Origin of the sequence: Metamycoplasma hominis ATCC 23114 (assembly GCF_000085865.1) — a bacterium.
Classification (GTDB): Bacteria; Bacillota_I; Bacilli_A; order Mycoplasmatales; family Metamycoplasmataceae; genus Metamycoplasma; species Metamycoplasma hominis.
Genome location: NC_013511.1, coordinates 230,686 through 346,028 on the forward strand (window position 1 = coordinate 230,686; position 115,343 = coordinate 346,028).

Sequence of the window (115,343 nt, forward strand, 5' to 3'; positions counted from 1 at the left end):
TGTTTTAAATCAAATGATGTCATCAAATCCAGTTTTTGCATACTAATAAATTCTGGTAGGCTAATGAATAGCTCGGTTCATTGCTAGCCTTTGGAGAGCTCAGCAATTAAAGTGGCGTTTTAATTGCAAAATTATGCCAATGGTTATTATGAAGATTGTTAATTTGATAATAATATAACCAAACATAAAATTAACTAAACTGTAGATACTTAATAATGAACATGTGTGGACCGGGGTTCGATTCCCCGCGCTTCCACCATATGAAAAATAAAGAGATCAGCGTTTTATGATCTCTTTTTCTTTTAATTTGGTGATATTTTTTTTAAAATAAAAATAAATAATAAAAATTATTTTTATTTTTTATAAAATTAAAATAATCTAGTTATTAAAATTAATAAATTAAATATAGTTTTATAAAACTTATTTAACTTTAATATAATTTTAACTATAAATATATAAGGAGGGGAAATGGCGGTCAGATTAGTAGTAAAGCATGAAGATGGTTGGGCAGTCAAAAATCCAAAAGGAAAAAGAGCATTGAGAGTATTTAAGACTCAAAAAGAAGCTGTTCAATATGCAAAAACTTTGCAAGATACTTCATCTGTAAATGTTCAGTCTAAAGCTGGGAAGTTTAGAAAGTTCACAAGCTAAAATGGCAATATTATTAAATGGTAAAGCAATCTCTTTAAAAGTTAAAGAAGATTTAAAAAAAGCTATTGAAAAAATGCCTCAAGAAATTAGACCTACTTTAGGAATTTTACAAGTAGGCGATTTAAGTGAGTCAAATATTTATGTAAAAAATAAACTTAAATATGCTTCTGACATAGGATTAAATACAAAACTAATAAAATTGCAACAAAATGCAAGTAAATTGCAAATCGCTGAAGCAATAGAATTATTAAATAAACAAAGCACCGGATTTATAGTTCAAATTCCAATGCAAACTAATCAAATTATAGATAGTCAAGAAATATTGGATTTAATAAGCATAGATCACGATATTGATGGTCTAACCTCTTTTAATCTTGATTTAAAAAATCCTAATAATTATTTTTTATCAGCTACTGCTAGTGGAATTTTTTTACTTTTAAACAAATACAATATTCTTTATAAAAATGCAAAAATTGGAGTTATTGGTCAAAGCAAAATTGTCGGGTACCCATTGGCAAATTTCTTAGTTTTAAAAGGATATAACGTATTTAGATACAATAAAGATACTCCTAAAAATAATATTAAAGACTTGGATATAATAATTGTTGCAACCGGCACAAAAGACCCAATCACATACGACCAAGTAAAACCTGGGGCGGTTATTATCGATGTTGGAATACACAGAGATAGCAATAATAAAATTTCAGGGGATTTAAATTTTAATGAATTTTCTAATGTTGCCTCATTTATAACCCCTGTTCCCGGAGGGGTTGGTCCAATGACTATTTCGGCATTGCTCATTAATCTTTTAAAAGCAAGTTCCTTGCAAAATCCAATTATTGTACCATATCTTAAATTTTTAAAATCATATTTTAATTAAAAATTTTTTAGCTGATTTTGAAGGCTAAAAAATTTTTTTAAATTTGATTTATATTATTATTTTTTTGTAAAATAATATCACATAAAACAGGAGGGAAAATGATTATAGGTGTTAGTGGCATGATTGCTGCCGGTAAAAGTTCATTAGCTGAAAAACTTCATCGTTATTTTGAAGGTTCGCTTATGCTTCATGAATTTGAAGAAGACGACGAAGTATTTAATACATTTTTGAAATGACTTTATGAAGGGAAGCCTAATTTAACAATAGGATTTCAATCATATATAGTTGAAAATCATTCTACAAAATTTAATAAAATTAAAGAAGAATTTGAAAAAAGCAAAAAAGATCCAATTGAAGATATGATTTTTTTGGATAGATTTTCAATAGAACATTATATTTTTGCAAAATTAATTTTATCTAAAAAAGGTAAAAGATATTTAGATGCATATGATGCTTTGTTTGAAAAATTAATTAGTAAAGATGAATTGCCTGATTTTGCAATATTTTTAGATATTAATTTTGAAACATTTAAAAAGAGAATATTTACACGCGGAAGGCAAAGTGAAGTAGATAACTGAGATGAAAACTATGAATACTTCCGTAATTTACATGAAAACTATTTTAAAATTTTTAAAGAAATTGCTCAAAAATTTGGCTTAAAATATGTTGTAATTGACACAAATAACTTAACAGAAAAAGAAGTTTTTAACAAAGCTTTGGACATTATTGAGAGTGAAAAAGAAAAATGTCGCAAATAGACTATAGAATAAAAAAAGTTCTTTTTGATCAAGCAACATTAGAAAAGTGCATTAAAGAATTAGCTAATTGAGTCAATGAAACATATAAAAATTCAAAAAATTTAATCATAGTTGGTTTATTAAAAGGCTGTTTGCCATTTTTGGCGCAGTTAATTAAAGACGTAACTGTAGATTTTGTTTTGGATTGCATGATAACTAGCTCATATGACGGAAAAGATAGATCTTCGGGAAATGTCAAAATAACATTGGATTTACAAAATAATATTGCAGATAAAGATGTATTAATTGTTGAAGATATAGTAGATAGTGCTAGAACTATGACCAAAGTTGTTTCACTGCTAAAATCAAGAAATCCTAAATCATTAAAAGTTCTTACTTTACTTGATAAACCATCTGGCAGATTAGTAGAATTTAAACAAGATAATTTTGGTTTTGAAATCGGCAAAGACGACTTTGTTGTTGGCTTTGGCTTCGATTGAGAAGAAAAAATGCGTCAATTACCATACATCGGTTTATTGACGGATAAAGAAATTAATAAACACAAAAAACACTAATAATTTTTCAATGATTCTTAAGTTACAAAATTGGCAAATAACAGAAACTTCAAATCAAGATAGTGGCACTAGCATTCCTTTAGCTATTGGCTCTGCGTTTGTGGCATTTATTTTAATAGTTGCTGTAGTTATTTTTATAATAAAAAAAATAATAAATAAGCAATCAAAAACAAGAGATAATTCAACTAATAAAGAATTAAATAAAGACAATAAAAATGACGAATATAATAAAAAAATTACATTGCCTTTTTTTAATTCTGAAGACCTAAAAAGAATAGATAAATTAAATTCCTTAAAAATTGAAAAACAAATCGCTTACTTATTTGACTCGCAAAAATTTTTTAAAGAAAATTTAAATAATTTATGAGTTAAAAAATATTACGAAATTATTAAAAAATTTAAATTAGAAAAATCGCCTACAAGTAAATTTAATAAATTAAAAATCAATAAATATTACAAAAATTATCTTAATGAAGTGGGCCAATGAAATTATTGCAGACACCACATTGATGAAATAAAAATAAGTGGAGCGATTTATAGTGCTCATCCTCAAACAAAAGAATATTATAAAACTGGTGATGTTATATTGGTAACATATGAACAACACTTATTTTTACATTATTTAATTGTAATGGCAAAAACTACAATGCCAAACCACGGAATGATAGTGGGACTTAAATTTCATTTTAATGATGCTAAGAAATGTATTGAATATTGAGATAAAGTTATTCAAAAAATGTGCGAAAAATATTCAGTAAAATATGACAAAAATTGAAGTGAAAATTTAACTTAATTTAAATAGTGAGTATTCACTATTTTTTATTTTAAAAAAACTAATTTTCTAGATTTATTATAATTATTAATATAAAACATCAAAAAATATTAATTGCAATTTTAATTAATAAGAATTTTTAATTTATTGATAATTTTTAAGGAAAAACATGAAAATAAAGCTTTTTAATAAGATAATAAATGATGAAGATAAACCTAAAAAAACTCATTTAAGTTGAACAGAAAAATTTAAACTTTCGTTGCAAAAAGAAAAAGACAATTTTAAAAATTCAATTCAAAAAACAAAAGACTTTTTTTGCAATCCTAAAAAGTTTTTTAAAGATTATAAAGAAAATGTTTTGAAACCAGAATGAAAAGGATTTGTAGAAAGTTTTAAATTTGAAAATTGACCAATTGTTCAAGCAATAAAAAGACTAAAAAGCCCTAAAAATAACATTAAAAGTAAAGAAGAAAAAATTAAAATAGCAAGATGAAATTTTACTGAAGATAAAGACGAAGATCAAACAAATGATAAATAAAAATTTGCTAAAATTTTAAATTTTTTAGGTTTTAAAAAATATTTTATTGCCTAAGTTTTTTATAGCTAATTACCATATTTATAAATGTTGCATAAAATATTAAAAAAATTATTTAAAATTAATTTTTTAATAGTGATAAAATCACTATTTTTTATATTTTAAATAAAATATATTAACCTTAATTTATTATAATTATTAACATGATTGAAATTAAAAAAATATCTTATAAATATCCAGGCTCATCGAAGTTGGCGTTAGAAAATATTGATCTTAAAATTGAAGAAGGCCAATATATTGCTATTTTAGGTCATAACGGTTCGGGAAAAAGCACATTTTCTAAACTTTTATCTGCAATTTATAAACCAACATCAGGAAAAATAATAATTGATGGATTAGAAATAAATTCAGAAAATTTATTAGAAATTAGAAAAAAAATTGGAATCGTATTTCAAAATCCTGATAACCAATTTATTGGTTCAACTGTTGAAGATGATATTGCTTTTGGTCTTGAAAATAAAATGCTAAAACCTGAAGAAATGAAAACAATTATTTATAAATATGCTCAAGAAGTTGGAATGTTAGATCAGTTAGATAGAGAACCACAAAATCTATCTGGTGGTCAAAAACAACGCGTTGCAATTGCTTCAACATTAGCCCTAGATCCTAAAATAATTATTTTCGATGAAATTACTTCAATGCTAGATCCTAAAGGACGTAATGATATTTATAAAATAATTCATAATTTACACAAAAAAACTAATAAAACATTAATTTCTATCACACATGATATGGATGAAGCACTACTAGCAGATAAATTAATAGTATTTGCTGGCGGGCATGTTATTGCTCAAGGTAAACCAATAGAAATCCTAAATAACAAAGAAATTATTGAAATTGCAAAAATAGATTCTCCATTTATCTATAAACTAAGTAGTCTCTTAAATGATATTGAACCAACATATAATAGAGAGGAATTAATTAAAGAAATATGCAAATAAAAGCTTCTGAAATTACCAAAGAATACGACAAAGGATTGCCCACTTATATAAAAGTTATTGATAATGTAAGTTTAGAAATATCAGAAGGAGAAGCAATATCCATTATTGGCCCAACGGGTTCAGGGAAAACAACTCTTATTGAACATTTTAATGGTTTAATTATTCCTACAACTGGAAAAATTATCTTTAATGAGCTGCCAATAAAAATTAAAACTCCGAAACCTAGAAAACCTAACTTAAAAAAAATTAAACATGATTCAAATGAATATGAAATTGTTCTTGAAAAATGAAAAAAAGATCTAAAAGATTGAAAATTAAAGAAAAAATCCGAAAGGTTTGAGTGAGTTACAACCGATTTAGAGATTTCTAAAACCATAAGAAAAATAAAAAATATTAAGGCATTAAGAAAACAAGTGGGAGTTGTATTTCAGTTTGCTGAATATCAACTTTTTGAATCAACCATTGAAAAAGATATAATTTTTGGACCTATTTCAATGGGTGTAAGTAAAGAAGAGGCTAAGAAATTAGCACTTAAATATATTGAAATGGTTGGATTGCCTATTGATTATTTGCAAAGAAGTCCATTTAATTTATCAGGCGGTCAAAAACGTAGAGTTGCATTAGCTGGTATATTAGCAATGGAACCAAAATTTCTAGTTTTAGATGAACCAACTGCCGGGCTTGATCCACAAGGTGTCGAAGAAATGCTAAACTTATTTCACAATCTCTATTTAAATGGAAAAACGATCATTATTGTAACACATGACCTTGATAATGCTCTAAAATGAACAAATAGAACAATATTTGTAAAAGATGGAAAAATAATTAGAGACGGAAATACATATGATATTTTGTCAGACGACAATTTCTTAATAGAAAATAATTTAATTCCTACTAGATTATTATCATTTGTTAATGAATTAAAAAAGAATAATGTAGATGTAGGTAAGGTAACAAGTGTTGAAGATTTAGCTGAAAAAATTAATTATTACTTAGCCACGAAGCGCAGGGGAGGAACAAATGAATAAAACAATTATTGGTAAATATTTAAATTACGATACATTTATTCACAAAATTGATCCTCGCTTCAAATTTTTAACAAATGTTTTATTAATAATATTGCTTTTTATGGCTGATCACTTTATAACTTTGGGAATTTTAATTTTCTCAATAATGATTTTTTATTTAGTAGCCACAAAATCATTAAAATCACTATTTTCCAAGTTGCGCTTGCCACTATATATTGCAATATTTCTATTGATAATAAATATGTTTACAGTTAAAGGCGCAGTCTCTTTAAACTCGGTTTTAAGTTATGTTCCGCTTGCTTCTGATGGAAATTTAGACTCCTATGTCTATTATAGAAATGAAACAATAATTAATACAATTTATTGAGCCCCATTTGGAAGCGAAAATATATTTCAATTAACCAAATTTACAATTTATAGAACGTTATCAATATTTTTAAGAATATATGGTGTTATTTTAACAACAACAATTTTAACAGTTTCAACAAAACCAGTTTTACTAACTAGAGCAATTAATGATATTTTAATCCCCTTAAAGTTAATTAAAATTCCTACAGAAATTATAACAATGATTATTTCAATATCATTACGTTTTATCCCAACATTACTTGAAGAATCTGGTCGTATCATGAAAGCACAAGCAAGTAGAGGTATCGATTTTAAAAATGGAAATTTAAAGGATAAGACTAAATCCTTTATTGTTTTGATTGTTCCACTATTTGTTTCTTCATTTTCAAAGGCGAATGATTTGGCTGACGCAATGACATCAAGAGGTTATGAACCTTATGCTAAAAGATCTCACTATAGAGTGTTGACGCCTTGTTGAAGAGATATAATTGCTGTATTAGTCATAGCTAGTTTAACAACATTAGTTTTAGTGGCTCAACTTGACGCTGTTCCATTGCCAAAATGATGATTAGTAACATTTCAAAGAGTTTAATATGAATAGCAATAACGATATAGAAAAAATAAGAAAAGAAATTTTTGATTTGCAGGCTAAAATTAGTGCTTGAGATAATGCATATTATAATTTAGATTCGCCTGAAGTTCCAGATGAAATTTATGATGTTGAATTTAATAAATTAAAGGCGCTTGAAGAAAAATATGCCTCGTTTTTTAGTGATGAAGAATTAAAAAATTCTCCAACAAGAAAAATTAATGCATTGGCTTCCGATCTATTTAAAAAAGTAAAACATAAACGTCCGATGCTTTCATTAAATAAAGCATATTCGTTAGATGAAATTCAAAAATTTATTGATAATATAAAGAAAATTACGTCTGATTTTTCTTTTTTTATTGAGCCTAAAATTGATGGCCTTTCAATTTCTATTATTTACGAAGATGGCAAATTAGTTAGAGCAATAACAAGAGGAGATGGAATAACTGGCGAAGATGTTACGGCAAATGTTGTTCAAATGTCTTGCATCCCTAAAACTATTGAATATAAAGAATCATTAGAGGTAAGGGGGGAAGTTTATTTAGCAATATCTGATTTTGAAAAATTAAATTTAAAATTAGGGCAAGAAAATAAAAATAAACTTGCAAATCCTAGAAATGCTGCAGCAGGTACATTAAGACAATTAAATTCTCAAATTATTAAAGAACGAAATTTGTCAGCATTTTTGTATTATGTTGTAGATCCTTTGCAACACAATATTAAAACAATGCAAGAAGAACATGAATTCTTAAAAACTTATGGGTTTCCTGTTACTCATGAAGTTCAACATGCTAATACATTGCAAGATATTGAAGAATATATTAGAAACTTCAAGAATCAGAAATTATTAATAGATTATGAAACAGATGGAGTTGTTATAAAGTTAAACGAGGTTCAATATTTTGACAAGTTAGGATCAACAGCTAAGTTTCCCCATTATGCAATTGCATTTAAATATGAACCTAATGTTGAAACAACAACAATAAAAAGAATATATGCTACAGTAGGAAGAACTGGATTGGTTACATACAATGCAGAATTAGAACCTGTAGAAATTTCGGGTAGTCTTGTAAGCTTTGCAACGTTGAATAATTTCCAATACATAAAAGATTTGAATTTAAATGAAAATGATTTAGTATATATTAAAAAAGCTGGAGAGATTATTCCTTGTGTAATAGGCTTAATTTCCGGCAAAAAAGAAATTGATCATTTTCAAAAAGTAGAATTCTGCCCATATTGTCACAATAAACTTGTCGATTCAGAAACGGGATTGGAACAATTTTGCTCAAATGATCAATGCCCCGAAATACAAAGAAGAAAATTGATTCATTTTTGTTCAAAAGATGGTTTAGATATTAATACTATGGGCGAGAGAAATATTGATCTATTTTTAAAAAATTCTTTAATTTCCAACCCTATTGATATTTTTAATTTAAAGAACAAAAAACAAGATTTATTAAAATTAAATAGAATGGGTGAAAAGTCTATTGAGAATATCTTAATTTCTATTGATGAATGTAAGAATAAACCTTTATATAAAATGATTTCTGCTCTTTCAATCCCACTAATTGGAGTAAAATTAGCTAAATTCGTAGCCTCAAAAATTAAATCGTTACATAATTTATTAAATTATGATTTTTCACAATTAATTGATTATCATGAAATAGGAGATAAAATTATAAATTCTATAATTTCTTGAATATCTAATGATTTTAATAAAAAGTTAGTTGAGGACATTATTAATCTTGGATATGATTTGAAAGATGAAAATGAATCAATTACTAATTTATTGGAAAATAAATCATTTGTAATAACAGGAACATTAGGACATCCTAGGTCATATTTTGAAAGGTTAATTGAAAAAAATGGTGGTTTAATTCACTCAAGTATTTCATCTAAAACTAATTATTTATTAGCAGGTGAAAATGCCGGATCTAAATTGCAAAAGGCAAATAAATTAAATATTACTATAATAACTGAAGAAGATTTATTTAAAATGATTGGTCAATAAATAATATTCTCTTTTTATTTTAATATATGTATATATTGAAATAATATAAAAATTAATAGAATATCCTAATATTGAATTTTTTTCTACTTCAATAATCAAACAACCATAGCTCAAAGTATTTATTACTATTTCAAATATTGAAACATACATTTTTATTATAGGTTTAACTATAAAAGCAAATAAACAAAATACATAGTTAAATATTGAAATTGGTAGAAAGAATAATTGATAAAATATTCCTAAAATGTTAAATTTTGGATTAAATGAAATTACTATTGAAATAGAAGAAATATAAGGTAATATAATAAATAGAAAATTTACAAATATATTGTTTTTGTAAATTTTTTTAATGTCTAAAATTAAAAAAATAATCAATGTTATTGTAAAAGATAAAATAAAAGAATAAGAATACATGGTTCTAATATCAAAGAATATCAATAATAGTGCTGCAAAACTCAATATGTCAATGTTATTAAATTTGCCTTTAAAAATGTTTTTGCTTGCAATTTTTAATATCAAAAACAAAAACGCCCGACTTGCAGATATTGAAAAATTTAATAATTTTAGGTAAAAAAATAACATTAATATTGAAATCAAATCAACAATCAATTCCTTTGAATTCAATCATTTTAAAATTTTTGATATAAGCAAATATATTATTCCAAAATGAAATCCGCTTATTGTAAAATAGTGCATAACACTTAGCTGTTTTAATTGATCTACAAACAAATCATTAGCTTGTTGAATGTTGAATAAAACCAGTGCTAGAAATTTTTTTGTTTTATAATCATAATCTTGCAATATTGGAATTTTTTCTTGATATGCATATGCTTTTGAAACCAATTTAACATTTAACAATTCAAAATCGATTTTATTGCTCAAACTAAACATATTTTGATTTTTAATTATTGATAAAGTGCCTGACAATTCGATATTATATTTGTAAAAATTATTGAATTCTCAACTGCTCCAATTTTTAACTAAGACATTATAATATTGATATTTAATTAATATTGATTTATTAAAAAATCTCTTTATTTCAAACTTACCACAAATATTCTTTCCATTTATTTTAAATAAATCCAAATATCACAAATAATGAACTAAAAATATTAAAGGAAATACTATTGCAATTTTTATTCAATATTTTAAATTAAAAAAATTCACTGCAATTATTAATGACAACATTATTGATGATATAACAATATTAATTTTATAAATAATTAAACAATATAAGCAAAAGCTCAGCGCTACAAATAAATTTGTGTTTAAATTACTAAATGATTTTTTAATATAGTTAAAGTTTTTTCACCTACTCCTGGTAAATTTTCCAATTCCTGTCATGTTATTAAATAATCCTTAGCAATGAAGTAGCTTAAAATAATTTTTGCTATATCTTTTTTTATTCCTAAATCCTCTAATATGCCAACGTTATTGACTTCTCTAATAGAAATTGAATTATCTTTTTTAAAAGGAATATTAATTGATTGATTTTTTTCTAACTTTAAATTTAAATCAATGTTGTTTAAATCTGCACCCGTTTTAAGACGTGCTTGTTTTATTATTTCCAATAATTTAGTGCCTTTTTTAATTTCATATGAGTCAGGATACTCTATTGCGCCTGATATTCCTATTGTTATTATTTCATTTTTGTTTTTGATAAATAATTTATTGTTATTTTTTATATTTGAAATGTATTTATTAATTCCTATTGACATTAGTATTATTATTGATGCTGATGAAAATAATCCTAGTCCCAAAAAAATTTTTCGTTTATTCATTCATCCCTCCATCTTTATCTTAAATTAAAGAATTTTATTATTGATGAAAATGGGAAAAATTAGCGAAAAAACCGTTTTTGATTTTATATAAAAAAATAAAAAACGCAAAGCGTTTTTTATTATTCTCAGATTGCGTTGTGTCAAACTTCTTGGACGTCTTCATCGTCTTCTAAAAAGTCAACAAATTGTTCAATTTGGCTTGCTTTTTCTTCATCTACTTCAATTTCGGTATTTGGGATATATGTAACTTCAGCTGTTGTATAATTTTCAATTTTGAATGTTTCATCTAATGATTGTTTTACTTTTTGAAATGCTGAAGGGCTTGTAATTATTGTATAAGTTCCATCTTCATTTCTAAAATCTTCTGCTCCCGCATCTAAAACTGTCATCATGGTTTCTTCTTCACCAGAAACATTACTTGGAAATTCAATTAAACCTTTTTGATCAAAAACATATGGTATTATTCCTTGTTTTCCTAATTGACCATTGTGTTTTGAAAAGAAATGTTTGATATTTGAGCTTAAACGATTGAAATTATCTGTTAAACAACTTACAATAAAATTTACACCGCCAAATGCTGTACCTGAATATAAATAAGATTGATAGTTTGCAGCTTCTTTAGATCCTCCAGCTACTTTTGCAATAGCCTTTTCAATATTTGCTTTAGGCATACTTTTTGCCTTAGCCTTAGCAATTGCTAATTTTAGCGATGGGTTAGAGTCTGGATCTGGTCCGCCTAATGTTGCAGCAACAATAATTTCTTTTGAAAATTTTTGAAACATTTGGCTTCTTTTAGCATCAACTGCAGCCTTGTGATTTTTTGTGGTAGCTCACTTTGAGTGTCCTGACATATTTTCTCCTAAATTTGATAGATAAATATAGGATATTATACCAAAAATAACACTCTTATTTTAGTTATTTTATATAATAAGAATATGTATTTAATAAGAGGAGAAGATAGTTATTTAATAAATCAAGAATTACAAAAAATTATTGATTTAAAATTTGAAAATCAAGATGATTATTCAGTAATCACTTACAATGAATCTATTGATTTAGAACAACTATCAGATGATATATTTAACCAATCATTATTTTCTTTTAAAAAACAAGTCATAGTTTTAAAAAACATTGATTTTTTTAATTCTAAGAAAAAAAATGACAATAAAAAAATGAACGATTTTTTACAATTGCTTGAAAAAGGGCAAGATAACAATTTAATATTTATTTTGCAGGATATTAAAAAAAATGATATTTCTTTTAATCCTTCGTTGGCTTATAAAAAAATTGAATATATTTCAAAAATAATTGAAATTAAAAAACCAAGTGATAAGGATGTATATAACTATATAAAGGAATATATTTTAAAAAATGGAGGCAATATATCTTCAACTACATTACTTGATTTTTTGTCAATGTTTCCTAATGATTTACAACAAATCATTAATGAAGTAGATAAATTGCTATTGCAAAATAAAAATATTGATATGTTGTTGATCAATAATTCAAATATTATTTCTTCTGACAACATTGAATTTAATTTATCAAATTGTATTTTAAAACAAAAAAGCATTGATATTATAGAAGCAATAGATGAACAAAAGAAATATGGTAATGGTGCTAGTGAAATTCTAAGCCAAATAAGTTATTTGTTTTATCAAATTTATTGCACGTATTTGTTGATGGAAAATACTAGTGATAATGAATATATATCAAAAACTTTATCAATACATTCATATAGAATCAAGTTGTTTATGTCGTATATAAAAAGAACAAACAAGCATAAATTAAAGGAATTAATAGAGTTACTTGCTGATATAGATATAGCAATTAAATCAGGATTATTAGATGAAGAAAATGCCTTAAATAAATTTATTTTATTTTACATAGAAATATAAAGTTGGTGTTATGAAAAAAATTTCTATTTATGAACTTAATTTAAGCACTTTTAATAATAAAAAGGGTTTAAACAAGTATTTGTCAATTATTGAAAAAATTGAATATTTAAAATCATTAAATATTGATATTATAGCAATTGATGATATATTATTGAAATGCTATGAAATCAATAGAAATTATGAATTTAATGATTGATCGAATTTGCAAGATTTTAAAAAATTAGTTGAACTTTGTTTGGCAAATAACATTAAAATAATGCCAACAATCAATATTGCAAAATTAAAAAAAAGTATTATTGCAAAAAAGCATTTAATTTCTATTTATCGAAACAAAAGCAGTGAAAATGAATCAAATAAAAATGATATTGAATCTTATTTATTAACCCAAGAATTTCTAGTTCCTACCATTGAAAATATTTCAAATTTAAGCGTTTTCTTAAAAGAAATTATTAGTTTTTATAGTGTATTAGGCATTAAGGGATTTATTCTTGAAGATTTTGAATTCTTAATCAATAAAAAAACAAATAACATGAAGTCAAAATTTAGTTTTTTATTAGATATATATAGAATTATCAAACACATAAATTTTAGTTCTATGGTTATTTGAAAAACAAAGCAATATAATGATTTTTTAAACATAATTGATATTGCCAATCAAAACGATTTAATATTTTTTGATTATATTTATTTAACTCATTTATCTGACATAAATTTAAAAAATTCATGAGATTGAATTAAATTCAATAAACTAAATGTAAAAAAATTATTTGAATTGTGAAAACCTTTTTGCAATAATGAGCAATATATACTTTCTTTATCATCAAATTATAGCGGCTGGGTTGTAAACAAATACGGAGATAATTTATCATTTTATAAAGAGAGTGCGAAATCTCTATTAATGTTTTTAATGCTTGCAAAAAATTCTTATAGTTTATACAATGGCGATGAATTAGGAATTCTTGGTACTGATTCAAATAATATTTTTAATTTAAATAACATTAATTTTAACGAAGAAAAAAGATTTTATCAATCTAGGAATATTTCTAGTCAAAAATATATTGAGTCTCAAATTAAATTCAATCCAATAACACTACAAATAGAATTTCCATGGACTAATAACATTCAAAATTTAGATTTTATACAGCCAAAATTGCGTAACAAAATTAATGTTGAACAACAGTTAACCAGTAAAGATAGCACATTTAATTTTTATTCAAATTTAGTTAGAATTTTAAACAAATCTAAATATTCAATTTATTTTAAGGGTTTTCCAAAAGTTTTACTTTGCAATAATTTAATAAGTATTGAATATAGTACTAGTGAAAATAAAAAACTTTTAATTTTATTAAACTTGAATTCATTTCCAATAAAATCATATATATGAAATCAATATCTAATTCTTTCAAGTTCTTATACAAATAAATACTATTCAAGTATTCCGGAATATTTAAGCCCATATGAATGTTTAATTTTAATTAAAGATAATAATTAATTAGTTTATAATTTTTAATATATTTTATTTATTTAATAATAAAGGAGTCTTATGCAACTACAATTCGATGCATCACAAGTAGCAAAGGAACAAAAGGCGTCAACAGTTGGTTCTGCAATTGTTTATACACTTTTAGCTATAGTTTTGGCTGCCGTCTTAGCTTTTTTAATTTGAAAATTAATTAAAAATAAAGTTTTAAAGAAGAGAGCTCAAAAAGTGGAAATGCAAAAACAAAAAGAAACGTTAGCACTATTTTATCAATATATTTTAAGCTTTTATGAAGTTATAAAATTTACAAACCAAGAACTTAAAAATTTTGAAGTTTCAATAAGCACTCATCCAATGGGTGAAATTAAAGAAGGCGCTAAAAGGTTACTATATCGTTTAATTACAAGAGATGATTTTTCATATTCATTTGTTAAAAATGAACAATACAAAACCTTTGTAAAACACGCCGAATTAATAAACATTACAAATTGCAACTTATGAGATAAAAAAATACCTGAAACAATCAATTATTTTAAAGAACAATATGAATTAGTCCCTTTAGGAAAAACAAGAGATGACTATATACAATTAGTTCAAAAATCAATATCTGAAAGATTTTATAATGAAAAATAAAAGTCAAAAGAAACAAAAGATAATAGTCTCTAAATTTGGTGTTGCAAATTGATTAACAGTTTTAAGAATGTTGCTAATGATTCCTTTTATTGTTTTTCTTTCAACCTCATTTGGTTTAATTTTAAATGGTGTTCAACTTTCTTACAAAACCAATAAAGGAATAGTGCTATCCATTTTATATTGAATAAATGTTGCAATTTTTATTATTGCAATGATAACTGATTTCTTAGATGGATTTTATGCAAGAAAAACAAAAACCGTATCTTCATTTGGAAAAATATTTGATCCAATTGCAGATAAGGTCGCAACTACATTGATGTTATTATTCCTAGCAACATATAATTTTGTTTATATACCTATTGTAATTTTGTTTATTATAAGAGACATAATTGTTGATGGTACTAGAGTATATGCTATAAAGAAAAACATTGAAGTATCAGCAAATTGATTTGGTAAAATTAAAACCATTTTAGTTTCATTAGCGTTAGTAGTGATTTCAATAGGAGTTCCTTTTATATCAGATAAATCAGATTATAAATATATACTATTTTATTTCAATATACCTTTAATAATAGGACTATTATTAGCGTGAATTAGCGGCATTATCTATATTATTAAATATACAAAAGGAATTAATAAAGAATTGCTTCAATCATATACAAAAAATGATTCAGATGCAACAAATAAAAATAATCAAGATCAAATTAATAATAATAATAATAAATCAAATCAAGATTCTAGCCCATCGCCTAATTGCTAATTTCAAATAAAATTTAAAATGTAACTCAATTGTTACATTTTTTATATTCTTTTCAATAAAATCTCTCAATTATTATTGATTAAATTTATAATTTAATTAAAATACGTTTAAAAAATTTATAATTCTAAATATATTTTAAATGCGAGGTACTTGCAATGAAATCAAAGAAAATAAACTTATTAAAATTATTATTAACATCGTCAGTTGCAATTTCGTGTGCAATATTACCTGTTTCTTGTTCTTTATTATCTAATGATAATGATAAAAAAATAACAATAAAGAATTATGAATTTAATAATTTATCAAGTGAATACACAATTGAATCTAAAAAATTAAATTTATCATTTGTTAATGATGGCAATGTTCCATATGTTAATTTACTACAAATGATAAATTCATTAGATGGATTTTTTGATAAAAACTATATAAATTTTTCGACAAATATTTTATTCTCTGAATTAAAAATTACAACTAAATTCGGATATATTTCATTTAACTGAAAAACAAATAAAATTACTATGCCAAACACTTATTATGAATATATAACAAAAAGCCCAGGAAAGACTAATTTCAACAAATATTTGAAATCCAAATCATATTATTCAAAAGATTTTAATAAAAATACAATTGTTATAGATTTAAAAAAATATAATTTTGACATTTTATATCATAACGGTAATGTTTTGCTGCCATTAGCAATATTTAATTTGTTATTTTGCTCAACTAATTATTACAATTTGTATTTCAATGGTAACAAAATCTATGGGTGCGATTTTGACATAAAATCTAATGTGCAAGAAATTCCTCAAATTAGAAATGGCAAATTTCAAAACTCACTTATTCCCAATGATATAGTTGAAGCAAAATTTAACTTCACTGCTTTACTAATTGATTATTTTTACGGCCTTAAAGAAAATAATAATATTAATAGTTTTTATTCTACAATTTCAAATGAACAAAAGCAAAGAATGCTTAGTCAAAATCCAGTTATTTCAACAAAGGAATATATAAAATATTTATACAATTTAAATGATTTACACACTTGAGTTTCAATGCCTTCATTTTATAATCGCAAGGATTCTAGCATTGCAAAAGATTTCTATGAATATACCACAAATAAAAGAGAAAGAATTTATCAATCTACAATAAAATATTTAAAAAATAATAAATTAAATAATTGAGTAATTCAAACAAGCAAAGAAAACAGAGAATTATTCGAAAAATATGGTGTTAGATTCATTTCGAACAATACCGCAGTAATTTCATTTAACTCATTTAAAACCTTTCAAAATTTAAATGATAATTCTACTAATAAAGGATTTAGTGAAGACACATATTTGGGGTTTGCTAATGCTATGAAATTAATCAAGAAAAACCTAAGAAATATGAAAATAAAAAACATTATTGTAGATTTATCAACCAATGGTGGTGGCGATATGGGTGCTATGCAAAGGGGGTTGGGTTTTATCACAGATGAACCAATATTAAACAAAACATATAATCGTTTAAATGAAGAAATAAATATTAGATCTGTTGAAGTTGATACAGATGGCGATGGAAATTACAAAAATGATGCTTATTCTGAATACAATTGATATCTTTTAACTGGAGTAAACACTTTTAGTGCTGCAAATACCTTTACTTCAATTTTTAAAGAAATGAAATTAGGCAAGATAATAGGACAAAAAACAGGCGGCGGTGCAGCATCAATTTTACCTGTTGTGTTGCCGGATGGAACTTCAATAGTAATAAGTTCTAATAATTTATCTGTAACTATGAAAAATAATACAATTAAATCTATTGAAGGTGGAATAGAACCTGATATTTACTTAGAATACAAAGATTTTTATAATGATCAAAAATTATTAGAAATAATAAAAAATAAATAAATCAATACTTATCATCATTTTTATGTAAATTGAAATTCATATTGTTCAATGTTTAAAAATATTCAACAAAAACAAGATAAGAGTTTTTAAACAATTATCTTGTTTTTGTATGAGAATATACAACAAAAAAATAACTAAAATAGAAATGTATATTTCACAGTAAATAAATTTTTCAAATTAATCAACCTTGTTGAATTTAAAACATCAAACCTGCCTAAAACATTGAGTCAATTACCAAACTTTAATTTTTTCTAATTTCTTAAAAAATCAAAAATGGAATTTTTAACAGGCTATTGCAATTTCAAAATGCTTTTTAGGTACAACGCATTTTTAGTAATATAAAAATGAATTTCATTAATATAAACAATTAGATAATAATTAAAATAAAAAACCTTTCATAATAATTTTATCTATTAAGAAAGGTTTTTTATAATTACTAATTTTTAATAATTAATGTTAGCAATAATTTTTATTTAGCACTTTTTTTAGCATTATTTATTGCTTTAAAAACTTTTGGCAGTTGAGACATTAAAACATTTTTTAAATCTTTACTATAAATATTTGTGATTAGTTGCTTAAATATCAATATTATTCCTTTAAATTCATTAAAAATAATTTCATATTCTTGTTTTGTTATTTTCTTTAAATCTGCCATATCATTTAATTTCTTTTTTAAATCATTGCCGGATGGATCAGAATATTTTGGCTCTATAAATTTTTCTAGATCAAATAATATAGATCATCCTCCACCAAATATCAATACCATCTTTCCTCCACCTTTTTTATCATATTGTGGTTGTGGTTGTTTTGGATCTTGATTGTGGAATAAATAATCAAATTTAAGATTGCAAAAGTAATCTAAAATATATTCTAAATGTTCTATTAACATGCTTTTTAATTCATTATATTTGCTATCATTTGTTTTTAAAAATTCATGTTTTTCTTTAAAGCTATTCAATATTGGAGTTAAATATTCAATAAAAACATTAGTTCCATTTTTAAATTCTTTGAACATTTTTATAGCTCAGGCTCCAACTGTTTTTGATAAAACTCAGTCTCGTGTCAAATTTTTTAAACCTTTAGAAACCTTATCGTCAATGCCTAATTCTAATAATACATTTAACATTTCATCATTGGTGTTAATAATTAAATTAATTAAAATGTTGTAAAGCTTTTTAATAGATTCTTTATTAGAATTAAATTGACCAAATACATTAATTGCTTTATTTGCTAGTTCAAATAACGTTTTTTGTATTTCTTCGTTAAACTTTTTATATTGTTCAATTATTGTTTTAATTACGTTTGGATGAGCGGGTTGTTTTTTTGCGTTTTTTCTTGCTTCATTAATCTTTTTTTCAATATTTGTTTCAATATTTAATTTAACATTTTCTAGATATTTTTTAAATTCCTTTGATTCTTTTACATCCGATTCTAAATTTTTAGTTATTTCGCTTATATCCTTAGCAAATCCATCAAATTCAAATGTTCTTGATTTAGTAGATTCTATTGGATTTTTACTATATTCATTCAATAAACTTTTCTTCGTTTTTAACTTAATTTTATAAGTTAATTTTCCTAATGTTTTATCATATTCAACTGCTTCTATTTCACAGATATCTGCAAAATCATTATCTTTTAGATTAAATTTATAATCATTAATTGTAATATCTTTAACATCAATAGATTGCTTTTCAAAATCATTATTTTTAGTGAATTCCATTGTAAGTTTATCCAATAAATCGTCAAGCCTTTTTGGTTCATTTTTTAATTCTTGTTTTATTTTTTCAATGCTTGCTTTGACATTGAAACCTGATTTAGTAAAAGTTTTTATTTCACTATAATCATCTAATTTGAATGTTATTTGTATATTTATAGCATCTTCTTTTTCGCTTGCCAATAGTTTATAATCCTTTTGAATTTTATAATCATCAATGATAAACGATTTTTCTGCGCTACCAAAATCAATTTTTTCTCTAAAAAAGAAATTGTAGCCTTTTTCTATTGATTCATCTATTGTCATTGATTTTGCTAATTCTTTTTTGTTGTCATCTTTAAAATCAAAATTAAACTTATTTGCAAAATTTATTAAATTTCGTTTATTCATAATATTAGCAATAGAAATTTCACCCGAGAATTTTTTAGAAAGTTTAGCATTTGCTGATTTTATCTTTAAAATAAATTCATATTTTACAGTAGTATTTGCTCATTTTTTTAGCGACACAATAGCGTTTGTGCTTTCTTGATTCAATTCGATAATTGAGTTTTGATTTAGAAAATCAGAAATACCTAACAACTTAGCAATTTCTTGTTTATTATTAACAATTTTATTATTAAAATCCGCTTCAGTATAAACGCCATCAGTTACATAAGTTGATTCTTTTGAAATGCTTAAGTTATTAATTAAATTAAATGTGTAATTTTCATCGCTTAAGAAATTGAATGTAACTGTCTTTTTGTTTGATTCTTTTGTTCCGTGTTTAAATGTTTTATTCAATAACGAAAAGGTTATTTCTAATTTTCCATTGGCATTGGCCTTGATTTTTGAAATATTTAATTCCAAGCCTGCTAGTTCATTACTTTTTTGCTTGTTTAATTCAAAGTCATTTTTTGAAATCATTGAAGATTTTTTAGATGTTAAATATTCATTATTTTTTAAAGATATAATATTTTCTTGTTCAACTAATGTATCCAATCTTTTTTGTTCAATATTGATTTCATTTTGCTTTTTAGTTAAGAAATTCGTAATTTTTTTTGAAATTCTTGATTCAGAAACAATAAAGGTTTTAAATTTTTCTTCTTTAACTTTTATTGTTCAGCTTACTGACAAAATTCCTTGATCATCATCTGCGATAATTGATGGATTTCCTTCAATAATATATTTTGAATCGCTTATATTTAGATGAATTTCTTTACCTTCAACATTTGAAGGCAATATATTTGACTTATCATTTTCTTTATCAAAAACTACATTTGCTTCTATCTTATCATCGCTAATTAATTTATTCAACTCTTGCTTACAAGCTTTTAAGTATTGTTCTTTTGTATAAAAACCTGTCAATGTTATAGTTTGTTCATCTGATTTTAAATCTTTATATTGCTTTTCGTTTGTTTTAACAACAAATTTAATTTTTAAGTTTCCTTTATCATCATTTGATTCGCTTATTTCTAAAATTTCAATATAAAAATCATTACTAATTTTTGTTTCAAAATCGTTTATTTGAACATCAGAAGCAAATGTTTTGGCAATGTTTTTTGAAGAAATTAATATTAACGTTGTTGTTTCTTTGGCAACTTTATTTAAAGATTCTATTTTTTCGTTTTTATCCATTGTTTTAGTTTTATAACCACTTAATTCAACTTCAATAAGTTTGCTTGATTCACAATATTCATTAATTTGTTTGTTTAATTGTTTGATTGCTAATCTTATACTTAATTTTCCACTTTCATCGTTTGGAATTAATTGCTTTACAACAACTTCAATATTCTTAAAATGATTATTTGGCTTTAAAATTTCAATATTTAAATCTGATTGTTTGATTGAAGATGCAAATCTTTTAATAGCAGTTTCAGGTTTCTTATCGCTTACTTTAATATTTAAATTTCCTATTTGGTCATTTAAATAAGCAATTGTTTCATTTCTTTGGTTATTAATAAATTGTGCATTTGTTAAAAAATCTGTCAATTTTACTGTTTTAATTTCTGTTTTTAAATCGCTGAATTTTGGATTAGTACTTTTTAAATAAAAACTAATTAACAATGTTCCTTCTTCGTCATTGGCTTGCATTTTTTCAATAACTAACATTGCTCCATCAATATTTTTTTTATTGAAATCAATATTTTTGATTTCTGAAGGTTTTTTGTTATGCTTTTCAGGTGCCAAAAATTCGTTCAAATCAATTGAATTAACTAAATTAGAAAGTTTCTTTGATGTTTCTTGTCTTTCTATGTTGAGTAATGTATTAAATCCCTCAAATTTTTTAGTAACAATATTTGATTTTAGATTCTTTTTATTGTCATTGTATCAATAGCTAATAGTTAATTCACCTTTTTGATCGTCGTAACTAAATTTTTTTTGCAATTCATATTCATTATTTAGATTATCGAATTTGAAATTGCTTAAATTTTGAATATATTGAGATGGCAATATTGTATTTATATTTTTTTCATTTATTGATAAATTAACTTTATCAACCGCGATATTAAGATTTTTTAAAAATGATTTAAAGCCCGTAATTTTGGTTGTATAAACCTTTGATTTAATTCAATATGAGGCGCCAGTTTTCTTATCAATATATTGTTTTTCAAAATAATAATTTAATTTAACTTCCCCATTTATATCATCAAAAATTAATTCACCATTGCTTCTTAAATAAGCTGAATTTAGTTTTTTAGACGTTTCAAAATCACTTCAATTCAATGTTGAAGCATATGTTTCTGATTTATTAATTTGTTTCTTTAATTTTAAAGATATCTCATTTCCTAACTTATTTAAAGTGTTAGCTTCTTTTTGCATATTAGCTATATTATTCAATGAATTAAAACCATAAAACGTTTTTGAAATAATTTTTGATTTTATATCTTTGTCTTTTTGTACATAATAATATTTAACTTCTATTTTGCCTTGTTCATCATTTGCAATATATTCAGTTTTTAATTCATATTGGGAATCGATGTTTTTAAATGAAAAATTGCTTTGCAATTTAATATATTGCGAAGGCAAAAAGTCTTTTTTATTAAATTCATTTATTTCTAGATTAACTTGTTCAATTGACGAATTTAATGGAGCGACCAACGCTTTAAATCCTGTATATTTTTGAGAAAATGTATTTGATTTTATTAACAGCGGTTGTCTTGTTTTGGAATCGATTATTGATTTTGTAAAATAATAATTTATAATAACATTTCCGTTTACATCATCTGCAATAATATTAGAGATTTCAAACGATATTTCTTTATCAAGATTATTGACATAAAAATTTGATAAATTAATTTCACTTGGAAGTATCTTATCCTGTTTAATAGAAAGTTTCAAATTTGGTTTAATATTTCTTGTTTGTTCTTTTAATTTCGTTGTTTCAGTTTCTTTATCTTGCGTCTTGTTGCAGGCTGATGAAATGACTCCTGATACAAGTAAAATTGCAGTAGCACTTAAAATGGAAATGCTTTTGATTTTTGTATTCTTTTTCATATCTATTTTTAATATTTCTTTCTTTTTTAATTAGATAAAAAAAACATAAATGGAAGACTCCCATTTATGCTAAAAGTAAAAATTATTTTAAGATTTCTAACACTTTTGGTAAATCTCTCAATGATTGTTCAAATAAGTTAATTGAGTTTTTTAGACCATCATTTAAAACGTTGTAAATTGGTCTAATTACATCTTTTACTTTTTTAATATCTTCATCAGACATTTTTACAGATTTTAATACTGCAACTGCTTCTGCCTTAGCATCAGATAATAATTTAATTAATTTTTCAAATGTTTTTACATATCCTTCTTCAGCCAATTTGCTAAAATCAAATTCTTTTAATTTCTTAGCGGTTGTTTCAAATAAATTATCTTTTCCAGCAAATTTATCGTCAACAGCTTTAATTAAATCGTTTAATTGGGCTATTGCTTTTGTTGATTCGTTTGTTTTTAGTGTTTCAAAAATTGCTTTTGCATATTTAGAAATATTTTTTCCAAATGCAGCCAAGAAATCTGCCAACCCGTTTTCTTTTTTAATTAAATTAGAAATTCTTTCTTTTGTTAAATATTTTTTAATTGTCATTAATCCATCAGAAACTTTTGTTTTATTTGTGTTGTATTCTTTTAATGTTGACAAAATAATATCATCTAAAATTTCATTTAATTTAGAAATTGCTTCATTATATGTTTTTGTAATATTTGGCAATTCTTTTTCAGAAACTGCAGCTTTAATTTCTTTATTTTCAATAATTGGCTTTAAAATGGCTTCAGATTTAGTTTTTAATTCTTCACGATATTTCTTTAATTCACTTTCAAAATTTGCTTTAACTGTAGCATCTGCAATACCTTCAGTTGCTTTTTGAAGTTCGCTTTTTTCTTCTGGTTTAACTTCAGGTGTTGTTCCTGGTTTTTCACCTTCAGGTTTCTTTTCGGGTGTTGTTCCTGGTTTTTCACCTTCAGGATTCTTTGGATCTTCTGGTTTAACTTCTGGTTTAGTTTTTACGCAACCTGCAGCAACCAATGGAGTTGAGGCTAATAATGGAAGTGCTACCCCCATAGTTAATAAAATTTTTTTGGATTTTTTCATTTTATAATTTCCTTTCTATATAAAAATAAAATATATTAACTTCATATAATTTACCATATGGATTGTTTAAGAACAATTTAATAAATTGGATTTCTGAAAAAAAAAAAAAAAAATGAACCAAAAAGTAATTTTTTATTGGTTAATTATTAAATTACTTTTTAATTTAAGATACTTTTTATAAGCAGGAAAAAATTTTATTATTTTTAAATTTAATGAATAGCTATGCTTTAAAGATTTGTAATATTTAAAATATTAAAAAATGTCTATATAAAAATTAATTTTTTTTAATTTAACTTATAATTTATATTAATTATTTATATATAAATATTTTAAAACACTATATTTTATAGGAGGACACTATGCCAAGAGAAGGTTTAACCTTAAGATGTGAAAAATGTAAAATGGAAAATTACATTACAAAAAAGAACAAAAAATTACATCCAGACAAAATGGAAGTACAAAAATACTGCTCAAAATGTAATGCACATACAACACACAAAGAAAAGAAATAAATTTCTTTATTAGCATTAAAGCTATTAATATAAATAAGGATTTAACATGATTAGAGAAAAATTAAACAAAATTTTAAAAGATAACGAAATTGATGCGATTATTTCAGAAGCTCCTCAAACTCGTTTGTGATATGCCGGAGTTCAAACAAGCGATGGATTTCTTGTTATTGAAAAGGAAAAGGCATATTTATTTGTTGATGGAAGATATATTGAATATGTAACCAAGAATTCAAAAAATGTAGAAGTTGTATTATTAAAAGGCACTTCATTTAAAGATTTTTTGGCTAAAAAGAAATATGCAACTGTTGGTGTTGAAAAGGACTATTTAATACTTGAAACATTTGAAAATTTAAAATCAATGTTGCCAAAATCTAAATTTGTGTTAGTAAATGGACAAGAATTTAGAATACTAAAAGATGAAGAAGAATATAGCAATGTTCAAGAAGCATGTAACATTTCTCTTCAATCTTTTGAACAAATAAAAACCGTTCTAACTGAAGGAATTACAGAATTAGAAGTTTCAAATAAATTAGGCTACTTAATGCGTTTATTTGGAGCTGAAAAAGAATCATTTGAAACAATTGTAGCTTTTGGTACAAATGCTGCTGAACCTCACCACCATCCAACAGATCGTAAACTTGCTGATGGTGATATTGTTAAGATAGACTTTGGTGCTCAATATCAAGGTTGAGCAAGTGATATCACTAGAACATTTTTCTTTGGAAAACCAAAGAATCCAAAACTTGTTGAAATCCTAGATATTGTTAAAGAAGCTCAAAAATTAGGAAGAGAAGCCGTAAAACCAGGTATTGCTACAATAGAAATTGACAAAATTTGTAGAGATTATATTGAAAGCAAAGGATATGGTCAATACTTCACACACTCAACAGGACATGGAGTTGGAATCGATGTTCATGAACTACCTGGAGTAGGAAGAAACCGTGGAGATGCAATATTAGAAGAAGGTATGATTATTACTGTTGAACCTGGTATATATATTGAAAACGAAGGTGGCGCTAGAATAGAAGACACTATTTTGGTTACAAAAGACGGCTCAAAAGTATTAAGCAGACCCGAAGATTATGAAAAATAATTAAACAAAAAAATTAACAGCTGGAAAATCCAGCTGTTTTTTTCGCTATATTTTCTTTATATTTAAATATTTCTAATTATCAATGATAAAGTTAAATCAAGGAGAATAAATTATATGAATAAAGAAGAATATTTAGCTTATTTAAGTTATATAAATAATGGCAAATGACACCAAATCTATAATGATTTAAAATCACAAATAACATGTCAAAAAACAAAATATGCTGATTTTTGTAGTGACCAAGCAATCAAAAACAAATCATACATAACAATTTTTGATAGTGATTATCCGCTATATTGCAATAATGTTTGAAATCCACCGTTTGTCCTTTATTATTATGGAAATAAACAACTATTAAAGCATAAAATTATTATGATAACTGGAAATATTTCTATTTCTAATATTATTGAGGTTAAAGATTCTATTGAAAATTTTAGCAAAGAATATGTCTTCTGCAACGAAGCATGAAAAGGTTTAGACATACAATTAATTGACTATTTAATTTCAAAAAATAAAAATATTATTATTATTTTAGCATGCGGAATTGAATACGCTAAAAATTCTTTGCCTAAGAAATGATTCGATTATAGCAATTTGCTATTCATTTCTGAATACCCTAGCAATTATCACACAAGTAAAATAACGCTAAAAGCGCGAAATAGAATTAGCGCAGCAATTTCTAATTATTTAGTCTTACTCTCTTGTTATAAAAGCACCATGAATAACCTAATAGATCAATTCTTAAATATTGGCAAAGAGGTTTATTGCCTTGATGATACTCAAAATAATTTAAATGAAGATAATTTCAACAAAAACTTAATTAATGAAGGAGCAGGAAAAATAACCTCAATAACTGATTTAATATTAAAATAGAATATTATCTTTTTTATTATTCTCTAAAAGCATTATTATTTCATCTTTGTAAGGACTTTTGTTATTAATAAACGGTGTCTCTAGAATAATAGGAATATTATCGAAGTCTTTATCATGAACAAATTTTTTCAATATTTCTAAACCTATATGGCCTTTATCAATGTTTGCATGACGATCTTTTTTTGATCCAAGTTCATTCATGGAATCATTTAAATGAATAACTCTAATTAAAGGCAATATATTTTGTTGTTTTATATAAGATTTGAAATTTTCATAATCTTTTATATCATACCCCGCATCTCAGGCATGGCAAGTATCAAGACATATTGCAATTCTTTCGGAATTAACGGATTTTATCACATATAATAAATCATTGAAATTGCTACAAATTTGACTGCCTTTACCCGACATTATTTCAAGGCATATTATTACGTCCTTAGTAGATTCAATTATCTTTTTAAGAGATTGAATTAATGATGCTAATGCTTCGCTTCTGCTATATTCAACTGATGAACCTGGGTGTAAAACTAACAATTTAGCACCAAAACTATTCATTCTTTTAATTTCACTACATAAAAATTTAATCCCAAAATCTACCTTTTCTCTATTGGCTAAATTTACTATATATGGGGCATGAACCACAATATCAGATACAGGAATAATACTATTGCATTGCTTTAAATATTTTTCAATATTATATAATGAACTATCAACTCTAAAAGCACTTTGTGGTGCTCCTAAGTAAATCATAAAACAATTTTCGCCATTATTAATAGCTTCATTAAATGAACCTATTAAATAATCAGGTTTTTTAAATGATATATGGCTTCCTAATTTAATCATAAACACTCCTAAATTTATAAAATTGCCTAATCTATTAATATTTAATTATATTAAATTATAAAGTTTAAATGCTCTTTTTAAATCATTCATAAATTTAAAAATAAAAAATAAGGCTACACGTAATTTTTGATTTATAAATAGCCTTATTAATTGTATATGTTTGCTTTAATCTAAATCATAGCTATCGCTATTAAAGAATTCCTTCAATTTTCTACGTTTTTGAGGATGCTTTAATTTACGCAAAACTTTTGTTTCTAATTGTCTAACTTTTTCTTTCGAAATGCCTAATTCTTTTGAAAGTTCATCTAAAGTGTGAGGTTTGTATTTGTTTCCCTTTAAGTCGTTAATTCCGAAACGTTTTCTAATTAAATCCCGGTCAGCTTGATCACTTAACCCTTCTTCAATCATTTCGTTTATAATAACACTTAACTCTTCGTGACTTGCATACGAAGTTGGACTAATTACGCTTTCGTCTTTAACAAAATCTGAAAAACTAGAATTTTCTTCTTTTCCAATGTTTTTATCCAAACTAATTGGATCGATATTAATTTTTCTAATATATCTTACTTTTTCAGCAGTAAAATCTCCACCGTATTTTTTAGCAATTTCTTCATCTGTTGGAGGATATCCATTTTCTTGTTGCAATTCACGTTCAATCTTCAATATTTTATTTATTGTTTCAACCATATGAACTGGCACTCTCACAGTTCTAGCTTGATCGGCTACTGCCCGTGTTATTGCTTGTCTAATTCATCAAGTAGCATATGTTGAAAATTTAAATCCTTTTGTGTAATCATATTTTGAAACTGCCTTCATTATTCCGGCATTTCCTTCTGATATCAAATCAATAAAATTCAATCCACGATTTTTATAACGCTTTGCATTATTGATTACTAAGCGGAGATTTCTTTTAACTAACATATCTCTAGCTTTTTTATATTTATAATAATTATTTGCTTCTTTAGCTTCTTGCATTTTTTTTGCTAGCGCTTGTTCTTCATTTGTAGTTAGCAATTTACCATATTTGCCAATTCATCTCATATATCATTTAACAATGTCGTTGGTTTCAGTTAGCTTATTAGTTAATTTTATATCATCTTGATCATAAACTTTTTCTTCACTCAACTTTATATCTTCATCATTGTATTCTTTTAGCAAATTGTTAGCATCGAAGTCATCGTATGATTGTTTTTTACCTTGCTTGTGGTTTGTTTGATAATCGTCATCTTCATATTCGTCAAAATCTTCGCCGTAATAATCATTATATTCTTCATCATCAAGATCATTAAATGCCTTTTTAACAAAATGATTATCATCTTCGTCAAAAGACATTTCTGAGTCATCTTCTTCCTTGCTTCTAATTGAACTATCGTCAAATTCTTGATCAATATTTATATCTTCGTCAAGATTTTCTTCTTCCAACTCTTTAATTTTTGAAGGATCAAAATCTTTTTCTTCCTCTTCTGCATCATCGTCATCATTATCATCATCCTTAGCTGCCGCATGAGCAACTTCATCATCTAACGAATTTATGTCAATATCTTCAATATCTTCGTCATCAGTATCAGATGAGACTAGATTAGCTGCAAAAAGGCTTTCAAGTAAAGCTTCCGCTTCTTCGTCATCAACGTAAAGGTTCTTTTTGTTTAGGAATTCAAAAATTTCATCTTGAGTAAAAGCTTTTTTATCCTTATTTTTCTTTTGGACTTTTTTTAACTCGTCTGCAACAATTTTAGTTATACACTTAACTGATGATTCTACATTATTTTTAGTATCTTGCATAATTATTTCCTTCTGTCCAAATTAATTATTAGGTCTTTGGATTGGCCTGTTTCTTTCATTCAATTATTTAAATTTTTATCTAGTTCTTCTTTTGTATATTCTTTGTTTTTAAGACTCATAATTTCCTTAAACAAATCTAAATATATTTGTTTAGCATTATTTTCAAGATCAATATTGTTTGCAATATATGATTCAAAATTTGTTTCATCTATTGATTTATTATTTTTTATGCCATTTATTAAAAAACACAAAAACATTTTATGATTTTGACATCCATTTGGAAATGCCATTCTAGCAAAATCAACAAGTTGATAGTTAGCAATGTATTGTGGGTGCTTTATAATGGTTTTTATTATTAAATAAAATACTAAATTTCTACCAGTTATTAATTTAGGTTGTTGTATTAAAGGTTCTTCAAAAAAATCAAGTCTATCAAACGAGGGATCAGAATATGCAAAATTAAGATCTTCGTATTTTTTGTAATTTGAGTTTTTAGAATAATTTTTTTTATTATATTCACTATCTAGACTAGCTTTTAAATTATTTTTTGAAATAGGATGAAGTGGGAAGTTTTCTTTACCATATAAGAATAAATATTTGTTTCAAGTTTCAATTGAAAAAATTTTATTTTCAATCAATTTTTCTTTTAATTTCAATATTAATGGTTCTTGCAAATAAATCACAAATTCAAACAATTCAGCATTTAATTCAACTTTTCTTGATTCATTGGTTTCCAATTGAAATACTTGTTTAAATTCATTGAATAAATACATAAATAAATCAACAGGACAACATGCTATGTCAGACAATGTTTTTCCTTCGTCGATATTATATAATTCGTCAGGATCTTTGCTATGTTCATTCAAAACAAAAGAAACTTTTAAATTATATCTTTTTTGATTTGCTAATATTATTCTTAAATTTTTCTTAGTAGCATTTTTGCCGGCAAAATCATTATCAAAAAACAAAACAATATTACAATTTCTTAAAGATTCTAAATTTTGTATAGATAAAGCTGTGCCTAAAAGTGCCACTGCATTTTTTATGTTTATTTTATAAAGAGCAATGCAATCAAATTGCCCCTCAACTAAATAAACACTTGATTTCTTTATAATTTCATCCAATGCATGATAGTAATTAAACATAACTTCATGCTTTTTAAAAACTATTGTTTCAGAACTATTTAAATATTTTGGTTCAACGTTATTATAAATACTTCTTCCAGAAAAAGCAACAATTCTTCCATCCTTATTTTTGATTGGAAACATCAATCTATCATTAAAAAAGTTATCAAAATTGTTGCTTGCTATCAATGATGAATTGGCTAAATTAAATGATGAACAATTTTTAGCAATTAGCATATTACATAAATTTTTATCTTTATCAGCAAAGCCAATTTCAAATTCCTTAATAAGTGGTTTTGTTAACCTTCTTTTTTTAAGAAATAATTTTAATTGCTCATTTTGATTAATTTCTAAAATTTCAAATTGAAATATATCATTTGCTATTTGATTTATATTGTATAAATCTTCTTGTTCTTTTGTTGTAGTAGTTATACTATTACTAAACCTTGTTAAATCGATATTTAAATTGAATTTTGAAACAAGCTCCTTGATACTTTCAAGAGGGCTTTTTTTAGTATAAAGTTCAATGAAAGTTATTAAATTTCCGCTTTTAGAGCAACCAAAACATTTAAATATTTGTTTTTCTTGTGACACAACAAAAGAAGGAGTTTTTTCGCCATGAAATGGGCAACAAGCCACATAATTCTTTCCTTTTTTTGTCAAAGAAATATATAAAGAAATAACATCAACAATGTTTAACTTTTGTTTAACAATTTCAAATATATTATCTTCTGCCATTTAGCTCCTTTTATTTTTTATAATTTTCAAAAAACTTAATTAAGTTGTCTAATTCAACTACATGTTGTTTCATAGAATCGCGTTCTCTGACAGTTACTGTATTTTTTTCTAATGTGTCAAAATCTATTGTTACTGCAAATGGTGTACCAATTGCATCTTGACGACGGTAACGTTTTCCTATCGAACCGCTTTCATCATAAATTAATCTTAATTCGGTTTTTTGTAATAAATTATCAAATATTTCTTTAGCCTTAGAGTTAAGTTTTTTCATTAACGGAAAAATCGCAACTTGATATGGTGCAATATTGAAATCAAGTTTTAAAACAATTCTTACATCATTATTTTCTAGTTCTTGTTCTTCATATGAATCTACAAGCAATGCAAGCAATAAACGATCTAAACCAATTGAAGGTTCAATAACATGAGGAATTATTTTAGTTCCATCGTCTAACAAATATTCAAGAGATTCATTTGAATATTTCATATGTTGACTTAAATCATAATTGCCACGATTTGCAATACCAAGCAATTCTCCTCAACCAAATGGAAACAAATATTCAATGTCGCTAGTGCCTTTTGAATAATGGCTTAATTCTTCTTTTTCGTGTGGTCTAATTCTTATATTTTCCGACTTTAATCCTAAAAGTGTAACAAAATCAACGCATTTTTTAATTCAATAATGGTAAAACTTTTCATCATCACTAGGATTGCAGAAATATTCTAATTCCATTTGTTCGAATTCCCTTGTTCTAAAAATAAAATCCCTAGGTGTAATTTCATTTCTAAAACTTTTACCAATTTGGCCAATTCCAAAAGGTAACTTAGCTCTAGTTGTTCTTAAGACATTTTTAAAATTTATAAAAATTCCTTGGGCTGTTTCAGGACGCAAATATGTTTGATTTGCTGCTGTATCAATTGCACCCATTTGGGTTTTAAACATTAAATTAAATGGCCTAATTGAAGATCATTCAGTTTTTGAACCATCATATTCCTTAACTTTTTCTTTAATTATTTCTTCAAGTTCTTCAAATGTTGCTTTTTCAACATTAATTTCTGGAAATAAATCTTTAACAATATGGTCTGCCCTATAACGTTTTTGATTTAGTTTGTTTTCAATTAAAAAATCTGAAAAATTGTCTAAATGCCCACTGGCTTTTCAAACTTTTGGATTCATAATAATTTTTGAATCAATTTGAACATTTCCTTCTTTGGCAATAAATTCTCTTACTCAATATTTCTTAATCGCAGTCATAATATTAACTGCTAGAGGTCCGTAATCCCAAGTGTTTATTAAACCCCCATAGATTTCTGAATTTTGATAAACAAAACCAGAAACTTTTAAGTGATTTATTATATTTTGAATATTTTTTTGTATTTTATCTCCCATAAAAACTCCACAATTTTATTTTATATAAAATAACAATGAAATTTTACCATATTTTTCCTTTTTCATTATTCAAAAAATAAAAATGATCATTGCATTTTTTGAAATTGTTTCAATAATATATTGCTTTGTTAGTATAATAATTACATGTTAGATTTTATTCAAAAAAGAATGCAAAATTCAATACAAAAAATTAATAAAAAAATGTCTATTAATGAAGAAGACATTTTAGAAATTTTAAGAGAAATTAAAATATCGTTATTGGAGGCAGACGTTAACCTTGAAGTTGTTAAAAACTTCACTAAAGAAGTAAAGGCAAAAGCCCTTTCTTCTCAAATTATTGGAAAATTAAATCAACAACAAACAGTCTTAAAAATATTCAAAGATGAATTGACTAGAATTTTAGGTTCGAAATCAATTGATATTAAAACAAACAATAACCCTACTAAAATAATGATGGTAGGATTGCAAGGTTCAGGTAAAACTACTACTGCTGCAAAATTGTCTGTTTATTTCAAAAAGAAAAATTTGGCAGTAAACCCTTTGCTTGTTGGTGATGATATTTATAGACCTGCTGCCAGAGAACAATTGCAACAATTAGCAAAACAAACTCAAACAGATTTCTTTACTATGGAAGAAAACAATGCAATTAATATTGCTCAAAAAGCAATAGAATTGGCAAAGGAAAACAAAAACGATTTAGTAATAATCGATACTGCCGGAAGATTGGCAATTGATGAAAATTTGATGCAAGAACTAAAAGATATTAAAAAATATACTCACCCTGATTATATATTTCTAGTAGTTGATGCAATGAGCGGACAAGATGTTATAAATACGGCAAAAATTTTCCACCAAGAACTTAATTTAGATGGCACTATTATTACAAAATTAGATAGTGATGCTCGTGGTGGCGCAGCCTTGTCGATTACTCATTTATTAAACGTTCCAATAATTTTTATTGGTACTGGTGAAAAATTAACTGGTTTAGAATTATTTCATCCAGATAGAATGGCAGATAGAATATTGGGCATGGGCGATGTTCTAACATTGATTGAAAAAGCTTCGGAAGAAGTTGATGAAAAAATGATGAAAAAAATTGGCTATAAAATGCTTTCTGGCCAATTCAATTTAATGGATTTAATGAATAGTTTAGCTCAAATTAAAAAACTAGGTAAGATGAAAGCAATCTTAAGAATGATTCCGGGAATGGCAGATAAGGTTTCGGACGAAAAGATTGAAGAAGCAGAAAATAAATTTAGAATTTATACTTATTTAATTAATTCAATGACGAACTTCGAGAAAAAAAACCCACGAGTTTTAAAAAACCCAAGTAGAAAGCAAAGAATTTTGCAAGGTTCTGGTAGAAGCCCAAGAGAATTTAATATGCTAATTTCGGATTTCGAAAGAATGTCTAAGCAAATGAAAGAATTAGCAAACGGAAATCTAAAATTAAAAAATGGCTTGGATGAATAAAAAAAGTGCCTATTGTTTGGCACTATTTTTTTAACTAAATAATTAGCCATTTAAAATATAAAATTGCAAAATAATAACTAAAAAATTCTTTAAAAATAAAAAGCACTTATGGGTGCTTTTTATAATTTATTCTTATTTTTAATTGAAATTAAGACTAATATTGCTTTTGATATTTTTAAACTTGATAAAACATATCTATCAAAAATAATAATATTTCTTAATTTAAATATTGAATTTAATTTTTTAGTTTTTACAATTAGGTTATATGGGGAAATAGTTTTAATTTTATTGATAAAGTGATTAAATAAATTATTTAAAAAATATGAATGGTTTTTAAATGTTTCTAAAATATATTTGATATTTTCAGAGGCTATTTTTTTATCACGAGGTTTTAATTCTTGACAATTTTGTTTTGAAAAATAAGTATTTAAAATGAAATTGATTGTTTCTTGTATTTCTTCATCTTTTGAAATTTCAATAAATGCCTTATCTAATAAATAAATTAAATTGTATTTATTATTTACTATTAAATTAGTTCATAATTCATCAAAGGTTTTTAATTTTGCATAAATATCGCTATAGTTTAAAAGTGTTTCTACTATAAAATAAATAAATTCCTTAAATGTATTCAATTGAGACAAAAATTTCTTAATTTCTATATATTTTTGATTATCGTTGAATGAAAATAAAAACATTAGCAAATCTGTATTTAATGATTCTTTTGCAAACGTTAGAGCAATTTTTTTAATTTCTTCTTTGTTTTCTTCTATGATTCCTGCACTAAAGAATTGTTTAAATACATCATATATTAAATATTGATAATTGCCTAGAATATAATTTCATTGTTCACGCAAATCAAAATTAATAATTGTTTTTTTAGTTAATAATACATCTTCAAGTCTTGATTGTAATCTAAATAATATATCATCAATTTTTCCATCTTTAAATAATGTTAAAAATATAGCTTTGCTATTTGTTTCGTTGCTTAAAAATGCATCAATCAACTTATAAAATTCATACTTAGTTTTTGCACCAAAAAATTTATTTTTTAAGTAATGTCAAGCAATGTTATGAATATCATAAGAAGAATATCTATTTATTAATTGAATAAATTCTGAATTATTTAAATGTTTATATAAATATCTTTTTAGAGATATTTCTAATTTGCTATCTATTAATATATTGAAATTTTTATTAATTCCATAGATATTTTCTAGTAGGTCTAAATCATTGTTGTATAGTGAGAATAATTGTTGATCTTGGTTTTCAAGTGTTTCATTTCAATATTTAGAATCACTACAATATTGAATTAAATTAGACATTTTAAATTCACTAGTTAAACTTAATTTAGCAAGTAAATAATATGCAACTTTTTTATATCCTTTTTCGGTGCAAAACCAACTAAATAAGTTTTCATACAAATAATTTTGGTGTTCTTTTCAATATTTTTCTTCATAAATATCTACATATAAACATTGGCATTTTTTAGCTACTTCTTTAGCGACATTGTTTAATAAATCTTGTATCATTTCAACCAAATCAAATTCATTGTTATATGAAGAAGAAATGTAAATCGAATTAATTAAATCTTGCAAGGCCATAAATGGTTTAGCATAATTTGTTACCACGATATTTGCTAGTGGATTAATTTTTTGAATATATTCAACAAGCTTTTGATATTTTGAAATAATTTCTTTGCCGATATTTTCAAAATCTTTTTTTATTTCAATAATTAAATTGGTTTTTGTTTCATTTTTTGCTGTTATTAAATTAGTTAATTTATAAAATGGCATTTTAAAAATTAAATCGCTAAATCCAGCTGTAATTGTTATAAAATTTGCCTTTGAAATAGTTTCTTTATAAAAAGAAAAATTTTTTTTAGAAATGTTTCAATTTAAAAAAAATTCATCAAAAAAATTCTTTGAAGGATTTGAAACATGCCAATCTATTGATTGAAGCAAATCAAGACTTTTTGAATTGGCAATTAAATCATTTTCATTATTTGAAGTTAAGGCATAAATTATATCTAAATTACCTGCTGGTATTGCTAGATTGTAAAAACTTGTTAATCTATAGTTTAAATCTCGCAATTTTAAGGCTAAAAATGATGGATAACCCAAACCATCTATATTACCATTTGATAATTTTCCATTAGTATTAAACCCTACTTTGCTATTAAATCCCGCTGCAAATGAATCTCCTAAAGCAACATATTTAATTTCGTCATTTAAATTGTATTTTTGATTTTTAGCCATTTTGTTCCTTTTCTTGACATTGATCATAAACAATATTATTTAGATTATTAAAATAAGAGATTAATTGAACTATTGCTTTTTTTATATCGGGTAATTGATTTTTTAATATTCAATTATTATTTTTAGCATATAAACTCAATTGGCTAAAGATTTCTTCTTCATCTTGACTTGGTTGCAATTTTATATCAATAATTTTTTGAGGATAATACTTAGATATTAGGCGGTAAGTAGCAACAATAACTTCATTTATATTTAAAGCTTCCAACTTTATTGAACTAACTACAGCTAATTTGGCGCCTGTTTCTTCATCTTTTAGTTTTGGCATTAAAAGTCCCGGTGTATCTAAAAGTAAATAATTTTTGCAATTTATTCATTGTTCTGATTTTGTTACTCCAGCCATTGCACCCACTTTTGCAACTTTAGAACCAGCCAATAAATTTATTAAGGTACTTTTACCAACATTAGGAACGCCAAGCACGACACATTTTAATGCAGGTGTTAGCTTATGTTTCTGTGCATTTTTTTCTTTTACTTTTAAATAAATATTATTAAGAGCTGAATTTATTTTTTTATAGGCTAATTTATCTTTCAAATTAGTTGTTACAACAACACCTTTCTTTTCATATTCATTTATAAAAGGTTTTAATTTAGATAGATCTGCTTTGTCGCTTTTGTTTAATATAAATAAAATTGGCTTATTATTAGCCATCTTATAAATATCGTTATTAAACGAAGTAAGAGGTAAGCGTGCATCTAAAACAATTATAAATAAATCAAATAATCTTATTTTTTCATTTAATAATCTAATGGTTTTGGCCATATGACCAGGGAATCAATTAAACATAAAATTTATCAATCTTTCCTTAAAATAAAATCCTTCCCTTTTTGACTTTCAAATTTTGATAGTCCAGCGAAATCATTTTGTCTTAATACTTCAAATAGTACTATTGCAACACTATTGGCTAAATTTAAACTACGACATTCATCAAACATTGGGATACGCAAACAATTAGGAATATTTGTTTGCATAATTCTCTTAGGAATTCCTGTGCTTTCAGTTCCAAACATAATTCATAGTTCACCATTTGTTTGCAATTCTTGTTTGTAATCAACATCTACGTAATTTTTTAAACCGTATCTTGTTACATAATAAATATTTTTATCACCATATTTTTTAAAAAATTCTTCATAATTTTCATGAACTTCATGTTGAATTTCAGTTAAAAAGTGCCCAGCAGCCTTTCTTTTCATTCAATGAGGATGAAGATCAAAGGCAATTGGTTTAATAATATGCAATTTTGCGTTGCCGGCAAAGCATGTACGAATTATATTTGATGTATTTGGGCTTATTTCGGGTTGGTATAAAATAATGTTAATCATGTAAAGTATTTTACTACAAATTGGCATTAAAAATAGTAGATATTGTAATTTTAATTATTTAAATAATTAAAAAAACTTATATAGATCAAATTCAAAAAAGCAGATTTTAAAAAATTTATAACTAAATATTCATTTTTATTGTAGCTACATTTTTATCTTAATATATAAAACAAAATAATTACAGAAAATAAGAAAAAATAGCGAAAAAATCGCTTTTTTTCTAAACTAAAATAAAAAGCACATTCGTTGTGCTTTTTATTTGCTTTATTTTCTGATGTTTAAAGCTTTGATGGTTTCTAAATATAAGTTGTAGTTTTCGTCTTTTAAGTGATTTAGTAATGCTTTACGGTGATTAACTTTAGCAATGAATCCTCTCATTGAATGTAAATCTTTTTTATTTACTGCAAAATGTTCTTTTAAGCTTTCAATGTCTTCAGTTAAAATTGCTATTTGTACTGGCAAATATCCAGTGTCTTTTGCATTACGTCCGAATTTAACAACTAATTCAGCTTTTTTTTCTTTTGATACCATATTTTTTCCTTTCATAGCCTAGCAATAATCTTAATTATTACCAAGGGATAAAATTGTTATGAATATATTTTAACATAAAAATAAAAAAAATACGCAAATGCGTATTTGGTCAAGTTAATGAAATGGTGCGAACGAATGGACTTGAACCATCGACCTCACGATTATCAGTCGTGTGCTCTAACCAACTGAGCTACGCTCGCATATAAGGAGTTTTAAAAAACTCCATAATATTATAACACAAAAACAAATTAACGTTTTGAAAATTGTCTTGCACGTCTTGCTTTTCTTAAACCAAATTTCTTACGTTCTTTAACTCTAGCATCACGTGTTAAAAATCCTGCATCCTTTAATTTGTTTCTATATTCATTATTAGATGCTTCTAATAATGCTCTAGCAATACCTAATCTAATTGCTCCAGCTTGTCCTGTTAAACCACCACCATTAACATTTGCAAAAACATCAAATTGGTTAGCAGTTTCAGTTACTGCAAAAGGACTTAAAGCATCTTTTATTAAAATTTCTGAATTTAAGTATTCTTTTGCAACTATTCCATTAATAATTAAATTTCCACTACCTGGTAAAATATAAACTCTTGCTACTGAAGATTTACGACGACCTAAACCATAGTATCTTACTTTATCTGCCATAATTATTTAACCTCTAATTTAACTGGTTGTTGTGCTTCTTGCTTGTGTTCAGAACCTGCATAAACATATAAATTTTTAAATTGTTTACGACCTAATTTGGTGTGTGGAAGCATTCCTCTAACAGCTTTTTCAACTAATAATTCTGGTTTTTTTGCTCTTAAATCAGCAGCAGTAATTTGTTTTAATCCACCTGGGTATCCAGTGTGGTGGTAATATACTTTTATTTCATCTTTTTTAGCAGTTAAAAGTACATCTTTAGCATTGATCACAACCACATTGTCGCCCATATCAACATTAGGGGTAAAAGTTGGTTTATTTTTACCTCTAAGTACAGAAGCTACAAGTGCTGAAAGTCTACCTAAAGGTACGTTGGCTGCATCGATAATGAATCATTTTTTATCAACGATTTCTTTTCTAATAATTGTTGTTTGACGCATACTTTCTCTTTCTTATAGTTTGTTATTTTTATAAAATGCTTACCTATTATACCATATATAGTTATTATTAAAACATTTTTATTTAAGTTTTAAATATTTAAATAAAACCTGTTTAATTTAATTTTGAAAGCATGTATATTAAAGCGGTCTCAGCCCTTAAAATCGTTTTTGTTAATGAAACAACTTGAACATTGCAAGATATAGCATAATCAATTTCTTGTTGGCTAAATCCGCCTTCAGGGCCAACAATAATTAAAGCATCTTGGCAATCTTTAATTAATTCGTTATTCTTTTTATTTTCATAAGCCAATACTTTATTTTTAATATCTAAGACACAAAGTTCTGAAAATGAAATTGGATCATGAAGTCTTGGAATATAATTTCTAAAACTTTGTTGACAAGCTTCAAAAATTATTTTTTCATAACGTTGCTTTTTAGAATCAAAATTTAAATTAGATTTATCAACATATTGGCTTTGAAATACATAAATTTCATAAGCGCCAAGTTCAACTGCTTTTTGCAATGCTATTTCAAAATGGTTTTGTTTAATTAAAGGAATTGCAACACATAATTTATAGTCAAGTTCATTATTAATATCTAACTCTTTAACTAATTTAGCACTATTAGGAAAAACAAATTGACATTCATAAAACTTATTTTCATAATTTACAATAATATTTTCTTTATTAAAGCGTAAAACCTTAAAATGTTTTTGAATTTCATCACTAAAATAAAAAATTCCATCCTCTAATTTGTTAGCAAAAAATTTGTACATATAACTATTTTAATATAACCAACACAATAAAACAAAAAACTCGTAACTTTTTTATAAATTACGAGTATAAATTTTTTGCCTAATAATTAATTATATGTAATCTAATTACTAAAAAATTATTTTATTAATAATTTAAATTAATTGTTAGATGAAATAATTTTTACCTTTGTTTTGTCTATACCAGTATTTTCTCATTTTATATTACTTGCATCACCTTTATAAATTACTTCTTTAAGGTTTGCGCAATCAGAAAACGCTCTTTCGCCAATTTCTTTTACCGAACCAGGAATAGTAATAGATTCAATGTTTGTATTTGAAAATGCCTCAGCGCCAATTTTTTCAAGACCTTCATTTAAAATTACTTCTTTAAGGTTTTCGCACCAAGAAAACGCTCTTTCGCCAATTTCTTTTACTGTACCAGGAATAGTAATAGATTCAATTTTTGTATGATTAAATGCCCCAGTGCTAATTTTTTCAAGACCTTCATTTAAAATTACTTCTTTAAGGTTTTCGCACCAAGAAAACGCTCTTTCGCCAATTTCTTTTACTGTACCAGGAATAGTAATAGATTTAATGTTTGGATTTGAAAATGCCTCAGCGCCAATTTTTTCAAGACCTTCATTTAAAATTACTTCTTCAAGGTTTTTGCAACCAGAAAACGCTCTTCCGCCAATTTCTTTTACTGAACCAGGAATAGTAACTTTTGTGGTTTTTTTATCCAAATATGCTAATATCTTTTTATTATTTTTATCAATAAAAAAGTTATCTTTAATTTCAAAATTTTTATTATTTGAATTAATTAAAATATTTGAAATTATTGAATAATTAAATGCCCAATCGTCTATTTCTTTTACCGAACCAGGAATAGTAATAGATTCAATGTTTGTATTTGAAAATGCATATCAGCCAATTCCTTCAAGGCCTTCATTTAAAATTGCTTCTTTAAGGTTTAGGCAATCAGAAAACGCATATAAGCCAATTTCTTTTACTGAACTAGGAATAGTAATAGATTCAATGTTTGTATTTGAAAATGCATATCAGCCAATTCCTTCAAGGCCTTCATTTAAAATTGCTTCTTTAAGGTTTAGGCAATCATAAAACGCTCTTTCGCCAATTTCTTTTACTGAACCAGGAATAGTAATAGATTCAATTTTTGTTTTATAAAATGCCTCAGCACCAATTTTTTCAAGACCTTCATTTAAAATTACTTTCTTAAGGTTTTCGCAACCATAAAACGCACTTTCACCAATTTTTTTTACTGTACCAGGAATAGTAATAGATTCAATTTTTGTATCTGAAAAAGCACTTTCACCAATTTTTTCAAGACCTTCATTTAAAATTACTTCTTTAAGGTTTGTGCAACCATTAAACGCATAATCGCCAATTTCTTTTACTGAACCAGGAATAGTAATAGATTCAATTTTTGTATTTCAAAATGCACAAGCGCCAATTTTTTCAAGACCTTCATTTAAAATTGCTTCTTTAAGGTTTAGGCAATCATAAAACGCTCTTTCGCCAATTTCTTTTACCGAACCAGGAATAGTAATAGATTCAATGTTTTTACCAGCAAATGCCTCAGCGCCAATTTTTTCAAGACCTTCATTTAAAATTACTTCTTTAAGGCTTTCGCACCAAGAAAACGCATATTTGTCAATTTCTTTTATTGAACCAGGAATAGTAATAGATTCAATGTTTGTATTTGAAAATGCATATCAGCCAATTCCTTCAAGGCCTTCATTTAAAATTACTTCTTTAAGGTTTGTGCAACCATTAAACGCATCTTCGCCAATTTCTTTTACTGAACCGGGAATAGTAATAGATTCAATTTTTGTATTGCTAAATGCCCAAGCGCCAATTTTTTCAAGACCTTTATTCAAAATTACTTCTTTAAGGTTTTTGCAACCATAAAACGCTCATTCGCCAATTTCTTTTACTGAACCGGGAATAGTAACTTTTGTGGCCTTTTCATCCAAATATGCTAATATTTTTTTATTATTTTTATCAATAAAAAAGTTATCTTTAATTTCGAAATTTTTATTATTTGAATTAATTGAAATATGTGAAATTCTTGAAAAATCAAATGCCCTGACGCCAATTTCTTTTACTGAACCAGGAATAGTAATAGATTCAATGTTTGTATCTAAAAATGCCTTAGCGCCAATTTTTTCAAGACCTTCATTTAAAATTACTTCTTTAAGGTTTGTGCAACCAGAAAATGCACTTTCGCCAATTTCTTTTACTGTATCAGGAATAGTAATAGATTCAATGTTTGTATCTGAAAATGCAAAAGCGCCAATTTTTTCAAGACCTTCATTTAAAATTACTTTCTTAAGGTTTTTGCAACCAGAAAACGCACCTGCGCCAATTTCTTTTACTGAACCAGGAATAGTAATAGATTCAATTTTTGGATTATTAATTAACCCAGCAAATGCCGCATAGCCAATTTTTTCAAGACCTTTATTTAAAATTACTTCTTTAAGGTTTTCGCAACCATAAAACGCTCATTCGCCAATTTCTTTTACTGAACCAGGAATAGTAATAGATTCAATTTTTGTTTTATAAAATGCCTCAGCACCAATTTTTTCAAGACCTTTATTTAAAATTACTTCTTTAAGGTTTGGGCACCAAGAAAACGCTCTTTCATCAATTTCTTTTACTGATCCAGGAATAGTAACTTTTGTGGCCTTTTTATCCAAATATGCTAATATCTTTTTATTATTTTTATCAATAAAAAAGTTATCTTTAATTTCAAAATTTTTATTATTTGAATTAATTGAAATATGTGAAATTATTGAAAAATCAAATGCCCAAGCGCCAATTTTTTCAAGACCTTCATTTAAAATTACTTCATGAAGGTCTCCGTGGCCTAAAAACGCACCTTCGCCAATTTCTTTTATTGAACTAGGAATAGTAACTTTTGTGGCCATTCAATCCAAATATGATAATATTTTTTTATTATTTTTATCAATAAAAAAGTTATCTTTAATTTCAAAATTTTTATTATTTGAATTAATTAAAATAAGTGTAGTCATTCAAAAATCAAATGCTCAATTGCCAATTTCCTTTACTGAACCAGGAATAGTAATAATTCCAATTTTTGTATATCTAAATGCTTCAACGCCAATTTTTTCAAGACCTTCATTTAAAATTGCTTCATTAAGGTTTGTGCAACCATGAAACGCTCTTTCGCCAATTTCTTTTACTGAACTAGGAATAGTAATAGATTCAATGTTTGTTTTATAAAATGCCTCAGCACCAATTTTTTCAAGACCTTCATTTAAAGTTACTTCTTTAAGGTTTTCGCAACCAGAAAATGCACCTTCACCAATTTCTTTTACTGAACTAGGAATAGTAACTTTTGTGGCCTTTTTATCCAAATATGATAATATTTTTTTATTATTTTTGTCAATAAAAAAGTTATCTTCAATTTCAAAATTTTTATTATTTGAATTAATTGAAATATGTGAAATGTCTGAAAAATGAAATGCACCAGCGCCAATTTTTTCAAGACCTTCATTTAAAATTACTTCTTTAAGGTTTTCGCAACCAGAAAATGCACCTTCACCAATTTCTTTTATTGAACTAGGAATAGTAACTTTTGTGGCCTTTTTATCCAAATATGATAATATTTTTTTATTATTTTTGTCAATAAAAAAGTTATCTTCAATTTCAAAATTTTTATTATTTGAATTAATTGAAATATCTGAAATCATTGAAAAATCAAATGCTCAATTGCCTATTTCTTTTACTGTATCAGGAATAGTAATAGATTTAATGTTTGTATTTGAAAATGCCCGAGCGCCAATTTTTTCAAGACCTTCATTTAAAATTACTTCTTTAAGGATTTTGCAATCAGAAAACGCACTTTCGCCAATTTCTTTTACTGAACTAGGAATAGTAACTTTTGTGGCCTTTTTATCCAAATATGATAATATTTTTTTATTATTTTTATCAATAAAAAAGTTATCTTTAATTTCAAAATTTTTATTATTTGAATTAATTGAAATATCTGAAATCATTGAAAAATCAAATGATCAATTGCCTATTTCTTTTACTGTATCAGGAATAGTAATAGATTTAATGTTTGTACGATCAAATGCCCGAGCGCCAATTTTTTCAAGACCTTCATTTAAAGTTACTTCTTTAAGGTTTTCACATCTAAAAAATGCACCAGCGCCAATTTCTTTTATTGAACCAGGAATAGTAATAGATTCAATTTTTTTATCAGCAAATGCACTTTCGCCAATTTTTTCAAGACCTTCATTTAAAGTTACTTTCTTAAGGTTTTTGCAACCAGAAAATGTACTTTTGTCAATTGCTTTTATTGAACCAGGAATAGTAATAGATTCAATGTTTGTGCTTGAAAATGCACAAGCGCCAATTTTTTCAAGACCTTCATTTAAAGTTACTTTCTTAAGGTTTTCGCAACCAGAAAATGTACTTTTGTCAATTTCTTTTATTGAACCAGGAATAGTAATAGATTCAATGTTTGTGCTTGAAAATGCACCAGCGCCAATTTTTTCAAGACCTTCATTTAAAATTACTTCTTCAAGGCTATGGCAACCAGAAAATGTACTTTTACCAATTTCTTTTACTGAACCAGGAACAGTAATAGATTTAATGTTTGTATTTAAAAATGCCTCAGCGCCAATTTTTTCAAGACCTTCATTTAAAATTACTTCTTCAAGGTTTTCACAACCAGAAAACGTACTTTTACCAATTTCTTTTACTGAACTAGGAATAGTAATAGATTTAATGTTTGTATATTTAAATGCCTCAGCGCCAATTTTTTCAAGACCTTCATTTAAAATTACTTCTTTAATGTTTCTACAACCAGAAAACGCACCTTCGCCAATTTCTTTTACTGAACCCGCAATAGTAACCGATTGAATAACACTATTAAAAAAAGCATGATTATCAATTTCTGTAATATTTTTGCCTTGATATTCCTTAGGAATTGTTACTTTAGAATCATTTCCAATAAATTCTGTAATTTTTCAAGTATTTGATTTAGTTAGTTCGAATTTAAATTTTTTATTTAAATTTGATGAATCTTCTTCTTTGGTAGGATTTTCTGGTTTAGGTTTATTTTCATCAGGTTTTGAATCTTCTTCTTTTGTAGGATTTTCTGGTTTAGAATTTGGTTTATTTTCATCAGGCTTTAAATCTTCTTTGTTTTCTTTTGAATTTTGTTTTACTCCATAATCACAAGAAATAGTTGCTAATGGAAGTATAGTAGTTAATGCTGAAATACTACTTAATATAAGTCATATCTTAATATTTTTTTTATTTTTCATTTTCTTACCTTTTATTACTATTTATAATTTTATTTTTATATATATTAAAAAGTAAAACCTCTTAATAATAAAAAAAAAAAAAAAAACAGATTTTTAATATAATTGGTTGAAAAAATGGCTTATTTTCTATATTTTTTATGCAATTTATATATTCTTAAGGTCAAAAAAATGCAATAAAAAAAACTCAGATTGAACTGAATTTTTTTATTTTTTAAATGGCAATAAAGATAATTAATTGCATTTTTTTAAAACAGATTTCTTACATCATCTTAGTGTTTTAATATATCTGCAAGTTCATCGTTTGAATCTTCATCATTATCCATTGAAAAAAATGATTGTGTTTTAAATGTTCCTTCAGATACAAAGAATTCCTTTGTTTCATCGTTAACATAATTTAAATCGTCTTTTTTTATTACATTGATTACTTCATCTTGAATTTGATCAATGTCTTTAGGAGCATCTTTTCTTAATCCCGTGGCGATTACCGAGACAAATAGCTCACCTAATTTGTTGCTTTCTTCAGATTCTAGAGTTGTTATACCAAAAATAATGTTAATTTCATTACCAACAATTTCCCGCATAGCTCCCAAAGCACTTTGAATTTCATTTAAAGTTACTTTTTGAGAAGCACTGAAATTTACTATTGCATCGCTAGCCCCAACAACACTTGATTCTAAAATTGGGCTTGTTATTGCAGATGTGATTGCTTTTACAGCCCTATCTTGGCCATTTGCTTGGCCAATGCCGATTAATGTTTCACCTTTATTTTTAATAATGGTTGATAAATCTGCAAAATCAAGATTAATAATGCTTGGGGTGGCAATAACATCAACTATTGTTCTAATAGTTTGCTTTAAGACATTATTTGCGCAAATAAATGCATCTGAAAAAGAAATATTTCCATATTGTTGTAATAGTTTATTGTTTGAAATAACAATATATGAATCAACACATTTTTTAATTTCTTGTAAGCCTTGCTTTGCAATTCTCATTCTCTTTGGACCTTCAAAGTCAAACGGAGTAGTTACAACTGCAACTACTAAAGCATTGCATTCCTTGGCTATTTGTGCAATCACGGGCGCTGCACCTGTGCCGGTTCCACCACCCATTCCTGCAGTTATAATTACTAGATCAGCTCCTTGCAATCTACTTTTGATTTCTTCACGTGAAGATTCAGCAGCAGTTTTGCCAATTTCAGGGTTAGCACCCGCGCCAATTCCACGTTCATCACCTAAATGTAAAACGCATTCTTGAGGAAATTTTGCTAATACTTGTTTATCGGTATTGGCAGCAATAATTTGAAAACTATCTAAATGGCTATTTATCATAGTTTCAACACTATTATTTCCGCCACCACCTACTCCAATAACAATTATTTTTGCCACCGGGTTATAATTATTTAATTCTTTTGCCATAGAACTCCTAATTTATATCGTTTAGCATTAAATTGTAATACTTTTTGGAATTACTATAAACTTCAATTGTAAATAATTCCCTACTAATTTCATTATTTAAAGCATTTTGTTTGATTTGACATTCTAAAATATTATCTATTGCAAGCATTTCGCAACTTAAATATTCATTTTTGATTTCATATTCAAAGTCACTAAATAAGTTAATTTTTTCATTTTGAATTAATATATTATCAAAAAGTTTTAATTCGCTATTGAAATATAATTTGCAAACCTTTGAATCAATTTTATAATTATTAACAAAAGTTGCAACGCTAGTTAATAATTTATTTATAAATTCGCCTAATATATTCTTTATTATTGGAGCAACATTGCATTTGTAGGTTAAACAATTTACAACTTCGCTAAATCAATTGCTTTCTGTACTTAATAAATTGCGTTGTAACATTCTTGCTTTTAATTTGTTTAGTCCTAAATCTAATACTTGGCTTACTATATTTGATTTATTAATGTTTAAAATAAATTTAGCTTTATCATCTAATACATCAACAAAAATAGCTACTTTTTGTTTTGGATTTTTAAACAAAACTGAATTTGTCTTTAAACTATCTAAGCAAAATATTTTGGCAATTTTTAAATCGTTGCTACTAAAAATTTCTTGCAATCTTAGACTATTAGCATTTGATATTGTTTTTAAAGAATAAATTTGCTTAATATTAGTTTTTTTAACTAGTTTAAATTCCAATATTTTTTGGCCTATATTATTGAAGTTTGATCTAATATTTTTTAAATTACTAATATTAAAATTGTCGTTATTTAAGGTTAATAGTTTACTATTTATATTTCATTTGCTATCTTCAGACAACATAACAATAACTTCATTTATGCTTGCCGATATTAATTTTTGAATTTCATTCTTTGTTTGCTTTATAAAATTTTTTATATCGCTTTCAGTTAAATAAATATTATTAATTGCTTTTTTATAAATGCAAAAAGATAAAGTATTAGTTTTTTCCATAACTTCTACTTCGATACTATTTTTTAAAAATTTATATGCAGCAATAATAATTTTTTTCATTTAACTAATCCATTAATTTTGTAATAACGCGTAATTTTGCGCTTCTTGATCTTTTGTTGATTTCTTCTTCTTTACTACTTGGAAAAATTACTTTTTGATGTCACTTATGAGTTTCAACAATTAGTATTTTTTTTAGCTTAGGGTCAAAATAATTTAAATTTTGATAAAACTTTTTAACTATAACGTCTTCTTTACTATGAAATGTTATAATCGCTATTTTTCCGTCTTTTTTTAATAAATTAGGAAGTTGGCTTAGCATTTCACTTAAGGCATTTAGCTCATCATTCACTGCTATTCTAAAAGCTTGAAAAACTGCTTTAGAAGGATTTTTTTGTCTTACTATTTTAGCTGGCAATGAATCCTTTATTATTTGATTTAACGTAAATGAATCAGATATTGGTCGATTTTTTACAATTGCTTTCGCAATTAAATTACTTAATTTTACATCAGCATTAGATTGCAATATATCTATAATTTCTTTTTCAGTTGCATTATTAATAATTTCTTTTGCAGTTAGAGTATTATCTAAATCCATTCTCATATCTAAATCGGAATTGATTGAATAAGAAAATCCTCTATTTGGATCATCTAATTGAGGACTAGAAACTCCTAAATCTGCTAATATTCCATCGACTTTATCGATATTTAGTTTTTTTAGTTCACAAGTAATGTTTCTAAAATCACTTTTTATTAAAATAAAGTTTTGGCTTATTTTTATTAATTTTTCTCTACTTTCGTTTATAGCTTGAATATCTTTATCAAAACAAATTAATTTTCCAGTTGTTAGTCTTTTTAAAATTTCTTGGCTATGACCACCACGGCCTAATGTTAAATCAACATATATTCCGTCTGGCTTTATTGATAATTGTTCTATTACTTCATTTAATAGAACTGGAATATGTTCCATTTAGAACTTAACTCCTGCTTCAAATAATTTTTGAGCCAAGTCATTTACATTATCATCATTTTCATAGTAGCTTTCTTGTTCATCATAAACTTCTTTAGCAAATAATTCACAAGTATCACCAGTTCCTAGGAAAACAACTTCTTTGTCGATAGCGGCTTTATTTAAAAGATGTTTGGGAATCATGATTCTGTTATTTTTATCAGGAGATACAACTTCAGTATTTCCAAAAATGTAGCGAATAAAATCTCTTACGTTTTTGTTAAGTGTGTTTCCTTCTTCCAATTTAGTTTTCATTTTTTGAAACTCAGAAACCGTTCTTAATACTAAGTTTTTATCTATTCCAATTGTGATATAGAATTCCTTGCCTAATTCTTGTAGTAATTTAGGTGGAACAACAACTCTATTTTTATCATCAATTTGGCGATAATATTTACCAAACATTCCCACATCCTCCCACTATCAACTTAATTCTAACATATAAATCAAGTATTTTTTAATTTTTTATAAATAAAAATAAAAAAGAAGGCAAAAAAGCATTAGCCCTCTTGCAATAGACCATAGTAATTATTTTTTTAATTGTTTTATTAAAAAATAAATAACTGTATAAGTTTTTTGTTAAAATTAAAATATGCTAGTTTAGCTCAGTTGGTAGAGCAATTGATTCGTAATCAATGGGTCGGGGGTTCGATCCCTCTAACTAGCACCAAATGCACAAAGTAAGCGCCAAAAATAAAAAATAAAAAATTTATTAAAAAATTAATTTTTTTTAGTTATAATAATTAAGCATTTATTAAGTGCCGACTTAGCTCAGCGGTAGAGCAGCTGGCTGTTAACCAGTTTGTCGTTGGTTCAATCCCAATAGTCGGCGCCATTATGGCCCTATGGTGAAGCGGTTAACACATATGGTTTTCATCCATACATTCGTGGGTTCAAGTCCCGCTAGGGTCACCATTGGAGAATTAGCTCAGCTGGGAGAGCATTGCCCTTACAAGGCAAGGGTCGTGGGTTCGAGCCCCTCATTCTCCACCATTTGTTTAAATACACCGCAAAAAAGGCCAACCGGCCTTTTTATTTTTCATTTAGATTTAAATTAAATGTAATTTTTATATAAAAAACTCGTAACCTTTTTGATTACGAGTTTTTTATATCTAGTTTTTAATCATCAAATTGTGAGTAATATAACCTTGCATATTTTTTATTTAATTCTAGCAATTGCTTATGTGTTCCTTGTTCAATAATACGACCATCATCCACAACTAAGATTAAATCAGCATTTTTAATCGTGCTTAGACGGTGAGCAATAACTATTGATGTTTTACCAACCATGATATTTTCTTTTAATGCTTGTTGAATTATTTTTTCTGTATTAGAATCCACGTTCGATGTTGCTTCATCTAGTATTAAGATTTTTTTGTTTCCTAATATTGCTCTAGCTATTGAAAGAAGTTGTTTTTCTCCTTTAGATAATATTGAAGTGCTATTATCAATTATAGTATCATATCCATGTTCTAACTTTTCAATAATATGATGAGCAGATGCTAATTTTGCTGCCCTTATTACATCTTCTTTGGTTGCTTTTGGATTTCCTACTAAAAGGTTATTTAAAATACTTTCATTAAACATAAAGCTATCTTGTAAAACAACTGCCGTAAAATCTCTTAAACTATCTTTTGAAATTTCTCTTAACTCTATTCCATCTATCTTTATTGAACCTTTTTCATAATCATAAAAACGATTCAATAAATTTATAATAGTAGTTTTACCTGCTCCAGTTTCTCCAACTAAAGCAATAGTTTGTCCTGCTTTTGCATTAAATGAAGCATCTGTTAGTTGATATTTAGGCGAATTTTCATTATATCTAAAATATACATGATCAAATGTTATATTTCCAACAGGATTTTCTATCACAATTCCCTTTGAGTGGTTTTTTATGTGTGTGCTTGGTAAACTCAAAAGTGTATTAACCCTAACGGCAGATGCAATACCAATTCTAGCATAAACTAATATAGTAAGCATTGATTGAAGTGTTGATAAAAAACTATATATAAGTGTTAAATAACTTATTAAAAATCCATGTTCTGCATTTGTATTAAAAAGCCCATAAACATGAATATTATTTCCCTTTAATACAAGTGTTACAGTAACTATTAATATAACCAAAATATTGTTAGTAAAAACTATTCAAGGATTAATTATTTGGTTATTAAGATCTCCGGTGAAGGCTGTGTTAAATATGTTTCTTGCTATTTGTTTACCATGATTATTAACTTGTTCTTGTTGTTCAAAAGTTTTAATAATTTTAGAATTAGTTAGCATTTCTTCAACAAAAGCGTTTAATTCCCCAAAATGTTTTCTGGTTTGAATAAATGCTTTTTGAGCTTTTTTAGTAATTAATATCCCTATAAATGAAAATAAGAATAGAACAGGTAAAACAACAGCAGATAAAACCAGACTAACCATTGATAAAAATATTACAGATAAAATAACATTTATAGCACATTGGATTAATTCATTTAATAGTTTAAATATTGTTTCAGATAAACTATTAATATCATTTACTAAAATAGAAATAATATTACCTGATTTTTGATTATCAAAATACGAAACAGGAATATATAAAAGATTTTTCATGGCGGTTTTTCTTATATTCTCGCAAACTGAAAAAGTTATTTTTACAAAAAATACCCCTGAAACATATCTAAAAATTCCATACAATATAAACGATATAACCAAACATGAAGCCATACCTATAAATAATTTTAAATTAAAAGGTGTTTTATGATCTAATACATCTTTTGTTAAACATATTGTAAAAATATATCCAATTAAAAATGAACCTATTGCATAAAAAATTGCATGAAAAAATGAAAACAAAACAGCCAATCAAAATTTTGTTTTTGATTCACCTGAATATTTAAAAACTAATTTAAACAAAGTAATAAATGAAAGTTTTTGCTTTTCTTTAGTTCTTTTTTTCATCACTGCCTCCTTTTCTATTGGCTTAATTGGTTATTGTATGATTCATTATAATATGAACATGATTTCATTAATTCTTCATGATTTCCTTTATCCAACATATTTCCATCAGATAAAACAATAATTTCATCAGCATTTTTTATTAATGGCAATTTTTGGCTAATTATTATAGTTGAACATGAATATTTATTTTTTATATTTTGTAAAACTTGGTGTGCAGTAATATTATCTAAAGCACTAGTTGAGTTATCTAATATTAAAATTTTTGGTTTAGTTAATAAAGTTCTTGCAATTGAAAGACGTTGTTTTTGGCCACCTGAAAGGTTTGTTGCCCCTTGAGTAATGACATGATCTAAATTTTCTTCAAATTTATAAACAAAATCATATGCACAAGCGTCACGTAATGCTTGATTTATTTCTTCATCTGTTGCATCATTTTTAGCAAAAAGCATATTTTCTTTTATTGTTCCTGTATTTAATAGGGCATCTTGGTAAACAATTCCGATTGTTTCATGTAAATTTTTTGTATTAACTTCTTTAATTTCATTATCCCCAATTAAAATCGATCCTTCATTATATAGATAGTTATTAACCAATAAATTTGCAAGTATGCTTTTACCACTACCAGTAGGACCAACCAATCCAAGAGTTTTTCCAAACGGTAGGCTAAAACTTATATTGTGCAAAGTATAATTTGAATTTGAAGAATAATATTTAAAGCTTAAATTTTCAACTTTTAAATCGAAGTTTTTTGTTATTTTTTTGCCATTTGATACATAAATTTTATCTTCGTTAGTATTTAATACTTCTATAACTCTAGTAGCAGAAATTTTTCCTTTTACAAATGCTGAAATAAATACTGCCCCCAATATAACGCCAAACGTTACATAAAATGAATAGTCAATAAAAATATTAAATCTTACAATTGTATCATATGTTGCTACATTGGAAATAACATCATGAACAACTAATGAATAAAGCACCACAACAAATAAATTGAATATTCCAAAGAATAAAGGAGCAATTCCTACAAAAATGCTACCAGCATTAACATTAAAATTCTTTCATGTTTTATTTATTTTTGCAAACTTTTCTTCTCTATTTTTATATAAATCATATATTTTTATTAAACGAGATCCTAATATATTTTCATCAACTTGCTTAGTTATTTCTTCAACGGCTAATTGAGCCTTTTTAATTGAAGGACTTGCTTTTTTTGCCATAATAGAAACTATTGTTAAAATTATTGGAACTAACAAAATTAATCCTATTGCCATTTTTACGTTATTCATGACGGCTAAAATACATCCACCAATTATCATTGAAATAGCCCTTGTTAAGACGTTTGTAGCACTTATTAAAAATTCTCAGAAAACCGCAATATCATCACTCACCCTAGTAATTAATGATTCGGGTTTCAAATCAGATATATTTTTCAAACTTAATGTATTTAATTTTCTAATGAAGTTTTCTCTAATATATCTACTACTTCTTTCTGCTGCATATACAATTAAGCTAGTGCAGCCAAATGTTAAAGACATTGAAATTATAGTTAAAACTATTATAGAATAAATCATATAATTACGAGCATTAATAGCGTTATTAAATGTAAAGTTTATTAATCCATTAAAAAAACTTAAATCTACTTGACTATTTTTATTTTCAATAAAAAGCAATCTAATGAATTGAGAAATCAATGTAGGAGTAATCAATTCAAATATAACTGAAATTAAAGAAATAAAGCTTCCTATAATAAACAATATTTTAATTTTTCATGGTAAAAATTTAATAAGTTTCAACATAATTTCTCCTTCTTTTAAATGTTTTTTATTGCCACTTTCAAGACTAATTAATAAATTATAATGAAACATAAAAAAAAGTAATAATTTAATGCAAAAAACACGAAAAAAAAGCGATTTTTCGCCTTTTTTTGTTTAATTTATTTTTTTAAACTAATTTTATTTATAAATTCAACTTCTATTCCATTTCATTTAGCAGTGATTGTATATTTTATATATTCTTTACCTTTGTTTGTATGTTTTTTAACTGAGATTTTTTCAAATGTTAATTCTTCTGGTAATTTGTATTCAAATTTAGAAATATCATCTTTAATTGCTTCATCAACTGTTTTTTTATCGCCAATGTATTTTACAGTTACTAATTTTCCAAAATGTTCTTTTAAAACTATTTTTTGCATAAAGTTTTTATCTTCATTTATCTTTTCATTAACATTGACACGTTTAGATGACATATTGCTAAAATCATTATTTTGAAAATCTTGAATAGAAACTATAGAAACTCTAATTGATTTTACTTTATTATTTTCTATTTTAGGAAATGAAAAGATATAAACATTTTGTAAATTAACCATATGTTTTGTATATTCAAACGCAAACATTGAATGTTTTAATTTTAATGTTGTTTTATCATAATCAAAATTTTGAACAGAAATGTAATTATCACCTTTTTCAATCATTTCTTTTTTCAATGTCTTTGCTTAAAAGACTAATATTTTTCAATTTTTCTACAAACATAAATGTTGAAATATTTTTAACTTCATCGTTAGATAATTTATCTTTGTTTTCTTTGAAATATTTCAAGAATGCATCTTTATTTAATTCTTTTACATCTTGGTCTTCAATAGTTGATGTTGGGGCTTGTTGGTCATCTATTTCAGTTTCATTATTTTGTTTTCTAATCTTATTATATTCATCAACACCCAATTTACTTAAATCAATTTCAACAAATTTTGATTTCTTAGTACTATTTTCATAATCTTTAAATGAAACAGTAAGATTAATCAAACACTTATCGCCTTCAAATTTTAATTCGCCTAATGTGTAATTAATTTCACTGTTTTTATTATTAATTCAGTATGATTTATTTTCTAATTTGTCAATAGATTTCTTTGAAATGTAATATTTGTCTTTACTATAAAATGGATAAATTGACGTTTCTAAAGCTTTGTTTAAAAGTTCATCTTGTTTTTCAAATGATAGCAATGCAATATTATCTAAACCGTTTGCAAATTTATCTAATTTAACTTCAATAGTTTTAGATTCACTTATTTCTTTATTTAAAAGACTTGACAAAGTTAAAGTCAATGTTATTTTTTTATCTTCAACTTTTAAATTACTTAATGCTACTGAATATGAGGCTTGGTCGTAGCCTTGAACTGCAAAATTTGGCTTTTTATCAAAATTGTTTATTTGTTTATTTTTTAAAATATCTTGATATGACTTGGCATTTGCAACTAAAACATTTGTTTTTTCAATTTGATCTTTTAGTTCTTTTCTTGCCTTATCTATTTTTTCTTGCAATTCTGGAGTTAATTTAAAACCTTTGATTTCATAAATATATTTTTGACTTGAGATTTGTTTATTTTTATATGATAAATAGTAAAGAATTGACAAGTCATATGTTCCATCTTCTCCTGTATTTTTAGTAATCTTTAATGAATCTTTAACAATTGAAAAGTTTTCTTTAATAGTTTTTAAAAATACTTTTGATGTGTCCGCGTCTTTTATGTATGTTTCTTGTTTGTTAGGATAGTCAAAGACTAGATTTTTTGAAACTTCTTTAAAATCTTCTTCTGAAACTTGATCTAATCCAGAATCTAAGTTTCCCAAATTACTTTCATAAACCTTGTTTGAAATAATATGTTTACCATTTTGTTTAAAAATTGCAACTTTATATTTCAAAATAAAGTTTCCTTTTTCATCTTTTGTTAATAATAATTTAGAGTTTAACTTGTCTCCACTTCTAAGAGGTTTTTCAGGATTTACCAATTGAACAGATACGCCTGATTTAGAATTTCATTTAGCAATAGCAAATTCTTGATTTTTAAAATCATATGCCCCTTCAAAAGCCATGATATTTTTGTTATTTCTTTCAAAAAGAATTTTGTATTTGTCTAGATTATTTAAAACCTTTTTAATAAATTCTAGATTTTCAGCATTTCATGTTATTTTTGAAATTGATTCTTCACCATATTTATCAGCATCATTTTTATTTGTTTCTTCTTCATGACTTGGATCTTCTGGTTTAACTTCAGGTGTTGTTCCTGGCTTTTCACCTTCTGGTTTCTTAGGTTCTTCTGGTTTAACTTCAGGTTTCTTTGTTTTTATGCAACCTGCTGCCACTAATGGTATTGCAAAAACCGAGGTTGCAACACTACCTAAGGCTAATAAAATTTTTGTATGTTTTTTCATTTTTTATATTTCTTTTCCCTTTTTCTTAAATTAATAATTTAAAAATTTATCACACGAATAAAGGCTCAAGTTCAAATGACTGGTTTTTTCTTTAAAAAAGAAAAATAAATAACCGTTTGGTTATTTTTTATTTAAAGATAATGTTTTTAAAAGAAATAAAAAAATAATAAATTACAAAAATTGTTACATTGATTTTTTGATTTAGCAAATATTATAATGTGTTTTTTTAGCCTATAAAAATATTTAAAAAACTAGCATTTTAAGCTAGTTTTTTAATATGGTACATCCTGTGGGGCTCGAACCCACGACCCAGGGATTAAGAGTCCCTTGCTCTGCCAACTGAGCTAAGGATGCGTGTTTTTGCGTTATTTATTATAACATAACTAAAACATTTTTTTAAAATTAAACAAATAAAAAGTAGCGTTTGCTACTTTTTTGTTACAACTTGATGATATGGTACGCGAGGAGGGACTTGAACCCTCACGCCGCAAAGCATTAGTGCCTAAAACTAACGTGTCTGCCAATTTCACCACTCGCGCATATGGTGCCGTTTATAGGACTTGAACCTACGACCTACTGATTACAAGTCAGTTGCTCTGCCAACTGAGCTAAAACGGCTTTTGTAAATGCTTTATTATTATATAAGGAAATTTTAAAAAATTTTACATTTTTATTCAAATTTAAAATTTTAATTATTCATAATATCTTAAAATAAATGTTGAAATATTATTTTTTACTATTACTATATGATTTTTTTATTAACTTTAATTTTTAAAGATAATAAATTAATATTTTTAATGTATGATTACATGGCAAGGACAAAATTATGTTTTATAAGTTATATAAAAAAAGAGGCCAATCAAGTTTTTTTGCAATAAAAAAATTTGCAAAAAATAATAATATCAATAAAGTTGGACATTGTGGAACATTAGATCCCGAGGCTGAAGGTCTTTTAATCGTAGCAACAGATGAAGATACAAAGGCCTTGTCTTTAATTGAAAATCAAAACAAGGAATACTATGTGGAAGCGAAATTCCATTACTCTTCAGATAGTTTTGATTTAGGAACATATGTAACTAAAATACAAAATTTTCAAATAATAACTAAATCTCAAATTATACAAGCACTAGAAATATTAAAAAAACAAACAAAACAAGTACCACCAATTTATAGTGCAAAAAAAATTAATGGAACAAGAGCATACAAACTTGCTAGAGATAATAAAGAATTTAGTTTAAAAGCCAATGATATAAAAATAAATAATTTAGAATTAATTGAATTTAATGAAGTGAATCAATCAATCATCATTAAGGTCAATGTTTCAAAAGGCACATATATTAGATCATTGATTCATGATTTAGCTAATATATGTAACACAGATGCAGTAGTAGTTGTTTTAAAGCGAATTAAAATTGGCAATATATGTTTAAATGGTCAAGAAGAATTTGAAAAAATTACAAACTTAAACGAACTTTTTAATGTAAAATTATTTAAGCTAACCAAAAATGATATTCAAATATTAGCAAACCAAAATTCAAATAGTTGCTACTTTGAATCATTGAAAAATTTTTGCGGAAACATTATTTTTATTTACTTGAATAACATAGTAGGATGAGGAAAATCAGAATTTGGAAATGTAACTATTTTCAAGCGATTTTTTAAACGCCTTACGATGTTAATTTCTAGCTAGGAGTAAACATGACAAAATACAAAATGATAGTATTTGATATTGATGGAACATTGTTGCCATTCGGAGTTACTCAATTAACACCTAGAATGCAAGAAATGTTTGAAAAATTAAAAGAACAAGGCTATGTAAATGTGTTGTGTTCTGGTCGTGATATTTTTACAGTGGGCGCCCAAATAGATAACCCTTATGTTGATTATTTTATAGGTGCAAATGGAACTTTTATTCTTGATTTAAGAACAAAAGAATATATTTTTGAAAAAACTATTAATTACAAAGATTTTGTTGAATTTAGAAAATATGCAAGCGAACATAAATTATCTTTTTCTTTTGTTGGAAACAAATGGGGATATTACAATGAATTATTTAATATAGATCATTGATTTTACAGACCATATAAAGACAAATTTATTCCAGAAAAAGAATTCGAATCGCAACATGATAAAAATTATTTAATTACTATTTCAACTCCAACACCATCTATAGTAGCAGCTGATTTAGAAAAATTCTTCAAAGAAAAAAATCTTGATTTATGAATTCTAGCTCAATGAAATGGTGGCATATTCATCTCTGCTAAAGGAATAACTAAGGCTGTAGGCTTAAAAATACTAGGAGATTTATTAAACATTTCTCTTGATGAAATGGTAGCATTTGGTGATTCAGAAAATGATATTGAAATGCTTGAAAAAGTAGGATTAGGTATTGCTATGGGCAATGGAGAAGATGTTACTAAAGATGCTGCAAATGAAATTTGCTTGCCAGTTACTGAAGATGGTCCATATTGAAAATTAAGAGATAAAGGATTTTTTGACTAATAAATTTCAACCTTATGGTTGATTTTTATTTATTTTATTTTAAAATACTTATATTAGGAAAAAAAACACATGGCAATTACAAGTACACAAGATCCAAAAATTCTAAAATATAAAAAATTACTTACTCCCAAAGGCAGACAAGAACAACAATTGTTTATTGTTGAAGGTTATCATTTAGTAAAAGAAGCAATCGAAGCAAATATAGTTATTGACATTTTAGAATTCAATGACATACTAACTTATAAAAACTCAACTCAAGTAACTAGAGCAATTATTAAAACATTATCAACAACGCAAACACCTCAAAATATCATTGCAATTTGTAAAATACAAAATTTAAATATTAAAGCAAATAAAATAATAGCCCTTAATAAATTACAAGATCCCGGAAATATTGGTACTATTTTTCGACTTGCTAAATCTTTTGGCTTTGATAGTGTTATAGTTGAAAATATAGATATATACAATGAAAAGATAATTCGTTCATCACAAGGAGCAATGTTTTCACTAAACATTATTAAGACAAATGATTTAAGCAAAGAACTGTCAGCCTTTAAAAAAGATGATTTTTTAGTTTATAGTACAACATTAAATAAAAATTCAATTAAGCTCAATGACATTGATTTTAGAAATAAAAAAATTGTTATTGTTTTAGGGAATGAAGGAAATGGTATAGACGAAAAAATTATTGACTTAAGTGATTTTAATGTTTACGTTCCTATTGAATTTGAAAGTCTCAATGTTGCTTGCTGCGGCGCAATTATTATGAATAAAATTTATAATGGAGATAAATAATGCAAGTTTTTGATTGAGATTTTAAAGCAAAGTTAAACATAAATGAACCTTTAACAATTTGTTTAGGTTCGTTTGAAACATTACATTTAGGGCACAACGAATTATTTAAAATAGCAAAAGATTTAAAGCAAAGTTATCCAGATCAAAAATTAGCAATAATGATGTTTAAAAATCCAGTTAAAAATTCTCAGGTATTAACAAAAAAAGCAATGCAACCAAAAACTAGATTATATACATTAGCAATGTTGGGATTTGATTATGTTTTTTTAGTTGATGTAAACCAAACGATATTGAATTGTAGTTATAGTGATTTTATTCAAGGATTAAAAATAAACAACGTTAAAAATGTTGTTTGTGGTCAAGATTTTAGGTTTGGGTTCAATAGAGAGGGTAACATTGATAAATTAAAAAAATATTTCAATGTATATGTTGCCAATGAATTAAAGGTAAATAAACAAAAAATTTCTTCAACAATAATCAATGAATTTATTGAAGAAGGAAACATAAATGGCTTGAACAAATTACTAATAGACAAATATTCAATAATTGTAAATTCTCAAAAATTTAATTTCAAATATCCAGAACATTTAAATCAATTAAAAGCAGGAATTTATATTGCCAATGTCGTTTGAAATAACATTGAATATCACGGCTTAATTTTTATAAATAAAAATCAATTTGACTCAAATAATAACCTGCAAGAAAACAACATAATTTATTTATTTGATATTGATTATTTTATTTCGAAATATCAAGAACTTTACATTGAATTTTTGCAATGCATTAGACATATAAATAATAATAGTGAAAATCAAATTTCAACAAATGATATTGAAATTGCAAAGAATTACTTCATTGCCAACAAAAAATAATATTAAACAAAAATAGCAAGTTTGTAACACTTGCTATTTTTTAACAAAATATATTATTTTAATTTAATCTTTGTTGTTCAAGTCAATATATTCAATATCGCCGTTTGAAATAACTTTAATTAACCCTAAATTATTTAAATATCCATATAGATCATTTAATTTTGAAATATTATTTTCTGTTCTTGCTATTAGTAATGTTTTTAAAATAGTATTAGTTAAATTGTTTTTTAAAATAGAACTTTTTGAATTGTTTAAAACTTGTTTTATTAAATCAAACATTTCCAACGAACTTATTTCTGATATTTTTCTATTGTCACAATCCTTTGGCATTCTAAAAGTATTTGGCTTTGAAACATCATGATAAAAGATTTCGCCATCAGGATTTATTAATTTTTCTAACATTTTATTATTAACAAAATAATTTATAGAATTTTCACAAAGAAATTTATAAGTATATTCGTCTTTATTTAAAGCTAGGTTCACGAATATATCTTTTATCATTTTATTGATTTCTTTTTCTCTATAAGTATGGCCATAATTAAACATTTGTTTAACAATTTCATAGCCATTTAACAAAGGATTTCTTTTGTTTGACTTTTCTATAAAATTTAGTGTCTTACGATATGAGTAATTAAACGGAAGTCATTCTTCAAAATTAAAATTATCTCTTTTTTCAATAATTTCAAATTGACTATTTTCAATCGTTTTATATTCATTTTGCTTTACAACAAATTTTTTTTGTTTAATTTGATTTACTTTATCAACTATTTTTTCTAATTCTCTTTTTTTGTTTTTAAATCAATTTAAAGATCAAATTCTGTGAATTATTCAACCTCTTGACTCAAGTAGCATTTGTCTAATCGCATCTCTATCACGAGCGCTTTTTGATGAATGATATGTGGCGCCATCGCATTCAATACCTAAAATATATTTCGATGGATTTTTATCATCAACAATTGCTAAATCTATTTTAAATTTTGAACATCCCACTTGAGTATTTACTTTAAATCCAAGCTTCTTAAGTTCATCATAAACTTGGATTTCAAACTCACTATCAAATATTTTAGTGTCATCTTGTAATATATCATCTGATTTGCTGTCGTAACCAAATTCTGCAAATTGTAAATATTGCTTTAAAAATCTTAGTCCTTCGTTTTTTAAATCGTCTACTTTTAAATCAGAATATGATATTGAAGATACAACAATAGTTGCTTCCTTGGCTCTACTTATTGCGACGTTTAGTCTCTTTTCACCGCCAACATTATTTAATGGTCCAAAGAATCTTGACAATCTTCCGTTTTTATCCCAACTATTTGTAATTCCTAAAATAATGATGTCTCTTTCATCACCTTGAACACTTTCAATGTTCTTAACAAAAATTTTATTTTCTGTGTCTAAATCCATATATTCAGGATTTTCATTCATAAATAAGAATAATTTGTGATCAATTAAGTTAGCTTGTTTTAAATTAAACGTTACAACTCCAAATGTTTTTGTATTGCCATAATAATCTTTTAATTGCTTTATTAATTCAATGATTCTATTTGCTTCAATTTCGTTTGTTTGATCTTCATAAATTCCATTAACCTTAATAAATGAAACGCCTTCAAAAGGAAGCAATTCCCCGTCTTTCTTGGCGGTTTTTTGATATGTTGGAAAAGTAATTAATTTATTATCATAAACGAACTTATTTGAAGGCAAAATTAATTCTTCAAATTTTGAACGATAGTGTCATTTTAATGCAACTTGTCTAAATGAGCTTTGCATTCTTTCAAGAAGTGAATCATAATCATTTTCTTCGTTGACTATTTCTTCGTCTTCGTTTGGTTCTTGCTCGCTAGACATAGTTTTAAAGAAATTAGTTGGTGGCAATTGATTTATATCACCAGCAATAATAATTTGTTTAGCCTTAATCATTGATATCAAGGCATTTTCTGTCGTTAATTGAGAAGCCTCATCAAAAATTACACTATCAAATGTAATGCTACTATCCGCTAAATATGTACTTAACGAAGAAGGAGACATCATAAAACAAGGCTTAATATTTTGAATTAAATTTGGAATTTCTTTAAATAGTTTTCTGATCGGTTTTTTATTTCTAACTTTTGAATATTCCTTCTTTAAAATTTCTAATTCATCATTGTATATTGTCGAATTTAACGTAGGCAAATTGTTTGATAAATTTTCAATTATTTTGAATTTAGCAATTTCATTTAGCTTTAAACAAGAGTCTTTAAAAACATTGATAATTTTTTCATATTCTCTATCGTTTCAATCTGCTAAATCAATTGATAAATAGTAATCAATTAAAAGTTGATAAAATCTTTTATTAAAAATATTTTCAATACTATTTTGTTTTAAACAATCAATATCTAGCAATTCAATAGCATCCACAAAATCATTAGTAAAGGGGTTGTCTTTTAATTCTTGTCTTGATTTTATATAACTACAATATGCTTCAGGATATTCATCAGAATCAATTAAAAAATTTAGTTTTTTTATAAAATCATTAACTTTATAATTTGAATTTGAATAATCTACATATTTATTGTTAAAGTAGTCATTGAATTTATCTTCAAAAGTCATTGAATTTTTATATAAATTTATGTAATTATTTGTTAATTGAATATGGCTTAATAAAAAGTTAAAAAAGCTAATTTTTAAATTTTGATCAAATTTTAATTCACTTAATTGATTATTAATAATTTCATATTTAGAAAATATATTTAGTTGTTGCTTTAAACTATTAAGATCCATTTCATTATAGTTTTCTTTAAATAAAAAAGGAATTTTATTTGTTAAAAGCGTAATTGCATTTTTAGCAAGTTGAATGTTGTTTAATGCCACTAAATCTTTTAACAAGTTTTTGTAATTTAAATTAGAAGATATAAAATTAATTTTTAATTCTTTTTTTATTGCTCTATATCTCTTTGAAAAAAGACGCTTAAAAATATTATTTCGAGATTTCATAAAATCTAAATTCTTATAAATTTCACTATTAAAAATATTTTGATTATATCTTGAAAGAATTCAGTCAATATCAGGTTGAATTCTTTCTTTTTGCAATAGTATTTCATTTAGGGTTTGTGTTGCATTTGTTTCATAATACGAAAAAATTTCTAAATATTTTGGATTTATATCTATATCTTGTATATTTGAAAAAATTTTAAAAAATGAATTAAATAATGAATAATTGCTATTTTTAATATATTGTTGATAATTGTTTGGAATTTCAAGATCTAAGAAATTGATTAGGCTTTGAATTTCATTAATTAAATGGCTAGAAATCTCTTTAATGTTTTCTAAATCTTGAAGCTTTACATCCAAAATCGAAAGCCCGTATCATAAACTTTCCTTAGCGTTGAAATTTATATTTTTATAATTTAAATTAAACTTATTTAAACTACTTTGAATTTTAACAAACTGTTCATTATCCATTTTTTCAAAATCTCTAATATCGAAATTTATACCTTTTGTATTGGCAAGTAATTTTTGATAATCACCAATCATTAAATATAATGAGCGACCTAATGGTTTTCTATTTGATAATATCTTTCTAACAAAATCATTCATTTTTTCTAACGAGTCGCTATATAAGTAATCATTATTAGCAATAACTTCATTACTTACTTTTTTAAATTTTTGACCGTCTTGCAATGTTTCATACAAATCATTAGAAAAATCTTTTTTATTGCTGTTATTGCTATGAATAAGTAAAATAAAATTAGCAAATCCAAGATTTTGGATTGATTTATAAACAACATCCAAAGCAGCCTTTTTTTCAGCAACAAATAGAACCTTTTTATCTCTTGCAATTAATTCACTTATTATATTTGCTATAGTTTGAGATTTTCCAGTTCCTGGAGGACCTTGAATAATAAAACTATTTCCTTTAATTGCTGATTGAATAGCTGCTTCTTGCGAAGAATTAGTCATTAGGCAGTGATAATAGCCTTTAGGAGAAACTATATTATCAACTTCTTCTTCAGAATACAAATATTCAGAACTAAAAACATTGTTAATCCCTGTCATTGCATTCATAATTTCTGAATTAATGATATTATCTTTATTTTTATCAACATCTAAATAAATGTCCATAGAAGAGAACCTAAAAGCAGACAATGAGGCTTCATCAACTATTTTTCAATTTTGTTTTATAGAATCATTGAACGAATTCATTTTTTGATTTATAAACTCAATGTATTGTGTATATTTATCATATAGAGAACCTTCAATATTATCAAATGCTTCAAATTTAATATCAAGTCCAAAATCATCATTTAATTTCTTTATCAATGAATTATTTACAACGAAATCATTGCTTTGAATAATTATTTTTTTATTTTGCAAGCCGTTTTCACTTTCAATTGAAACAGGTAAAAACAAAAGTGGGCTATAAACGTTTTTTTCTGTTTTATCCTTTCATTGAAGCCCACCAAAAGCCAAATATAGAATATTAATTCCTTGTTCTTCTAATAAAGTCTTTTGCTTTCTTTGCAATAACGACAATATTGCTAATAATTCTTTTTGAGAAGCAGAGGACAAAAATTCATTGCTTTCAACTTCAATGTCATCATCAGAATCTTGAGAACCAATAAATTTAAATTCACTTCTATTTTCAATTTTATCTAAAATTGATTTTATGTCTTCCTTTTCAATTGTTATAGTTGATGATTTATTTTTTTTATAATTTATCAATATATTTCTTAATGTTGTGTCTAATAGCTTATTCTTTAAAGACTCATATGCCAAAGTTTTTGTAATTAATTCTTTATTTTCCATTTCTAAATTATATTATTTTAATTTTAAAATAAATATTGTTTAATATAAGATTTTATTAGCATATTTTAAAAAACAAAAATTTTAACGCTTGATGAATTAAAAATTGAAATTTTTACATTTATTTAACGGTAAAATAATAAATTTATTAAAAAATGATTCAAAAACACCCCAACAAATGTGGGATGTTTGTAAAAAAAACAAGACTCGTTTTATTTTGATGTGAGTCTTGTTTTTTATTTCTAGTTGTTTTTTTCTATTATTGAACCCATTTCTAAAAAACCTTGAGCATCTAATGCTGCTCCGCCAACTAAAAAACCATCCAAATCCTTAATTTCAAGCAATTTTTCAATATTTTTTTGTGAAACTGAACCGCCATACAACACCGGAACTTGATTATTAGTAATTTTTTTAATTACAGATATTGCTTTTTCAATATGGTAATTTTGAGGAATTTTTCCATTTCCAATGCAATAAGTAGGTTCGTATGAAATAATTAAACGATTATAAACATCAACATCTTCTAAAGCTTTTAATATTTGGTTTTTTATAATATCTTCAAAGACTTTATCGCTACAATTTTCTTGATCTTCCCCTATACACAAAATAGGAATAATGCTAGTTTTTTCAATTTGTTTAATTTTTAAATTAATCAATTGATCAGTTTCATTAAATAATTTTCTACGTTCACTATGTCCTATTAAAACAAAGTCAATGTTCAATTCAACTGCTGATCTAAATGAAACTTCCCCAGTGTATGCACCTTTTTCTTTATAAAAAATATTTTGAACTCCAAACAAAAAATTTCTTTTATTATATTGTAAAGACAGAGACATTGCATCGAATGACAAAGCCGCTCCAATTATTACATTTTTAAAATTTTTAATTTTATTTAATGATTGTAGTTCATTTAAATAATTCTGACTTTCTAAATAAGATAGATTCATTTTTAAATTACCAATTAAATATTTCATATTAACCTCTTTTATTATCAAACTATTTTTAATGCTAAAAATGGAATCAATATAATTAGTATAATTAATCCATATAATATTAATAAAAGAAATGATAAATTGTTAATTGATTGATAGTTTCTTTGCTTTTCAGCTTTGAGTCTTTCACGTTCAAATTCTTGACGTTCTTTAGCAATAATAATATCCTTTTGATGAATTGTCATTCCTGAATAAAATTTGTCTTTTGCGCGACGCATTATGATTCTATTTCTAATTAAATTAGCAATAGGATTGACAATTCATTTTCCCATTCCTTTTCTATATACAACAATTATAAAATTTATAGTAATTGCAAAAATCATTGATACAGTCAATGAATTTTGCCAAGAATGAACATATTGACCATCATCAGATTTTTTTGAATATCTAACTATAAAAATTAATGCAATATAAATCACTAATGAAACAAAAAAATAACTAATCGTTGCTTTATTTCAAGCATTCTTTCAATATGATATTGATTTCTTTTGATTTCTAAAATTTTTTTGTTTTAATGTCATAACATTATTTTATATTATTTTTTAACAATGCAAAACAAATTTAAAATATATCTGATTAATGATTTTAAAAATAAAAATTAAATATTATTTTGTTTCTTTGTATACAAGGTAAATTAATTTATTTGATTAGTGAATTTATTTTTTTGTGATAAATTTCGTTAAATTTTTGTTTATCAAGCTCAACTTGTTTGAAATTTGTATATGAACTGTCTTTTTCGTTATTAACTAATTTATTAATATATGGGTTTATAAATTTTTCAATAAAATCTTGGCCATCTGGTTTTTGAAATATTTTATTTGAATTAATTTCTGCATCAGTCAAAGTTTCTACAAACTCTCAAATAGACTCGTTTAATGCTAACTTTTGACTTATAGAATCAATTTGTTCATTTAAAGATTGTGTTAAATTATCATTTGCATGTCATTTGTTAATTTCTTTAATAATTTGTTCTTTAAAATATTGATATTGATTTATTAATGGTATATATTTTTCTTTTAAATTGTTTTTAGCAATTTTATCGATAATATTTTCAATTACTTGGTCTTGGAATTTTTGTTGCAATGCCAAATTAATAAATTTAGTTTTTTGAATTCTAAGCGAGGTTATTTGTTTAATCTCGTTCAATTTATTTAAATAACTGGCAATATCTTTGCTATTAATATTATTCAATAATGCTTCTAGATTAATTGCCTTTAAAGTTAAAGATAAATTATCAGCAATTGATTTTAATTCGTTTCTTATTAATTTATCTATTTTAGAATTGTCTGCATCTAATTTAATTTTATTTTCAAGATTATTTAATTAGTTTACTAAATTATCAATTTTTGTTAAGTCTTTTAAAAGTGGTTGAATTTTAAGTATTTTTTGTTTAGCAACGTTTATTTTTTGTATTTTTTCATTTAAACTTTCTATTGATGATTCAGGGGATTCTTTATTAAAAGATTCCAATAATTTCTTGGCATCCTGAACTTCTTTTAAGGTGTTAAATTGTTCAGCTCCTTCTACCAAAAAATTATCTTTTAAATAACTAAAAAGATCAGTTTTTGCATCATTAAATTTTTTTAATAATTCTTCAGTTTTTTGTGCATTTTCATCTTTAGTTTGTGTGGTTTCTATATTTTGTTTAGGTTTTTTAGAACAAGAAGCTGCAACTAATGGGGTTATTAAAATAGTTGAAGATAACGGTAATATATAAAGTAATTTTTTTCTCATTTTTCTCCTATGAAGTGTGTAATATTTTTTTTAATTTTATATTCTTAAATTGTGCTATCAACTTGTATTTGTTATAAATCACGATTATTTTACCAAAATGTTCAATAAATTTAAGTAGTTTTATTAAAACAAATTATTTTTATAAACCTAAATAATCAAAAAAATAGTCTAATTTAGGCTATTTTTTTGATTAAAATTCTTCATTATTTTATATTAATCAATTTCAAGTGGTACTTCGCTATCACCGTCACTACTAAAAATTCCATTATTTGATTTATCAGGGCATATTACACTATAAGAAATTACTGGCAAATCCCTTAATCTTCCCTTTGATTTTAATTGTATTGAAATGGGGTGGCCAAACGGAATAAGTATCTTAGGCAATGTAACCTTAAAATATTTTACAAAATCTGCATCATTTATTACATTTTTATATGCTTTATAAACTTGCGAATTTATTCCACTAGTTTGTTTATTTCTTATGTTGTTTTCAATTTGTTCATCAATAGATTTATACTTATTGATTATTCCTTCTAAAATTCTTTGTAATTCTTTTGTTCCACGTGCAGGGTCATTTAATATTTCTTTACCTTCATTATTTAGAGTGAAACCAAATTGGTCTCTAATATATGACAATTGGCTTTGGCCTAATTGACCTTTTGCTCTCTTATTAGGATCTATAATGTCGCCAGATTGCGATTGTCCACTCGAATCTTCACCTGTGGTTGTAGAATCTTGAGATTGTCCACTCGAATCTTCACCTGTGGTTGTAGAATCTTGAGATTGTCCAGTCGAATCTTCACCTGTGGTTGTAGAATCTTGAGATTGTCCAGTCGAATCTTCACCTGTGGTTGTAGAATTTTGACTATCATTTGTTGTTTTGCATCCTGCTGCAACTAATGGCATTGCAACAACTGAAGTTGCAACGGCACTTAGTATTAATAAGCGAATTTTATTTCTCATATTATTCCCCCTGAATATAAACATATCGTTCATCTTCAATAACTTGTAAAAATTGGTTACTTCTTAATTTACATATTATACTATATTTTATAAATATAGTATCTGATTTTAAATTTGTATCACCATATCCAAGTTCTAATTTTAATGTATGATTTAATAAGTATTTCGAATCAGGCAATGAAATTTTAAAATATTTTAAAAATAACTCATCACTGAATATGTTTGACTTTTGATCATCTTTTTTGTATTTATCATTGAGTTTATCAATGATTTTGAATAAAAATTTCTTATTCTCTTGATTAAGCGGTATTTTGGATTCAAAATTAAAACTATCATAAATTGCTGCAAGCATAGTACTAGACATGTTTTGATTATTATTAGATAAAACATTATATTTAGTATGACATGGGCAATTAATTCCTTCAATAATCTTGGTTTTTAATAAATCATTTTTGGCTTTTAAATTAGAGGATTTTTGGCATGAAACTGCTGCAATTGTTGGAATTATTAAAACTATTGGTAAACAAAATAGTGTAATCTTTTTATTCATTATTCTAAATCTAATTTTATTTCTTGATCTTTGGCATCATATGTTTTTACATCTTTGCAATATATGTCATAGATTAATGAAATATTGTTATTATTATCAATTTTAAAATTAATTATCAATTGGTGATTTACACCTAAATTCGGCTTAACCACTTTAAACAATTTTAAAAAGTTTGCATTATTAATTAACCTCAAACCTGCTAATTTATTATTTTCAGAAGGGCTAAGATTAATTTGCAATTCATAATCTTTACAAATCTTTTTTAGCTCATCTGCCAACGCCTTATTGCCATAATTATTTTTTAGTATTTTGCTCTGTTCAGTTAGTTCGAAAACAAAATCATTTTTGATTGCTTCTAATTGAGAAGAATTAAAAATTCCACTTTTATTAGTGTAAATTTCATTTGCTTTTGCTGTATTTTCATCTGTTGAAACACAAGATGCTGAAATTATTGGCGAAGCTAAAACTAGAACTGCCCCTATAGATAATATTATTTTTTTCATATGTTTTTCCTATTCTATTACAATATCTTGCAAGTAAGACAACCCGTCATAACTAATTGGTTTATTAATAAATTTTTGGTATATTACTTTTGAAAAACCAACAGTTTTAATGATATTTTCAAATGAAAAGGTATAAGAAAGTAAACTGTTAATATCATTAATTATATTTAATTGGTCTTGGTAAGAGATATTTTCTAAGTATTTTAATATAATTGATTTTATTATAAAGAAATTTTTGTTGTAATCTTCTAAATTTTTGTTAAAAATTTCATTATTTGTAATTAGTTTTGTTTTATTTAATTCATTTAATATTTTTTTGGTATTTTCTAGAATAAAACTATTGCTTTTAGTTAAGCTAGAAATTTTATTAAATATTAAAAACAATTTATAGTTTTTAGCAATAGCTGTTGCTATAAATTCTTTAGTATTTGATTTTAAAAGTTCAAAGCTATTATTGCAATATATTGAAGCATCTTGATTAAAATACAAGTCATATTTTGCTAAATCATCAATAACTACAAAATTTGGCTTTAAATGTTTATTTACTGCTTTAAATATTGTTTTGATATGTTCCAAAACATTTTGCCTTTGGTTATTAAATTGCAAATTCAAAAAATTTAGTGGAATATCAAATTCAATATCAGCAGCATCTGGATGTTGTTCATAAAACTTTTTGATTATATCATTTAGTTGTTTAGATATTTCTTGAAAATAAGCTGATTTTAATTTGTAATCAAGATTGCTTGATTGAAGATCGTTTAATATTTTTTTGTTTGCAAGATAATAACTATTGTCAATAAAGTCAAGACTATTTTCATGAACATTTTTTGGAATCAATGGCTTAAAAATGTTTACCATAGAATCTTTTAAAACATGATAATTAATTCCACTATCAAAGCTTGAAATATCTAAATCGCTTGGCGCTTGAGATGTTCAAATATCACCTTGGTTAGCCAACATCCCATATTGATTAATCAATTGGTGAATCAATAATAAAAAGGCAATATTTTTAGATTTTAATATCTTATTTATATTCGTATTTTCATTTAATTGGTTTGCTTTTAAACCATATGCTAGCATTGAAAAACTATCATTAAAAAATTTTTTATTTGCAGTTGGCATTCAATTAATAGTAATATTATTACTCAACTTATTTTTAGAAACATTGCGAGTATAGCTTATATTAAAATCATTATATTTATGCAAAATTTCTTGTTGTTGATTTATGTCAAGATCGTCAAAATTCAATGTAGTTACAATATTTTGCAAAAATGCATGATACATTTGCATACCAAAAGTATTTTTTGATATTGGCAATGTATTAAATTAAAAATCAATTTTTGAAATTGATTTTTTATTTTTATCGTAAAAGAAATTCTTTAATAATTTTATTTCATCTACATTTACTTCATTAATGAAATAATATGACGCATAATATCTATCTTTAAAAGTTTTATCATATTCATAAAATCAGTCAAGGTTTGTTAAAAAATCTTTATATTTTTCATTAATGATTTCATAAGGCATTGCATCAATGTAATTTGAATGTATAAACAAATTGTTAAATAAATCAACTCAATCATGTTCAATATTATCAGCACTACAAATACTTAAATTTTTGTCGTTAAAGTCTAGTAATTTATAAACATCAACATTGTAACTTTTTAAATATTCAAACAAATCAAAATTATTCAATTGATTTTGCTTTAAAAAATCTTGTTCTTTATCTTTATTAAGTGGAATATTATTTTTTAATGCTCAAGATTTTCTAAAATTTTTATTTAAAAGTAGCATTCTTAAAAGACCTAATTTGAAATCTTTTACATTTACTCAATGAACTTTATTGTTTATATTTCTAATTCCTTGCCAATTAATTCAATAATTTTTTCTTTGATTTATGCTGATTGAAATATTTTTTGCTTTTCTTAGAGATTCAATGAATTGTTTGCTATTTATAGACATTGAATTTTTTGAAGGAACGAACAAATATGGATTATTAAAACCATTGCCCTTGTCTTTGCTGGGGTAATATTTGTTGGGATCTTGTTTATTCAATTCAATGTTTTGATAGTCAACATTTAGTTTATCATCACTATTGAAAAGTTTATCATTAATTTGAATACTATTACCATATTCAAATTTATAACTTAATTCAGTCGGGCGCAAAACTATATTATCCCTAAAGTCTATTTTAGGTTGATTTTTTGAATAAATTCTAAGAACTTTGGCTCCTGTCATTAAATTTATTTCTTTTAAATTTTGGTTTTTGAAATTTGGTATTGAACTGCCATATTCTAAATAAGGATTTGCAACATTAAGCTTTTGAATATATTTTTTCTTATCTTCATTAAAATTATTAAATTTACAAGATATTGATATCGCAGATGTCATTGTAAATAATGCTAACATTGAACTTAAAATAAGAATGTTTTTTTTCATTTTTACCACCTTAAAATGCCGTTGCTGTATGAGTGTGAAAACATAAAATAACTATAGTTAATACTAGTCCTAAACTAAATAAAGCAAATGAAGTATATAAAACTTTTGGGGATTGATTTCGAACATGGATAAATTCTGGAACCAATTCAAATATGGACATAAATGTAATAATTCCTCCACCTAATGCCAAAAACGAAGGGATTATTCAAAACACTTTACTATGTTCAATATATTGACCAAGCAATCCGCCAATTAACATAAATGGGATAATTAATAAAAATGTTAAGAAGTTGTATAGTATGGCTTTTGATTTCTTTTCTCCATATTGAATTTGACGATAATAAACAACTAAAATTTCAAGTAATATATGAATATTAAATGTTATTATTAAAGGAATATTTGCTTTATATGTTCCACCAATTGATGTTAATGTATAAACATTATATCCCAAAAATAGTCCATCAATAATTCTATGACTCATTAGCATTAAAATAGCGCCTCATGCTGCTCTTGGATTGTCGAAATCTTTTATTGAAAATAAGTGGTCCGAGTGATTGTGTTTATCGTGATCTGCATGAACGTCTGTTTTTAAATACTTTACGAAAATGAACCTTCCTAAAATAACTAAAATTAATCCCAATAATGCTGATAAACCAATTATTGCAGCTTGGATTCAAGGAATATTAGTTTCAGAATAAACTCTTAATCCATGCAAATAGCTATTAGATCAATCAAAACTTTCTTTAAAGAAACCTACAGTGCCAATCATTAGAAACATTCCCGTAGCAAATGCATAAATATAAATATTTTTCTTATCAGTAATTTTTAATTTAAATATAGAAATTACGCCCAAAACTAATGAAGGTACGCCCAATAATATTAAAATATAGATTATTAGATTTACAAATGTTGCTAAAGTTATATTTCCGTTAAATGCACTTGTTCCTATAAACATGAAATTCCTTTCTATTTCGTTTATTATACAATAATTTTTAAACAACTATACAATAAAAAATGATAAAATTGTTATATATTATGAAAAAAAAGTTTTATTTTAATTCTATTTTAATTGCTAGCTCACTTAGCTTTATGCCTTTAATTATTTGTAGTTGTCAAACTAAAAAAGATAACTATATTATAGAGGGTAGCAATGCTTATATAGATATTTCAAAAATTTCTAGAATTTTTTTGCATAGGTTAAGCATAGGTCAGATTGCTGCATTACACAACATGTATAAGATTTTTTATTACTATGATAATTCTAATAAAAAGCAATATTATGACTCTGCATATGTAAATGACCAAAAGCTATATTTAAGAAATGCAAATAAAAATGTTGAATATAAATTAAATTTTCCAATTAAACCTTCTTGAAAACAAGAAATATCAAAATTTGACAATATTAATATTGTAAAAAGCAATAAACCAAGCGATATTAATAATTTTTTAAACGAATATAGTTTTGATGAAGTAGATTCTGCAGGCGATGTTAATGACGAATGATATAGCATATTAGGCGATAAACGAAAAAAAGACTTTAATAGAAATAATGATCCTTATTTTGAATATATGCAAACTGTTATTTTTAGATTAATTCAAGATACAGAATTAAATTATTCAATAATGAAATCTAAATATTTAATAAATTCTAAAAGAGAAAATGTAATTACACAAAATTTATTTAAAAACAAATACATTCAAGCTAGTTCATGATTAAATGATGAGGAACATGAGCAACATCGTCAATGATTCAAAAAATTTTTAGTAATATACTTAAATAAATTTAATGTCAATGTCGGGGATGTAGATATAGATTGGAAAAATGCAGAAATTGTAAGGTCTTTTTCTGGAACCACTGATTATATAAAATTTAAATTCAAAGATATTAAAGATTGAAACGGAAAATCATTATTAAGAAATGATAAAAAAAATATTGAATATTACATAAATGGTTTTAGAACATATGCAACTAATCAAAAATTTGGTGTTGGCAATCAAGGTTTAAAAGAAGAACTACCATTGTTCAACGATTACGTGCCAAATCCACTTCTTGAAATTGATGGTATGAAATTTATGAACATTATTGATAATATTAACTATTTTGTTAAAGGCGCAACTGATATTAATTATTGAAATGCAAAAGGATTAATGTATCTTTTTCAAAGCTTCAAAAATGAACCTGGTTTCTTTAAATTAGCAGTTCCTGAATATAAAAAAAATGAAGATAAGGAATATAAAATTATTGATTTTGAATATACTCCATATTTTAAAACAAATCAAATTTTTAAAGCAATAGTAAGGGTATTTAAACTAAATGGTACATATAAAGATTATGTTTTAATATCTTCCAATTTTGATGATCACGGTCACAGATTAAAAGGTTTAATTACTAAAAATGCTTTGCCAAATGAACTTAAAGCTTCTGATATATATTCAATTAGAGCAGATAGTGAGCCAATTAAACAAGGAATCAAATTAGATGATTTCATTGATAAGAATAATAAAAATAGTGTTTTTAGATATATGTTAAATGAATCTGCAAAAAAACTAGAAAATATTTTTGAATATTGAAACAATAATAATAAGCAAAATTATGAAGTTGCTAATTTATTGCTTGCCAAAGATCCATTCCAATTAAAATTACTAGCTTCTTATTTAAATAACTACTTATTAGCATATGCACTTGAAAATAAGGAAGGTGAAGTATTTAGTGGAATTAAACGCATCGATCTTAACATAGTTAAATTACCAAATCAACCAATTGGAAGATTATATTTAAAAATGGATTTTGTTTCATATGCCAATAACCAAGATTTCAAATTCAAATCAAAAAATGAAAAAATTGTAAAAAGTGTTTATTTATATTGAAATGGATTTAAAGGATATGACCAACAAAAATATGGAAATGAATATTTTACCATTGATAAAATTACAGACGGAGATAATTAAACATGAAAAAATCAATAAAATTGCTATCCTTGCTTTGTACTTCTACAATAATTTCATTGCCTGCTATTTCTTGCACTATCAAAGTAAATCATGATAACGAAGACAAGGAAAATTTAGATTTTTCAAATGATTTTGGTGATAAAAAACAAAAAAATGAATTCAATTTCAAAAACAAGATTTCACAAAATATTTATGATTTGTATCAAAATAAAATTGCTATTTTATTTAACGATGTAAAAACTAATTACCGGGAATATAAAAAAATATTTGGATCTTTAACAAGAAACTTAAACACTCTAAGGGCTAAGATTAATAGCTTAAGATACGAACAAAGTTTAAAAGAAAACAAAAAAATATTAAATGATTTTTACAATAATTGATTAGAAGTAAAATCATCAATGCTAAAAAATAATCCATTTGCATTATATTTATTCAAATATAGTTTAATTTTTTCTGATGTGGATGCCGTATTAGCTGATACAAATCTTGTTTTTGAAACTTCTGAATTTTTAAAATATTTAAAGACAATTGATGACAGGCTTGAAGGCAAAGACATTGATTTAGGTCAAACTCAACATGAATTACAAGCGGTTTGAGATTTTATTAAGGCGCATATATTCAATCCAAATAAATTAACCAAGAGAGAAATGCTTGATAAAATTAACATTGAAGATGATAAAAACTCGCATAATCACTCACATGCAATCATAAATTTAACATATGAAATGGGTCTATGGCATGAAATGCTGAAAAAAAATAAACTTCAAAATTACGAAGAATTTCAAAAAGAATATAAAATTGCTAAAAAACACATAATCGATAATATAAACAATATTGATGTAAATAATAATTATTTAGCATTAAAAAAAGTCCTAGATAAAGATTGAAGTTTGGAAAATTCTTACAACTTATTAAATGATTCATTTTTTAGTAGAGCAAAAGAAATTTTAAAAATACTAAAAGAAAATTTGATAAGTATTGCTAAGATTGTGGGTTTAACTGATAAAATCAATTTAGACTAAATCTTTAAATCATAATTCCTTTTTAAACTAAAAATAAACGTAACTTGTTATAAACCTGGACAAAAAAATTAGACTCGTAATGAAAAAATACGAGTCTTTATTTTTATTATTGAAAGGTTAAATTATTATGGGAAGACAATTAAGAGAAGATGAATGATTATCAATATTTTTTTGATATGAACTATATTTAAATCATGATATTTCTAAAGAATTTTTATCACATAAATATTGCGAAATTAGTAATGGAAGGCAACTAAATAAATATAGTTTAAAACTAATTAAAATTAAATATAAACTCTATAATTTAGGTATCAATATAAAATCGCAAACAGGCAAGGTTTCTAAAAAAGGTAAGAGTTCAGGCCTCTAAAGAAAAAAAAGAAATATTGAATAAGAAAAAACAAACTTTAAAAGAAATGTTAAAAGAACAGCTTGAATATCTCATTACTGATATTTTTTTATGAAGAAATTTTAAAATGCAACAATAGCAAAAATTTAAAAGAAGTTGTTGAAAAAAATAAAAAAAGGCATAATTTTTCAATATCAATAAAACAAATTATCACTATTTTAGGGATTAAAAATCTACTTTCTATTAAGAATTAAAAAATTTAAATTGCCAACCAAAAACAAGGAAATTGTAAGCTGAAATTTGCCAAAATATAATGATACTAATCTTGTTTTAAAATATTTTAAACTAACTAAATTCCCTAAAAAATTCATTGTACATCCAGACCATAGATATCAATATTTCTCTAAGGAATTCCTTGATTACATAGATTCAATTAATGGCACTATTTCTATGTCAAGAGTTGGAAATTCTTTGAATAATAGAGAAGTAGAATATTTCTTTTCTATTCTAAAAACTGAAATATTTTCAAATTTCTTTCAAAAAGTAAAAAGTTTAACATTTGATGAATTGCAAGCAGAAATAGACAAATTTATTAATTGATATAATAATGAAAGATTTATCAAAAAATTTGATTTAAAAACACCCCAACAAATTCGGGATGTTTATATGAACAATAAATCTATTTGAGTCTAAATTTTTTGTCCTAGTTTATTTATAGGCTTTTTTATAAGTTTATATTATTTTTTATCTAATGTTCTAAATCTTAATGATAAGCAGCTAAGTCCACCATCAAGTTTTCTATATTCACTTGTATCACAAGTAATAACTCTATAAATACCTAAATCTTGAATAGCTTTTAAAGTTTTTGGATATCCTTCAGGTACTATAACAGTTTCATTAACTCAAATACAGTTTGCGGCATATGCTTCATCGGCAGGAACTACAATTTTGTTAAATGAATCAAATGTAGGATAGTTAACAAATTCACCTGCAATTAATAAGTTATTATGTTCAAGATAGTTAACTCCTGTTTTAAGGTGCAACATTTCTGTCATTGGTACTGGAACTAACTTCTTACCAATTTTTGCTAATATATTGTGGAATTGTCTAATTCCGTCACGATTAGTTCTTTCGGACATACCAATGTAGTATGTATCTCCAACCATCATAACATCTCCCCCGTCAACAGTTCCGGGAGCTTCAATTTTTGCAATGTGTCCATCATCAAAGTATTTCTTTAATGCAGGAAGCATTTCAACTTTTTCTCCATTACGTGTTTTAGCACCTGGATTAGTTAAAATAGCTAGTTCACCTGGAATAATAACAGCAGTATCTTCTACGAAGCATGAGTCTGGATATTTTTCATTTAAAGGTAAAACGGTTATATCAACACCACAAGTCTTTAATTTTTCAATATAATCTTTGTGTTGTTTTTTAGCAAGTTCATAATCTGGATGTAAGCCAGCTGATGAAATACCATTTACCATAGCAGCACATGGTGTTTTAACAATAATACTATTAAATTTATTTTTTAAAGGTTTTTCACATGATTTGCAGCAATCTTTGCAATCATTACATTTTTTACAATTACACATGTTTTTTCTCCTTAAATATAAAATTGTCGTATATATAACGCATAATTTTACTATTGCTATACATTTATAATTATGCCATTTTATGGTGAAGTAGAAATTTAAAATATTGAATTTACATAAAATTGTTTGTTCCTAAACAAATTGATAATCTTTTACTTAAAATTGTAAATTAAATAAGAGAGTATTATTTATGGCAAAAATTAATGGTTCAATTATTTCAAAATATGAAATTAAAAAGATTAAAAATTTAGATTTTATTTCCAAAAATTTGCAAGAAAAAACAATGTTATCAATTCCTACAATTTGTAGATATAAAAAAATTATTAAAGATAATATGCAAGGTAGCAAAATTAAAGTAAATATTAGACATAAAAACTTTAATAATCAAAATGCAAAAATAATAGAAAACGATTTTGCAAAAGACTTATTTTTGAAATATCAAATTGAAAATCAAAAAATAAATTCAAATGTTACTAAAAAATTTATTACTGTTAAAGATTTTTATGAAGACCTTAGTGAAGAAATAAAGTCAAAAATTTCGTTATTGTATTTATATAATGCTTGATTAAAGCATGGTTTTTGCAGTCCTTATGCTACCCATAAAATTAAAAGAATTGCAAAAAATATTTTTCAAATTTGAAAATTAATTACAGCAAAATTAGCAATAGTGAAAAATTAATTTATAAGGCGAATATTTTATTGATTGAAAACACTAAAAATTGTCAATATATTCAAATAAAAACCAAAATTATAAATTTGGTGAAATTATTGAAGTAGATGCTTGCCGAGATAGATTTTTCGAAACCAATGAAAAATTCATATTTATCATGCAATTGATGCCAAAAGTGGTGCATTAGTTGCCTTGTGAGCTGAAATTTATCAAAATATAATGATACTAATCTTGTTTTAAAACATTTTAAACTAACTAAATTTCCTAAAAAATTCATTTTATATTCAGTCCACGGATATCAATATTCCTCTAAGGAATTCCTTGATTACATAGATTCAATTAATGGCACTATTTCTATGTCAAGAGTTGGAAATTCCTTGGATAATAGAGAAGTAGAATATTTCTTTTCTATTCTAAAAACTGAAATATTTTCAAATTTTTTCAAAAAAGCAAAAAGTTTAACATTTAATGAATTGCAAACAGAAATAGACAAATTTATTAATTGATATAATAATGCAAGATTTATCAAAAAAATTGATTTAAAAACACCCCAACAAATGTGGGATGTTTATATGAACAATAAATCTATTTGAGTCTAATTTTTTTGTCCTAGTTTATTTTACTTACTTTTTTAAATTTTGTTCATTCCTTATATTTTTTACACGGCCTAAAAATAAAAAATATTTCTTAGTCTTATATTGCTAAGAAATATTTTTTAAAATTATTAATCTATTTAATTTTTGCTCTTTTGATCACTTAATGGATCGAAAGCAACGTAAGGATATTTATCTTTTAATGTAGATCATATGTATGAAGTATCAATGTTTTTGTTAGCCTTTTGAATAGCTTCACATTGTTGATATGAATTTATTGCATCATATATTGCTTTATATGTTGTAGGGTTGTTTTTTTCTCATGCAAAATATTCTTTGATAACAACTTTATCAATTTTGTTTTCAGTATAATTTGAAAAAAAGCAATGAACTATTTCATGTAGCAATGAATAAAATATATATGCTTCAGAATTAAACATATCAGAAAGGAAAATATACCTTTTTGCTCCTTTTTTCAAAGCAATGGCCCTTATCAAACTATTTTCAATAAAAGGCATCGTTACTAGATTAATTCCTTTGCTTAATAAAACTTTTTTAATTGTTTCCATTTTTTCTTCAAATGAACAATGTGTATTAGACATGATCGTTAAAATCTTATGATAAAGTGAATTAAATGAAGATTTTCTAAAAATTCCCACGTTTTCGTCAATATTTTTATCAATTGAAAGCAATTCGCAAAATCTTATTCAAACTTTTGTATTTGGGTTTGAATATGTTCATTCTTCTGCCGAAACATTATCTTTTAAATATTTATCATAGTTAGCCAAATCAGCAACACCAAAAAATCTTTTTAGCATTATTAATTTAACATGTAATGGACTATTTTCATGAATGCTAATGTTAGCTGCCAATGCTAGCTCTGGATGATTTATTAAAAAATCAATACCATGTTTCTTTAAATCATCTTCAATATTCTTATTTTTCTTTAGTGTTTTTAAGTTATTATAAATATGATAAACTTCCGTTAATGTGCCAATTTCTAAGTGAAATGCATATTCAAGCGCCTCAATAATAGTTGCACTAACGTTATTAACTTCATTATTCATAATTGAATTGATATGTTTTATTGATAATCCAAGTCTTATAGATAATTCTTTTTGAGTCATTGAAAACATTTTTAAATAGTATTTTATTTCATCTGTAAAATCATTGCCATGAATTTTAACGTGCTTCATATCACAGATGTGCTCTTCAATCATAAACCCGCCTTAACTTAAACTATTTTTTTATTTTTTATAACTATATTATAATTTTTTTTAGTTAAAAAAGTTTATTTTTGATACAAAAAAATATACAAAAAAGTATTTTTATATTGTTTTTTGTATATTTTTTTAAAATGATAATTATTGTTAATATATTAAATTTAATATTCCTAATCCACTATATCTTTTGACGCAACTGCAAAAGGTAGAATATCTTTCATTTTATAATGCTTTTGTTGCTTTAAATCAAAACTGTATAAATATACATCGCCATCTAGTTTTAAAAATTGGCTAATAACTTGGGCACAAGCACCGCAAGGATATAGCAATTTTGATAAATTGCTAATTATATGTATTTCTTTAAAATTACCAACTCTAGCGCCATATGCTACAGAACCAAATAATGCACTTCTTTCAGCACATAATCCAGATGGAAATGCAGCGTTTTCAGTATTAACTCCCCAATATTCTTTGCCATTTTCTTCAATTGCACAGCATGCAACTTGAACATGTGAATAAGGACTAAATGAATATTTTAATTTATTTTTTAATTCTTCTATTGTCATACATATAATTTTACAATATATTTGCAATATAAAATTTATATTAAAATAAACATTTCTTAAAAAGTGTTAAGTATTTTTGCTTAACAGTAAAAAATGTGTTAAAATATATACTAACTTTAAAAATAAAATTATTAATTAGAAAGGAAAAACCATGGTTAAATTAAGATTAAAAAGAACTGGTAAAAAATTCTATGCAACATATAAAATTGTTGCCGCAGATGCAAGAAGCCCACGTGATGGTAAATTTATTGAAGAATTAGGCTACTATGATCCTAATTCAAAAAAATTAGTGTTAAATAAAGAATTAATTATTAAACACTTGGACAACGGTGCAAAACCTTCAGACACTGTACGTAATTTGTTAAAGCAAGACAACTTCTATGCAGACTATGTTGCTTCTAAAAAATAATTTTAATAAATTATGAAGATAAACATTCTGACACTATTTCCAGATTATTTAAATGCTTTTTGCAATCAAAGTATGATAGCAAAAGCATTAGAGCTTGGACACATTGAAATAAACATCATTAATTTTAGAGATTATTCATTAGATAAACATCATAAAGTTGATGATAGCCCTTATGGTGGAGGCGCAGGTATGTTGTTGCAAATCGAACCAATAGATTTAGCACTACAACCTTTAAAAAATAGTCACAAAATTTTACTTTCACCGCAAGGAAAGGTATTTAGTCAAAAAAAAGCACATGAACTTGCAAAATTAAATGAAATTACTTTAATATGTGGGCATTATGAAGGCTTTGATGAAAGAATAACAAAATTAGTAGATGAAGAAATATCAATTGGAGATTTTATCTTAACAGGTGGAGAAATTGCAGCAATGGCAATTTCAGAAGCAGTAGCAAGATTAATACCAGGAGTATTAAGAAAAAATAGCTATGAGAATGAAAGCTTCGAAGGAAATGGATTACTAGATTATCCGCAATATACAAGACCTGCCGTATATAAGGGAATGAAAGTACCAAAAATCTTATTAAGTGGAAATCACCTAGAAATAGAAAAATGAAGATTAAGAAAAGCTCGGGAAATAACCAGAAAAAAACGTCCTGAATTATTAAAGAAAGGGAAATAACATGAGAACAAAATTGTTAGAATTAGTAGAAAAAGATCAAATAAGAGAAGACTTGCCACAATTAAGAGAAGGTTATAACGTAAGAGTTCACGTAAGAATTAAAGAAGGCGATAAAGAAAGAATTCAAGTTTTTGAAGGATTAATTATTGCTGAATATGGCACAGGAATCAATAAATCAATTACCGTAAGAAAAGAATCATATGGTGTTGGAGTTGAAAGAATCTTTAAAATTAACTCACCTTTAATTGCTCAAATTGAAGTTATTAGACGTAATAAAGTAAGACGTGCTAAATTGTATTACATGAGAGATTTAAAAGGTAAGAGTGCAAGATTAAAAGAAATTAAAAACTCAAAATAATAAAAAAATAGGGCGTAAGGCCTTATTTTTTTATTATTTAGGGCGATAAATTATATTACTTTAATTAACAAATTATTAACATTTTATTAACAAAAAAATTCAATATAATTATTGGTAAAAAATTTTGCCATTTAATCAAATTAAATACAATTTTTAATATCTTTTTTTTCGACTTAAACTATAATCTTGTTCGAAAGGAAATATTAAAAAATGAAAAAACACACAAAAATTTTATTAGCATTAGGAAGCATTGCAACTTCAGTTGCTGCAATACCATTAGTTGCTGCAGGTTGCGTAAAAACAAAAAAACCAGAAGGTGAAAAACCAGAAGGTGAAAAACCAGGAACAACACCTGAAGTTAAACCAGAAGATCCTAAGAAACCAGAAGGTGAAAAACCAGGAACAACACCTGAAGATCCAAAGAAGCCTGAAGGTGAAAAACCAGGAACAACTCCAGAAGTTAAACCAGAAGATAAAAGATCAGAAGAACAAAAAGAAATAGATAATTGAATAGAAACTGTTAAAGATCAATTTGAATTTTCTCCATACAACAAAGAAGAAGTATTAAAATCATTAAAAGATAAAACAGGAATATTAGTATACAGTTACAAATCTCATAGTATAGTTTTAAAAGATAATAATGATAGTAAAGTAAATTGATCTAACATTGTCTTTTCTCCTAAGGATGAATCTTTATTCTCACAATATCAACTAGCCAACCCAACAAAGCCTACTTTTTATAATAAAAAATACAAGAATAATTCAATAAGTGGTTACATTGACTATGAATTAAAAGACAATAAGATAACATTAAAATTTAAAGGAGCTAAATTTGTTGCAAGAAAAGACCCTATTATTGGAACTAAAATTGTAAGCAATGAAATAGATCTATCAGAAACACAATTAGATAAAATTATAAAAGATCTTAAATTTGATATCAAAGACAAAAACAAAGAAATTAGCAAATTAACTGCCACTGATGTTAAATTAGAAGGCAATCTAAACGGTGCAAATATTAGTTATAATTTTGCAGCAAAAAAAGGCGATGAAACAACACTTGTTTTAACTGTTAAAATTTCAAAGAATTCCGTAACTCAAACTTTTGAAAGAGAAATTAAAGGATTTAAAAAACAAGAAGCAAAACCCGAAACTAAAAAAGAAGACGAAGAATTAGATCCAAAAGTAAAATTGATCAACAAAAAAATTGAACAAAACAAAGACTTATTTACATTCGAGGTTTGAGATGAATCCAAAAAACAAGAAGTAATTGAAAAATTAATAAAAAAAGAAGCTAAATTGTTCTATCTAAAAGGAAATCATAATATTATTATTGAATTTAATAGCCAAGCGCCAGAAAAGGCTTTAAGCCAAGTTGTATTTAAAGGAAAACCCGGAGCGTTTTATTCATTTGGTCAAGTTCAATTAGTAAATCACCTTCACCACTACAAAGATGAAAAAGTTGAAAAAGATAAATTAGAATTATCTTACTACTTGGAATATGAAGTAAAAGATAACAAAATTACTATAACTTGAGCTGGTGGACAAAAAGATTATGGAATAAACCCTTTTATCTTTGGAACTAAAACCGCTTCACAAACAATTGAATTAAAATAACAAAACAAAAAAAGTGGGCAACATTGCCTACTTTTTTATATGTTTTTTTAATAGGAATTTATTAAATTCTTTTAAGTATGTAAAAGTCTTTTTTACCTTTTTTTAATAGCGCATATTGACCATTAAATTTATTAAATGTAATTGAATAATTTTCATCGTTTATTATATTGTTATCAATTAAAAAAGTATTTTTTGAAATAAATTCTCTTGCTTCTCTATTTGAAGAAACAATTTGATTATTTTTTAAAATTTCAATAAATTTTTCGCCTTCTTTAACTTCAATACATGGTAAATAGCCCAAAAGCATTGAAATATCTTCTATGTTTAATTCTTCGTTACTTTTGTTAAATAAAATCTCGCTTATTCTAATACATTTGTTTGCAATATCAACCCCATGAATGTCTTTAACCAATTCAAAGGCTAATTTCTTTTGGGCAATTCTTTTGGTTTTATTTTCATTGTGTTGAGTCATAATTTTGTTTATTTCTTCAACTTCTAAAAATGTTAATCATTTTAAATATTCTTCAATTTTTACATCACTTTGATTCAATAGGAATTGATATATAGAATATGGACTAGTCATATTTGGATCAAGCCATAACGAACCTCCGCCAGTGCTCTTACCAAATTTTTTGCCATTTTCGTCAACTAATAAATTGAATGTCATGGCAACTGCATCAGCAGATTCTCCATGTAATTTTCTAATAATTTCTAGTCCAGTTGTAATATTTCCTCATTGGTCTGAACCACCCATTTGAATTTTTACATTGTGATTTTCATATAGACATTTAAAATCTCAACCTTGAAGCAAGGTATATGAAAATTCTGTAAATGTTAAACCGTTTGCAAGTCTAGTAGTAATAGAGTCTTTTTCAAGCAAATAATTTACATTAATTAATTTACCAATATTTCTTAAAAAATCTACTACTGTTCAATGCTTATAAAAATCTAAATTATCAATTACTTCTAAACCAAATTTTTGTAATTGATTTTTAATTGCATTTTTATTTTGTAGTAGTGTTTCTTGATCTAAAAATTTTCTTTCAGAATTTCTAAAACTAGGATCACCAATCATTCCGGTTATTCCACCCAATATTGCAATTGGTTTATATCCTGCTTTTTTAAAACGTAACAAACTTAATATTTGTAGATAATTTCCAAGGTGTAAACTTTTAGCAGTTGGATCAAAACCTGTATAAACACCTGTTCCTAGTGATATATTATTAAATTTTTCTTCACTAGATATATTATTTAAAACACCTCTTGATTTCAAATCATCTAATATATTTTTTTGCATATCTATCCTTTTTGTTATAATGTATTAAATTATTTATTAAAAATATAAGTAATATAGTAATTATATATTAATTTTGTTTATTTTATGGCTATGAATCTTAAAATAAACAAATAGAAGGACATTATGAAAATTAAAATTATTATAGACTCATCAGCAGGGATGTCGCAAGAACAAGCAAACAGCTTTGGATGAGATTTAATTCCAATTCAAATCGAAGTAGGAAATGATATATATAAAAGTGGTATAGATTTTGATACAGACAAATTTGAAGAACTTTGAAGAAATGACAAAAAAATAGATGCCAAAACTTTTGCAACTCCTCCCGGAATAGCCATGCAAGTTATAGAAAAATATTTTAATGACTACGATAAAATTTTAGTCTATCCAATTTCAAATGCGCTTTCTTCGCAATGTGCTTCGCTAACAGCACAATTTGCTTCAAATCCAAAAGTTCATATAGTACAATCAAATAAAATTTCTTATCTGATTGTTAGAGACTTATTAATGTTTGAAGAATATATTAAAGAAGGAAAAAGCTTCGATGAGGCAATAGAACACTTTAAAAATAATAATGAAAGATTACTTCTAATTCCAGAGTTTAACGATGCCTTGCTAAAAGGCGGACGTTTATCAAAAGCAGCAGCCGCAATAGCAAAATTATTAAAAATAGTTCCTATTATTAAATTTGATAATGGAATTTTAGAAAAAGATGGTATTGGTAGAATCTTTAAAAAAACTCTAGAAAAAAATTTAAAAGAATTATATGAAAATACAAACAAAGATAATGAAAACAATTATCTATTAGTTGTAAATGCAAATAACGATAAAATAGATGAATTAATTCAGTCGTTTAAACAAATAACCAATAATTTTCCAAGGATTTATACAATTCAATTGAGCTGCGACATTGTAGTTCATGCTGGTATTGGCGCAATCTGTTTAACATTTGCTGAAGTTAGTCCTAAAATAAAAGATAAATTCTTTTTATACTTAAAAAAACAATAAATTAAAAATACCAGGTTTTTACTTGGTATTTTTAATTAGTTTATTTCTTGCTTTCAATTGGGTAAACTGATGCAAATTTTCTGTTAATTCTGCTTTCGAATTTTACAATACCATCGATTAAAGCAAATAAGGTGTCATCTTTTCCTCTACCAACATTTTGGCCTGGGAAAATTTTTGTTCCTCTTTGTCTATAAATAATGCTTCCTGCTAAAATAAATTGGCCGTCGGTTGCTTTTACGCCTAATCTTCTTCCCGCTGAATCACGGCTATTGGCGGTTGTTCCGCCTGATTTCGTATGTGCCATAACTATTTTTCCTTAATTTCTGTAATTTTAACTCTGGTAAATGGTTGACGATGTCCTAATTTACGTTTATGAGTAGATTTAGCATTGTGTCTATAAACAACTATTTTTTTTGCTTTTCCTTGTTTTTCGATGGTTCCTAAAACAGAAGCTTTTGGTAGATAAGGTGAGCCAACTTGTTCATCAATAACTAAAACTTTATCAAATGAAACTTTGTCACCTTCATTGCCATCAATTTTTTCGATGTAAATTACATCACCGCTTTTAACAAGTAATTGTTTTCCGCCGGTTTCAATAATAGCAAACATTATGAAGCCTCCTTATATTTTGTCACATCCTTAAGGTACTATTGATATAGTTTTAAAACCTTTTTAGTATGGTTACTCTATAAGTAACAAATACATTATAGCAAAAAAATATTTTTTTAATCAGTAAAAAGTATTTCAAAAAATTTCTTTTATTTTTCAAGCAATTTACTTACTTTTTTAATTTCAATATCTAGTTTTTCTATTGAAGCAAATATTTCATAAATTGTTGAACTTTTATCCTCTTCGGCGTTTTCTAGTAATAATATAGTAAATGCATCAACTGTAATATTTTTTAAACTTAATAAATTAATTTATTAAAAACCCTATGCTAATTAATAGTAGTATTGTTTGATTAAAAAAGAAAAACAATATATTTTGGCAAATAAAAATATTATTTCAAACCTTTTGGGTGATTTTAATTGCTTTTTTTGAAAGCATAGAAAAATGTGGGGTTAATCAAAATAAAGAAAAAAACAAGATCATAACTGTCTTGCTTTTTTCTATCATTTCTAAGAAACAAAATTAACTAGTTTATTAAAAAATAGTGAATAAAAAAACACCCTTATAATAGGGTGTTTGTGTCAATAAAATTAAACTCTTATTTAAATTTTAATTATTCAAAATCGTTTTGATTTTCTTCATCATCAAATGTTTCTTCTTCGGCAACAAGTTCTTCGTCGTTTGGAGAATAATCTTCTTCAACTGATTGTTTATCATTGTCATATTCTTGCGCTGTATTAACAACTGAATCAATATCAATAGGTTCAGAAATTTCTGTGCCGTCAATAGGAGTTGTTGTAAAGTAATTAATTGATGGTTTTATATCATATTTTGAATGTTCTTCAAATGGGAATAATGCTGTTCCTGATGGAATCTTTTTACCAAGAATAATATTTTCTTTTAAGCCAGATAAATTGTCAATTCTTGATGAAATAGCGGCGTGAACTAATATCTTGCTTGTTTCTTGATAAGAAGCAGCGGCAAGGAATGAATCAGATAACAATGGAACTTGTTTTGCACCTTTAATAACAACTTTACCATATGCTGGCTTCAAACCTTTTGAAAGTAGAATAGCATTTTCTTCTTGATAGTCAAAAATATCTACAATAGCACCAGCGAAGAATTTAGAATCTCCTGGTTCAGAAATTACTAATTTAGACATCATTTGACGAATTATAATTTCAATATACTTATCGCTAATTGCAATACCTTGAATACGATAAATTCTTTGAATTTCTTTCAATAAATAATTTTGAACAGTAATTACGTCTGTTAAAGCTAATAATTCTTTTAAGATAATTGGTCCTTCAGAAATCTTTTGACCAATTCTTAATTCATCGCCTTCTTGAACACGTAATTTTTTGGTTGTATTAACAAAAATTTTGTGAGAAACTGTTGTGTTTGAAGATCCTTTGCTTTCAATTGTTACTAAATAGTTTGTATTGTCTTTTTCATCAACTTCAATCTTTGTAACAATACCTTTATATGGTGAAATAACGGCAGGACGTCCTCATGGTTGTTCGTGGGCATCAATTAATTCAATCAATCTAGTGAAACCACCAGTAATATCTTCAACCCCGGCAACACCACCAGTGTGGAATGTACGCATAGTTAATTGAGTTCCTGGTTCCCCAATAGATTGAGCTGCAATAATACCTACTGCTTCACCGATATTAACAATTCTATTTGTTGCAAGGTCTTTACCAAAACACATCTTACATACACCGTTACGTGTATTGCAGCCTAAGATTGATCTAATTTCGACTTCTTCAATACCGCTTGCTATTATTCGTTGAGCAATTTTTTCAGTAATTAATTCATTTCTAGAACAAATTTCTATACCCGCACTTGTAACAACAGGTTTGTTTGCAAATCTTCCAACAATTCTTTCTTTCAAAGGAACAATAATTTGTTTAGTTTTTGTATCAACTATGTTTCTTGCTTTATAACCATAGTCAGTACCACAGTTTTCTTCTCTAACAACAATATTTTGAGCAACATCAACTAAACGTCTTGTTAAATAACCAGATTTTGCAGTGTTCAAGGCAGTATCGGTTAAACCTTTTCTAGCACCGTGAGTTGATGAATAGAATTCAAATGCAGTAAGTCCTTCAATAAATGAAGACTTAACAGGAACTTCAACTGTTGATCTAACAACACGGTCGTTTTTAGCATCGGCCTTAGTAGTTTTAGTATTGTTAGCCATCAATCCACGCATACCTGCTAATTGAACATAGTTAGAAATGTTACCACGAGCACCTGAATTAATCATGGTAATAACTGGGTTTTGAGGATTTTCTTTAATTATTTTTTGTAGGTCTTCTTGAATTAAATCCTTAACTTCTGCTCATTTTTTAATAGTTAAAGAGTAACGATCATCATCAGTTATTCAACATTGTTCATAGTAGTGTTTTAATTTAGCAATATATTCATCACCTTGAGCAATATATTCTTGCTTTTTATTAGTTTCTAGAATATCACTAAACGAAATAGAAATTCCAGAATATGTTGAATAGTCAAAACCTAATTGTTTAATACTATCCAATATTGAAGCAACAATGTTTGTATATCTAAATCATACAGTGTCTAGAATTTCTGCTTTTTCAGCTGGACTAAGTGGAACTTCTTGTCCATTTGCCCTAGCAGGATTTAACATTTCAATCTTTTGCTTTTCTTGACTTGTAAATTGAGCTAGCAACATTGCATGTTCATAATCAATTTTTCTATTTTCATAATTTTTAACATGCAAGAATTGAATTATTGAATCATTAGCATCACTTGATTCAGTTAAATTATTAATAACTTCTGCAATATCAGACATTGAAATTTGAGCAACATATTTATCAAAAACATAACGTATTATTTTAGAAATATTCTTTTTGTTAAATGCTTCTTCAATAGGCATATTTTTGATATATTCAGGAATATTAGTACCTGCTTGAACAACATATTTTGCATTGAATGTTTGATTATAATCTTCCAATGAATTTGCCTTAGCAACTTTATTGTCGTAAATAAATGGAAATGTTTTAGGGAATATATTATTAAAAATAAATTTACCTACTGTTGAAATTATATATTGAGGACCATCAAATGGGAAAATAAGTTTTGGAGTTTTAACTTCTGAAGCAGGTAATGCTATTCTAGTGTGCAATGTAACTACTTTATTTTCTAATGCTCTAAGCATGTGTTCATAGTTATCAAAAACACGTCCTTCACCTTTAGCCCCTGGTTCTTCAATAGTTAGATAATAAATACCTAAAACCATATCTTGAGAAGGGTTAATAATAGGTTCACCATCTTTAGGTCCTAGAATGTTTTTATTAGCCAACATTAATTCACGACTTTCAAGCAATGCTTGTTCAGAAACAGGAACGTGAACAGCCATTTGGTCACCATCGAAGTCAGCATTAAATGGAGTACATACTAATGGGTGTAATCTAATAGCCTTGCCCCTTACTAAAACAGGTTCAAAGGCTTGAATAGATAAACGGTGTAATGTAGGTGCACGGTTTAACAATACTAGTCTGCCCTTAATTGCTTCAGCAACATGAGGTCAAATTACTGGGTTTTGGTCTTCAATAATTTTTTTAGCACTTTTAATTGTTGTAGCTACTTCTTTTTCAATTAGCCTTTCAATTATTCATGGTTCAAATAATTTAGCAGCCATTTCTCTTGGTATACCACATTGGTGCATTTTTAATGAAGGCCCTACGGCAATAACTGAACGTCCAGAATAGTCAACACGTTTTCCTAGTAAATTTTGTCTAAAACGACCTTTTTTACCAGTTAATGCATCTGAAATTGATTTAAATGGACAATTGTCTTTTGATAAAACAGAGTTAGGTGTTCTTCTTTGGTTATCAATTAAAGCATCTACTGCTTCTTGAATCATTCTTAGTTCGTTTTGAATAACCAATGTAGGGGCATCTTTTTCTTGTCATTGTTGCAATCTATTATTTCTAATAATTACTCTACGATACAATTCATTAATATCACTAGTTGAGTGTCTACCACCATCTAATTGAATTAAAGGTCTTAAATCTGCTGGAATAACAGGCAAATTATAAATTAACATGCTAGTTGGATCTTGTTTAGATTCAATAAATGCATTAATTACTTGTAAACGTTTATAAAGTTTTTCTCTTGTTTGTTTTGCAGTTGTGGCAAAACGTTCAGGATTATTAATTTCTTCTGCATTTAAACGATTAATTTCATCAGTTACTTTTTGCTTTTCTTCAGCTAAATTTATATTTTTTAATAAATATTCAATAGCTAAAGCACCAGTACCTATTTTAGCATCTGAATAATGTTCAATTACTTCGTTTAATTCATAAAAATCAATTCCATATTCTTGGCCGATTTTTGATGTTGCTTTTTCAATTAAAGAATCTAGGGTTTCTTTAATATCATCATATTCTTCTGTGCCTTCTTGAAATCTTTCAAGTAATTCTTCTAGAGCATTGCGGTAAATGATTGCTGCTTCATTGATTTCAATAATTTGATTTTTAGGTAATGATTTTAAGCCACCATCTTCTAGAACAATATGATTTTTGTAATAAATTAAATTTTCTAGTTCTTCACGTTTAACAACGTCAGAACCATTTGAAGATTTTAAACCAAGCAATTTATAAATAATTGAGTGATCAACTTTGAAATATCAAAAGTGAACAACTGGACTATTTAGTTTTATGTGTCCCATATGGGTTCTACGTGCTATTTTAGGCAATATTTGAACATGTTCTTGTTTACATAATTCAGTTCTTGTACAATAGCTTCCTTCATTAACTTTTTTGTATTTGAAACCACATACAGGGCAACGATAATCAATCATTGGTCCAAAAATTATTTCATCAAATAATCCACCACGTTCTGGCTTATATGATTTATAGTTAATAGTTTCTGGCTTAGTAACTTCACCATGAGACCAAGTTTCAACATCTTGAGGAGTTGCTAATGCTAATGAAATTTTTGAAATTTTTTCTTCATCTAATGATTCGTATTTTGAAATTTTTTTCATATTATTCTAAACTCCCTTCAAATTCTTGGAAATATTTTGTGTCTACTCTTTGATCTTCTTCTGAATCATCTACAACATTATCAGATTTTTGATGTACTTCTAATTTAATTCCTAAACCACGTAATTCATATGCTAAAACATTAAACGATTCAGGTGTTCCTGGTTTAGGCAATCTTGCATCTCTAGCAAGAGAGTTATATAGTTTATTACGTCCAACAATATCGTCAGATTTATATGTTAATAATTCTTGTAGAACATTTGAAGCTCCATATGATTCAATAGCTCATGTTTCCATTTCACCAAATCTTTGACCACCATTTTGACTCTTTCCACCAAGTGGTTGTTGGGTAATCAATGAATAAGGTCCTACTGAACGTGCGTGCATTTTGTCATCAACCATGTGATACAACTTCAAATAGTACATAATCCCTACAGAAATTGGATGATCAAATGGTTCTCCGGTAGCCCCATCGTATACTATTGATTTTCCTGTTACATCAATATTTGCTTCTTCAAGAATATCACGAATTTGGTTGTGTGAAATTCCATCAAATATTGGTGTAACAAATTTGGTATTTAATTTTTTAGCAGCAAGTCCTAAGTGCAATTCTAGAACTTGACCAATGTTCATACGTGAAGGGACACCTTGAGGGTTTAAAACAATATCTAATGGTGTTCCATCTGCTAAATAAGGCATTTCTTCAACAGGCAATACTATTGAAACAACACCTTTATTTCCGTGACGACCAGCCATCTTGTCGCCGACTTGAATTTTACGTTTTTGAGCAATTGATACCTTAACTATTTTTTCAATGCCATCTTCTAATTGGTCGCCAAATTCTCTACTTAGAATATCAACAGCAACAACGGTTCCATTGTGGCCATGTTTTACTTTTAGAGAAGTATCTTTTCTTGAGGCAGTTTTTTGACCAAAAATTGCAGCCATTAATTTTTCTTCTGGAGTTGGGTTTTCTTCACCTTTTGGAGAAGTTCTTCCGACTAAAATATCACCTGCTGTTACTTCTGAACCAACTCTAACAATTCCATTTTCACCTAAGAAACGTTTAGAATAGTTTGAAACGTTAGGAATATCTGCAGTTAAAATATCTTCGCCAGCCTTTGAATGTCTAAATTGAATTGATTGTTCTTCAATGTGAATTGATGTATAAACATCATCTTTAACCAATCTTTCAGATAAAACAACGGCATCTTCATAGTTATAACCATGTCAAGTAGTAAAACCTACTAGAACGTTTTTTCCTAATGCTAATTCTCCATCTTTCATTGAAGGACCATCAACTAATAAATCTCCTGCATTAATTTGTTGGCCAACTTTAACCAAAAGTACTTGGTGAATTAATGTACCTTGGTTACTTCTTTCAAATGTTCTTAAATGATAAACATCACTTTTTGAACTATTTTCAGGAGTTACTTTAATAACGTTAGCATCTACATAGTTAACAACACCTGATCTGGTTGCTCTAATATTGGTTGATGAATATTTAGCAATATCAGCTTCAACTCCTGTAGCAACTAATGGTGCTTCAGGGAATAACACTGGAACAGCTTGACGTTGCATGTTTGAACCCATCAATGCACGGTTAGCATCATCGTTTTCCAAAAATGGTATAGCCGAAGCAGCTATTGAGGTCATTTGACGGTTTGAGACACCAATAAAATCTACATCTTCAGCATTTACTTCTAAATATTCATTGTCACGTCTTACCATTACTTTTTCATCAACAATTACATTACCTTCAATGTGAACAGTTGATTGTGCAAATGTATATCCTGTTTCTTCAATTGCAGTAATGTAAACTGGTTCTGAAAAATCTACAACTTTTTTATTTACTCTGAAATATGGTGATTGAATAAAACCATATTTATCAATTTTAGCAAATGATGCTAAATTTAAAATTAAACCAATGTTTGGTCCTTCGGGTGTTTCAATAGGACAAATTCTTCCATAATGGGTAGGGTGAACGTCACGAACTTCAAATTGTGCAGTATCACGGTTCAACCCTCTTGGTCCTAGGGAGGTTATTCTTCTCTTGTTTGATATTTCAGCAAGAGGATTACATTGATCCATAAATTGAGAAAGTTTTGATGTGTTAAAGAACGATTTAAATTGATTAAATATTGGTTTATTATTTGTAACGTTCTTAGCAGTAATCTTATCAATATCTTTTGCTGAGATTCTTTCTCTTGTATTTTTTTCTAATTTTAATAGCCCTATTCTAAATTGATTTTGTAATAATTCGCCTATTGTTACAATTCTTTTATTAACTAATGAGTCAGGATCATCATCAACCCCAACCTTTGAAAGTAAATTAAAATAATACGAAATCGTTGCAATTAAATCAGGAATCAACAAGAAATTTTCTGTTGATGTAGGATCATTACCTAAAACCAAAACTTTTTGGTCATGCAACATATCATTTTCAGTTGGATATATTCAAATGCTTGTTACAAAGATTCTACTTGCAAGTTGTTCATTTCCTTCAACTTCAAGTTGAGATCCATATGCATTTTCATCAATATCTGGCAATTTTCACATAGGAATAATTCCTTGTTTAAATTCATCATGAATCTTTCTTGCGATATTTCAAGTAATGAACATTCCTTTTTCATAAAGAAGTTCACCTTCACTAGAAAAAATATCTTCTGCTAAATAAGAATTAGCAATTCTTTCAATAATGTTTAATTTTCTATTTAAAGTGAAACGTCCTGTTTCAGTTAAACTATATCTTTTTTCATTAAACAAAGTTGTAGGAATTAAATTTCTAGCAGAATCAGCTGTCATACGATCGCCTTTTCTGATGATTCTATAAATTGCTTCTTGTGCTTCTCTTGTAACTTCTTCTGCATTAATTCCAGTGATTTTATCACGTTTAAATGTTTCTTCCAATTCTGGAATATTTTCGCCAAACATTCTTCTAATACCTGATTCACTAAATCCTAATGCTTTTAAGAAAGTTACAACTAAAAATGATTTGTTTTTATCGATATGTATTTTTACAGTATCTGGATTTTGAGAAGTTACTTTATGATAAATTTCTACTCATGAACCAATTTGAGGAATAATTTCTACTTTATTAAACAAGTCGTTGGCTTGTTTATTTCTAACATTAATTCCAAAATAAGCCCCGGTAGATCTAATTAATTGCGAAACAATAACTTTTTCTGAACCATTGATAATAAATGATCCACCATAAGTCATTATAGGAATTTCAGCAAATACTACTTCTGAATCTTCAACTTCACCTGTTTCGATATTGATTTGTCTTAGGTGTGCTTTTAACTTTCCTTGATATGATGAACCTTTTTGTTTAGCTTCTTTAATGCTTTCATATTCAGTTTTTTTAGGATATTCAAAATGTGCTGAATTATGAATGTATTCAATTCTAACTTTTCCATGTGCTTCAATTGGATAGATATTTCTTAATTCTTCTTCAATTCCAACTGTTAGAAATTTTTCAACTGATTCACGTTGCATTTCAAGAAAGTCAGGAGTTTCGAATTTCTTTTGACTAATTGAATAGTCACGTCTTAGGGTAATAGGTCCAAATTTTCTAATTTCGTATTTATCCTTATTCACCATGCTTTACCTCAATTTTTATTAAATTTTGTTTATATTTTTATTTTTTGTTGTATATACGCACACGTGCATAATATACGACAAAAAACACAAAAAAGGCTTTGTGTATTAAAAGCCTCACTTGTGTTTTTTGTAATTAGTCTAAAGTAACTTCGGCTTTAGCTTCTGTTAATTTAGCTTTTAGTTCTTCAGCTTCTTCTTTTTTAGCATTTTCTTTAATTACAACAGGTGCTGATTCAACAAGTTTTTTAGCATCCATTAATCCAAGACCTAATAAGTCTTTAACAACTTTAATAACTGCTAGCTTGTTTCCACCATCTGATTTTAAAGTAACATTAAATACAGTCTTTTCTTCTGCTGCGTCAGCTGCTGCTGCTGGAGCTGCTGCTGCTACAACTGCTGTTGGATCAATTCCAAATTCTTCTTTTAATCCTTGAATTAATTCCATAACTTCTTTAATGTTCATTTCTTTTAATGCTGAAACAAATTCTTCTTTTGTTAATTTTGCCATGATAAATCTCCTTTAAAAATAATTATTCTGAAATTTTTCCTTGTTTTATTAATTCATTTAAACCAATTGATAATTGTTTCAATGGACTCAATAATGAATTTCCAAGAATCATAAGTGATTCTGTAAATGAAGGAAGTTTTGATATTTCGTCTAATGTTTTTTCATCAACTACTTTATTTTCATAAATTCCACTTACAATTCTTAATGCAGGGAATTTCTTCTTTAAGCCTACTAAGGTCTTTAATGCTGCTAACGAATCACCTTTAACAAAGGCATAAGCATTTTGTAAAACTAAACTATCATTAATATTTGCATATTCTGTATTTTTTAATGCTTGTTTAACTAGTCTATTTTTGTAAACTTTTAGCAATGCATTATTTGGAGCTAATTCTTTTCTAATTTCTTGAAATGAAACAACATCCAAAGTAGCATAATTAATTACATATAATGCTTGTGATTCTTTTAAATTGTTTGAAATTTCTTCAACAACTAAAACCTTGGCATCTTTTAATGCGCTCATTATTATTCCTCCTATAAAGATTATGCAATGTACAAACAAGTATAAACATACTAGGTAACATTATTAAGCACTACGCCGTTACTGTCTTCATATATTGCGTTGAAATTATAACAAATTTTTAAAATTTTTATAATTTTTAAATAAAAAAATAGCCATTAGGCTATTTGTTGTTCTTTGAAAACTGAATACGACTTAATTTAGATAACTATATAGAATATTACTATTAAACCAATAAATTTATTAGTACTGGTCAGCTGAATGCATTGCTGCACTTACACCTCCAGCCTATCAACCTCATAGTCTATAAGGAATTTTAAAGGGAATACTAATCTTTGAGGGGGCTTCCCGCTTAGATGCTTTCAGCGGTTATCCCTGCCGCACTTGGCTACCCAGCTATGCTTCTGGCGAAACAACTGGCACACCATCGGTGCGTCCACTCCGGTCCTCTCGTACTAAGAGTAGCTCTCATCAATATTCCAACGCCCACATCAGATAGGAACCAAACTGTCTCACGACGTTTTGAACCCAGCTCGCGTACCGCTTTAATGGGCGAACAGCCCAACCCTTGGAACCGACTCCAGCTCCAGGATGCGATGAGCCGACATCGAGGTGCCAAACCTTCCCGTCGATGTGATCTCTTGGGAAAGATAAGCCTGTTATCCCCGGGGTAGCTTTTATCCGTTGAGCGACGGCCTTTCCACGAAGAACCGCCGGATCACTAAGTCCTGCTTTCGCACCTGCTCGACTTGTAGGTCTCACAGTCAATCACACTTCTACCTTTATGCTCTTAGATACGGTTTCTGACCGTATTGAGTGTAACTTTGAACGCCTCCGTTACCCTTTAGGAGGCGACCGCCCCAGTCAAACTACCCACCACACACTGTCCTCTTCCCGGATAACGGGAACAAGTTAGAAGTTCAATGTAACAAGGGTGGTATTTCAACGGCGACTACTCTTAAACTAGCGTTCAAGCATCAACGTCTCCCACCTATCCTACACATGTTAAATCAAACTCCAATATGAAGTTATAGTAAAGCTCCACGGGGTCTTTTCGTCTAGATGCGGGTCTCCGGCGTCTTCGCCGGAACCATAATTTCACCGAGTCTATTGTCGAGACAGTTAAGAGATAATTACTCCTTTCGTGCAGGTCAGTATTTAGCCGACAAGGAATTTCGCTACCTTAGGACCGTTATAGTTACGGCCGCCGTTCACCCGGGCTTCACATTAATGCTTCGCTAATGCTAACACCTCTGCTTAACCTTCGGGCACTGGGCAGGAGTCACCCCATATACATCATCTTACGACTTAGCATAGAGCTGTGTTTTTGATAAACAGTTCCCCCTTACTATTCACTGCGGCCCACATTTTATTGTGGGCATCCCTTCTTGCGAACTTACGGGATGAATTTGCAGAGTTCCTTGACAATAGTTTTCTCGCTCGCCTTAGAATACTCATCTTGGGGACGTGTGTCCGTTCTCGGTACGGGTTTCCTAACACTTAATGTTAGAAGCTTTTTTAAGAGGCATGAAATCATCTAATTCGCTACTCAGTTGCCCTTTTGCTATGCATCGTAACTCCCAGTTAAGTTATGCGGATTTGCCTACATAACCCAGTTGTTACTTACCCCACAATCCAATTAGTGGTAAAATTATCCTTCCCCGTCACTCCATCACATGTTAAGAAAGTACAGGAATATTAACCTGTTGTCCATCGGCTACGCCTTTCGGCCTCGTCTTAGGACCCGACTAACCCTGGGTGGACGAACCTTGCCCAGGAAACCTTCCCCAATAGGCGTCAGAGATTCTCACTCTGAATCGTTACTCATACCGGCATTCTCACTTGTAAGCGCTCCACCAGTCCTCACGGTCTGGCTTCTAAGCCCTTACAACGCTCTCCTAACGCATTTCTGCCCGTAGCTTCGGTATTGTGTTTTAGTCCCGTTGAATTATCGGCACAAAGTCTCTCGACTAGTGAGCTATTACGCACTCTTTAAACGGTGGCTGCTTCTAAGCCAACATCCTAGCTGTTTAAGAAACTTCACAACCTTTCTCACTTAACACAATTTTGGGACCTTAGCTGACGATCTGGGTTGTTCCCCTCGCGTGCATCGACGTTATCACCGATGTACCGACTGCATAGTAATACATGATAGTATTCGGAGTTTGATTATAGTCAGTACGGCTAGGCGCCGCCATTCCATATTCAGTGCTCTACCCCCATCATTTAACACTACACGCTAGCCCTAAAGCTATTTCGGAGAGAACCAGCTATCTCCAAGTTCGATTGGAATTTCACCCCTACCCACAAGTCATCCGGGCACTTTTTAGCGTACTGCGGTTCGGTCCTCCACTTAGTGTTACCTAAGTTTCAACCTGCTCATGGGTAGATCACCTGGTTTCGGGTCTATATCAACATACTAAATCGCCCTATTCAGACTCGATTTCTCTACGGCTTCGCTTTATTCTACTTAACCTCGCATGTTGACATAACTCGCCGGTCCATTCTGCAAGATGTACGCCATCACCCATTAACGGGCTCTGACTAACTGTAAGTAATTGGTTTCAGAATCTATTTCACTCCCCTCCCGGGGTTCTTTTCACCTTTCCCTCACGGTACTAGTTCACTATCGGTGTCTGGTTAGTATTTAGCCTTACCGGGTGGTCCCGGCAAATTCAGACAGGGTTTCACGTGCCCCGCCCTACTCAGGATACTGCTAGGAGATTTATACATTTCGCTTACGGGAATTTCACCCTCTATGTTTAAGCGTTCCAACTTATTCTGCTATGTACAAATTCATTAATCCATGTCGCAGTCCTACAACCCCAACAACATGTGCTGGTTTGGGCTCTTCCCCGTTCGCTCGCCACTACTTAGGGAATCATTCTTTATTTTCTCTTCCTGCTGCTACTGAGATGTTTCAATTCACAGCGTGTCTCTTCATTCGACTATGAATTCATCGATATGATAATTGAGGATTAGCTCAATTAGGTTTCCCCATTCGGAAATCCCCGGATAACAGCTTATTTCCAGCTAACCGAGGCTTATCGCAGGTAATCACGTCCTTCATCGACTTCCAGACCCAAGGCATCCACCAAAAACTCTTGCTTGTTTAATAGTTTTGTTAATTGTATGACCTATTGTTTGTCTTTATAAAATATAAATATTCTATGGTTGATCTAAACTTTGAAATATTAATTAATATATCAATGTCGATATTCAGTTTTCAAAGAACCGAGAGATAAATCTCTCAAAACTGGATACAAATATTTTTTCCATAACATAGGTTGTACTCCGTAGAAAGGAGGTGATCCATCCCCACGTTCTCGTAGGGATACCTTGTTACGACTTCACCCCAGTCACCAGTCCTACCTTAGGCGGTCGCCTCCGAGGTTAGCAAACCGACTTTGGGTATTACCAGCTCCCATGGTGTGACGGGCGGTGTGTACAAGACCCGAGAACGTATTCACCGCAGCATAGCTGATCTGCGATTACTAGCGATTCCGACTTCATGGAGTCGAATTGCAGACTCCAATCCGAACTGAGATCGGCTTTTTGAGATTTGCTCCATGTCGCCATATTGCTTCTCTTTGTACCGACCATTGTAGCACGTGTGTGGCCCCACTCGTAAGAGGCATGATGATTTGACGTCATCCCCACCTTCCTCCCAGTTACCCAGGCAGTATCTCTAGAGTCCTCAACTTAATGTTAGTAACTAAAGATAGGGGTTGCGCTCGTTGCAGGACTTGACCAAACATCTCACGACACGAGCTGACGACAACCATGCACCATCTGTCACTCCGATAACCTCCACTATATCTCTATAGCTTTGCGAAGGATGTCAAGAGTGGGTAAGGTTTTCCGTGTATCTTCAAATTAAACCACATGCTCCACCGCTTGTGCGGGTCCCCGTCAATTCCTTTAAGTTTCACTCTTGCGAGCATACTACTCAGGCGGATCATTTAATGCGTTAGCTGCGTCAGTGATTCTCCACCGACTAATGATCATCGTTTACGGCGTGGACTACCAGGGTATCTAATCCTGTTTGCTCCCCACGCTTTCGTCCCTCAGCGTCAGTATAGACCCAGTAAGCTGCCTTCGCCTTTGGTGTTCTTCCATATATCTACGCATTTCACCGCTTCACATGGAATTCCGCTTACCTCTATCTAACTCTAGTTTGCTAGTATCCAAAGCGAGCCGGGGTTGAGCCCCGGGATTTAACTCCAGACTTAACAAACAGCCTACGAACGCTTTACGCCCAATAATTCCGGATAACGCTTGCGACCTATGTATTACCGCGGCTGCTGGCACATAGTTAGCCATCGCTTTCTGACAAGGTACCGTCAGTCTGCAATCATTTCCTATTGCAAATGTTCTTCCCTTATAACAGCACTTTACAATCCGAAGACCTTCATCGTGCACGCTGTGTCGCTCCATCAAGCTTTCGCTCATTGTGGAATATTCCCTACTGCTGCCTCCCGTAGGAGTTTGGGCCGTATCTCAGTCCCAATGTGGCCGTTCAGTCTCTCGACCCGGCTAAACATCATAGTCTTGGTGGGCCATTACCTCACCAACTAACTAATGTTCCGCACCCTCATCTTTTAGTGGCGCCTTACAGCGCCTTTCACAACGGAACCATGCGGTTCCATGCGTATCCGGCATTAGCCATTGTTTCCAATGGGTATTCCAATCTAAAAGGTAGATTAAGCACGTGTTACTCACCCATTCGCCGCTAGGTTATTGCTAACCTCGCTCGACATGCATGTATTAGGCACACAGCCAGCGTTCATCCTGAGCCAGGATCAAACTCTTATAAAAAATTTGAATTGGTTGATTATAAATAAAAAAATAAATTTATTTTATTGTTTGTTTTTTTATAAAGTTTTTAGCAATCAAAATTGCTTGATTTATTATATAACTTTAATTAATTTTTTTTGTAAAAAATAGATATTTTTTTATTTGCTTATATATTTTTTAAGAAATGCTTCAATAATTACTTATTAGTAATTTAATTATTTATTTTTTTTAAATTGAAGAGTTTGATAAATAAAAATTCTCTCGAATAAATCAAGAGAATTTTTTATTATTTAATATTATTTAATTTTATCGTTAATTGCTTCTTTAATAACTTTTCTTCCTCTATAAAAACCGCAGTTTTCACATGCTTGGTGAGGAGTAATTAAATTCTTACATTGTGAACATTCAACTAATGTTGGAGCCACTAGAGCGTGGTGTGATCTTCTTAAATGTTTTCTTTGTTTTGAAGTTTTTCTTTTTGGTACTACTGCCATAATTTTCTCCTTTAAATAATCAAATTATACCAATTCGATTATTGCCATTTTAGCATTATCACCAGCACGATTGGCTAATTTTGTAATTCTTGTATATCCACCATTACGTTCAACGTATTTTGGTGCCACAACATCAAATAAATATTGTAATGAATTTTTATTTTTGTTTTCTGTTGCAATTAATCTTAAATATTTGGCTGCTTGTCTACGCGAAGCTAGGGTATTTTTCTTACCTAGAGTAATCATTTTTTCTGCATTTGAACGAATTCTTTTAGCACGTTCTAATGTGGTTGTTACTTTGCCATTAATCAATAAATCTGTTACAAGTGATCTTTCAACGTGGTCTCATCACTCAGTATTTCTACGAAATAGTTGTTTTGGATTTGCCATTGTTATTCTCCTTCTTCGTTAGCAGCATATTCTTTGTTAGAATCTTCATTATTTAATTGACTATCAAGTCATTCTCTACGACGGTCAATAATATCTTGTACTGATTTTTTACCCAAATTTTTAATATTTGAAAGTTCTTCATCGCTTAATTTCATTATTTCATCAACATTATTAAATCCAGCACGTCTTAAGGCATTCAATGAACGAATTGTCAAATTCAATTTATCAATAGAAACTGAAACTTTTGGAGTTTTTTCATGTTTTTCTTTTTGATCATCGAATAAATCAATTGTTCCTAATGCGTCAATGTTTCCAATGATTTGGAAATGAGCAACTATAATCTTTGCTGCTTCTTCCATAACGTTTTTAGCTTCAACAGTTCCATCGGTTTCAACTTTAATTTTTAATCTTTCTTCAATTATGTTAGAAGTAGAATTTAATTCTTCAAATAAAATCGCAACTTTTTTAATAGGACTGAAGTCACTATCCATTGCTAAAAATTGACCATTTTTGATTTTTGATTCTAATTTTGGACCATATTCTAGAATGGTCTTTTTATTGTCTTCAAATGAAACATAGCCTCTACCGGTTCTTAAATATAATTCAAATTCCAATGAACCATTTTTTGATATTGTTGCTATGTATTGATCTTTATTAACAATGTCAAGTCCAGGGATAGTTTCAATATCCGAAGCATGAACTTCCCCTTCTTTTGTTGATTTAAATGAAATTTTAGCTAAATTATCTTTTTCAAATAATTCTGGGTCATATGCAAAGCGAATTTTTCTTATGTTTGCAACTAATGTAATAGCATCTTCTCTTAATCCTTCAATTGCAGTAAATTCATGTTCAACATGACTAATTTTTATTGCAAATGGAGCAACAGAAGTAATTGAAGAAAGTAATGTTCTTCTTATTACAGTTCCTATTGTGTTACCATAACCACGCATTAGTGGTTCAATAACGAATGTTGTATTAAAATCTGATACTTTTTCTGCTACTAATTCTTTATATGTAATTTTTTGTATTTTCTTCATATTTATTCCTTAAAAAACAAAATAACAAATTATCCACGTTTAAGAATCTTTTTAGGAGGACGAGTTCCATTGTGAGGAGTAGGTGTTACATCCTTCACTTCTTTAACACTTAAACCACTTGTTTCTATTGATTTTCTAGCAGTTGATTTTCCAGGACCTACACCTTTAACTAAAATTGTAACTTCCTTTAAACCAAATTCTTTTGCTTTTTCAACTGCAGCAGCAGCAGCAAGTCCTGCTGCATATGGGGTTTTCTTCTTTGTGCCTTTGTATCCTATTGCACCAGAAGAACTTCAAGCAAAAACATTTCCTTTTAGATCTGAGAAAGAAACAATTGTGTTTTGGTAAGTTGAGTGAATATGTGCAATACCTTGAGTAATAACTTTTTTATTTTTCTTTGCCATTATTATTTACCTTTCTTTCCTGCTATTGTTTTTCTTGGACCTTTTCTTGTTCTTGCATTTTTCTTTGTAGATTGACCACGTACAGGTAATCCCTTACGGTGTCTAATACCACGATATGATTTAATTTCCATTAATCTTTTAATGTTTAGATTTATTTCTCTTCTTAAATCACCTTCAGTGGTGTATTTTTTAGCTTCATCTCTGATTCTAGTTAATTCTTCTTCGCTAAGATCTTTAACTCTTTTTTCGCCATCAACATTAGCATCTTTTAAAATTTCTTTTGCTAGTGAAACGCCAATACCAAAGATGTAAGTAAGTGAAATACGAACTTTTTTATTATTAGGAATTTCAATGTTTAAAACTCTGGCCATGTTTTATCCTTGTCTTTGTTTATGTTTTGGGTTAATGCAAATTACGCGATTAACACCATGTCTTTTAATTATCTTGCAATTATTGCAAATACGCTTAATAGAAGCTCTGACTTTCATATTTCTCCTTATTATTTGTGTCTAAAAACAATCCTACCTCTGCTCATATCATATGGACTAAGTTCAACGTCAACTAAATCTCCAGGGATCATTTTGATATTGTGAAGTGACATTTTACCTGAAATAGAAGCTTTAATTGTAAGTCCATTTTCTAATAAAACATCATAGTCTCTTGATGTGTGCATTTTAGTAATTTTGCCTGACATTTTGATTGCGTCTTTTGCCATTAAATATTGTCTCCTGAGAGTATATATGCTTGGTCATTGTCAATTAAAACTGTTTGTTCATAATGAGCAGTGTTATAACCAAGAGGATCATAAACTGTTCATCCGTTTCCCTTGACCAATACATTTTTAGATTTTTGTAAAATCATTGGTTCAATGCAAATTACCATACCATTTCTAATTAGCTGTCCAGTTCCTGGATAGCCATCGTTATAAACATATGGATCTTCATGCAACTTTCTGCCTATTCCGTGACCTGTATATTCATCTGGAGTAAAATATCCTCTATCACGAATTAAATTTCCTATGGCTGCAGAAATATCACCAATGTGTTTGCCAACTTTAATTGCATTAAAGCCGGCATAAAAAGCGTCTTTTGCGCAGGCAATTAATTTTTTGTCTGCTTCAGTTATGTTGCCAACTCCTTTTGTAAATGCTGAATCAGAATAATAGCCATCATAAATTGCTCCAGTGTCAATTTTGACTATATCTCCATCCTTTACAACATAATCACTAGGAATTCCGTGAATTAATTCATTATTAACAGAAATGCAACATGTATTAGGGAAACCATATTGTCCTAAGAATGCTGGTTTTCCACCCCTTTTTCTTATTTCTTTAAAAGCTACGCTATCAATTTCTTTTAAAGAAACGCCTGGTCTTATAAAGTCGTATAAAACAGTTTTCACTTCTGCCAGGATTTTACAAGCTTTTTTGATCTTTTCAATTTCAAATTGATTTTTTATTATGACCATTTTAAAGCCTCTTCTACATCATTATATACTTTATCAATTGTTTGATAACTATTTATCTTTAAAAGTATACCAAGTTCTTGATAAAAATTGATCAAACATTTAGTTTGTTCATTATATATTGATAAACGTTTCTTTATTACTTCTGGTTCGTCATCTGGTCTTTTTGTTACTTTTTCGTGGCATTTAATACACAAATCACCAGGTAATGGTGGAAATGATTGCAAATGATAAATGATTTTACAATTTAAACAAATTCTACGTTTTGAAAGACGGTCAATAATTTGTTTATCAGTAATTTCTAGTAAAATTACTTTATCAATTTTGATTCCAACATTTGCTAATGAAAGTAAAAACTTTGCTTGAGCTAATGTACGGGGATATCCGTCTAATATGAAGTGTTTATTTTCTCTTACTAATTCAGTTAATTTTTTTTCAACTAGTTGATTTGTTATACAATCATCAACATATGCTCCCGAATCTAAAATAGATTGTATTTTTAAGCCAAGGGGAGTTTGATTTTTAATTTCTTGTCTAAACATATCTCCAGTTGAAATCTGAACATAATCATTATTTTGCACCATTTTTGTTGCAATAGAGCCTTTACCAGCTCCTGGTGCGCCAAGCATAATTATATTAGGAAATTTTTTTGCGTGTTCGTTGTACACTTCTTGAGATTTTTCTATCATATTAAATCTTCTTCTTCCTCTCCATACATTTCTTTTAATTCTCTTATCATTTTTCTCTTTCTTGATAATTCTTGTGACTTGTAGCGGGCTTTAATTTGTTGAACAGTTTCATAAGCCGTTGAAACTAGTATCATTATGCTTGTACCGCCAAATGCTATTGAGGCTGGCATGCCTAGCATTTGTTGAATAAATTGTAAAGCGCCTAGCAACAATAAATATCCTGAAGAAAAGAATGATAAACGTAAAATTACATTCAATAAATAATCTTCTGTTTGTTCTCCGGGTCTAACGCCAGGAATAAAAGTACTATTTTTAGCAAAATCTTCACTAATTTTATCAATTCTCGATTGTTGGATTCCCATTAATATTGTTAATCCAAATGTAATTAAAATAAATAAAAAGAATCCAAGTGGTTGAGTAAATTGCAAATTGTTGTAAACTCATTGATAATACTTGCTTGTATTTGGATCAAATAAGTTTGCAATCATTGTTGGCACACTCAATATCATCATTGAGAAGATAACTGACATGATACCAGCAGGATTTGCTTTAATAGGTAAATAACTCAATTCCTTTTCGTTTTTAGAAAGACCCGCACCAACTTGTTGAATTGGAATATGTCTTTCTGCAATTGTAAATATTAAAACAATAAATATTACAAGTAAATAGCAAAAGATATATACTGCGTAATTTATTGCTTCTTGTAGAACTAAATTATTTTGTTGAGCTGATGGAACATAAAATTTAAATGCACTCTTGAATGAAGGAATTAAAGCACTTGCTATACCAACAAAGATTATTAAACTCGTTCCATTGCCAACGCCTCTATTAGTTATTTGTTCTGATAAGAACAATGAAAAGAATGAGCCAGCTACTAATATTGCAGGCAAAATGAAATATTGATATGCTACCATTCCACTTTGTCCAAATAATTTTTCTAATTTTGGTGAAAAAGTAATTCCAAATCCTTGACGAGGATTAACTAATGCTTTTGTTATCAAATATGCTTGAACTATTGCAAAAACAAAAGTAACTCCATAAGTAATGAAATTTATTTTAATCCGGCCTTGAGGACCAGATTGACTTAAACGGTGAATGGCCGGGAATGCTTTAGTTTGCAATATCATCATAACTAAACTAGATGATATAAACGGTCCTATTCCTAGCGCGACAACAGAGAATTGTCTTAATCCACCGCCACCTACTAAATTCAAAATCCCAAAGAAATCTCCTTGGGTTAATGAATCAGGGTTTGCTAAATTGACACCTGGAATTGTAATTGTTCCAGTGGCTAGAAAAAGAGTAATAATGAATAAGGTGAAAAGAATCTTTTTAAAAAGATTATGATTTTTTCATCATTCATTTCAAGTGTTTTTTTTATCAACTAAAAACTTATCTAGTGCTAATTTGCGCTCGATCTTTTCTTGACTAATCTCTTTTTCCAACTTAGTTTTTCTAGCCATTATTTAACCTCTATTTTTCCTCCGACTTTTTCAATAGCTTCAATAGCGGATTGTGAAAGTGTTGGAATTTGTACATTAAGTTTTTTAGTTAAAGAACCCTTAGCTAAAATTTTAACTGGTAATGTTCCTTTAATCAAGTTTCTTGCAGCAAGTGTTTCGTAAGAAACTACTTCACCATCTTGATATTTTGATTGTAAATCTGCTAGATTTACTACTTGGAATTCAACGTGATTTACATTGCTAAATCCACGTTTTGGAATTCTTCTAAATAGTGGCAATTGGCCACCTTCAAATCCTAGTCTTACTTTGCTTCTTTTTGTTTGACCACTTTGTCCTCTACCGGCTTGTTTTCCTTTTCCAGCGGCATGACCACGACCAACACGGTGTTTGTCTTTTCTTGCCCCTGGAGTTGGTTTTAAATTATGTAATTGCATAATCACTCCTTATTTTGATAATAGATGATTTACATCAATATCGCGTAATTTTGCGATTTCTTCAACAGTTCTAACTTTTTTAAGTGCCTTAATAGTAGCTTGGACAATGTTTTGTTTTGTTCTTGAACCATAAGTTTTTGTTGAAATGTCGGTGTAACCTGCTAATTCAACAACAGCACGAACGGTGTTTGAAGCAATGATTCCGGCACCTTTTGGAGCTGGACGTAATTGGATTCTTGATGCTAAGAATTTTTCTTGAATTTCATGAGGGATTGTTCCATTTGAAATTGGAACTGAGAAAACATTTTTTTGTGCATCTTTAACTGCTTTTTTAATTGCATCTTGGACTTCATTAGCTTTTCCATGTCCAAATCCAACTTTTCCTTTTTTGTCACCAACAACAACATAAGCTGAGAATGAAAATCTACGTCCACCCTTAACAACAGTTGTAACTCTTGCAATGTCAATAACTTTTTCTTCGAATTGTTTTGCTTGAGCTTGATTTGCTGAATGATCTTGATTACGATTTTGGAATTGTTTTGGTTTATTTTCGCTTGATTTTAGATCTTTTGAATTTGATCTTTCTCTTTTAAAAGAAACAACCTTTGTGCCTTCTGTTTTATTTTCTTTTAATTCAGGTTTTTCTGAATTTTTAATATTTTTTTCTACTTCAGCCATTAGAATTTAATCCCTTCTTCTCTTAGAGTATCAGCAAAAGCTGCTAATTTTCCGTGGTATATGTATCCTGAACGATCAAACACTATTGATTTTACATTGATTGCCAATAATTTTTTAGCAAAATCTTTTGCAACTAATTTAACTGCATCAATATTGTTTGCTTTATTTTCTAGTATTTGTGTTGATGAAGAAGCAATTGTGGTGTGCAATTCATCATTTACTGCTTGTGCATAAAATGCATGTAAAGATTTAAAAACAACAACTCTAGGAACTAATGCAGTTCCTTTTGACAATTTGTTAGTAATCTTTAAGTGTTTTGCTTTACGTTTTAAATTTCTTGATAACATAATTTATAACTCCTTAGGCTACTATTTAGCAGCTGTCTTTCCTTCCTTACGTCTAATAACTTCATCTTTATACATAATACCTTTTCCAGAATATGGACTTGGACGTCTTACATCACGAATATTTGCAGCAAATTCGCCAACAGCTTGTTTGTCAATTCCTGAAATAATAATATTGGTTGGTTTTGGTAATTCAATTTTTAGATTTGATGGAACTTCTAAATTTACAGCATGTGAATAACCAGCAATAATTTCAATTGTATTTCCCTTTAAGGTGGCTTTGTAACCTACACCTTTAATTTCAATTTCTTTTTTGTAACCACTTGAAACACCTATTAACATATTTTTAATGTTTGCATTTGTTGTTCCGTGTAATTGTTTTGTAGATTTTTCTTCGTTAGATCTCAATGTCTTAATTTCGTTGTTTTCAACAACTACTGAAATTAATGGTGAGAATGTATAACTCAATTCTCCTAATTTGCCTTTTACTTCGATATGGTTTTTATCTAATTTAACTTCAACATCTTTTGGTATTTCTAAAACTCTTTTTCCAATTCTAGACATAATTACTTCTTTTTAAGTTTATTATCAAATGAAGGCGATAACTTCGCCACCAACATTAGCCTTACGAGCTTCTTTATCTGTTAATAAACCTTTTGATGTTGAAATAATAGCTGTTCCATATCCACTTAAAACTCTAGGCAATTTTTCAGCAGATGAATATACTTTTAAGCCAGGTTTTGAAACTTTTTTAAGACCAGAAATTGCTGATTGATTTTGATTCATACCTTTGTATTTTAAAGTAACTTTTATTTCTTTAAAATTGGTTTTTTCGTTTTTTACAACTTCAAAATCAACAATATATCCTTCTCTTTTAATAATTTCTAAAATTTTTGCTTTCTTGTTTGAATGTGGCAATACAACTTCATGATATTTACGAGAAATTGCATTTTTAATACGTACAAACATATCTGCAACTGGATCTATAATAATAGCCATAATTATCAGCTCGCTTTCTTAACACCAGGAAGTTTTCCTTCATGTGCTAATTTTCTAAAACAAATTCTACAAATTTTATATTTACGCAATACAGCGTGAACACGGCCACAAAGTTGGCAACGAGTATATTTTCTAACCTTAAATTTAGGTTGGCGTTCGGCTTTAACCTTTAATGATGTTCTTGCCATAATATCTCCTAATTATTGCCCTTTGCAAAAGGGATTCCTAAGTGTTTTAATAATGCAAATGCTTCTTTATTGCTTTTTGCAGTTGTTACAAGAATAACATCCATACCTTTTAATTTACGGATTTTATCAAATGAAATTTCAGGGAAAATAATTTCTTCTTTAATGCCGATAGCATAATTTCCACGGCCGTCAAAGCTTTTTAGTGATGTTCCATTGAAGTCACGTACACGAGGTAAAGCAACATTAATTAATTTTGTTAAAAATGATCACATCTTTTCTCTTCTTAGTGTAACTTTCCCCCCCATTGGCATTCCTTCACGTAATTTTCATGAAGCCAATGATTTCTTAGCGGTTGTTTGATATGGTTTTTGACCTGTAATTTGAGCAAGTTCAACCATAACTTCTTCGATTGCCTTTGAGTTTGAAACTTCGTTACCGGCAGTCATGTTAATAACGATTTTTTCTAGTTTAGGAGCTTGCATTACACTGGTGTAACCAAATTCTTTAACTAGCGCGAAACGAATTTCGTCTAAATATTTTTGTTCTAATGCTAATTTAATTTGTTTTGCCATATATTTGCTCCTTTCTAGATAGTCTTGTTAATTTTCTTCATCACTCTTTGTTTTTTGTTGGTTTTAGGATCAACTTTTCAACCAATTTTTGAACCGATTGATTTTTGACCTTGAGCACCTTTTTTAACCAAATAAGCAACGTTTGAAATATGAATTGGGTATTCTTTCTTTTCAATTTTTCCATCATTATTTTCTTGTGATGGTCTGTGGTGTTTAGTTTTAATGTTTACGCCTTTTAAAACAACAGTTTGTTCTTTTTGATTTGTTGATAAAACAGCAGCAAATTTTCCTTTGTCTTTACCAGCAATAATTAATACCATGTCATTTTTTCTAATTTTAGCTTGAGCCATATTATAAAACCTCCGGAGCTAATGAAACAATCTTTAAAAAACCTTTTTCACGTAATTCTCTTGCTACTGGACCAAATACCCGAGTTCCTCTTAATGAGTTATCTTCCTTAATTAATACAACAGCATTGTCATCAAATCTTATATGAGAACCATTTTCACGCATTAAACCACGTTTTGTTCTAACTATAACTGCTTTAACAACTTGGCCTTCTTTTACAATTCCGTTTGGAATAGCTTTTTTAATAGTTACAACAACAATATCACCAATGTTGGTTGATCTAACAATTGATCCACCTAGGTTTTTAATAATCATAACTTCTTTTGCGCCTGAATTGTCAGCAACGTTACATCTTGAAAATTCACTAAGCATTTTCTGCTCCTTCAATTGCGTGTGATTTGATTTCTACTAGTCTAAAGTGTTTGGTTTTTGATAAAGGTCTTGTTTCTTGAATTTTAACAATGTCACCAACTTTAGCTAAATTTTGTTCATCATGAACTGCAAATTTCTTTGATTTTTTAAAACGTTTTGAATAAAGAGGGTGTTTTTCGTAAATTTCTACAACAACAGTAATTGTTTTTTGGTTTTTAGTTGATACAACTGTTCCAACTAAAGTTTTACGACGGTTTTCTCTAACTGTAGTTTCCATTATTTATTCCCTTCTAAAGTTTTTGCTTTAATTGCTGTTAAAGTTCTTGCGATATCTTTTTTAACTAATTGGATTTTGTGGGTTTCGTCTAATTGTCTTGTAGCATTTTTGAAACGTAATGAGAATAGTTCTGCTCTTAAATCAGCAACCAACTTATTTAGTTCGTCAAGTGATTTTTCTTTTAATTCTGCAAATGTCATAGTAATTATTCTCCTTCAACTTCATTAGTTTTAGTTTCTAAAGATTGTTCTTTTGAAATAACTTTTCAAGTTACAGGTAGTTTGTGACCACCTAATCTCAATGCTTCCTTCATGGTATCAACTGTATTGCCTAAAACTTCAAACATTACTGTTCCTTCTTTTACGACTGCAAATCATTGATCTGGGCTACCCTTACCAGATCCCATACGAACACCAATAGGTTTACTAGTTTTTGACATGTGAGGGAATATTTTAATAATAACTTTTCCTTCACGTCCCATATGTCTAGTAATAGCAATACGGGCTGCTTCGATTTGTCTTGCACTAATTCATGCTGATGAAGTTGATTTTAAACCAAATTCGCCAAATGCAACTGTATTATTACGGTGTGCAACAACTTTGTCGTGGCGGATACGGAACATTTTTCTATGTTTAGTTCTTTTTGGTTGAAGCATGTCTTTCACCGCCTTTTTTAGATTCTCTTTTACGTGGAGCTTCTTTTACTTCTGCTTCACTTGTTTTAGGTGATAAAATTTCGCCTAATGAAACTCATACTTTAACTCCTAAGATACCGTATGTTGTTAAGGCTGTTGTTACAGCATAATCAACATCTTGTCTTAAAGTATGTAATTTCATTTCACCTTCAGTATATCCTTCTGTTCTAGCCATATCAACGCCATTTAGACGTCCAGCTACTGAAGTTTTAATACCTTTTGCGCCAGCTTTTAATGCTGCTTTAATTGCAAATTTTTGTGCTAGTCTAAAACTACCACGATTTTCTAATTTAATTGCAATTCCTTCTGCTAGCAATCTAGCATTTAAATCAGGATTTTTTAATTCAATTACCTCAATAGTAATGTCAGCTTGTTTTTTAGCAATAACCTTTTTTAATTGTGCTGTTAAGGCTTTGACATTTTCGCCATTTGTTCCAAGGAATGCTGCAGGTTTTGCAGTGTGAATATAAACAATAGTATGTCCTGCTTGATCACGTTTAATTTGTACTTTACCAATTAAATATTCACGAACTTTTTTGTCAAAGAAATCATAAATTTTTTGATCTTCTAATAAATAAGTTGCAAATTTATCTTTATCTGCATATCAAGTTGTGTTATGAGATTTTGTAATTCCATAACGAAATCCATTTGGATTAACTTTTTGACCCATTATTTATCTCCTTTTTTGTTGATTTCTTCAACATTATTGATTTCTGTTAATTCAATAAAGAAATGACTTGTTCTTTTTAAAATTGCATAAGCACGTCCACGTGAGTGAGGTTGGAATCTTTTTAGTGTAGGTCCATCATTTACTAAAATGGTAGTTACATAAAGTTTAGTTGCATCAAGTCCAGCATTATTTGTTGCATTAGCAATTGCTGAATTTAGAAGTTTTAGAATAATTTCTGACGCTTTTTTGTGTGTATGTTTTAGAATAACTATTGCTTGAGTTGCTGATTTATATCTAATTAAATCTGCTACTAATCTTGCTTTACGTGGTGAAATTCTTTGCATGCGAACTGATGCATGTGCTGAATTTTGTAAAATTTCTTTAGCCATATTCTATTTCTTTCCTTTATCTGCACCATGACCATTGAAGGTTCTTGTTGGAGCAAATTCACCTAGTTTGTGTCCTACCATATCATTTGTAACAAATACATCAATAAATGCATGTCCATTGTGAACTTGGAAGGTTAAACCGATAAATTCTGGATAAATTGTTGAGCGTCTTGATCATGTTTTAATTGGACGTTTTGGTGATTTATTTTCAATAATAGCCAAAACTTTTTTCATTAAATGATCATCAACAAAGGGAGCTTTTTTTAATGAACGAGCCATTATTTAGTTTCCTTTCTTCTTCTAATAATAAATTGATTTGATGCTTTTTTAGTTGCACGAGTTTTAACACCAAGTGCTCTTTTTCCTCATGGAGTCATAGGACTCTTTCTACCAATAGGTTGTCTACCTTCACCACCACCATGTGGGTGATCATTAGGGTTCATAGCTGAACCACGAACTGTTGGTCTAATTCCTCTTAAACGGTTACGTCCTGCCTTACCAATATTAACAAGTGAGTGTTCTTCGTTTCCTACTTCACCAACTGTTGCACGATTAATTGCTAAAACTTTTCTAACTTCGCCTGATTTTAATCTTAGAATTACATAACGACCTGATTCATCTTTACCTAAGATTTGTGCTGATGATCCAGCTGATCTAGCAATGATTCCACCTTGTCTTGGTTGTAATTCAATATTGTGAACAAATGTACCTTCAGGAATGTTGGCTAATGGCAAATGGTTACCAACTTGAATGTCAACATTATCACCTGACAAAATAACTTGTCCAATTTTAATACCTTTAGGGCTTAAAATATATCTTTTTTCACCATCTCTATAAACAACTAATGAAATATTAGCTGAACGATTAGGGTCATATTCAATAGTTTTTACAGTAGCTGGGATTCCATCTTTTTGACGTTTAAAATCAATGATACGATAGAATCTTTTCAATCTACCACCTTGATGACGGGTAGTGATTTTACCTTGATTGTTTCTTCCTGCTTTTGTTGGAAGAGCAACAAGCAATGATTTTTCAGGAGCATGTCCTGTTAAATTTGCTTGATAATCAAGAGAAGACATATTACGACGGCCATTGGTATATGCTTTAAATTTTTTAATAGCCATGTTGTTTTCTCCGTTCTTAAAAATATTGTTATCTTTTAAGAAAATATTAATTATTTTTTTAATTTAGTTTCATCTTATATTTATGCAAGATTAACTATTTGTTTTCAGCAGCTTTTTTAGCTTCAGCTGCTTTAATTTTTTCTGCTGCTTTTAATTCTGCAGCGGTAGGTTCAGCAGGTTTTTCTTCTTTAACTTCTTTTTCTGCTGTTGCTTTTTCAGCTTCTTTGTTAGCTTTCTTTAATTCTTCAGCAAATAGAATAATTTTTGAATCTTTTGCTAAATATACAGTTGCTTTTTTAACTGAATTTTTAAAACCTGAGAAACGTCCTAATTTAGCAGGTTTTTTATCGTAATTAGTAATGTTAACTTTTAATACTTTTACATCAAAAATAAATTCAACTGCTTTTTTAACTTCGATTTTGTTTGTTCTTTTATCAACTACAAATGTATAAACGTTTTTATTTTCACGTGATAATTCACTTTTTTCTGTTAAAAGTGGGTATTTAATAACTTCATTTATATTCATTATTTAACCAATCCTTCTAAGTATTTAACATCATCTGAACTAATAACTAAAACATCTGCTGCCAATAAAGATTCAACTGATAAACTAGTTACTTTTGTTACAGTTACATTTGGTAAGTTTCTTGCTGATAAGAACACTGTTTCATTATTTGAAACTAATAAAACCTTGTTTAGACTAGCAATTTTATCTTCGTTTAATTTAATTAATAATTCACGAGTTGAAATTTTTGATAAAGAATATTCTTTTACTAAAACAGCATGGTCTTTTGCTAATAAAGTTAATGCTGATAATAAAGCGTTTCTTCTTGTTTTTTTGTTGATTTTTAGATTGTAGTTTCTTTCAGTTGTTGGGCCGAATACCTTACCACCACCAACAAATATAGGTGATCTTAGTGATCCAGCACGAGCATTACCAGTATGTTTTTGATCTCATGGTTTCTTACCACTTCCACTAACTTCTCCACGAGTTTTAGTTTTGTGAGTAGCAAGTCTTCTTGAGCCACGTTCTGATAAAATTGCATCAAAAATTGCTTGGTTATAAATTTTTTCTAAACCAAATACTGATTTAGGAAGATTTTCACTTGAAAATTCAACGTGTTCTTCATTATCTTTTTTAACTGATATTTTTGATGGTTTTTTAGGAAGAGTTTTTTCTACTAGATTTTCTTTTTCTAAGTAGTCGATTGCTTCTTCATTTTTAAC

The 115,343-nt window shown here is 27.3% G+C and carries 106 protein-coding genes, 8 tRNA genes, 2 rRNA genes, 1 other RNA gene and 1 pseudogene (2 of these 118 only partly in view); 39 read left to right on the forward strand and 79 right to left on the reverse strand.

Going from position 1 to position 115,343, the window contains the following annotated elements; genetic code table 4:
• The 11 genes from ssrA to ligA all read left to right on the forward strand — a co-directional run.
• Positions 1-259: a transfer-messenger RNA gene (gene ssrA / locus MHO_RS03000) on the forward strand; it begins 112 nt to the left of the window's first position.
• A 209-nt stretch (positions 260-468) separates the two neighbouring features.
• Positions 469-651: a DUF2188 domain-containing protein gene (locus tag MHO_RS01090; protein ID WP_020002640.1), complete on the forward strand. Its 183-nt coding sequence runs from the start codon at positions 469-471 to the stop codon at positions 649-651.
• A 1-nt stretch (position 652) separates the two neighbouring features.
• The gene (locus MHO_RS01095; protein ID WP_012855469.1) at positions 653-1,531 is read left to right on the forward strand and encodes a bifunctional 5,10-methylenetetrahydrofolate dehydrogenase/5,10-methenyltetrahydrofolate cyclohydrolase; all 879 of its coding nucleotides are present in this window, start codon (positions 653-655) and stop codon (positions 1,529-1,531) included.
• A 98-nt stretch (positions 1,532-1,629) separates the two neighbouring features.
• A complete protein-coding gene (locus tag MHO_RS01100) occupies positions 1,630-2,289 on the forward strand; it encodes a deoxynucleoside kinase (protein WP_012855470.1) in 660 nt (219 codons plus the stop codon).
• Entirely contained in the window at positions 2,277-2,843 is a 567-nt protein-coding gene (gene hpt, locus MHO_RS01105; protein WP_012855471.1) for a hypoxanthine phosphoribosyltransferase, read from the forward strand. The genes MHO_RS01100 and hpt overlap by 13 nt, the downstream gene beginning before the upstream one ends.
• 10 nt (positions 2,844-2,853) lie before the next feature.
• A complete protein-coding gene (locus MHO_RS05385) occupies positions 2,854-3,636 on the forward strand; it encodes a hypothetical protein (RefSeq protein WP_012855472.1) in 783 nt (260 codons plus the stop codon).
• Positions 3,637-3,784: 148 nt separating this feature from the next.
• Positions 3,785-4,153, forward strand: coding sequence for a hypothetical protein (locus MHO_RS05390; RefSeq protein ID WP_012855473.1), 369 nt, complete (start codon positions 3,785-3,787; stop codon positions 4,151-4,153).
• A gap of 200 nt (positions 4,154-4,353) precedes the next feature.
• Positions 4,354-5,151 carry an energy-coupling factor transporter ATPase gene (locus MHO_RS01120; RefSeq protein ID WP_012855474.1) on the forward strand — a complete coding sequence of 266 codons (798 nt, stop codon included), beginning with the start codon at positions 4,354-4,356 and terminating at the stop codon, positions 5,149-5,151.
• A complete protein-coding gene (locus MHO_RS01125; protein ID WP_012855475.1) occupies positions 5,142-6,179 on the forward strand; it encodes an ATP-binding cassette domain-containing protein in 1,038 nt (345 codons plus the stop codon). The genes MHO_RS01120 and MHO_RS01125 overlap by 10 nt, the downstream gene beginning before the upstream one ends.
• On the forward strand, positions 6,172-7,119 hold the full coding sequence (locus MHO_RS01130) for an energy-coupling factor transporter transmembrane component T family protein (RefSeq protein WP_012855476.1): 948 nt from the start codon (positions 6,172-6,174) through the stop codon (positions 7,117-7,119). Before MHO_RS01125 ends, MHO_RS01130 begins: the two co-directional genes overlap by 8 nt.
• A gap of 1 nt (position 7,120) precedes the next feature.
• On the forward strand, positions 7,121-9,127 hold the full coding sequence (gene ligA / locus MHO_RS01135) for an NAD-dependent DNA ligase LigA (RefSeq protein ID WP_012855477.1): 2,007 nt from the start codon (positions 7,121-7,123) through the stop codon (positions 9,125-9,127).
• Here ligA and MHO_RS01140 read toward each other — a convergent pair.
• The 3 genes from MHO_RS01140 to MHO_RS01150 all read right to left on the reverse strand — a co-directional run bounded on the left by MHO_RS01140 (position 9,104) and on the right by MHO_RS01150 (position 11,759).
• Positions 9,104-10,471 (reverse strand): MAG0480 family ComEC-like protein, encoded by a 1,368-nt coding sequence (locus tag MHO_RS01140; RefSeq protein WP_012855478.1) that lies wholly within the window; start codon positions 10,469-10,471, stop codon positions 9,104-9,106. The genes ligA and MHO_RS01140 overlap by 24 nt on opposite strands.
• Positions 10,396-10,908 carry an MAG0490 family ComEA-like DNA-binding protein gene (locus MHO_RS01145; protein ID WP_012855479.1) on the reverse strand — a complete coding sequence of 171 codons (513 nt, stop codon included), beginning with the start codon at positions 10,906-10,908 and terminating at the stop codon, positions 10,396-10,398. Before MHO_RS01145 ends, MHO_RS01140 begins: the two co-directional genes overlap by 76 nt.
• A gap of 119 nt (positions 10,909-11,027) precedes the next feature.
• Positions 11,028-11,759, reverse strand: coding sequence for a YebC/PmpR family DNA-binding transcriptional regulator (locus MHO_RS01150; protein WP_012855480.1), 732 nt, complete (start codon positions 11,757-11,759; stop codon positions 11,028-11,030).
• Between the two features lie 84 nt (positions 11,760-11,843).
• Between MHO_RS01150 and holA the strand changes: the two genes are divergently transcribed.
• The 5 genes from holA (at position 11,844) to MHO_RS05410 (ending at position 17,568) form a co-directional block, all read left to right on the forward strand.
• The gene (gene holA / locus MHO_RS01155) at positions 11,844-12,806 is read left to right on the forward strand and encodes a DNA polymerase III subunit delta (RefSeq protein WP_012855481.1); all 963 of its coding nucleotides are present in this window, start codon (positions 11,844-11,846) and stop codon (positions 12,804-12,806) included.
• Positions 12,807-12,816: 10 nt separating this feature from the next.
• Complete coding sequence (locus tag MHO_RS05395) at positions 12,817-14,298, forward strand: alpha-amylase family glycosyl hydrolase (RefSeq protein WP_012855482.1); 1,482 nt, start codon at positions 12,817-12,819, stop codon at positions 14,296-14,298.
• Positions 14,299-14,349: 51 nt separating this feature from the next.
• Positions 14,350-14,919 (forward strand): MHJ_0274 family protein, encoded by a 570-nt coding sequence (locus tag MHO_RS05400; RefSeq protein WP_012855483.1) that lies wholly within the window; start codon positions 14,350-14,352, stop codon positions 14,917-14,919.
• Positions 14,909-15,679: a CDP-diacylglycerol--glycerol-3-phosphate 3-phosphatidyltransferase gene (gene pgsA / locus MHO_RS05405; RefSeq protein ID WP_012855484.1), complete on the forward strand. Its 771-nt coding sequence runs from the start codon at positions 14,909-14,911 to the stop codon at positions 15,677-15,679. The genes MHO_RS05400 and pgsA overlap by 11 nt, the downstream gene beginning before the upstream one ends.
• 155 nt (positions 15,680-15,834) lie before the next feature.
• Positions 15,835-17,568, forward strand: a complete 1,734-nt coding sequence (locus MHO_RS05410; RefSeq protein ID WP_012855485.1) for a S41 family peptidase — start codon at positions 15,835-15,837, stop codon at positions 17,566-17,568.
• A 469-nt stretch (positions 17,569-18,037) separates the two neighbouring features.
• Here the strand turns inward: MHO_RS05410 and MHO_RS01180 are convergent, their stop codons facing one another.
• A complete protein-coding gene (locus MHO_RS01180; RefSeq protein ID WP_012855486.1) occupies positions 18,038-22,756 on the reverse strand; it encodes a lipoprotein 17-related variable surface protein in 4,719 nt (1,572 codons plus the stop codon).
• An 82-nt stretch (positions 22,757-22,838) separates the two neighbouring features.
• Positions 22,839-23,843, reverse strand: a complete 1,005-nt coding sequence (locus MHO_RS01185) for a variable surface lipoprotein (RefSeq protein ID WP_012855487.1) — start codon at positions 23,841-23,843, stop codon at positions 22,839-22,841.
• Between the two features lie 359 nt (positions 23,844-24,202).
• Here MHO_RS01185 and rpmG point away from each other — a divergent pair, with 359 nt between their 5' ends.
• From rpmG to MHO_RS05415, 3 genes are all read left to right on the forward strand, one after another.
• Positions 24,203-24,355 carry a 50S ribosomal protein L33 gene (gene rpmG / locus MHO_RS01190; protein WP_012855488.1) on the forward strand — a complete coding sequence of 51 codons (153 nt, stop codon included), beginning with the start codon at positions 24,203-24,205 and terminating at the stop codon, positions 24,353-24,355.
• 46 nt (positions 24,356-24,401) lie between these two features.
• The gene (locus MHO_RS01195; RefSeq protein ID WP_012855489.1) at positions 24,402-25,448 is read left to right on the forward strand and encodes an aminopeptidase P family protein; all 1,047 of its coding nucleotides are present in this window, start codon (positions 24,402-24,404) and stop codon (positions 25,446-25,448) included.
• A 114-nt stretch (positions 25,449-25,562) separates the two neighbouring features.
• Positions 25,563-26,321 (forward strand): DNA-processing protein DprA, encoded by a 759-nt coding sequence (locus MHO_RS05415; RefSeq protein WP_012855490.1) that lies wholly within the window; start codon positions 25,563-25,565, stop codon positions 26,319-26,321.
• Here the strand turns inward: MHO_RS05415 and MHO_RS01205 are convergent.
• The 4 genes from MHO_RS01205 to MHO_RS05420 all read right to left on the reverse strand — a co-directional run bounded on the left by MHO_RS01205 (position 26,313) and on the right by MHO_RS05420 (position 32,195).
• Positions 26,313-27,164 (reverse strand): deoxyribonuclease IV, encoded by an 852-nt coding sequence (locus MHO_RS01205; protein ID WP_012855491.1) that lies wholly within the window; start codon positions 27,162-27,164, stop codon positions 26,313-26,315. The genes MHO_RS05415 and MHO_RS01205 overlap by 9 nt on opposite strands.
• A gap of 165 nt (positions 27,165-27,329) precedes the next feature.
• Entirely contained in the window at positions 27,330-28,946 is a 1,617-nt protein-coding gene (locus MHO_RS01210; RefSeq protein WP_012855492.1) for an RNA polymerase sigma factor, read from the reverse strand.
• A gap of 2 nt (positions 28,947-28,948) precedes the next feature.
• Positions 28,949-30,808 (reverse strand): DNA primase, encoded by a 1,860-nt coding sequence (gene dnaG / locus MHO_RS01215; RefSeq protein ID WP_012855493.1) that lies wholly within the window; start codon positions 30,806-30,808, stop codon positions 28,949-28,951.
• A 10-nt stretch (positions 30,809-30,818) separates the two neighbouring features.
• Entirely contained in the window at positions 30,819-32,195 is a 1,377-nt protein-coding gene (locus tag MHO_RS05420) for a glycine--tRNA ligase (protein ID WP_012855494.1), read from the reverse strand.
• Between the two features lie 144 nt (positions 32,196-32,339).
• On the opposite strand from MHO_RS05420, the gene ffh reads away from it, so the two are divergent.
• A complete protein-coding gene (gene ffh, locus MHO_RS01225; protein ID WP_012855495.1) occupies positions 32,340-33,668 on the forward strand; it encodes a signal recognition particle protein in 1,329 nt (442 codons plus the stop codon).
• Positions 33,669-33,787: 119 nt separating this feature from the next.
• On the opposite strand, the gene MHO_RS05425 is transcribed toward ffh, so the two are convergent.
• The 13 genes from MHO_RS05425 to MHO_RS01290 all read right to left on the reverse strand — a co-directional run bounded on the left by MHO_RS05425 (position 33,788) and on the right by MHO_RS01290 (position 48,828).
• Positions 33,788-35,923 carry an SGNH/GDSL hydrolase family protein gene (locus MHO_RS05425; RefSeq protein WP_012855496.1) on the reverse strand — a complete coding sequence of 712 codons (2,136 nt, stop codon included), beginning with the start codon at positions 35,921-35,923 and terminating at the stop codon, positions 33,788-33,790.
• The gene (gene ylqF / locus MHO_RS01235; protein WP_232500352.1) at positions 35,916-36,743 is read right to left on the reverse strand and encodes a ribosome biogenesis GTPase YlqF; all 828 of its coding nucleotides are present in this window, start codon (positions 36,741-36,743) and stop codon (positions 35,916-35,918) included. The genes MHO_RS05425 and ylqF overlap by 8 nt, the downstream gene beginning before the upstream one ends.
• A 29-nt stretch (positions 36,744-36,772) precedes the next feature.
• Positions 36,773-37,303, reverse strand: coding sequence for a tRNA (cytidine(34)-2'-O)-methyltransferase (locus MHO_RS01240; RefSeq protein WP_012855498.1), 531 nt, complete (start codon positions 37,301-37,303; stop codon positions 36,773-36,775).
• A gap of 264 nt (positions 37,304-37,567) precedes the next feature.
• On the reverse strand, positions 37,568-37,834 hold the full coding sequence (gene rpsO, locus MHO_RS01245) for a 30S ribosomal protein S15 (protein WP_012855499.1): 267 nt from the start codon (positions 37,832-37,834) through the stop codon (positions 37,568-37,570).
• A 123-nt stretch (positions 37,835-37,957) separates the two neighbouring features.
• Positions 37,958-38,034: transfer RNA gene (locus MHO_RS01250), tRNA-Ile, on the reverse strand.
• Between the two features lie 48 nt (positions 38,035-38,082).
• Positions 38,083-38,481, reverse strand: coding sequence for a 30S ribosomal protein S9 (gene rpsI / locus MHO_RS01255; protein ID WP_012855500.1), 399 nt, complete (start codon positions 38,479-38,481; stop codon positions 38,083-38,085).
• A 2-nt stretch (positions 38,482-38,483) separates the two neighbouring features.
• The gene (gene rplM, locus MHO_RS01260; protein WP_012855501.1) at positions 38,484-38,918 is read right to left on the reverse strand and encodes a 50S ribosomal protein L13; all 435 of its coding nucleotides are present in this window, start codon (positions 38,916-38,918) and stop codon (positions 38,484-38,486) included.
• A 112-nt stretch (positions 38,919-39,030) separates the two neighbouring features.
• A complete protein-coding gene (locus MHO_RS01265; RefSeq protein ID WP_012855502.1) occupies positions 39,031-39,693 on the reverse strand; it encodes a 16S rRNA (uracil(1498)-N(3))-methyltransferase in 663 nt (220 codons plus the stop codon).
• A gap of 137 nt (positions 39,694-39,830) precedes the next feature.
• A complete protein-coding gene (locus MHO_RS05430; protein ID WP_012855503.1) occupies positions 39,831-44,990 on the reverse strand; it encodes a leucine-rich repeat domain-containing protein in 5,160 nt (1,719 codons plus the stop codon).
• 269 nt (positions 44,991-45,259) lie between these two features.
• Positions 45,260-46,405 carry a cell division protein FtsZ gene (gene ftsZ, locus MHO_RS01275; RefSeq protein WP_012855504.1) on the reverse strand — a complete coding sequence of 382 codons (1,146 nt, stop codon included), beginning with the start codon at positions 46,403-46,405 and terminating at the stop codon, positions 45,260-45,262.
• A 7-nt stretch (positions 46,406-46,412) separates the two neighbouring features.
• Complete coding sequence (locus MHO_RS05435) at positions 46,413-47,480, reverse strand: hypothetical protein (RefSeq protein WP_012855505.1); 1,068 nt, start codon at positions 47,478-47,480, stop codon at positions 46,413-46,415.
• A gap of 4 nt (positions 47,481-47,484) precedes the next feature.
• Positions 47,485-48,387: a 16S rRNA (cytosine(1402)-N(4))-methyltransferase RsmH gene (rsmH, locus tag MHO_RS01285; protein ID WP_012855506.1), complete on the reverse strand. Its 903-nt coding sequence runs from the start codon at positions 48,385-48,387 to the stop codon at positions 47,485-47,487.
• Positions 48,388-48,828 carry a division/cell wall cluster transcriptional repressor MraZ gene (locus MHO_RS01290; RefSeq protein ID WP_012855507.1) on the reverse strand — a complete coding sequence of 147 codons (441 nt, stop codon included), beginning with the start codon at positions 48,826-48,828 and terminating at the stop codon, positions 48,388-48,390.
• Positions 48,829-49,017: 189 nt separating this feature from the next.
• On the opposite strand from MHO_RS01290, the gene MHO_RS01295 reads away from it, so the two are divergent.
• From MHO_RS01295 to MHO_RS01310, 4 genes are all read left to right on the forward strand, one after another.
• A tRNA-Thr gene (locus MHO_RS01295) sits at positions 49,018-49,093 on the forward strand.
• A 90-nt stretch (positions 49,094-49,183) separates the two neighbouring features.
• Positions 49,184-49,258: transfer RNA gene (locus tag MHO_RS01300), tRNA-Asn, on the forward strand.
• Between the two features lie 4 nt (positions 49,259-49,262).
• Positions 49,263-49,338, forward strand: a tRNA-Glu gene (locus tag MHO_RS01305).
• Positions 49,339-49,340: 2 nt separating this feature from the next.
• Positions 49,341-49,416, forward strand: a tRNA-Val gene (locus MHO_RS01310).
• A 126-nt stretch (positions 49,417-49,542) separates the two neighbouring features.
• Here MHO_RS01310 and MHO_RS01315 read toward each other — a convergent pair.
• From MHO_RS01315 to MHO_RS01345, 7 genes are all read right to left on the reverse strand, one after another.
• Positions 49,543-51,366, reverse strand: a complete 1,824-nt coding sequence (locus MHO_RS01315; RefSeq protein ID WP_012855508.1) for an ABC transporter ATP-binding protein — start codon at positions 51,364-51,366, stop codon at positions 49,543-49,545.
• Between the two features lie 14 nt (positions 51,367-51,380).
• On the reverse strand, positions 51,381-53,165 hold the full coding sequence (locus MHO_RS01320; protein ID WP_012855509.1) for an ABC transporter ATP-binding protein: 1,785 nt from the start codon (positions 53,163-53,165) through the stop codon (positions 51,381-51,383).
• A 137-nt stretch (positions 53,166-53,302) separates the two neighbouring features.
• Positions 53,303-53,851, reverse strand: a complete 549-nt coding sequence (locus MHO_RS01325) for a hypothetical protein (protein ID WP_041359603.1) — start codon at positions 53,849-53,851, stop codon at positions 53,303-53,305.
• Positions 53,820-55,574 (reverse strand): variable surface lipoprotein, encoded by a 1,755-nt coding sequence (locus tag MHO_RS05440; RefSeq protein WP_012855511.1) that lies wholly within the window; start codon positions 55,572-55,574, stop codon positions 53,820-53,822. Before MHO_RS05440 ends, MHO_RS01325 begins: the two co-directional genes overlap by 32 nt.
• Before the next feature lie 278 nt (positions 55,575-55,852).
• A tRNA-Lys gene (locus tag MHO_RS01335) sits at positions 55,853-55,928 on the reverse strand.
• Between the two features lie 100 nt (positions 55,929-56,028).
• Positions 56,029-56,113: transfer RNA gene (locus tag MHO_RS01340), tRNA-Leu, on the reverse strand.
• A gap of 3 nt (positions 56,114-56,116) precedes the next feature.
• Positions 56,117-56,192: transfer RNA gene (locus MHO_RS01345), tRNA-Thr, on the reverse strand.
• Between the two features lie 208 nt (positions 56,193-56,400).
• On the opposite strand from MHO_RS01345, the gene truB reads away from it, so the two are divergent.
• The 4 genes from truB (at position 56,401) to MHO_RS01365 (ending at position 59,743) form a co-directional block, all read left to right on the forward strand.
• Positions 56,401-57,264, forward strand: a complete 864-nt coding sequence (gene truB / locus MHO_RS01350; protein ID WP_012855512.1) for a tRNA pseudouridine(55) synthase TruB — start codon at positions 56,401-56,403, stop codon at positions 57,262-57,264.
• An 8-nt stretch (positions 57,265-57,272) separates the two neighbouring features.
• Complete coding sequence (locus MHO_RS01355) at positions 57,273-58,076, forward strand: YcsE-related riboflavin metabolism phosphatase (protein WP_012855513.1); 804 nt, start codon at positions 57,273-57,275, stop codon at positions 58,074-58,076.
• Between the two features lie 69 nt (positions 58,077-58,145).
• Positions 58,146-58,871, forward strand: coding sequence for a TrmH family RNA methyltransferase (locus MHO_RS01360; RefSeq protein ID WP_012855514.1), 726 nt, complete (start codon positions 58,146-58,148; stop codon positions 58,869-58,871).
• Positions 58,871-59,743 (forward strand): FAD synthase, encoded by an 873-nt coding sequence (locus tag MHO_RS01365; protein WP_012855515.1) that lies wholly within the window; start codon positions 58,871-58,873, stop codon positions 59,741-59,743. Before MHO_RS01360 ends, MHO_RS01365 begins: the two co-directional genes overlap by 1 nt.
• A gap of 63 nt (positions 59,744-59,806) precedes the next feature.
• Here the strand turns inward: MHO_RS01365 and MHO_RS01370 are convergent, their stop codons facing one another.
• The 10 genes and pseudogenes from MHO_RS01370 to MHO_RS05465 all read right to left on the reverse strand — a co-directional run bounded on the left by MHO_RS01370 (position 59,807) and on the right by MHO_RS05465 (position 72,658).
• Positions 59,807-64,525 carry a DUF4011 domain-containing protein gene (locus MHO_RS01370; RefSeq protein ID WP_012855516.1) on the reverse strand — a complete coding sequence of 1,573 codons (4,719 nt, stop codon included), beginning with the start codon at positions 64,523-64,525 and terminating at the stop codon, positions 59,807-59,809.
• 239 nt (positions 64,526-64,764) lie between these two features.
• A complete protein-coding gene (locus MHO_RS01375) occupies positions 64,765-65,496 on the reverse strand; it encodes a triose-phosphate isomerase (protein WP_012855517.1) in 732 nt (243 codons plus the stop codon).
• A 14-nt stretch (positions 65,497-65,510) separates the two neighbouring features.
• On the reverse strand, positions 65,511-66,035 hold the full coding sequence (locus tag MHO_RS05445; protein WP_012855518.1) for a hypothetical protein: 525 nt from the start codon (positions 66,033-66,035) through the stop codon (positions 65,511-65,513).
• Between the two features lie 118 nt (positions 66,036-66,153).
• Positions 66,154-66,705, reverse strand: a complete 552-nt coding sequence (locus tag MHO_RS05450) for a hypothetical protein (protein ID WP_012855519.1) — start codon at positions 66,703-66,705, stop codon at positions 66,154-66,156.
• 132 nt (positions 66,706-66,837) lie between these two features.
• The gene (locus tag MHO_RS01390) at positions 66,838-67,248 is read right to left on the reverse strand and encodes a hypothetical protein (protein WP_012855520.1); all 411 of its coding nucleotides are present in this window, start codon (positions 67,246-67,248) and stop codon (positions 66,838-66,840) included.
• A 213-nt stretch (positions 67,249-67,461) separates the two neighbouring features.
• Positions 67,462-68,211 carry a variable surface lipoprotein gene (locus MHO_RS03130; protein WP_012855521.1) on the reverse strand — a complete coding sequence of 250 codons (750 nt, stop codon included), beginning with the start codon at positions 68,209-68,211 and terminating at the stop codon, positions 67,462-67,464.
• 1 nt (position 68,212) lies between these two features.
• Positions 68,213-68,761, reverse strand: coding sequence for a hypothetical protein (locus MHO_RS01400; protein WP_012855522.1), 549 nt, complete (start codon positions 68,759-68,761; stop codon positions 68,213-68,215).
• Positions 68,761-69,264 (reverse strand): hypothetical protein, encoded by a 504-nt coding sequence (locus MHO_RS01405; RefSeq protein ID WP_012855523.1) that lies wholly within the window; start codon positions 69,262-69,264, stop codon positions 68,761-68,763. The genes MHO_RS01400 and MHO_RS01405 overlap by 1 nt, the downstream gene beginning before the upstream one ends.
• A gap of 9 nt (positions 69,265-69,273) precedes the next feature.
• Positions 69,274-71,703, reverse strand: a pseudogene (locus MHO_RS05940) (OppA family ABC transporter substrate-binding lipoprotein).
• A 10-nt stretch (positions 71,704-71,713) separates the two neighbouring features.
• Positions 71,714-72,658, reverse strand: a complete 945-nt coding sequence (locus MHO_RS05465; protein WP_012855526.1) for a ZIP family metal transporter — start codon at positions 72,656-72,658, stop codon at positions 71,714-71,716.
• 80 nt (positions 72,659-72,738) lie between these two features.
• Between MHO_RS05465 and MHO_RS05470 the strand changes: the two genes are divergently transcribed.
• From MHO_RS05470 to MHO_RS01445, 4 genes are all read left to right on the forward strand, one after another.
• Positions 72,739-74,652: an MAG3240 family lipoprotein gene (locus MHO_RS05470; RefSeq protein ID WP_012855527.1), complete on the forward strand. Its 1,914-nt coding sequence runs from the start codon at positions 72,739-72,741 to the stop codon at positions 74,650-74,652.
• A gap of 2 nt (positions 74,653-74,654) precedes the next feature.
• Entirely contained in the window at positions 74,655-75,674 is a 1,020-nt protein-coding gene (locus tag MHO_RS05475; RefSeq protein WP_012855528.1) for an HxHSH motif-containing lipoprotein, read from the forward strand.
• Between the two features lie 127 nt (positions 75,675-75,801).
• Positions 75,802-76,044: a hypothetical protein gene (locus MHO_RS05480; protein ID WP_041359608.1), complete on the forward strand. Its 243-nt coding sequence runs from the start codon at positions 75,802-75,804 to the stop codon at positions 76,042-76,044.
• 279 nt (positions 76,045-76,323) lie between these two features.
• On the forward strand, positions 76,324-76,716 hold the full coding sequence (locus MHO_RS01445) for an IS3 family transposase (protein ID WP_080569064.1): 393 nt from the start codon (positions 76,324-76,326) through the stop codon (positions 76,714-76,716).
• A gap of 44 nt (positions 76,717-76,760) precedes the next feature.
• Here the strand turns inward: MHO_RS01445 and MHO_RS01450 are convergent, their stop codons facing one another.
• Positions 76,761-77,618: a dimethylarginine dimethylaminohydrolase family protein gene (locus MHO_RS01450; protein WP_012855529.1), complete on the reverse strand. Its 858-nt coding sequence runs from the start codon at positions 77,616-77,618 to the stop codon at positions 76,761-76,763.
• A 190-nt stretch (positions 77,619-77,808) separates the two neighbouring features.
• Here MHO_RS01450 and MHO_RS01455 point away from each other — a divergent pair, with 190 nt between their 5' ends.
• Together MHO_RS01455 and MHO_RS05485 are read left to right on the forward strand one after the other, a co-directional pair.
• Complete coding sequence (locus MHO_RS01455; RefSeq protein ID WP_012855530.1) at positions 77,809-78,297, forward strand: hypothetical protein; 489 nt, start codon at positions 77,809-77,811, stop codon at positions 78,295-78,297.
• Between the two features lie 185 nt (positions 78,298-78,482).
• Positions 78,483-78,887 (forward strand): IS3 family transposase, encoded by a 405-nt coding sequence (locus tag MHO_RS05485; RefSeq protein WP_080569065.1) that lies wholly within the window; start codon positions 78,483-78,485, stop codon positions 78,885-78,887.
• Between the two features lie 134 nt (positions 78,888-79,021).
• Here the strand turns inward: MHO_RS05485 and MHO_RS05490 are convergent, their stop codons facing one another.
• Together MHO_RS05490 and MHO_RS01470 are read right to left on the reverse strand one after the other, a co-directional pair.
• On the reverse strand, positions 79,022-80,101 hold the full coding sequence (locus MHO_RS05490; protein ID WP_012855532.1) for a helix-turn-helix domain-containing protein: 1,080 nt from the start codon (positions 80,099-80,101) through the stop codon (positions 79,022-79,024).
• A 173-nt stretch (positions 80,102-80,274) separates the two neighbouring features.
• Entirely contained in the window at positions 80,275-80,670 is a 396-nt protein-coding gene (locus MHO_RS01470) for a cytidine deaminase (RefSeq protein ID WP_012855533.1), read from the reverse strand.
• A gap of 151 nt (positions 80,671-80,821) precedes the next feature.
• Between MHO_RS01470 and rpsP the strand changes: the two genes are divergently transcribed.
• From rpsP to MHO_RS01490, 4 genes are all read left to right on the forward strand, one after another.
• A complete protein-coding gene (gene rpsP / locus MHO_RS01475; protein ID WP_012855534.1) occupies positions 80,822-81,079 on the forward strand; it encodes a 30S ribosomal protein S16 in 258 nt (85 codons plus the stop codon).
• 12 nt (positions 81,080-81,091) lie between these two features.
• Positions 81,092-81,760 carry a tRNA (guanosine(37)-N1)-methyltransferase TrmD gene (trmD, locus tag MHO_RS01480; protein ID WP_012855535.1) on the forward strand — a complete coding sequence of 223 codons (669 nt, stop codon included), beginning with the start codon at positions 81,092-81,094 and terminating at the stop codon, positions 81,758-81,760.
• A gap of 1 nt (position 81,761) precedes the next feature.
• A complete protein-coding gene (gene rplS / locus MHO_RS01485; RefSeq protein WP_012855536.1) occupies positions 81,762-82,118 on the forward strand; it encodes a 50S ribosomal protein L19 in 357 nt (118 codons plus the stop codon).
• A 210-nt stretch (positions 82,119-82,328) separates the two neighbouring features.
• On the forward strand, positions 82,329-83,732 hold the full coding sequence (locus MHO_RS01490; protein ID WP_012855537.1) for a variable surface lipoprotein: 1,404 nt from the start codon (positions 82,329-82,331) through the stop codon (positions 83,730-83,732).
• Between the two features lie 61 nt (positions 83,733-83,793).
• Here MHO_RS01490 and tyrS read toward each other — a convergent pair whose 3' ends face one another.
• Entirely contained in the window at positions 83,794-85,029 is a 1,236-nt protein-coding gene (gene tyrS / locus MHO_RS05495; RefSeq protein WP_012855538.1) for a tyrosine--tRNA ligase, read from the reverse strand.
• Between the two features lie 123 nt (positions 85,030-85,152).
• Between tyrS and MHO_RS01500 the strand changes: the two genes are divergently transcribed.
• Positions 85,153-86,034: a DegV family protein gene (locus tag MHO_RS01500; protein WP_012855539.1), complete on the forward strand. Its 882-nt coding sequence runs from the start codon at positions 85,153-85,155 to the stop codon at positions 86,032-86,034.
• A 40-nt stretch (positions 86,035-86,074) separates the two neighbouring features.
• Here MHO_RS01500 and rpmA read toward each other — a convergent pair whose 3' ends face one another.
• The 36 genes from rpmA to rplD all read right to left on the reverse strand — a co-directional run.
• Positions 86,075-86,338 (reverse strand): 50S ribosomal protein L27, encoded by a 264-nt coding sequence (gene rpmA, locus MHO_RS01505; RefSeq protein WP_012855540.1) that lies wholly within the window; start codon positions 86,336-86,338, stop codon positions 86,075-86,077.
• 2 nt (positions 86,339-86,340) lie between these two features.
• The gene (gene rplU / locus MHO_RS01510) at positions 86,341-86,643 is read right to left on the reverse strand and encodes a 50S ribosomal protein L21 (RefSeq protein ID WP_012855541.1); all 303 of its coding nucleotides are present in this window, start codon (positions 86,641-86,643) and stop codon (positions 86,341-86,343) included.
• 613 nt (positions 86,644-87,256) lie between these two features.
• On the reverse strand, positions 87,257-91,663 hold the full coding sequence (gene rpoC / locus MHO_RS01515) for a DNA-directed RNA polymerase subunit beta' (RefSeq protein ID WP_012855542.1): 4,407 nt from the start codon (positions 91,661-91,663) through the stop codon (positions 87,257-87,259).
• Between the two features lies 1 nt (position 91,664).
• Positions 91,665-95,264: a DNA-directed RNA polymerase subunit beta gene (gene rpoB, locus MHO_RS01520; protein ID WP_012855543.1), complete on the reverse strand. Its 3,600-nt coding sequence runs from the start codon at positions 95,262-95,264 to the stop codon at positions 91,665-91,667.
• Positions 95,265-95,397: 133 nt separating this feature from the next.
• Positions 95,398-95,772, reverse strand: a complete 375-nt coding sequence (gene rplL / locus MHO_RS01525; RefSeq protein ID WP_012855544.1) for a 50S ribosomal protein L7/L12 — start codon at positions 95,770-95,772, stop codon at positions 95,398-95,400.
• A gap of 22 nt (positions 95,773-95,794) precedes the next feature.
• Positions 95,795-96,292, reverse strand: coding sequence for a 50S ribosomal protein L10 (gene rplJ, locus MHO_RS01530; protein WP_012855545.1), 498 nt, complete (start codon positions 96,290-96,292; stop codon positions 95,795-95,797).
• A gap of 219 nt (positions 96,293-96,511) precedes the next feature.
• Positions 96,512-99,407 (reverse strand): 23S ribosomal RNA (locus MHO_RS01535).
• 182 nt (positions 99,408-99,589) lie between these two features.
• Positions 99,590-101,107: ribosomal RNA gene (locus tag MHO_RS01540) — 16S ribosomal RNA — on the reverse strand.
• The 16S and 23S rRNA genes sit together here, the layout of an rRNA operon.
• A 275-nt stretch (positions 101,108-101,382) precedes the next feature.
• On the reverse strand, positions 101,383-101,580 hold the full coding sequence (rpmF, locus tag MHO_RS01545; protein WP_012855546.1) for a 50S ribosomal protein L32: 198 nt from the start codon (positions 101,578-101,580) through the stop codon (positions 101,383-101,385).
• A 24-nt stretch (positions 101,581-101,604) separates the two neighbouring features.
• Positions 101,605-101,970 carry a 50S ribosomal protein L17 gene (gene rplQ / locus MHO_RS01550; RefSeq protein ID WP_012855547.1) on the reverse strand — a complete coding sequence of 122 codons (366 nt, stop codon included), beginning with the start codon at positions 101,968-101,970 and terminating at the stop codon, positions 101,605-101,607.
• A gap of 2 nt (positions 101,971-101,972) precedes the next feature.
• The gene (locus MHO_RS01555) at positions 101,973-103,007 is read right to left on the reverse strand and encodes a DNA-directed RNA polymerase subunit alpha (RefSeq protein ID WP_012855548.1); all 1,035 of its coding nucleotides are present in this window, start codon (positions 103,005-103,007) and stop codon (positions 101,973-101,975) included.
• A 29-nt stretch (positions 103,008-103,036) separates the two neighbouring features.
• Complete coding sequence (gene rpsK / locus MHO_RS01560; RefSeq protein ID WP_012855549.1) at positions 103,037-103,411, reverse strand: 30S ribosomal protein S11; 375 nt, start codon at positions 103,409-103,411, stop codon at positions 103,037-103,039.
• A 2-nt stretch (positions 103,412-103,413) separates the two neighbouring features.
• Complete coding sequence (rpsM, locus tag MHO_RS01565; RefSeq protein WP_012855550.1) at positions 103,414-103,782, reverse strand: 30S ribosomal protein S13; 369 nt, start codon at positions 103,780-103,782, stop codon at positions 103,414-103,416.
• A 3-nt stretch (positions 103,783-103,785) separates the two neighbouring features.
• Complete coding sequence (gene rpmJ / locus MHO_RS01570; protein ID WP_012855551.1) at positions 103,786-103,899, reverse strand: 50S ribosomal protein L36; 114 nt, start codon at positions 103,897-103,899, stop codon at positions 103,786-103,788.
• An 11-nt stretch (positions 103,900-103,910) separates the two neighbouring features.
• Entirely contained in the window at positions 103,911-104,126 is a 216-nt protein-coding gene (gene infA, locus MHO_RS01575; protein ID WP_012855552.1) for a translation initiation factor IF-1, read from the reverse strand.
• Complete coding sequence (gene map / locus MHO_RS01580) at positions 104,126-104,878, reverse strand: type I methionyl aminopeptidase (protein WP_012855553.1); 753 nt, start codon at positions 104,876-104,878, stop codon at positions 104,126-104,128. The genes infA and map overlap by 1 nt, the downstream gene beginning before the upstream one ends.
• On the reverse strand, positions 104,869-105,564 hold the full coding sequence (locus MHO_RS01585; RefSeq protein WP_012855554.1) for an adenylate kinase: 696 nt from the start codon (positions 105,562-105,564) through the stop codon (positions 104,869-104,871). The genes map and MHO_RS01585 overlap by 10 nt, the downstream gene beginning before the upstream one ends.
• On the reverse strand, positions 105,558-107,027 hold the full coding sequence (gene secY / locus MHO_RS01590) for a preprotein translocase subunit SecY (protein WP_012855555.1): 1,470 nt from the start codon (positions 107,025-107,027) through the stop codon (positions 105,558-105,560). The genes MHO_RS01585 and secY overlap by 7 nt, the downstream gene beginning before the upstream one ends.
• Positions 107,027-107,461, reverse strand: a complete 435-nt coding sequence (gene rplO / locus MHO_RS01595; RefSeq protein WP_012855556.1) for a 50S ribosomal protein L15 — start codon at positions 107,459-107,461, stop codon at positions 107,027-107,029. The genes secY and rplO overlap by 1 nt, the downstream gene beginning before the upstream one ends.
• Before the next feature lie 9 nt (positions 107,462-107,470).
• A complete protein-coding gene (rpsE, locus tag MHO_RS01600) occupies positions 107,471-108,139 on the reverse strand; it encodes a 30S ribosomal protein S5 (protein ID WP_012855557.1) in 669 nt (222 codons plus the stop codon).
• Positions 108,139-108,486 (reverse strand): 50S ribosomal protein L18, encoded by a 348-nt coding sequence (gene rplR / locus MHO_RS01605; protein ID WP_012855558.1) that lies wholly within the window; start codon positions 108,484-108,486, stop codon positions 108,139-108,141. Before rplR ends, rpsE begins: the two co-directional genes overlap by 1 nt.
• A 21-nt stretch (positions 108,487-108,507) precedes the next feature.
• Positions 108,508-109,047 (reverse strand): 50S ribosomal protein L6, encoded by a 540-nt coding sequence (gene rplF, locus MHO_RS01610; protein WP_012855559.1) that lies wholly within the window; start codon positions 109,045-109,047, stop codon positions 108,508-108,510.
• A 21-nt stretch (positions 109,048-109,068) separates the two neighbouring features.
• Positions 109,069-109,482, reverse strand: coding sequence for a 30S ribosomal protein S8 (gene rpsH / locus MHO_RS01615; RefSeq protein ID WP_012855560.1), 414 nt, complete (start codon positions 109,480-109,482; stop codon positions 109,069-109,071).
• Positions 109,483-109,484: 2 nt separating this feature from the next.
• Positions 109,485-109,670: a type Z 30S ribosomal protein S14 gene (locus tag MHO_RS01620; protein WP_012855561.1), complete on the reverse strand. Its 186-nt coding sequence runs from the start codon at positions 109,668-109,670 to the stop codon at positions 109,485-109,487.
• A gap of 8 nt (positions 109,671-109,678) precedes the next feature.
• On the reverse strand, positions 109,679-110,242 hold the full coding sequence (rplE, locus tag MHO_RS01625; RefSeq protein WP_012855562.1) for a 50S ribosomal protein L5: 564 nt from the start codon (positions 110,240-110,242) through the stop codon (positions 109,679-109,681).
• Positions 110,243-110,256: 14 nt separating this feature from the next.
• The gene (gene rplX / locus MHO_RS01630) at positions 110,257-110,592 is read right to left on the reverse strand and encodes a 50S ribosomal protein L24 (RefSeq protein ID WP_012855563.1); all 336 of its coding nucleotides are present in this window, start codon (positions 110,590-110,592) and stop codon (positions 110,257-110,259) included.
• 1 nt (position 110,593) lies between these two features.
• Positions 110,594-110,962 carry a 50S ribosomal protein L14 gene (gene rplN, locus MHO_RS01635; RefSeq protein ID WP_012855564.1) on the reverse strand — a complete coding sequence of 123 codons (369 nt, stop codon included), beginning with the start codon at positions 110,960-110,962 and terminating at the stop codon, positions 110,594-110,596.
• On the reverse strand, positions 110,955-111,239 hold the full coding sequence (gene rpsQ / locus MHO_RS01640; protein ID WP_012855565.1) for a 30S ribosomal protein S17: 285 nt from the start codon (positions 111,237-111,239) through the stop codon (positions 110,955-110,957). Before rpsQ ends, rplN begins: the two co-directional genes overlap by 8 nt.
• The gene (gene rpmC / locus MHO_RS01645; protein ID WP_012855566.1) at positions 111,239-111,439 is read right to left on the reverse strand and encodes a 50S ribosomal protein L29; all 201 of its coding nucleotides are present in this window, start codon (positions 111,437-111,439) and stop codon (positions 111,239-111,241) included. Before rpmC ends, rpsQ begins: the two co-directional genes overlap by 1 nt.
• 5 nt (positions 111,440-111,444) lie before the next feature.
• Positions 111,445-111,894: a 50S ribosomal protein L16 gene (gene rplP / locus MHO_RS01650; RefSeq protein ID WP_012855567.1), complete on the reverse strand. Its 450-nt coding sequence runs from the start codon at positions 111,892-111,894 to the stop codon at positions 111,445-111,447.
• A complete protein-coding gene (gene rpsC, locus MHO_RS01655) occupies positions 111,872-112,603 on the reverse strand; it encodes a 30S ribosomal protein S3 (RefSeq protein ID WP_012855568.1) in 732 nt (243 codons plus the stop codon). The genes rplP and rpsC overlap by 23 nt, the downstream gene beginning before the upstream one ends.
• Complete coding sequence (rplV, locus tag MHO_RS01660) at positions 112,603-112,992, reverse strand: 50S ribosomal protein L22 (protein ID WP_012855569.1); 390 nt, start codon at positions 112,990-112,992, stop codon at positions 112,603-112,605. The genes rpsC and rplV overlap by 1 nt, the downstream gene beginning before the upstream one ends.
• A 3-nt stretch (positions 112,993-112,995) precedes the next feature.
• Positions 112,996-113,271, reverse strand: coding sequence for a 30S ribosomal protein S19 (gene rpsS / locus MHO_RS01665; protein WP_012855570.1), 276 nt, complete (start codon positions 113,269-113,271; stop codon positions 112,996-112,998).
• Positions 113,271-114,116, reverse strand: a complete 846-nt coding sequence (gene rplB / locus MHO_RS01670) for a 50S ribosomal protein L2 (RefSeq protein WP_012855571.1) — start codon at positions 114,114-114,116, stop codon at positions 113,271-113,273. The genes rpsS and rplB overlap by 1 nt, the downstream gene beginning before the upstream one ends.
• Before the next feature lie 94 nt (positions 114,117-114,210).
• On the reverse strand, positions 114,211-114,642 hold the full coding sequence (gene rplW / locus MHO_RS01675; protein WP_012855572.1) for a 50S ribosomal protein L23: 432 nt from the start codon (positions 114,640-114,642) through the stop codon (positions 114,211-114,213).
• Positions 114,642-115,343, reverse strand: the 3' portion of a protein-coding gene (rplD, locus tag MHO_RS01680) for a 50S ribosomal protein L4 (RefSeq protein WP_012855573.1). 267 nt of this gene lie beyond the right edge of the window; only the last 702 of its 969 coding nucleotides appear in the window; the start codon falls outside the window, past its right edge — the gene reads right to left on this strand; its stop codon occupies positions 114,642-114,644. The genes rplW and rplD overlap by 1 nt, the downstream gene beginning before the upstream one ends.